The organism is Paenibacillus sp. CB74 (assembly GCF_055687625.1).
Genome location: NZ_CM146009.1, coordinates 6,457,945 through 6,573,287 on the forward strand (window position 1 = coordinate 6,457,945; position 115,343 = coordinate 6,573,287).

General features: G+C 46.0%; 113 protein-coding genes, 15 tRNA genes, 2 rRNA genes and 1 other annotated feature (2 of these 131 only partly in view). Of the genes, 100 read left to right on the plus strand and 30 right to left on the minus strand.

Annotated elements, in window-relative coordinates; translation table 11 throughout:
* From ACX9NY_RS28380 to ACX9NY_RS28400, 5 genes are all read left to right on the plus strand, one after another.
* Positions 1 to 786 carry the end of an ATP-binding protein gene (locus ACX9NY_RS28380; RefSeq protein ID WP_472476358.1) on the plus strand. Its footprint begins 2,061 nt before the window's first position, so 786 of the gene's 2,847 nt are visible here — the last part of the coding sequence; its start codon lies off the left edge, out of view; its stop codon occupies positions 784 to 786.
* 384 nt (positions 787 to 1,170) lie between these two features.
* Complete coding sequence (locus tag ACX9NY_RS28385) at positions 1,171 to 2,517, plus strand: cytochrome ubiquinol oxidase subunit I (protein ID WP_339237746.1); 1,347 nt, start codon at positions 1,171 to 1,173, stop codon at positions 2,515 to 2,517.
* Positions 2,514 to 3,548, plus strand: a complete 1,035-nt coding sequence (locus ACX9NY_RS28390) for a cytochrome d ubiquinol oxidase subunit II (RefSeq protein WP_339237744.1) — start codon at positions 2,514 to 2,516, stop codon at positions 3,546 to 3,548. Before ACX9NY_RS28385 ends, ACX9NY_RS28390 begins: the two co-directional genes overlap by 4 nt.
* 277 nt (positions 3,549 to 3,825) lie before the next feature.
* Positions 3,826 to 4,875, plus strand: a complete 1,050-nt coding sequence (locus ACX9NY_RS28395) for an MBL fold metallo-hydrolase (protein WP_472476360.1) — start codon at positions 3,826 to 3,828, stop codon at positions 4,873 to 4,875.
* Positions 4,876 to 5,090: 215 nt separating this feature from the next.
* Positions 5,091 to 6,716, plus strand: a complete 1,626-nt coding sequence (locus tag ACX9NY_RS28400; RefSeq protein WP_091038559.1) for an ABC-F family ATP-binding cassette domain-containing protein — start codon at positions 5,091 to 5,093, stop codon at positions 6,714 to 6,716.
* 114 nt (positions 6,717 to 6,830) lie between these two features.
* Here ACX9NY_RS28400 and ACX9NY_RS28405 read toward each other — a convergent pair whose 3' ends face one another.
* A complete protein-coding gene (locus ACX9NY_RS28405) occupies positions 6,831 to 7,019 on the minus strand; it encodes a hypothetical protein (protein ID WP_017692261.1) in 189 nt (62 codons plus the stop codon).
* A gap of 289 nt (positions 7,020 to 7,308) precedes the next feature.
* Between ACX9NY_RS28405 and ACX9NY_RS28410 the strand changes: the two genes are divergently transcribed.
* A complete protein-coding gene (locus ACX9NY_RS28410; protein WP_472476362.1) occupies positions 7,309 to 8,196 on the plus strand; it encodes a cation diffusion facilitator family transporter in 888 nt (295 codons plus the stop codon).
* 91 nt (positions 8,197 to 8,287) lie between these two features.
* Here ACX9NY_RS28410 and ACX9NY_RS28415 read toward each other — a convergent pair whose 3' ends face one another.
* Positions 8,288 to 8,797: a hypothetical protein gene (locus tag ACX9NY_RS28415; protein WP_339237736.1), complete on the minus strand. Its 510-nt coding sequence runs from the start codon at positions 8,795 to 8,797 to the stop codon at positions 8,288 to 8,290.
* Between the two features lie 373 nt (positions 8,798 to 9,170).
* Positions 9,171 to 9,335 (minus strand): DUF1328 domain-containing protein, encoded by a 165-nt coding sequence (locus tag ACX9NY_RS28420; RefSeq protein WP_017692264.1) that lies wholly within the window; start codon positions 9,333 to 9,335, stop codon positions 9,171 to 9,173.
* Between the two features lie 219 nt (positions 9,336 to 9,554).
* Between ACX9NY_RS28420 and ACX9NY_RS28425 the strand changes: the two genes are divergently transcribed.
* The 11 genes from ACX9NY_RS28425 to ACX9NY_RS28475 all read left to right on the plus strand — a co-directional run bounded on the left by ACX9NY_RS28425 (position 9,555) and on the right by ACX9NY_RS28475 (position 21,830).
* Positions 9,555 to 10,064, plus strand: coding sequence for a DUF948 domain-containing protein (locus ACX9NY_RS28425; RefSeq protein ID WP_339257411.1), 510 nt, complete (start codon positions 9,555 to 9,557; stop codon positions 10,062 to 10,064).
* Positions 10,065 to 10,132: 68 nt separating this feature from the next.
* Positions 10,133 to 10,666, plus strand: a complete 534-nt coding sequence (locus ACX9NY_RS28430) for a hypothetical protein (RefSeq protein ID WP_339237732.1) — start codon at positions 10,133 to 10,135, stop codon at positions 10,664 to 10,666.
* A 94-nt stretch (positions 10,667 to 10,760) separates the two neighbouring features.
* Entirely contained in the window at positions 10,761 to 11,105 is a 345-nt protein-coding gene (locus tag ACX9NY_RS28435; protein WP_124118114.1) for a YflT domain-containing protein, read from the plus strand.
* A 350-nt stretch (positions 11,106 to 11,455) separates the two neighbouring features.
* Positions 11,456 to 12,625 (plus strand): PP2C family protein-serine/threonine phosphatase, encoded by a 1,170-nt coding sequence (locus ACX9NY_RS28440; protein ID WP_339257408.1) that lies wholly within the window; start codon positions 11,456 to 11,458, stop codon positions 12,623 to 12,625.
* Complete coding sequence (locus tag ACX9NY_RS28445) at positions 12,622 to 16,347, plus strand: response regulator (RefSeq protein WP_339257407.1); 3,726 nt, start codon at positions 12,622 to 12,624, stop codon at positions 16,345 to 16,347. Before ACX9NY_RS28440 ends, ACX9NY_RS28445 begins: the two co-directional genes overlap by 4 nt.
* An 86-nt stretch (positions 16,348 to 16,433) precedes the next feature.
* Entirely contained in the window at positions 16,434 to 17,306 is an 873-nt protein-coding gene (locus tag ACX9NY_RS28450; protein ID WP_017692270.1) for a CheR family methyltransferase, read from the plus strand.
* Between the two features lie 16 nt (positions 17,307 to 17,322).
* Positions 17,323 to 18,999 carry a response regulator gene (locus ACX9NY_RS28455; protein WP_472476367.1) on the plus strand — a complete coding sequence of 559 codons (1,677 nt, stop codon included), beginning with the start codon at positions 17,323 to 17,325 and terminating at the stop codon, positions 18,997 to 18,999.
* Between the two features lie 86 nt (positions 19,000 to 19,085).
* Positions 19,086 to 19,424: an STAS domain-containing protein gene (locus ACX9NY_RS28460; protein ID WP_036606989.1), complete on the plus strand. Its 339-nt coding sequence runs from the start codon at positions 19,086 to 19,088 to the stop codon at positions 19,422 to 19,424.
* Between the two features lie 18 nt (positions 19,425 to 19,442).
* Entirely contained in the window at positions 19,443 to 19,895 is a 453-nt protein-coding gene (gene rsbW / locus ACX9NY_RS28465; protein WP_339237721.1) for an anti-sigma B factor RsbW, read from the plus strand.
* Complete coding sequence (locus tag ACX9NY_RS28470; RefSeq protein ID WP_472476370.1) at positions 19,892 to 20,665, plus strand: sigma-70 family RNA polymerase sigma factor; 774 nt, start codon at positions 19,892 to 19,894, stop codon at positions 20,663 to 20,665. The genes rsbW and ACX9NY_RS28470 overlap by 4 nt, the downstream gene beginning before the upstream one ends.
* 139 nt (positions 20,666 to 20,804) lie before the next feature.
* Positions 20,805 to 21,830 carry a magnesium transporter CorA family protein gene (locus ACX9NY_RS28475; RefSeq protein ID WP_472479433.1) on the plus strand — a complete coding sequence of 342 codons (1,026 nt, stop codon included), beginning with the start codon at positions 20,805 to 20,807 and terminating at the stop codon, positions 21,828 to 21,830.
* Between the two features lie 20 nt (positions 21,831 to 21,850).
* Here ACX9NY_RS28475 and ACX9NY_RS28480 read toward each other — a convergent pair whose 3' ends face one another.
* The 4 genes from ACX9NY_RS28480 to ACX9NY_RS28495 all read right to left on the minus strand — a co-directional run bounded on the left by ACX9NY_RS28480 (position 21,851) and on the right by ACX9NY_RS28495 (position 23,864).
* The gene (locus ACX9NY_RS28480; protein ID WP_339237718.1) at positions 21,851 to 22,216 is read right to left on the minus strand and encodes a DUF5665 domain-containing protein; all 366 of its coding nucleotides are present in this window, start codon (positions 22,214 to 22,216) and stop codon (positions 21,851 to 21,853) included.
* Positions 22,217 to 22,298: 82 nt separating this feature from the next.
* Positions 22,299 to 22,706 carry a YtxH domain-containing protein gene (locus ACX9NY_RS28485; protein WP_074096444.1) on the minus strand — a complete coding sequence of 136 codons (408 nt, stop codon included), beginning with the start codon at positions 22,704 to 22,706 and terminating at the stop codon, positions 22,299 to 22,301.
* A 64-nt stretch (positions 22,707 to 22,770) separates the two neighbouring features.
* A complete protein-coding gene (locus ACX9NY_RS28490) occupies positions 22,771 to 23,028 on the minus strand; it encodes a GlsB/YeaQ/YmgE family stress response membrane protein (RefSeq protein WP_017692278.1) in 258 nt (85 codons plus the stop codon).
* 134 nt (positions 23,029 to 23,162) lie between these two features.
* Complete coding sequence (locus tag ACX9NY_RS28495; RefSeq protein ID WP_472476373.1) at positions 23,163 to 23,864, minus strand: phosphatase PAP2 family protein; 702 nt, start codon at positions 23,862 to 23,864, stop codon at positions 23,163 to 23,165.
* A gap of 175 nt (positions 23,865 to 24,039) precedes the next feature.
* Between ACX9NY_RS28495 and ACX9NY_RS28500 the strand changes: the two genes are divergently transcribed.
* Together ACX9NY_RS28500 and ACX9NY_RS28505 are read left to right on the plus strand one after the other, a co-directional pair.
* A complete protein-coding gene (locus ACX9NY_RS28500; RefSeq protein WP_472476375.1) occupies positions 24,040 to 25,059 on the plus strand; it encodes an asparaginase in 1,020 nt (339 codons plus the stop codon).
* A 139-nt stretch (positions 25,060 to 25,198) separates the two neighbouring features.
* On the plus strand, positions 25,199 to 25,924 hold the full coding sequence (locus ACX9NY_RS28505) for a pirin family protein (RefSeq protein WP_339237711.1): 726 nt from the start codon (positions 25,199 to 25,201) through the stop codon (positions 25,922 to 25,924).
* A 106-nt stretch (positions 25,925 to 26,030) separates the two neighbouring features.
* Here the strand turns inward: ACX9NY_RS28505 and ACX9NY_RS28510 are convergent, their stop codons facing one another.
* A complete protein-coding gene (locus ACX9NY_RS28510; RefSeq protein ID WP_253440906.1) occupies positions 26,031 to 26,255 on the minus strand; it encodes a DUF1128 domain-containing protein in 225 nt (74 codons plus the stop codon).
* A gap of 158 nt (positions 26,256 to 26,413) precedes the next feature.
* On the opposite strand from ACX9NY_RS28510, the gene yyaC reads away from it, so the two are divergent.
* From yyaC to ACX9NY_RS28535, 5 genes are all read left to right on the plus strand, one after another.
* Positions 26,414 to 26,971 (plus strand): spore protease YyaC, encoded by a 558-nt coding sequence (yyaC, locus tag ACX9NY_RS28515; protein ID WP_339237705.1) that lies wholly within the window; start codon positions 26,414 to 26,416, stop codon positions 26,969 to 26,971.
* A 60-nt stretch (positions 26,972 to 27,031) separates the two neighbouring features.
* Positions 27,032 to 27,823: an alpha/beta fold hydrolase gene (locus ACX9NY_RS28520; RefSeq protein WP_472476377.1), complete on the plus strand. Its 792-nt coding sequence runs from the start codon at positions 27,032 to 27,034 to the stop codon at positions 27,821 to 27,823.
* A gap of 270 nt (positions 27,824 to 28,093) precedes the next feature.
* A complete protein-coding gene (locus ACX9NY_RS28525) occupies positions 28,094 to 28,798 on the plus strand; it encodes a DUF6483 family protein (protein ID WP_472476379.1) in 705 nt (234 codons plus the stop codon).
* A gap of 97 nt (positions 28,799 to 28,895) precedes the next feature.
* Entirely contained in the window at positions 28,896 to 30,143 is a 1,248-nt protein-coding gene (locus tag ACX9NY_RS28530; protein WP_472476381.1) for a class I SAM-dependent methyltransferase, read from the plus strand.
* A 191-nt stretch (positions 30,144 to 30,334) separates the two neighbouring features.
* A complete protein-coding gene (locus tag ACX9NY_RS28535) occupies positions 30,335 to 32,959 on the plus strand; it encodes an O-antigen ligase family protein (RefSeq protein WP_472476383.1) in 2,625 nt (874 codons plus the stop codon).
* A gap of 672 nt (positions 32,960 to 33,631) precedes the next feature.
* Here the strand turns inward: ACX9NY_RS28535 and ACX9NY_RS28540 are convergent.
* On the minus strand, positions 33,632 to 33,979 hold the full coding sequence (locus ACX9NY_RS28540; RefSeq protein ID WP_472476384.1) for a dehydrogenase: 348 nt from the start codon (positions 33,977 to 33,979) through the stop codon (positions 33,632 to 33,634).
* A gap of 160 nt (positions 33,980 to 34,139) precedes the next feature.
* Here ACX9NY_RS28540 and uptA point away from each other — a divergent pair, with 160 nt between their 5' ends.
* The 16 genes from uptA (at position 34,140) to ACX9NY_RS28620 (ending at position 47,948) form a co-directional block, all read left to right on the plus strand.
* Positions 34,140 to 34,754: an undecaprenyl phosphate transporter UptA gene (gene uptA, locus ACX9NY_RS28545; RefSeq protein ID WP_339237691.1), complete on the plus strand. Its 615-nt coding sequence runs from the start codon at positions 34,140 to 34,142 to the stop codon at positions 34,752 to 34,754.
* A 2-nt stretch (positions 34,755 to 34,756) separates the two neighbouring features.
* Complete coding sequence (locus ACX9NY_RS28550; protein ID WP_339237689.1) at positions 34,757 to 35,326, plus strand: thioredoxin family protein; 570 nt, start codon at positions 34,757 to 34,759, stop codon at positions 35,324 to 35,326.
* A gap of 6 nt (positions 35,327 to 35,332) precedes the next feature.
* Positions 35,333 to 35,965, plus strand: a complete 633-nt coding sequence (locus ACX9NY_RS28555; protein WP_036607016.1) for an MBL fold metallo-hydrolase — start codon at positions 35,333 to 35,335, stop codon at positions 35,963 to 35,965.
* Positions 35,966 to 36,691: 726 nt separating this feature from the next.
* Positions 36,692 to 37,408, plus strand: a complete 717-nt coding sequence (gene sigY, locus ACX9NY_RS28560) for an RNA polymerase sigma factor SigY (RefSeq protein ID WP_472476387.1) — start codon at positions 36,692 to 36,694, stop codon at positions 37,406 to 37,408.
* 2 nt (positions 37,409 to 37,410) lie between these two features.
* Positions 37,411 to 37,746, plus strand: coding sequence for a YxlC family protein (locus ACX9NY_RS28565; RefSeq protein WP_339237679.1), 336 nt, complete (start codon positions 37,411 to 37,413; stop codon positions 37,744 to 37,746).
* On the plus strand, positions 37,739 to 37,972 hold the full coding sequence (locus ACX9NY_RS28570) for a sigmaY antisigma factor component (RefSeq protein WP_339237677.1): 234 nt from the start codon (positions 37,739 to 37,741) through the stop codon (positions 37,970 to 37,972). The genes ACX9NY_RS28565 and ACX9NY_RS28570 overlap by 8 nt, the downstream gene beginning before the upstream one ends.
* A gap of 203 nt (positions 37,973 to 38,175) precedes the next feature.
* Positions 38,176 to 38,559 (plus strand): hypothetical protein, encoded by a 384-nt coding sequence (locus ACX9NY_RS28575; RefSeq protein WP_024631336.1) that lies wholly within the window; start codon positions 38,176 to 38,178, stop codon positions 38,557 to 38,559.
* Between the two features lie 206 nt (positions 38,560 to 38,765).
* Complete coding sequence (gene gatC / locus ACX9NY_RS28580; protein WP_036607033.1) at positions 38,766 to 39,053, plus strand: Asp-tRNA(Asn)/Glu-tRNA(Gln) amidotransferase subunit GatC; 288 nt, start codon at positions 38,766 to 38,768, stop codon at positions 39,051 to 39,053.
* A 27-nt stretch (positions 39,054 to 39,080) separates the two neighbouring features.
* The gene (gatA, locus tag ACX9NY_RS28585; protein ID WP_091038584.1) at positions 39,081 to 40,538 is read left to right on the plus strand and encodes an Asp-tRNA(Asn)/Glu-tRNA(Gln) amidotransferase subunit GatA; all 1,458 of its coding nucleotides are present in this window, start codon (positions 39,081 to 39,083) and stop codon (positions 40,536 to 40,538) included.
* Between the two features lie 26 nt (positions 40,539 to 40,564).
* Positions 40,565 to 42,004: an Asp-tRNA(Asn)/Glu-tRNA(Gln) amidotransferase subunit GatB gene (gene gatB, locus ACX9NY_RS28590; protein WP_342571056.1), complete on the plus strand. Its 1,440-nt coding sequence runs from the start codon at positions 40,565 to 40,567 to the stop codon at positions 42,002 to 42,004.
* Positions 42,005 to 42,100: 96 nt separating this feature from the next.
* Positions 42,101 to 42,565 (plus strand): GNAT family N-acetyltransferase, encoded by a 465-nt coding sequence (locus ACX9NY_RS28595; RefSeq protein ID WP_342571055.1) that lies wholly within the window; start codon positions 42,101 to 42,103, stop codon positions 42,563 to 42,565.
* Positions 42,566 to 42,597: 32 nt separating this feature from the next.
* Positions 42,598 to 43,308 (plus strand): MgtC/SapB family protein, encoded by a 711-nt coding sequence (locus ACX9NY_RS28600; RefSeq protein WP_339237672.1) that lies wholly within the window; start codon positions 42,598 to 42,600, stop codon positions 43,306 to 43,308.
* Positions 43,309 to 43,455: 147 nt separating this feature from the next.
* Complete coding sequence (locus ACX9NY_RS28605) at positions 43,456 to 44,049, plus strand: hypothetical protein (RefSeq protein WP_339237670.1); 594 nt, start codon at positions 43,456 to 43,458, stop codon at positions 44,047 to 44,049.
* Between the two features lie 26 nt (positions 44,050 to 44,075).
* The gene (locus ACX9NY_RS28610) at positions 44,076 to 45,485 is read left to right on the plus strand and encodes a DUF4097 family beta strand repeat-containing protein (RefSeq protein ID WP_472476392.1); all 1,410 of its coding nucleotides are present in this window, start codon (positions 44,076 to 44,078) and stop codon (positions 45,483 to 45,485) included.
* Between the two features lie 167 nt (positions 45,486 to 45,652).
* Entirely contained in the window at positions 45,653 to 46,075 is a 423-nt protein-coding gene (gene perR, locus ACX9NY_RS28615) for a peroxide-responsive transcriptional repressor PerR (protein ID WP_026081471.1), read from the plus strand.
* Positions 46,076 to 46,217: 142 nt separating this feature from the next.
* On the plus strand, positions 46,218 to 47,948 hold the full coding sequence (locus tag ACX9NY_RS28620) for a glycosyl hydrolase family 18 protein (RefSeq protein WP_472476394.1): 1,731 nt from the start codon (positions 46,218 to 46,220) through the stop codon (positions 47,946 to 47,948).
* Between the two features lie 268 nt (positions 47,949 to 48,216).
* Here ACX9NY_RS28620 and ACX9NY_RS28625 read toward each other — a convergent pair whose 3' ends face one another.
* On the minus strand, positions 48,217 to 48,597 hold the full coding sequence (locus ACX9NY_RS28625; RefSeq protein ID WP_472476396.1) for a DUF2614 family zinc ribbon-containing protein: 381 nt from the start codon (positions 48,595 to 48,597) through the stop codon (positions 48,217 to 48,219).
* Between the two features lie 122 nt (positions 48,598 to 48,719).
* On the opposite strand from ACX9NY_RS28625, the gene ACX9NY_RS28630 reads away from it, so the two are divergent.
* The 19 genes from ACX9NY_RS28630 (at position 48,720) to ACX9NY_RS28720 (ending at position 57,476) form a co-directional block, all read left to right on the plus strand.
* The gene (locus ACX9NY_RS28630; protein ID WP_339237663.1) at positions 48,720 to 49,598 is read left to right on the plus strand and encodes a nucleotidyltransferase-like protein; all 879 of its coding nucleotides are present in this window, start codon (positions 48,720 to 48,722) and stop codon (positions 49,596 to 49,598) included.
* A 457-nt stretch (positions 49,599 to 50,055) separates the two neighbouring features.
* Positions 50,056 to 51,607, plus strand: a 16S ribosomal RNA gene (locus ACX9NY_RS28635).
* A 307-nt stretch (positions 51,608 to 51,914) separates the two neighbouring features.
* Positions 51,915 to 54,841, plus strand: a 23S ribosomal RNA gene (locus ACX9NY_RS28640).
* Together the 16S and 23S rRNA genes with 15 tRNA genes alongside form the textbook arrangement of a ribosomal RNA operon.
* A 68-nt stretch (positions 54,842 to 54,909) precedes the next feature.
* A tRNA-Asn gene (locus ACX9NY_RS28645) sits at positions 54,910 to 54,985 on the plus strand.
* A gap of 3 nt (positions 54,986 to 54,988) precedes the next feature.
* Positions 54,989 to 55,080 (plus strand) — tRNA-Ser (locus ACX9NY_RS28650).
* Between the two features lie 9 nt (positions 55,081 to 55,089).
* Positions 55,090 to 55,161, plus strand: a tRNA-Glu gene (locus tag ACX9NY_RS28655).
* Positions 55,162 to 55,228: 67 nt separating this feature from the next.
* Positions 55,229 to 55,304, plus strand: a tRNA-Val gene (locus ACX9NY_RS28660).
* Positions 55,305 to 55,322: 18 nt separating this feature from the next.
* A tRNA-Met gene (locus ACX9NY_RS28665) sits at positions 55,323 to 55,396 on the plus strand.
* A 25-nt stretch (positions 55,397 to 55,421) separates the two neighbouring features.
* Positions 55,422 to 55,499 (plus strand) — tRNA-Asp (locus ACX9NY_RS28670).
* Between the two features lie 95 nt (positions 55,500 to 55,594).
* A tRNA-Phe gene (locus ACX9NY_RS28675) sits at positions 55,595 to 55,670 on the plus strand.
* Between the two features lie 20 nt (positions 55,671 to 55,690).
* Positions 55,691 to 55,766, plus strand: a tRNA-Thr gene (locus ACX9NY_RS28680).
* A gap of 9 nt (positions 55,767 to 55,775) precedes the next feature.
* Positions 55,776 to 55,861 (plus strand) — tRNA-Tyr (locus ACX9NY_RS28685).
* Between the two features lie 6 nt (positions 55,862 to 55,867).
* Positions 55,868 to 55,941, plus strand: a tRNA-Trp gene (locus ACX9NY_RS28690).
* A 30-nt stretch (positions 55,942 to 55,971) separates the two neighbouring features.
* A tRNA-His gene (locus ACX9NY_RS28695) sits at positions 55,972 to 56,044 on the plus strand.
* Between the two features lie 22 nt (positions 56,045 to 56,066).
* Positions 56,067 to 56,141 (plus strand) — tRNA-Gln (locus ACX9NY_RS28700).
* 4 nt (positions 56,142 to 56,145) lie between these two features.
* A tRNA-Gly gene (locus ACX9NY_RS28705) sits at positions 56,146 to 56,220 on the plus strand.
* A 6-nt stretch (positions 56,221 to 56,226) separates the two neighbouring features.
* A tRNA-Cys gene (locus ACX9NY_RS28710) sits at positions 56,227 to 56,300 on the plus strand.
* Between the two features lie 6 nt (positions 56,301 to 56,306).
* Positions 56,307 to 56,385: transfer RNA gene (locus ACX9NY_RS28715), tRNA-Leu, on the plus strand.
* A gap of 164 nt (positions 56,386 to 56,549) precedes the next feature.
* Positions 56,550 to 57,476 carry a class I SAM-dependent methyltransferase gene (locus ACX9NY_RS28720; protein ID WP_472476398.1) on the plus strand — a complete coding sequence of 309 codons (927 nt, stop codon included), beginning with the start codon at positions 56,550 to 56,552 and terminating at the stop codon, positions 57,474 to 57,476.
* Positions 57,477 to 57,828: 352 nt separating this feature from the next.
* Here the strand turns inward: ACX9NY_RS28720 and ACX9NY_RS28725 are convergent, their stop codons facing one another.
* A complete protein-coding gene (locus ACX9NY_RS28725; protein ID WP_472476400.1) occupies positions 57,829 to 60,219 on the minus strand; it encodes a helix-turn-helix domain-containing protein in 2,391 nt (796 codons plus the stop codon).
* Positions 60,220 to 60,778: 559 nt separating this feature from the next.
* On the opposite strand from ACX9NY_RS28725, the gene ACX9NY_RS28730 reads away from it, so the two are divergent.
* The 12 genes from ACX9NY_RS28730 to ACX9NY_RS28785 all read left to right on the plus strand — a co-directional run bounded on the left by ACX9NY_RS28730 (position 60,779) and on the right by ACX9NY_RS28785 (position 71,431).
* Positions 60,779 to 61,087 (plus strand): LiaF transmembrane domain-containing protein, encoded by a 309-nt coding sequence (locus ACX9NY_RS28730; RefSeq protein WP_339237657.1) that lies wholly within the window; start codon positions 60,779 to 60,781, stop codon positions 61,085 to 61,087.
* 35 nt (positions 61,088 to 61,122) lie between these two features.
* Positions 61,123 to 61,794, plus strand: coding sequence for a PspA/IM30 family protein (locus ACX9NY_RS28735; protein WP_062838036.1), 672 nt, complete (start codon positions 61,123 to 61,125; stop codon positions 61,792 to 61,794).
* Positions 61,795 to 61,798: 4 nt separating this feature from the next.
* Positions 61,799 to 62,032, plus strand: a complete 234-nt coding sequence (locus tag ACX9NY_RS28740; protein WP_091020938.1) for a PspC domain-containing protein — start codon at positions 61,799 to 61,801, stop codon at positions 62,030 to 62,032.
* Between the two features lie 17 nt (positions 62,033 to 62,049).
* Positions 62,050 to 62,553, plus strand: a complete 504-nt coding sequence (locus ACX9NY_RS28745) for a PspC domain-containing protein (RefSeq protein WP_278298326.1) — start codon at positions 62,050 to 62,052, stop codon at positions 62,551 to 62,553.
* A 1-nt stretch (position 62,554) separates the two neighbouring features.
* The gene (locus ACX9NY_RS28750) at positions 62,555 to 63,262 is read left to right on the plus strand and encodes a PspA/IM30 family protein (RefSeq protein ID WP_339237651.1); all 708 of its coding nucleotides are present in this window, start codon (positions 62,555 to 62,557) and stop codon (positions 63,260 to 63,262) included.
* Between the two features lie 150 nt (positions 63,263 to 63,412).
* Complete coding sequence (gene liaF / locus ACX9NY_RS28755; RefSeq protein ID WP_472476403.1) at positions 63,413 to 64,060, plus strand: cell wall-active antibiotics response protein LiaF; 648 nt, start codon at positions 63,413 to 63,415, stop codon at positions 64,058 to 64,060.
* Between the two features lie 31 nt (positions 64,061 to 64,091).
* Complete coding sequence (locus ACX9NY_RS28760) at positions 64,092 to 65,207, plus strand: sensor histidine kinase (RefSeq protein WP_339237647.1); 1,116 nt, start codon at positions 64,092 to 64,094, stop codon at positions 65,205 to 65,207.
* The gene (locus ACX9NY_RS28765) at positions 65,149 to 65,817 is read left to right on the plus strand and encodes a response regulator transcription factor (protein ID WP_091020933.1); all 669 of its coding nucleotides are present in this window, start codon (positions 65,149 to 65,151) and stop codon (positions 65,815 to 65,817) included. The genes ACX9NY_RS28760 and ACX9NY_RS28765 overlap by 59 nt, the downstream gene beginning before the upstream one ends.
* A 407-nt stretch (positions 65,818 to 66,224) precedes the next feature.
* On the plus strand, positions 66,225 to 66,974 hold the full coding sequence (locus ACX9NY_RS28770; RefSeq protein WP_472476406.1) for a YwmB family TATA-box binding protein: 750 nt from the start codon (positions 66,225 to 66,227) through the stop codon (positions 66,972 to 66,974).
* Positions 66,975 to 67,189: 215 nt separating this feature from the next.
* A complete protein-coding gene (gene zwf / locus ACX9NY_RS28775; RefSeq protein ID WP_472476408.1) occupies positions 67,190 to 68,740 on the plus strand; it encodes a glucose-6-phosphate dehydrogenase in 1,551 nt (516 codons plus the stop codon).
* Positions 68,741 to 69,094: 354 nt separating this feature from the next.
* On the plus strand, positions 69,095 to 69,493 hold the full coding sequence (locus ACX9NY_RS28780) for a DoxX family protein (RefSeq protein WP_024634146.1): 399 nt from the start codon (positions 69,095 to 69,097) through the stop codon (positions 69,491 to 69,493).
* A gap of 354 nt (positions 69,494 to 69,847) precedes the next feature.
* Positions 69,848 to 71,431, plus strand: a complete 1,584-nt coding sequence (locus tag ACX9NY_RS28785) for a peptide chain release factor 3 (RefSeq protein WP_339237639.1) — start codon at positions 69,848 to 69,850, stop codon at positions 71,429 to 71,431.
* 231 nt (positions 71,432 to 71,662) lie between these two features.
* Here the strand turns inward: ACX9NY_RS28785 and sspI are convergent, their stop codons facing one another.
* Positions 71,663 to 71,896, minus strand: coding sequence for a small acid-soluble spore protein SspI (gene sspI / locus ACX9NY_RS28790; protein ID WP_036673259.1), 234 nt, complete (start codon positions 71,894 to 71,896; stop codon positions 71,663 to 71,665).
* A gap of 128 nt (positions 71,897 to 72,024) precedes the next feature.
* On the opposite strand from sspI, the gene ACX9NY_RS28795 reads away from it, so the two are divergent.
* The 8 genes from ACX9NY_RS28795 (at position 72,025) to ACX9NY_RS28830 (ending at position 78,953) form a co-directional block, all read left to right on the plus strand.
* Positions 72,025 to 72,726: a potassium channel family protein gene (locus ACX9NY_RS28795; RefSeq protein WP_472479435.1), complete on the plus strand. Its 702-nt coding sequence runs from the start codon at positions 72,025 to 72,027 to the stop codon at positions 72,724 to 72,726.
* A 26-nt stretch (positions 72,727 to 72,752) separates the two neighbouring features.
* Complete coding sequence (locus tag ACX9NY_RS28800) at positions 72,753 to 73,541, plus strand: TrmH family RNA methyltransferase (RefSeq protein WP_472476410.1); 789 nt, start codon at positions 72,753 to 72,755, stop codon at positions 73,539 to 73,541.
* Positions 73,542 to 73,807: 266 nt separating this feature from the next.
* Positions 73,808 to 74,566 (plus strand): SDR family NAD(P)-dependent oxidoreductase, encoded by a 759-nt coding sequence (locus ACX9NY_RS28805; protein ID WP_472476412.1) that lies wholly within the window; start codon positions 73,808 to 73,810, stop codon positions 74,564 to 74,566.
* Between the two features lie 63 nt (positions 74,567 to 74,629).
* Positions 74,630 to 75,715, plus strand: coding sequence for an alkene reductase (locus tag ACX9NY_RS28810; protein ID WP_472476414.1), 1,086 nt, complete (start codon positions 74,630 to 74,632; stop codon positions 75,713 to 75,715).
* Between the two features lie 306 nt (positions 75,716 to 76,021).
* Entirely contained in the window at positions 76,022 to 77,020 is a 999-nt protein-coding gene (locus ACX9NY_RS28815) for an NADP-dependent oxidoreductase (protein WP_472476416.1), read from the plus strand.
* Between the two features lie 61 nt (positions 77,021 to 77,081).
* The gene (locus ACX9NY_RS28820; RefSeq protein WP_472476418.1) at positions 77,082 to 77,660 is read left to right on the plus strand and encodes a TetR/AcrR family transcriptional regulator; all 579 of its coding nucleotides are present in this window, start codon (positions 77,082 to 77,084) and stop codon (positions 77,658 to 77,660) included.
* A gap of 93 nt (positions 77,661 to 77,753) precedes the next feature.
* Complete coding sequence (locus ACX9NY_RS28825) at positions 77,754 to 78,536, plus strand: SDR family NAD(P)-dependent oxidoreductase (protein ID WP_472476420.1); 783 nt, start codon at positions 77,754 to 77,756, stop codon at positions 78,534 to 78,536.
* A 24-nt stretch (positions 78,537 to 78,560) separates the two neighbouring features.
* Positions 78,561 to 78,953, plus strand: a complete 393-nt coding sequence (locus ACX9NY_RS28830) for a hypothetical protein (protein ID WP_472476422.1) — start codon at positions 78,561 to 78,563, stop codon at positions 78,951 to 78,953.
* A 63-nt stretch (positions 78,954 to 79,016) separates the two neighbouring features.
* Here the strand turns inward: ACX9NY_RS28830 and ACX9NY_RS28835 are convergent, their stop codons facing one another.
* The 5 genes from ACX9NY_RS28835 to ACX9NY_RS28855 form a co-directional block, all read right to left on the minus strand.
* On the minus strand, positions 79,017 to 79,616 hold the full coding sequence (locus ACX9NY_RS28835; RefSeq protein WP_472476424.1) for a class I SAM-dependent methyltransferase: 600 nt from the start codon (positions 79,614 to 79,616) through the stop codon (positions 79,017 to 79,019).
* 35 nt (positions 79,617 to 79,651) lie between these two features.
* Positions 79,652 to 80,758, minus strand: a complete 1,107-nt coding sequence (locus tag ACX9NY_RS28840) for a sensor histidine kinase (protein ID WP_472476426.1) — start codon at positions 80,756 to 80,758, stop codon at positions 79,652 to 79,654.
* Positions 80,751 to 81,431 (minus strand): response regulator, encoded by a 681-nt coding sequence (locus tag ACX9NY_RS28845; protein ID WP_472476428.1) that lies wholly within the window; start codon positions 81,429 to 81,431, stop codon positions 80,751 to 80,753. The genes ACX9NY_RS28840 and ACX9NY_RS28845 overlap by 8 nt, the downstream gene beginning before the upstream one ends.
* Positions 81,432 to 81,521: 90 nt before the next feature.
* Entirely contained in the window at positions 81,522 to 82,088 is a 567-nt protein-coding gene (locus ACX9NY_RS28850; RefSeq protein ID WP_472476430.1) for a class I SAM-dependent methyltransferase, read from the minus strand.
* Between the two features lie 45 nt (positions 82,089 to 82,133).
* A complete protein-coding gene (locus ACX9NY_RS28855; protein WP_339237616.1) occupies positions 82,134 to 82,637 on the minus strand; it encodes a DedA family protein in 504 nt (167 codons plus the stop codon).
* A gap of 627 nt (positions 82,638 to 83,264) precedes the next feature.
* On the opposite strand from ACX9NY_RS28855, the gene ACX9NY_RS28860 reads away from it, so the two are divergent.
* Together ACX9NY_RS28860 and ACX9NY_RS28865 are read left to right on the plus strand one after the other, a co-directional pair.
* On the plus strand, positions 83,265 to 83,852 hold the full coding sequence (locus ACX9NY_RS28860) for a sigma-70 family RNA polymerase sigma factor (protein ID WP_472476432.1): 588 nt from the start codon (positions 83,265 to 83,267) through the stop codon (positions 83,850 to 83,852).
* Positions 83,839 to 84,588 carry a DUF3600 domain-containing protein gene (locus tag ACX9NY_RS28865; RefSeq protein ID WP_472476434.1) on the plus strand — a complete coding sequence of 250 codons (750 nt, stop codon included), beginning with the start codon at positions 83,839 to 83,841 and terminating at the stop codon, positions 84,586 to 84,588. Before ACX9NY_RS28860 ends, ACX9NY_RS28865 begins: the two co-directional genes overlap by 14 nt.
* A 72-nt stretch (positions 84,589 to 84,660) precedes the next feature.
* Here the strand turns inward: ACX9NY_RS28865 and ACX9NY_RS28870 are convergent, their stop codons facing one another.
* Positions 84,661 to 85,539, minus strand: coding sequence for an AraC family transcriptional regulator (locus ACX9NY_RS28870; protein WP_339237607.1), 879 nt, complete (start codon positions 85,537 to 85,539; stop codon positions 84,661 to 84,663).
* A 107-nt stretch (positions 85,540 to 85,646) separates the two neighbouring features.
* On the opposite strand from ACX9NY_RS28870, the gene ACX9NY_RS28875 reads away from it, so the two are divergent.
* Positions 85,647 to 86,804 carry a Gfo/Idh/MocA family protein gene (locus tag ACX9NY_RS28875; protein WP_472476436.1) on the plus strand — a complete coding sequence of 386 codons (1,158 nt, stop codon included), beginning with the start codon at positions 85,647 to 85,649 and terminating at the stop codon, positions 86,802 to 86,804.
* A gap of 195 nt (positions 86,805 to 86,999) precedes the next feature.
* Here the strand turns inward: ACX9NY_RS28875 and ACX9NY_RS28880 are convergent, their stop codons facing one another.
* On the minus strand, positions 87,000 to 87,320 hold the full coding sequence (locus ACX9NY_RS28880; protein ID WP_036605715.1) for a winged helix-turn-helix transcriptional regulator: 321 nt from the start codon (positions 87,318 to 87,320) through the stop codon (positions 87,000 to 87,002).
* 415 nt (positions 87,321 to 87,735) lie between these two features.
* Between ACX9NY_RS28880 and zwf (ACX9NY_RS28885) the strand changes: the two genes are divergently transcribed.
* From zwf (ACX9NY_RS28885) to yunB, 4 genes are all read left to right on the plus strand, one after another.
* A complete protein-coding gene (gene zwf, locus ACX9NY_RS28885) occupies positions 87,736 to 89,190 on the plus strand; it encodes a glucose-6-phosphate dehydrogenase (RefSeq protein ID WP_339237603.1) in 1,455 nt (484 codons plus the stop codon).
* Between the two features lie 539 nt (positions 89,191 to 89,729).
* The gene (gene gnd, locus ACX9NY_RS28890) at positions 89,730 to 90,623 is read left to right on the plus strand and encodes a phosphogluconate dehydrogenase (NAD(+)-dependent, decarboxylating) (RefSeq protein ID WP_339237600.1); all 894 of its coding nucleotides are present in this window, start codon (positions 89,730 to 89,732) and stop codon (positions 90,621 to 90,623) included.
* 86 nt (positions 90,624 to 90,709) lie between these two features.
* Complete coding sequence (gene fsa, locus ACX9NY_RS28895) at positions 90,710 to 91,354, plus strand: fructose-6-phosphate aldolase (RefSeq protein ID WP_036605718.1); 645 nt, start codon at positions 90,710 to 90,712, stop codon at positions 91,352 to 91,354.
* Between the two features lie 268 nt (positions 91,355 to 91,622).
* Positions 91,623 to 92,504, plus strand: coding sequence for a sporulation protein YunB (gene yunB / locus ACX9NY_RS28900; protein ID WP_339237598.1), 882 nt, complete (start codon positions 91,623 to 91,625; stop codon positions 92,502 to 92,504).
* Positions 92,505 to 92,629: 125 nt separating this feature from the next.
* Here the strand turns inward: yunB and ACX9NY_RS28905 are convergent, their stop codons facing one another.
* Entirely contained in the window at positions 92,630 to 93,700 is a 1,071-nt protein-coding gene (locus ACX9NY_RS28905; RefSeq protein WP_472476440.1) for a M23 family metallopeptidase, read from the minus strand.
* A gap of 241 nt (positions 93,701 to 93,941) precedes the next feature.
* Here ACX9NY_RS28905 and lipA point away from each other — a divergent pair, with 241 nt between their 5' ends.
* Together lipA and ACX9NY_RS28915 are read left to right on the plus strand one after the other, a co-directional pair.
* A complete protein-coding gene (gene lipA, locus ACX9NY_RS28910; RefSeq protein ID WP_017692371.1) occupies positions 93,942 to 94,841 on the plus strand; it encodes a lipoyl synthase in 900 nt (299 codons plus the stop codon).
* 14 nt (positions 94,842 to 94,855) lie between these two features.
* Positions 94,856 to 95,275, plus strand: a complete 420-nt coding sequence (locus ACX9NY_RS28915) for a YutD family protein (RefSeq protein WP_339237593.1) — start codon at positions 94,856 to 94,858, stop codon at positions 95,273 to 95,275.
* 28 nt (positions 95,276 to 95,303) lie between these two features.
* Here ACX9NY_RS28915 and ACX9NY_RS28920 read toward each other — a convergent pair whose 3' ends face one another.
* Positions 95,304 to 96,107, minus strand: a complete 804-nt coding sequence (locus ACX9NY_RS28920; RefSeq protein WP_036673293.1) for an NAD kinase — start codon at positions 96,105 to 96,107, stop codon at positions 95,304 to 95,306.
* Positions 96,108 to 96,211: 104 nt separating this feature from the next.
* Entirely contained in the window at positions 96,212 to 97,465 is a 1,254-nt protein-coding gene (gene ylbJ / locus ACX9NY_RS28925; RefSeq protein WP_339237590.1) for a sporulation integral membrane protein YlbJ, read from the minus strand.
* Between the two features lie 152 nt (positions 97,466 to 97,617).
* On the opposite strand from ylbJ, the gene ACX9NY_RS28930 reads away from it, so the two are divergent.
* The 3 genes from ACX9NY_RS28930 to ACX9NY_RS28940 all read left to right on the plus strand — a co-directional run bounded on the left by ACX9NY_RS28930 (position 97,618) and on the right by ACX9NY_RS28940 (position 99,179).
* Positions 97,618 to 97,782, plus strand: a complete 165-nt coding sequence (locus ACX9NY_RS28930) for a hypothetical protein (protein ID WP_253440723.1) — start codon at positions 97,618 to 97,620, stop codon at positions 97,780 to 97,782.
* 244 nt (positions 97,783 to 98,026) lie between these two features.
* Positions 98,027 to 98,404, plus strand: a complete 378-nt coding sequence (locus ACX9NY_RS28935) for a globin domain-containing protein (RefSeq protein WP_036605723.1) — start codon at positions 98,027 to 98,029, stop codon at positions 98,402 to 98,404.
* Between the two features lie 43 nt (positions 98,405 to 98,447).
* Positions 98,448 to 99,179 (plus strand): DUF2225 domain-containing protein, encoded by a 732-nt coding sequence (locus tag ACX9NY_RS28940; protein ID WP_339237587.1) that lies wholly within the window; start codon positions 98,448 to 98,450, stop codon positions 99,177 to 99,179.
* 12 nt (positions 99,180 to 99,191) lie between these two features.
* Here ACX9NY_RS28940 and ACX9NY_RS28945 read toward each other — a convergent pair whose 3' ends face one another.
* On the minus strand, positions 99,192 to 99,425 hold the full coding sequence (locus ACX9NY_RS28945) for a hypothetical protein (RefSeq protein ID WP_062324061.1): 234 nt from the start codon (positions 99,423 to 99,425) through the stop codon (positions 99,192 to 99,194).
* Positions 99,422 to 99,592 carry a YycC family protein gene (locus tag ACX9NY_RS28950; protein WP_017692379.1) on the minus strand — a complete coding sequence of 57 codons (171 nt, stop codon included), beginning with the start codon at positions 99,590 to 99,592 and terminating at the stop codon, positions 99,422 to 99,424. Before ACX9NY_RS28950 ends, ACX9NY_RS28945 begins: the two co-directional genes overlap by 4 nt.
* 118 nt (positions 99,593 to 99,710) lie before the next feature.
* Here ACX9NY_RS28950 and ACX9NY_RS28955 point away from each other — a divergent pair, with 118 nt between their 5' ends.
* Positions 99,711 to 101,510 (plus strand): M3 family oligoendopeptidase, encoded by a 1,800-nt coding sequence (locus tag ACX9NY_RS28955; RefSeq protein ID WP_472476445.1) that lies wholly within the window; start codon positions 99,711 to 99,713, stop codon positions 101,508 to 101,510.
* A gap of 284 nt (positions 101,511 to 101,794) precedes the next feature.
* Positions 101,795 to 102,208: an O-methyltransferase gene (locus ACX9NY_RS28960; protein ID WP_339243206.1), complete on the plus strand. Its 414-nt coding sequence runs from the start codon at positions 101,795 to 101,797 to the stop codon at positions 102,206 to 102,208.
* A 78-nt stretch (positions 102,209 to 102,286) separates the two neighbouring features.
* On the opposite strand, the gene ACX9NY_RS28965 is transcribed toward ACX9NY_RS28960, so the two are convergent.
* Positions 102,287 to 102,520 carry an alpha/beta-type small acid-soluble spore protein gene (locus tag ACX9NY_RS28965; RefSeq protein WP_105601328.1) on the minus strand — a complete coding sequence of 78 codons (234 nt, stop codon included), beginning with the start codon at positions 102,518 to 102,520 and terminating at the stop codon, positions 102,287 to 102,289.
* 202 nt (positions 102,521 to 102,722) lie between these two features.
* Positions 102,723 to 103,697 (minus strand): aldose 1-epimerase, encoded by a 975-nt coding sequence (locus ACX9NY_RS28970; RefSeq protein ID WP_339237574.1) that lies wholly within the window; start codon positions 103,695 to 103,697, stop codon positions 102,723 to 102,725.
* Positions 103,698 to 103,941: 244 nt separating this feature from the next.
* Positions 103,942 to 104,209 (plus strand) — a binding site (T-box leader).
* 74 nt (positions 104,210 to 104,283) lie between these two features.
* On the opposite strand from ACX9NY_RS28970, the gene trpS reads away from it, so the two are divergent.
* Complete coding sequence (gene trpS, locus ACX9NY_RS28975; RefSeq protein ID WP_342571023.1) at positions 104,284 to 105,276, plus strand: tryptophan--tRNA ligase; 993 nt, start codon at positions 104,284 to 104,286, stop codon at positions 105,274 to 105,276.
* Positions 105,277 to 105,391: 115 nt separating this feature from the next.
* On the opposite strand, the gene ACX9NY_RS28980 is transcribed toward trpS, so the two are convergent.
* Positions 105,392 to 105,592, minus strand: a complete 201-nt coding sequence (locus ACX9NY_RS28980) for a hypothetical protein (protein WP_253440716.1) — start codon at positions 105,590 to 105,592, stop codon at positions 105,392 to 105,394.
* Between the two features lie 120 nt (positions 105,593 to 105,712).
* Between ACX9NY_RS28980 and ACX9NY_RS28985 the strand changes: the two genes are divergently transcribed.
* The gene (locus ACX9NY_RS28985) at positions 105,713 to 105,931 is read left to right on the plus strand and encodes an alpha/beta-type small acid-soluble spore protein (protein ID WP_024634589.1); all 219 of its coding nucleotides are present in this window, start codon (positions 105,713 to 105,715) and stop codon (positions 105,929 to 105,931) included.
* Between the two features lie 114 nt (positions 105,932 to 106,045).
* Here ACX9NY_RS28985 and ACX9NY_RS28990 read toward each other — a convergent pair whose 3' ends face one another.
* Positions 106,046 to 107,026, minus strand: coding sequence for a metal-dependent hydrolase (locus ACX9NY_RS28990; RefSeq protein ID WP_339237566.1), 981 nt, complete (start codon positions 107,024 to 107,026; stop codon positions 106,046 to 106,048).
* A 423-nt stretch (positions 107,027 to 107,449) separates the two neighbouring features.
* On the opposite strand from ACX9NY_RS28990, the gene ACX9NY_RS28995 reads away from it, so the two are divergent.
* The gene (locus tag ACX9NY_RS28995) at positions 107,450 to 108,061 is read left to right on the plus strand and encodes an SCO family protein (protein ID WP_339237563.1); all 612 of its coding nucleotides are present in this window, start codon (positions 107,450 to 107,452) and stop codon (positions 108,059 to 108,061) included.
* 68 nt (positions 108,062 to 108,129) lie between these two features.
* Here ACX9NY_RS28995 and ACX9NY_RS29000 read toward each other — a convergent pair whose 3' ends face one another.
* Together ACX9NY_RS29000 and ACX9NY_RS29005 are read right to left on the minus strand one after the other, a co-directional pair.
* The gene (locus ACX9NY_RS29000; RefSeq protein ID WP_192135859.1) at positions 108,130 to 108,477 is read right to left on the minus strand and encodes a toprim domain-containing protein; all 348 of its coding nucleotides are present in this window, start codon (positions 108,475 to 108,477) and stop codon (positions 108,130 to 108,132) included.
* Between the two features lie 521 nt (positions 108,478 to 108,998).
* Complete coding sequence (locus ACX9NY_RS29005; RefSeq protein WP_472476450.1) at positions 108,999 to 110,174, minus strand: MFS transporter; 1,176 nt, start codon at positions 110,172 to 110,174, stop codon at positions 108,999 to 109,001.
* A gap of 188 nt (positions 110,175 to 110,362) precedes the next feature.
* On the opposite strand from ACX9NY_RS29005, the gene ACX9NY_RS29010 reads away from it, so the two are divergent.
* The 4 genes from ACX9NY_RS29010 to ACX9NY_RS29025 all read left to right on the plus strand — a co-directional run.
* Positions 110,363 to 110,845, plus strand: a complete 483-nt coding sequence (locus ACX9NY_RS29010; protein WP_278298351.1) for an ATPase — start codon at positions 110,363 to 110,365, stop codon at positions 110,843 to 110,845.
* Positions 110,846 to 110,914: 69 nt separating this feature from the next.
* Positions 110,915 to 112,009: a transglutaminase domain-containing protein gene (locus tag ACX9NY_RS29015; protein ID WP_446723792.1), complete on the plus strand. Its 1,095-nt coding sequence runs from the start codon at positions 110,915 to 110,917 to the stop codon at positions 112,007 to 112,009.
* Between the two features lie 105 nt (positions 112,010 to 112,114).
* Positions 112,115 to 114,151, plus strand: coding sequence for a peptidoglycan D,D-transpeptidase FtsI family protein (locus ACX9NY_RS29020; protein ID WP_472476452.1), 2,037 nt, complete (start codon positions 112,115 to 112,117; stop codon positions 114,149 to 114,151).
* A gap of 370 nt (positions 114,152 to 114,521) precedes the next feature.
* A protein-coding gene (locus ACX9NY_RS29025; RefSeq protein ID WP_472476454.1) for a peptidoglycan D,D-transpeptidase FtsI family protein crosses the window boundary here: on the plus strand, positions 114,522 to 115,343 show its start. The gene runs 1,155 nt beyond the window's last position; only the first 822 of its 1,977 coding nucleotides appear in the window; the start codon lies at positions 114,522 to 114,524; its stop codon lies beyond the right edge, outside the window.

Genomic DNA, 115,343 nt, shown 5'->3' on the forward strand with positions numbered 1-115,343 from the left:
GAGAAAAGTGTATTCTCGTTATATATGAAGCAGATGGATGTACCGGGGAAAAACCATGGCTTTCTGCTGGTCTTCCGGGACCGGACGGGAGAAGAACGGCTGGATCGGATGAAGAATGAACTGATCAGCGTGGTATCTCATGAGCTTCGAACGCCTGTAGCCACCATTATGGGGTATGTGGAACTCATGATGATGTACGACCTTCCAGCAGCTCAGCAGCAGGAATTCATGCAGACGATCGCTTCCGAGGGCAAGCGGCTCAGCAGTCTGCTCGATGATGTACTCGATATTCAGCGCCTCGATAATGAGGGCATGACTTACCATATGACGTATGTACCGCTGGTTGAGTTGGTAGAAGGGGTTGCTGAACAGTGGAATATGAAGTCTGCCCAACGAATCTACGTGCATACGTTTAATGGAGACTTTTTTGCTTACGCGGACCAGAACAGGATGGTTCAGGTTCTGCATAATCTGGTGGGCAACGCAGTCAAGTATTCTCCAGGAGCCGATCGCATCGATGTTACGTTATGGGAAGAAGAGGAGTGGCTATGTCTTGATGTCCGTGATTATGGAATAGGGATTGCGGAGCAAGAGAAGGACATGTTATTCAACAAATTTTATCGAGTGGATAATTCGGACCATCGGCAGATTGGTGGAACAGGAATCGGGTTGTACATTTCCCGTAAAATTGTAGAGGATCACAAAGGAACACTGACCTTTATATCTGCACCGGGCAAGGGAAGTACATTCAAGGTAAGACTGCCCAAGCAGGATGTATTGGTTTGAATGCAATGATGGATGAAGAGATATGTCTCACTTCTTAATGATCCATATTTAATTATGATTCCTAGGAATAGAGCCTTTGCCCTTGAGCGCGTAAGCGTGATAAAGGGAAAGGCTTTTTTTGTTTTTCAATTTTCCCGGATAAAAAAACAACTTCTTTTGCAAACTGTCTATAGAGCCATAATTTGCATCCCATGCAAAAGGAGGACGGCAGGAATATGTTCCGTAAACAAGAGAAAACACTCATCATCGTCTGTCTGGTTGCCGCTGTGGTTGTGCTGTATGCCGTTGTGAAAAGCATCATCCGAATCATGAGTTATTGAGATACACGTTCAAGCAGAGTAACTGCTGTCGTACATAACGATTATGTGAAAGAGGAGTGTAACCATGTCATCCCTGGACCCTGTTTTGCTCAGCCGGATACTAACCGGCCTGACCCTGTTCGTACACATTATTTTTGCCTCTATCGGTGTAGGCGTTCCCCTTATGATTGCTTTGGCCGAGTGGCGAGGACTACGAACCAATGATATGCATTACACCTTGCTGGCACGTCGGTGGGCACGAGGTTTTGTCATCACCGTTGCCGTTGGTGTCGTTACAGGCACCTCGATCGGATTACAGCTTAGTCTGCTGTGGCCGATGTTTATGCGGGTAGCGGGTCAGGCCATTGCCCTGCCACTGTTTATGGAGACGTTTGCCTTTTTTATCGAGGCGATCTTTCTGGGAATTTACCTCTATACATGGGATCGTTTCAAAAAAAAATACACGCATATGCTGTTGTTGATTCCGGTAGCTCTTGGTTCATCTGCCTCTGCGATTTTCATTACGACGGTGAACTCCTTCATGAATCAGCCTCAGGGGTTCACCCTGATTAATGGCATCATGAAGGACATTCATCCGATTGCTGCCATGTTGAATCCGGCAACACCAACCAAGGTGTCCCATGTACTCGCCTCATCCTACACTCTAAGTGCAGGTATCCTGGCGGGGATAGCCGCCTTCAGTTTGCTTCGGGGACGGGATCATGTGTATTACAAAAAAGCACTAAAACTCACGACGGTATCTGCGCTTGTCTTTGCCATCAGTACCGTCATGATCGGGGACTCTTCCGGTAAATTCCTGGCGAAATATCAGCCGGAGAAGCTGGCTGCCGCAGAATGGCATTTCAAGACGATGAAAGAGGCACCGCTTGTCTATGGGGGCATTTTGGATGAGAACAATGAAGTAAAATACGCCATTGAGATTCCTTATGCACTCAGCATTTTGGCGGGGAATCGTCCTGATACGGAAGTGAAAGGTCTCGAAGAATATCCAGCGGATCTGAGGCCACCACTGTCCATTCATTATATGTTCGACCTGAAGGTCACAACCGGAGTGATCATCCTGATGATTCCTGTGTTATATGTACTGCGTCGGTGGTTGCCAGGGCGCAAGCCATATCCCAAATGGCTGTTGCTCGGCATTGTCTTGCTGGGTCCTCTGGCCATGATTGCAATCGAGCTGGGGTGGATGTTCGCTGAAGTTGGCAGACAGCCTTGGATTTTACGCGGGTATATGAAGGTGTCGGAAGCAGCCACGACGTCGACTTCGGTAGGATGGATGCTGGTGTTGTTTATTTTACTGTATCTGATTCTATGTTTCTCGTGCATTCGAGTGCTCAGCAAGCTGTTCCGCAACAAGGAAGCAGAGAAGGAACTGGCGTCTCTGGGGCTTGAAGGAGGGATAGTGCATTGAGTTTCGAAATTGCAGGCATTGCGATATTGTGGACGTTTTTGTTCGGTTACCTGATTGTCGCTTCAATTGATTTTGGTGCTGGGTTCTTCAGCTTTTACAGCATTTTGACCGGGCACGAGAACAAAATTCATAACATCATTCAGCGCTACCTGTCTCCCGTGTGGGAAGTGACGAATGTGTTTCTGATCTTTTTTGTGGTCGGCTTGGTCGGGTTTTATCCGGACAGCGCCTTCTACTATGGGACTGCTTTGCTGGTTCCGGGTTCTTTGGCCATTGTACTGCTTGCCATCCGGGGGGTGTATTATGCCTACAATACTTATGGCAACCATGGGGAGAACAGCCGGATCTACATGGCATTGTACGGAGCGACGGGCTTGCTTATTCCGGCGGTATTCTCCACCATTTTGGCGATATCCGAGGGTGGAATCATTGAGCAGGTTGGCGAAGAGGTGTTTTTTCGCTGGCGTGAATTTTTGACGAATCCCTATACTTGGTCGGTTGTTTTGCTTGCACTGGTCAGTGTGCTGTACATCTCGGCGATGTTTCTTTCCTATTATGCAAAAAGGGCAGGGGATGAGCCGGCATTTGAGGTGCTTCGAGAGTATGCATTGCTGTGGAGCTTGCCCACCATTTTTGCGAGTTTTCTGGCATTTCTGCAGATTAACAAACAGAATCCCGCACATTTTGAGCAGATGGTGAATATCTCATGGATGTTCATTGCTTCGTTTATCTGTTTTGTCATTGCGGTGTCGCTGGTGTGGAAACGCAAATATCTGGGCTGGTGTTTTATCGCTGTCATGCTTCAGTTTGCCTTTGCCTGGTATGGTTACGGGCGATCCCACCTTCCGTATATCCTGTATCCCTACATTAATATCTATGACAGCTTTACTAATCGTACGATGGGGATTGCACTGATTACGGCGTTCAGCCTGGGGCTGCTCGTGCTGATTCCGTCGCTTGTGCTGATTATGAAGCTGTTCCTGTTCGATGCCAATTATGTACGTGGTAATTCTGGTAAAAAGAAAGGATGAGTCTGTTCATGCTGCTGAACATGTTCCTACTTATGACTCCCTTGCTGTATCCACTATCTTCTGAGGGTGTCACGGGGATACCCGGTATAACCGGGTTGAGTTTTTTTGAGACATTCACGATTATGTATGCCCCGCCACTTATCATTATGGCTGCGATTGTCTTTCTGTTCATATATCTAGCCGTATGCAAAAATCCGAAGGATTGATTAACTGGTACGTGCATTCCCGTTTGGGGTAATCTGTTGTTAAGAAATCAGGAAGGGAGGATGACCCTTTCATGCCTAAAATCCGTTATAACAACATTGATAATGTAAGTACGGACAAAACGCTGAAGGAATTCAAGCAATGGAGGGAGCAGCGGCGCAATAAAGTGAAGGACTATTCCTACACCGTGCCCAAACACCCGCCTGAACTGGATTATCTGCATGCCAATCGGGAGGACACGAGTATTACCTGGATTGGTCACTCCACGTTTTTCATTCAATATTATGGATTGAACATCGTGACTGACCCGGTGTGGGCCGAAAAAATGGGATTTCAACGAAGACTCGGTGCCCCGGGGATTCCGATTCAGGATATTCCACCATTGGATGTCATTCTGATATCCCATTCTCACTATGATCATCTGCATCTGGCTTCCCTACGGAAGCTGATTACCGCCAAGACATTGCTGATCGTACCTGATGGTCTGAAGCGCAAGATGATTCGCAAAGGTTTCCATCGGTGCCATGAGATGAAGTGGTGGGAACATATTACACTCGGCGGAGTCAAAATAACCTTTGTCCCTGCACAGCACTGGACGCGCCGGACGCTGTTCGATACCAATACGTCCCACTGGGGCGGTTATGTGTTGGAACAGCATCATCTAGCGACGACCTCTGCAGCGGAAAGTGCTGCAACAAAGAGAGATCAGGATCATTCATCCACGGCGGAATCAGGGAAGAACAAATCACCCAAAGATTCGGGTGGCCCGCCTGTGTTGTATTTTGTAGGGGATACAGGTTACTTCCAGGGGTTTAAGACGATTGGAGAGCGCTTTGACATTGGTATTACCCTGATGCCCATCGGTGCTTACGATCCAGAATGGTTCATGACTTCTCAGCATGTGACACCTGAAGAAGCACTACAGGGGTTCGTTGAAACCGGCTCTCAGCTTATGGTGCCCATGCACTACGGCACATTCAAGCTGGCAGATGATACGCCTAAGGAAGCACTGGATCGTCTGGAAGTTGAACGTGAACGGCTAGGCATTGGTAAAGAGCGGATTCGGGTGCTTGGTCATGGCGAAACGCTTCGCATTCGGCATGAAGAAGGTAAACAGGACTAACAAAAGGGAGCCAAATATGTTAATGTAGGGGTATACCCGCATGAACAGTATTTTTACCAAGTCTTTAATCAGTAAAAAGCGGCCAATTTTCGAATTTGCCGCTTTTTTGTGTTATAATATGGTGCCAGAATAGGCATCGGGATATTGAATCCAGGATTTACGCAACTTGCTATTCATGCAGTATGCAGATTAACCAATAAAGGATGGTATGCTTAATGATCAGTACAAGCGGCATCACGCTCCGCTACGGAAAACGTGCACTTTTTGAAGATGTAAATATCAAATTCACACCAGGAAACTGTTACGGCCTCATCGGCGCCAATGGAGCCGGCAAATCAACATTTTTGAAAATTTTGTCCGGTGAAATTGAGTCAAACTCGGGAGAGGTGCACATCACCCCGGGCGAACGTATGGCCGTTTTGAAGCAAAACCACTTTGAATATGATGAGTATCCGGTTCTCGAAACGGTAATTATGGGCCATAGTCGCCTCTATGCCATTATGAAAGAAAAAGATACACTGTATGCCAAAGCAGACTTCACAGAAGAAGACGGACTGCGTGCAGGTGAGCTTGAAGGTGAATTTGCAGAGCTTAATGGCTGGGATGCTGAGCCGGATGCAGCGGCACTCCTGATCGGTCTGGGTATCGACCGTGACATGCACGATAAGAAAATGAATGAACTAAGTGGTAACGAAAAAGTTCGTGTCCTGCTTGCACAAGCATTGTTTGGTCGTCCAAACAACCTGTTGCTCGATGAGCCTACCAACCACTTGGATCTCGAATCCATTCAATGGCTTGAGAACTTCTTGATGGACTATGAAGGTACTGTTATTGTGGTATCCCATGACCGTCACTTCCTGAACAAAGTATGTACGCACATTGCGGATATCGACTTTGGTAAAATCCAGCTGTACGTAGGTAACTATGACTTCTGGTACGAGTCCAGCCAATTGGCACTTGCGTTGCAACGTGATGCCAACAAGAAAAAAGAAGAGAAGATTAAAGAGCTTCAAGCCTTTATTCAACGTTTCTCCGCGAATGCTTCGAAATCGAAACAGGCAACTTCCCGGAAGAAACAACTCGACAAAATCACGCTGGATGACCTTCGTCCTTCGAACCGTAAATATCCGTTTATCAACTTCAAGCCTGAGCGTGAAGCCGGTAAACAATTGTTGACCGTAGATCGCATCAGCAAATCCATTGATGGTGTAAAAATGCTGAATGATATCAGCTTTGTCGTGAACAAAGGGGATAAAATTGCATTTGTTGGACCAAACGGGAATGCCAAGTCACTACTGTTTGACATTCTGATGGGTGAAACGGAATTGGATAGCGGCGAATACACTTGGGGTGTAACCACAACTCAAGCTTATTTCCCGAAAGACAACTCCAAATATTTTGATGGTGTAGACATGACGCTCGTGGATTGGCTCCGTCAATATTCCAAAGATCAGGATGAAACGTATTTGCGTGGATTCTTGGGACGTATGCTGTTCTCTGGTGAGGAATCCCTGAAAAAGGCAAGTGTACTCTCCGGGGGAGAGAAAGTTCGCTGTATGCTGGCGAAAATGATGCAGACGGGTGCTAACGCATTGATTCTGGATGAGCCTACGAACCACTTGGATCTCGAATCCATCACAGCGCTGAACAATGGTATGATTGATTTTGACGGCACTATGCTGTTCACATCCCATGACCATCAGTTCATTCAAACCATTGCTAACCGGATTATCGAAATTACGCCGAATGGCATCATTGATCGCCAAATGAGCTATGACGAGTATCTGGAAAGTGATGAAATCAAAGAACTGCGCAATAAAATGTATCCGGTAGAAGCTTAAACGAAGCATCATCTACGGCGCATTTTCATAGGAACACGAAAGAACCGCAAGCCTCTGTGAAGAGGGCTTGCGGTTCTTTTTGTAAGCTAATGGGTTTCTCTGCGGCCTTAAGACCTAAGATCCACCAGTACGGCGACGTTGGTTGTTAGGCTTCTTGTTGTTTTGACTCTTCATCGCTTTGGGTCCGCCTTCAAAGTAGGCGCTGGATTGGTTACCGGAATTTGCTTGTTCTTTCTTTTGCGCCAGCTTTTGGCGTATAGCATCCTGCAAACTGACCTTTTTCGGTTCGTTATTTTCGCTCATCGTTATTTCCCTCCCGGTCTTACAGTAAGCCGTCCAGATTGGACGGGATGTACCTATTTTATACGTTTTATAAAAGCCCCACAAGGGCAACCTGATAAAATGCTCAAAACCTTTGGTTTTACCCAGGCCAACATTCTTTCTCATTAACTACAGCCCTGCCGTCTGGCAACTTTGTTTCGGCTTGCCTACAGCAATGCAGCCTGGCAACACTGTTTCTGTAGACCCACACGCTCCGCATTTGGTAACATGAAAAAACCGTAATACGAAACGTTAAAGGAGTGTCGCCCGGTTGAACGCTTATGAAGAAATTCGAAAAGGGGAGCGAGGGGCTTGGGTTAGTATTATAGCCTATCTCGTCTTGTCCGCCTTTAAGCTGATCTGTGGATATGTATTTGCTTCCAGCGCCTTGTTGGCCGATGGTTTTAATAACCTTACGGATATTGTGGCATCTGTTGCTGTATTGATCGGGCTTCGGATCTCCCAGAAACCACCTGATTCGGATCATGCCTATGGTCATTTTAGAGCGGAGACTGTTGCTGCTTTGGTGGCTTCATTTATTATGGCTATGGTTGGGCTGCAAGTATTGGTTGAAGCGGTTCGCTCCTGGTATGAGGGAGCCTTTGTTGCTCCAAACCTCTGGGCGGCAGCTGTGGCTGTAGTCTGTGCTGTGGTGATGTTAGGCGTGTATCGTTACAATCACCGTCTGGCTAAACAGATTAATAGTCAGGCCCTGATGGCCGCGGCAAAAGATAATCGTTCGGATGCCTGGGTCAGCATAGGCGCTGCCGTTGGAATTATAGGTGCGCAGTTCGGACTCCCGTGGTTGGATAAAGTAGCTGCCATTGCTGTAGGTCTGTTAATCTGCAAGACGGCTTGGGAGATTTTTCGGGATTCTACCCATCGTCTTACCGATGGATTTGATCAAAAAGAGCTGACGGATCTCAGATCCTCCGTAGCTCGTGTTCCCGGTGTTGAGAAAATCAAGGATGTCAAGGCACGTGTGCATGGAAGTCATGTACTTGTGGATGTGGTTATCGAAGTGGATGGAGGCCTAACCTTGATTGAAGGCCATCAAATCTGTGACAGAGTGGAAGAGCGTCTGAAACGATCGCATAACATCATGCATGTACATGTACATGTTGAACCAAAGACAGAAGAAGTCACAGGGAACCCTTGAACAGGGAGTGAATATCCTGGAAAATCAAAAGAGGACAGCCGCGATTGTGCGGGCTGTCCTCTTTACTTATCGTTAGAACGATTATACGATGTTACTGGATGGCAACGTGAATCCACGCTTTGCCTTTCCAAGTGTACACTTGCACCCACTCGCCACCGTCGAATCCGTCAACCACTTCACCTGTTGTATCGATGACTTGGGAGCTCAATGCACCGATTGGTTTACCGTTAGGTGCATCATAGAACCAAGTGCGCTCCAGAAGGTTCAGCAACATTGTAGGTGCCAGAACTTCATCGCCTGGTTTTACAAGTGGCTCTTCAAACATTTTATCATCTGTAGTTGTAGCTGGAGTTTCAGTTGTTGTCGAAGTACCTGTTGCACCTGTAGTGTCTGTTGTTGTACCGGTTACTGTCTCAGCAGTACCTTCTACGGTGTCTACAGCAGGTTTGTTCACTTCAACAGCCGGAGTTGTTGTCGTTGTTGTAGCTTCTGTTCCATTTTCGGGAGTCACCGTTCCGGTAACCGCTTCCTCAGCACCAGCAGCGGCAGCCATCGAACCCATCAACGTTAAAGCAGCGGCAAAACTTACGATTTTTTTCATTTGTTTTTCCTCCTCGGTTAGGTATGTAATTTGTTGTCCTGTGTTAAAAGTAACCAAGCGAGCTACCTTATGAATCACAAATTATAACAATATTTTCTTGCATTCTCCAGTGTCAACTGGCGCATATGTGGGTATATAGCAAGCCTGTAAATATCATACTTCGGTGGGATAAAACCGGGTTGGCTATCTCAAATAAGTCCTAATTTTATGGAATTCATGGGAGTGCAGTTTGGAATAAAGCAGGAGGGAGTGCAATACATAATATAGAAAAGTTGACCTATGCCTAAAAAACGCACAAAAGCCAATCGGCTTGGTAGCACGATCGGCTTTTGTATGTATTCGTTAATATGACTCAGTCCAATTAGAGCTGAGTTTATCGCATTCGGCTGCGTCCCGTAATGAGGGAGATGACGAACAGTACAACAAAGATGAAGAAGAGTACTTTCGCGATTGAAGCAGCTGCTTCAACAATACCGAAGAATCCAAAAATACCTGCTACCAGTGCAATAATTAGAAATAATACAGACCATTTCAACATAAGGTTTCATCCTTTCGTTACTTGATTGTGGAGTGAGTTGTGTTCACCTCACCGCCCTGTGTAGTCTAACTTTAACCGAGGGCTATCCAGTTGAAACATTGGTTTTTTTTCCAAGCGTGAGCATATTTGAAGTAACATGAAATTTTGTTTCGTCCGGGAAAACGCCGGGTAACTATAGCAATAACAAACTGATGCACATATGGAAAGTGAGGTTCTTCTATGATCTATCAAATTAGCGTGGCCCTGATTGCAGTGGCATTTGCAGTCCTTGTTTTCTTTTTAATTCGTACCTTGAAATCCGCTCAGGGTTCCTTGGACAATGTCTCACAGACATTGCAGGAGGTACAGAAGACCATTGATGAACTTAGTTATGAAGTGAAGCAAACGGTAAGACACGCCAATGATATTACGGTGGATGTCCAGCACAAAATGAAAAAAATTGATCCTGTGATGGAATCTGTTGAGAATCTTGGTGAAGTATTGAATGAAGTGACGGCGGCAGCCAAACAAGTCTCCACGACGCTGATGGCCAGATTTCAGACGAAACGAAACCATGCCGAAGATAAAACGCACGCTGAACCGTCTCATGTAACGGCACCACCTGCTACATCAACGGATCGTACCTTGCAATCCTATGAAGCTACATATAATGGTGATGCTAAGGGCGGGAAGAACTGGATGAAGTATGTCGATGTTGCCGCGAATGTATGGCAACGAATGCGTAAATAACATGATCGCTTTGTAATCCATGAAGAAACCTTCAGAGCGGTGATGAACCTGATGAAAGGGTGAGAATCATGATGAAACTACTGCTTGTGATGTTTAGCGTAATTTCTCCCTTTTCCGTTCAACCGGCAGCGGTACCCGCTGCTCACGATATGCAATGGACGGCAATGGAGGAGAAGGCGTCAGAGGTAACTCTGGCTGTTGATCGATCCGAGACTTTCCAGCATTTTCGGACTCTGAATGGCATTTCTTTGGATGACACCATAGATGACTTGTCGGCCAAGAAGGGCCAGGCGGTGTATAAACAGGAAGATCCTTATCTGGGATGTCCTGAATATCACTTTCGGGATGTGAAGGTTGGTTTGTGTGAAGATACAGATGTCATTCAATATGTGCATATCGATGCATCTGAAGATCACATCATGTTAAACGGAGAGAGGATCGAGATGAAGATTGAAGCGATCCATCATGCTCTTGGGAAACCATACTATGTGGCCGAGGACGGAGAAGTATTTCTCCGTGGAGATCAGGCGCTAAAGGTATATATGAAGTCAGGCTCTAGCCAGATTGATGGCATTGATCTTTTTGATGATACCGTATCCTGATATTGGTTAATACGAAATCGTTTCAATTCCAAATTGTATGGTTATATACTAAGTAGCTCGATACAGAAGATTAAATCAGAGGAGAGTGGAAACGATGAATTCAACCAATGAGCAAGCTTATGCAAAAGTGGTAGAAAACGGAGTCCAAGCGGTAGAAGCGGTGAAAGAATTGCAGATTACCGGATACCTTGCTGATCATATCTTTGTTCTCGCCCATGAGAAGGATCGTACAGATCGAATTGCCGATACAGCAGATGCCAAAGAAATTGGCATAAAGGAAGAAGGCGTATTTGATTCCATGGCGAATCTGTTCCGCTCACGCGGTGATGAACTCCGGGCCAAAATTGTTTCGATGGGCTTTACTGAAGCCGAAGCTGACTTTTACGAGAGTGAGTTGGACAAAGGTAAAGTACTCGTCATTGCTAAAAAGAAAGATTGATCCATATAGCGGTACAAGTTGAAGTTTGCTGAACATGGACAAACTTCTGAATCACTTAGGTAAAATGCTTAATCAAAAACATAGATAAGGAATGGGGCTTTCCCCATTCCTTATCTATGTTTTTGCAAGTTTGGAAGCGGGATCAGGACGCTGCAAAAACAGGGCGAAAAGCGGTGAAGATTACCCGTGATGGTGCCATTTACTGATAGAGTTTTTTTGTTTTTACGATTATAGTTATACTAGGAATTATTATGTCTACTGCCGTTTTGTATGAAAAATTTGTATAATTAACGTTCGTTTTTACCTAATAAGAATCGACAAACCCGGACGCCACAGATAAGGAGATATCAATGAGAATACTTATTGTTGACGACAATCCGACGAATGTCATTATCATTCGAGAAATTCTGAAAAAAGAGAACTATCGTGACATTGTAACGGCGAGTTCCGCCATGGAAATGTTCGAAGTGTTGGGAATTGGGGAGGAAAGCAACGAACTTCGTCCAAGACCGTCGGATATTGACCTGATTTTGCTAGATATGATGATGCCCGAGATGGACGGTATCGAAGCCTGCAGTATTGTGCAAAAATTTGAAAATTTGAAGGATATACCGATTATTATGGTGACTGCCATCGGAGACTCCAAGAAACTTGCCGAAGCATTGGATGCAGGTGCATCTGACTATGTGACCAAACCGATTAATAAAGTCGAACTGATGGCCAGAATTCGACTCGCACTTCGTTTGAAACAGGAGAAGGATTGGCATAAAGAGCGAGATCAACGTATTCAGGATGAACTCAAGTTGGCAGCAATGGTTCAAAATGCTGTATTAAGTCCGGCAATCAGGGACCCGTTGTTCCAAGTGCATGCCATCTATAAACCTTCTTTTGAGCTTGCAGGTGACCTGTATTCATGGTATCCGCTTGGGGAAGGGCGTTATGGTGTATTGTTGCTCGACATGATGGGACATGGGATATCTTCATCCCTGTTTACGATGTTTATCGCTTCTGTCTTGAAAGATACAGTGACCACCTACGTCGATCCAGAGAAGGTTATTCAGGAGTTGAACCGTCGCTTCAATCAGCTCCATTTAGGGAAACAATTGGTACAGTACTATTTCACCGCAATTTACCTGGTTGTGGATACACGGATGAAGCGTATTGATTATGTCAACGCAGGACATCCGCCTGCATTATTCTTCCAAGATGACGGCAGTGTCACTACTTTTGACAGCGTCTGCTGTCCTGTTGGTTTATTTGACAAAATGGATATTGAGCCACAAACGATCCATTATCAGGGCGATGGACATATTGCGCTTTATACAGATGGCTTATTGGAAACTGTTCAGGGTGGGCAGGAGGAACAACATGAATTCCTGGTCGAAAAACTGAGCGGTTCACATCAATGGAATGAAGATGCCATGCAGGCACTGTTTTTTGACGACGAGATTTCACAGGAACGTGATGATGACAAGTGTCTGGTCTGGATTACGCTGGAAAAAGGAGCGGATACTGAATGAAGATCAGAAATAAACTGCTGGTTGGATTTACCGCTCTGATGGCTATTTTGATCGTGCTCACGTTTGTGAGTTATGAACGGCTAAACAGCAGTAATCAACAGATTGATCAGATGTATCAGGAACGTTATCTCAAAGTACGGTTCACTTCAGCAGCGCGCGGAGAGGTTAATGACATTGCTAAAGTGCTGGCTAACTTGTTGTTGAATCCCAAAAATTCGACTGCTGCTGCGGACGGTGACCTGAAAGACATGAAAGATCGGGGGGATGGTTACCTCGCAGAGGTAAGAAACCGTGCGGACAGTGCACCTGAACATCAGTTGGTGGATCGTGTGAATACTGCATGGGGCGCGTATACAGACTATGCCACGAGACAGATTAGCCTGATGTCTCAAGGAAGGGCAGAAGATGCAAATAACTACCGCAATTCAACAGGGCTCGCGGTGCAGAAAGAAGCCGTAGATAGTTTGAATGCCCTCTCCCGATACCAGGATCAAGAGATTGATGCCGAGATCAAGAGCGCTAACGCTGCCTATACAAGAGCGGTGCAGATTACGATAAGCATCATGATTGCGGGATTGTTGCTTGCTCTGGGAGTGATCATGTGGGTACTGCCAAGCATCACTCGAGGTTTGAATACGGTATCCATGATGATTACCAGTTTCGGTAAAGGTCGTTACCGTACCATTCGGCGTATTCAGGTCAAATCCACTGATGAAATTGGTCAGATCGCCAGTGTTTTCAAAGATGTGTCCAGTGATCTGGAAGAAAAACTGGAAGTCGAGAAGGCTTACGTACAGGCTCAGCAGGATCAAAACTGGATGAACTCCAACATCGCAAGAGTTCCTGAGCTACTTCGTGGAATTGGCTCCATTCGTCAAATCTCACAAATGTTTATCAGCGAGTTCACACCGGTCCTTGGTGCTCAATTGGGGGTCGTCTATCTGATTGATGAGGAGAAACATCCCGACGAATTGAGACGTTACGGTGCATATGCATTCGAAGAGAACGAAGACGTTGGAAAGGAAATGTACCGAATCGGTGAAGGCCTGATTGGTCAGGCCGCACTGGATATGACGCCTATTATTCTGGAGAATACGCCAGAGGATTATGTGCATATTGGATCAGCTTCAGGTTCAACACGTGCTGCAGGTATCATGATCTATCCTGTCGTGTTTGAAGATGAACTGATTGGTGTTGTTGAACTGGCTTCCTTTGAAGGGTTCAATGAACAGCATAGACAATTGTTTGCCCAACTGATCATGAACTTGGGTGTTATTTTGAACAACGTTCGTCGTCGTTTACGTGTTGAGGAACTGCTTCGTGAATCCCAGGCACTTACAGAGGAACTACAAGTTCAATCGGAAGAACTGCAGACACAACAGGAAGAACTGCGTCGCTCCAATGAGAATCTGGAGGAGCAGACAGAAGCACTTAAACGCTCGGAGGAATTGTTGCAGCGTCAGCAAGAAGAACTGGAGCATTACAACACGGAGCTTATTGCCAAAACGCGGGCACTTGAAGAGCAGGTACGTGAAGTTGAAGAGAAAAATGACGAAATTGAGAAAACGAAGACACAGTTGGAACAACAAGCTACGCAACTGTCGATGACAAGCAAGTATAAGTCCGAATTTTTGGCGAATATGTCACATGAACTTCGTACACCACTGAATAGTCTGCTCATTTTGTCTCAGCTATTGTCGGAGAACAAGGGTGGAAACCTGACTGATAAACAGCAGGAATATGCCCAAACCATCTACATGTCGGGTGCGGATCTGCTGAAGATGATTGATGAGATTCTGGACCTGTCCAAAGTGGATGCTGGTAAGATGGATATCAATTATGAGACGGTTCGAATGGAAGAGCTGACCAGCTTTGTTCAGCAAAACTTTGGACCGATGGCAAATAAAAAAGAGCTGAACTTGAACATCGAATTCGACAGCGACTTACCGGAATGGGTGTACACAGACAGTCATCGTGTCAAACAGATTTTGCGGAACTTGTTATCGAACGCATTTAAGTTTACCAATCGTGGTTCGGTTAGTCTGATTGGACGACGGATGAAACCGGAAGAACTCCCGGGATATATGAACACCAATCAGGAATATCTCGGATTCAGTGTGAAAGATACGGGCATTGGCATTCCTTCGGACAAGACGGATCTGATCTTTGAAGCATTCCAGCAGGTAGATGGGACCACAAGTCGCAAATACGGTGGAACTGGCCTGGGATTGTCCATTAGCAGGGAGCTGGCACGTTTGCTTGGTGGCGCAATACAGGTGGAATCTTCCGAAGGCGAGGGTAGCTGCTTTACCTTGTACCTGCCGGATAATCATGAAGAGGAAGCACTGGCGGAGGAAGGGGCTTCAAAAGAAGCAGCTGTATCCTCAGAGGAGCTTTATGAACAATCCTTCGAAACACGGACCATGCTCTCAAGTCATCAGTCCATCCTATCTCCTGATCCAGAGCGAAGCGTGGGTACAGATCTGTCTCCTAGCCATACTCCGGATGTCACGCAGATCGAAGATGATCGGGAGAATCTCATGGAAGGTGACAAAATCCTTCTTATCATTGAGGATGATGTGAACTTTGCACATATTTTGATGGATATGGCGAGAGGAAGAGGATTCAAAGCACTTGTTGCCCTTCAAGGGGATAAAGGTCTGGACATGGCCCGTCAGTATCTGCCGGATGCCATCATCCTTGATATTCAACTGCCTGTTATGGACGGTTGGACCATTCTGGGTGAACTGAAGAGCAGTTCGGCAACACGTCACATCCCGGTACATGTCATCTCAGTCATTGATGATATGAAGCAAGGTTTGATGATGGGCGCCATTGCGTATCTGAAAAAACCTTCAAGCAAGGATTCACTGGATAAGGCTTTCTCGCATATCAAATCCTATACCGAGAATCAGTTGAAACGACTGTTGATTGTGGAAGATGATGAAATTCAGCGTAAAGCCATTATTGAATTGATTGGTCATGACGATGTTGCAATTACGGCAGTATCCACAGGTAGCGAGGCATTGAATGAATTACACAGCCAGCGTTATGACTGCATGGTACTGGATCTGATGTTAACGGATATGACCGGTTTTGAGTTGCTCGACCAGATTCGGGATGATGAATATCTGAACGATCTGCCGATTATAATTTATACAGGCAAAGAACTGGATTCCAAGGAAGAAATGAAGCTGCGCAAATATGCGGAATCCATCATTATCAAGGATGTGAAGTCACCGGAACGTCTGCTGGACGAAACCACATTGTTCCTGCACCGGGTTGAAGCCAATCTGCCGGAAGACAAGCGTCGCATCTTGCAGAAGTTACACAACAAGGAAACGTTGTTTGAAGGCAAAAAGATATTGCTTGTAGATGACGATATCCGTAATGTATTTGCTCTTTCAAGTGTCCTTGAAGGCTATCGAATGGATGTAACATTTGCAGAAAATGGCCGTGAGGCTCTGGAGATTTTAGAGAAAAATCCGGAATTTGATCTGGTACTGATGGATATGATGATGCCAGAAATGGATGGTTATGAAGCGATGACACGAATCAGACAGATCCCGCAGTTTGAAAAGTTGCCTATTATTGCGCTCACGGCGAAAGCCATGAAAGAGGATCGCGGCAAATGTATTGAGGCCGGAGCATCTGATTATGTGAAAAAACCGATCCAGACAGATCAATTGTTATCCTTAATGCGCGTATGGCTGTATTCGTAAGTTCATTATTCGTATGTTCATTGTTTGGGTAATGAAAGACAATACGACGAATACGCAAGTAACAAATGAAGAAGTGGAGAGAATTTATGACACCGTGGGAACCTACCGAGACGGGGGCAGATTTGGTCCGTATGCCGCAAGATGAAGAGCGCGAGCTGATCGAGATTGAGTTGCTGTTGGAAGGCATGCACCGTTTATATGGATATGATTTTAGAAACTATGCACTGCCGTCCCTGAAACGAAGAATCTGGCATCATGCACATGCTGAAGGTGTTAAGAGCATATCCGGCTTGCAGGAGCGCGTTCTTCATGACCGTTCCGCGTTTGACCGTTTTGTACAGAACTTATCCATCCCTGTAACGGAAATGTTTCGAGATCCTTCGCTTTTCCGAATGTTTCGGGAAAAGATTATTCCTATCCTGAGAACCTACCCGTATATCCGAATATGGCATGCGGGTTGCTCTACCGGAGAGGAAGTCTATTCCATGGCCATCATGTTGCATGAGGAAGGACTGTATGACAAGGCGAGAATCTACGCAACGGATATGAATGATCGCTCTCTGCAACAGGCCAAAGAAGGCGTATACGGTATTGAGAAGATGAAACTATTTACTACAAATTATTTGGAGGCAGGGGGTACCAGAGCCTTCTCCGAGTACTATACAGCGAAATACAATTCGGTGATATTTCATCCTTTTTTAAGGAAGAACATCATTTTCGCCGAGCATAATCTGGCAACAGACCGGTCATTTAACGAGTTTAATGTAATCTTTTGCCGAAATGTCATGATTTATTTTAATGATGAACTGCGGAACCATGTGCATGGGCTGTTTCATGAGAGCTTGAGCCACTTTGGTATTCTGGTTCTAGGGTCGAAAGAATCGATACATTTTACAGAGTTCAGTGATACCTATGAGCCGTTAGACCGGACCGAAAAAATATACCGGAAGATCAAATAGGGGGTTAGGGTTAGCCATGGGGCTCAATGAACCAATCCACATATTATTGGTAGATGACCGCCCTGAGAACTTGCTTGCTCTTGAAGCAGTTCTGGAATCGGAACAATATAAACTCGTTAAGGCAACTTCTGGAGAAGAGGCACTCCGCTGTCTGCTAAAAGACGAATTTGCGGTTATCGTTCTCGATGTGCAGATGCCTGGAATGGACGGAATTGAGACAGCAAAATTAATTAAGGCACGGGACAAGTCCAAGGATGTGCCGATTATATTCATCTCTGCGAATAGCAGAGAAGCGGAGCATTTGTTTGCCGGATATTCAGCCGGGGCTATTGATTACATGGTTAAACCATTTATTCCTCAGATTTTGAAATCCAAAATCGAGGGATTTGTGGAGATGTTTATCACCAATAAACGACTGAAGACTCAGACGATGCTGCTTCACCAGAAGACACAGGAATTGGAGAAGATGAATCAACAACTCATTCAGGCCAAGGAAGAAGCGGAGATTGCAGCGAATGCGAAGACCGAATTCCTGGCGATGATGAGCCATGAGATTCGTACCCCTATGAACGGTGTCATCGGTATGGTGGATCTGCTGATGGAGACGGAACTGAAGGACGATCAGAAAGAATACGCAGACATCGTTCGTCGCAGTGCAGATGCACTCGTCACGGTCATCAACGACATTCTCGACTTCACCAAAATGGAATCCGGCAAAATGGAACTGGAAGAGCATCCTTTTGAAATCGTCTCCTGTATCCGTGAAGTGCTGGGATTATTCGCTGCTGAAACAGGCAAAAAGAATCTGGAACTGGATTATTTCCTGGAAGATTCTGTTCCTGAATTAATTTACGGAGACATGGCGAGGTTGCGTCAGGTTCTGTTGAATCTTATTGCCAATGCGATTAAATTTACTGATCACGGTGGAGTGTATCTGATCGTGTCTGTTAAGGAAGAAAAGGATGGACACCTGGCATTGGAGTTTGCTGTTAAAGACACCGGGATAGGTATCGCTTCAGACAAAGTTGACCGCCTGTTTCAGCCGTTTTCCCAGCTGGATACATCAATGACACGTAAATACGGTGGAACTGGCTTGGGATTGGCAATCTGCAAGACTCTGGTTGAAATGATGGGTGGACAGATCTATCTGGATACAACAGAGCAACGGGGAGCGACGTTTGTATTTACCATTCAGGCAAAACGCTATGTCGAAACTGAACTGATCCAGAGGAGTGGGGAAGAGAATCTAACGGATGTAAAGAATGAGAATAAATATCCAACGGTATTAATTGTGGATGATCATCCGATTAATCAGAAGTTGATGTCGATTATGCTCGGTAAACTTGGGTTGCTCTCAGACATTGCTGAAGATGGGCAGAGCGCACTCGATATGGTGAAGGGTAGCCCGTCTCCCTATGACTATGTGTTCATGGATCTGCAGATGCCTGTTATGGACGGTTTGGAATGTACACGGCGGATTCGAGAAAGCCTGCCCCCGTCCGATCAGCCGGTCATTATAGCTATGACTGCGAACGTGATGGAAGGTATTCAGCAACGCTGTATGGCTGCAGGTATGGATGATTATATTAGTAAACCAGTCAAAATGGGCAATGTAAAACAGAAAATATCCCAGTTTCAGAAACAACGACAAAGGCTAAATTCAGGCCCTTCTGCTATGAATCAGGCCAATTGAAACAATTTCCAAACTCCTTTTTGTTTCACTCGTGCTGAAGTTGGGTTATTAGGTAAGGAAACCATTGATCAGGAGAGAGATGTCTAATGAATACAAACAAAAATGAAAAATTCAATGCAAGAACTGAAACACAGGACGGCGTGTGCACGGTGTATCTGACTGGCGAACTGGATTTGTCGGTTGCTCCTGACTTCCGCTTGGTAATGGAGCCGCTGGTGGATAACAAGGAACAGGATCTCGTGATCAACATGAAAGAACTGAAGTATATCGATAGTACAGGGATTGGTATCCTGTTATCTGTTTTGAAGGCAAGACATGGAATGGAAGCTCGCTTCGAAGTACAGGAAGTTCCTGCGCAAATTCAGAAACTTTTTGACATGACGGGCATCGCCAAATTCTTTGTCACTCAGAAGAATTCCCAATAGGAAAGGATCGAAAAAGGAATGAATGCAGAAGTTCAAAGAGTCACCCTTAATTTACCGGCGACAGCTGATTACGTTGATATTGTTAGACTCAATCTCTATGGAGTAGCATCAAAAATGGGATTTTCTTATGAAGACATTGAGGATATGAAAGTTGCTGTATCCGAGGCCTGTAACAACTCTGTACTGTATGCCTACTCACACGAAGGCGGCATGGTTGAAGTTGTATTCGAAGTGGATGGCGATACATTGTCCATTACTGTCAAGGACGAAGGTGCAAGCTTCGAGAACATGAACCCTGCTGTGTCACGTGCTGGTCTTCACGACAAAGAATTGACAGAAGCACAGATTGGCGGACTCGGGTTCTACCTGATGCAAGCCTTGATGGACGATGTCAGTGTGGAAAGTGAGACGGGCAAAGGTACGAAAGTAGTACTCGTAAAACGTCTTGCAAGAAGTGAGGAGAAAGTATGAATGAAAAAGTGACTCCCCCAGAGTCCATGTCTGAAGCTATTGGTTTGATCTGGGAATACCAGCAGACCCAAGATAATGAAATTGCAACAGTTCTCATCCGTAAATATGAACCGATGGTTAAGATGGCAGCAGGTAAAATTGCTCGGAATCGCCCCGATCTATACGAAGATCTGTATCAGACCGGGCAGATGGCCTTGATACGTTTGCTTAAGCAATATGATATCAACCTGGGTATTCCGTTTGAACCTTATGCCATGAAGAGCATGATCGGACATATGAAGAACTATTTGCGAGACAAATCCTGGTATATTCAGGTGCCCCGGAGGATTAAGGAAAAGGGAGCACTTGTGCAACATGCCATTGATGAGTTAACCGTGAAGCTGGAGCGCTCACCCGGTGTGAACGAAATTGCTGAATACCTTGATTTGACTGCAGAAGAGACGATTGAAGTTCTGGCTGGTCGGGAATGTTATCACTATGTGTCACTGGATTCTCCTCTATCTCAGGATGACAGTGCAGCAACATTAGGTGAACTGATCAGTGCGGATGTTAATGACTTTGATTCGGTCGAAAAACGGATGGACTTGCAACAGGCATTGGGACAATTAAAGGAACAAGAGCAGCAGGTACTTATTCTAGCCTTTCAGGATGGCCAATCTCAGCGGGCAATTGCCCAGAAGCTTGGTGTTTCACAGATGAGCGTATCTCGTATTCAGAAGCGAGCTACAGAGAAATTGAAACAGATCATGTCTAATGCTTCAATGTTATGAAAAATGGAACCCTAATGTTGTTGAGTACGGCATAAATAAGGACACGTCATTGCACTGAAATGCATACGTGTCCTTTTTGGGATCAAAAAAAATAAGTATGCAATGAACGAACATAAGTGCAGGAGTGGATAAAGTGATTGTGAACCAAATCAAGTTGGAAACTCGCCGTGACAAGTTATCTTGTTCGGACCATTGGCAATGGTGGGATTGGGTTGCACCCGACAACAACAGCATGAACGATGCATTGGAGGAACTGACAGAGGCATTTCCGGACATGCAGTATTGGCTTCACAAAATTCCGGAAGTGGAATCGAATTATTTGTCCGTCCGTTTTGTGAACGGTACAGAGCCGGTCATATTTGGTTCCTTGTTATATGCGATCAAGAATGAGAGAGATGACCAACGTCAAGATAATCAGATGTTTTTCTACGTCGATCGCAATCATCTGGTTACTTTGAATATGGATGACAACACACGAGGGATTATGAAGACAGATGAACGTGCTCATATGTTACAGCAATGTAGCGAGGCCAGGGATGGGATGTTTGTACTTTTTCGAGCTATACTGCATTACTACCATGTGGGAATGGATCATTTTGAGATGAACCTGCGTGATCTGGAACGGAAGATGGAATCCCGCAATGCTCGCACCTTGATGGACCAGATTCTCGCCGCTCGATTTGAATTATTGTATTGGAGTAATCTGTTCATCCCTTACTCGGAACTGATGGCCGCTTCACATGAGGCTTACCTTGATGAAATCAATGAAAATCGATACTTCCAACAGCTCCAACATCGCGTAGAGCGAATGGAACGATTGTTTAGACACTACGAGAAAGAGATCGATACATTAATCTCTATTGATAATGCGATCTCCGGTGTGCGTGGGAATGAGATCATGAAAACACTGACCATTGTCACCGCTGTGTTCATACCCGCCACGGCTGCCGGCGCGATATGGGGAATGAACTTTGAGAACCTGCCCTTTATCGATAAATCATGGGGAGTTGTTCTGGTCCTTGTTGCCATTATCCTAAGCATGATTGGCATGTACGTATGGCTGATGATGAAAGGATGGACAGGGGATCTGCTCAAAGTGAAATCCTCACAGCCTTCAGCTGAAGAGATTGAGAAAAAAGGAGAAACGGAAAAACGTAAGGGATAGCTTGCGGTCGGTTAGTCTCCTTATTTCTTGTAATCTTCAATATAGCCAAGCAAGTCAGCAATATATTGACCGACAATCGGCATATTGACGAATTGGCTGAGAATGAATGCGAGCAGACCCAGAACAACAAAGGTACCTACGGTCAGACCGAGCCCTCGTGCCATACCTGCTGTGAAGTTGGTAATAATCCGCTTTTTGGGACTGCTGTAATTCTCAATAATATCTTTGATCTGTGCTCTCTCCAGACTGTCCGCAATCTGGTCCAGACGTGTGTTCAACCGCTTTACCTCGTGTCGCAATTCAAAAGGATGCTCGCTTGTATCGTACTGCTGTGCCGGTGTTCTCCCCGTAATTGGAGTATTACCGTTAATTGTAACTTTACTCATAATTATTCCCCCTCAACTCGCATTGGATAAAAAATAGCCAGCTGGAGTGCAGCTGGCTATTGGTCACTCGATCTATATCACCTTACAGGCTAGTCGAGTTAAGTTCTTTACGTGCATCTTCCTTCGCTTCTACGGAAGCGGCAGCCACTTCTTCAGATGCACGGGATGCTTCGTTAGCCACATCCGCGGATGCTTTTCTCACAGATTCCATGACATCATTGCGTCCTTGGTTTACTGTTTTTGCAATGTCGGAAGTTTTGGATGAGACCGTTTTAGCCAGTTCGGATGCTCTATCACCTACAACCGTTGCAACTTCTTTCGTGCGGTCAGTAACCATGCCTACTTTCTCGGAAAGGTCACCACGCAATTCTCGTCCTGGTTTAGGCGCAAAGAGTAGGGCCGCAGCCGCTCCCAGCAAACCTCCGATGAAAATCCCTTTGGCGAAAGTCGAACCCGTCTGTACAGGATATTGCTCTTCTGCTTTATTCATGTCTAATCACTCCTTCTTCAAATTAAGAAACAAATACGAAACAACGAACACCTTGTTGCCCGAATCAGGCAGCCTGTCTTAGCAGTCTGGACACAAGCCCCAGCAAGAAAACAAAGAGCGCTGTACCAATGATGGCAGGGATGATGGCAAAGTTACCGATAACGGGTCCCCAGTTACCAAGCAAAAGTGCTCCCAGCCAGGCTCCGGCAAATCCGGCAATCATTGCACCGATTATGCCTCCAGGCATGTTGTGACCGGCAAGTGCATCTCCGATCAAACCGATGATGACAGCCATCACAATGCTGATAATGATGCCCCACATAACAACCGCCTCCTTTAAACTTGATGTAGGATGTTGTCTGTTCGCGTTTGCTTACTTCGTATATAAACGCCGTGCAACCCTGTGAAACAATAAAGGTGAGGATGAATGAACTGGAAATCAGAGGAATTCATTCTTTAGAGGCTCTGTTTAATACCTTTAATCATGCAGAAGATCCATGCCAATCCAGCGGCAAATCCCGTAAATACATCCGTAGGATAATGTACGCCGAGCATGATGCGGCTCAGGCCAATCAAGAAAATAAAAATGATGCCGCATAGAACAGGAAGCCACACACTAGAAGAGTTGTGTCGCTGTTGCTCAATGGCCCAGATTACAAAGAGCATGCCGTAGAAGCCCATGGAGATCATGGCATGTCCGCTGGGAAAGCTGTACCCGTGAACGACCAGCAGATGATCCAGTTCAGGTCTGCTTCGTCTGAAAAATTCTTTCAATAACGTGTTCAGGATCCACATCATGGCAAAACTTCCCGTGATCGCATATCCATATATAACAAACCTTGGGCTGCGTTGTATGAAGAAAAGAAGGGCGAAACCTCCTGCGGCTACAGCAGAGATTTTGAATGAGCCCAGCGCGGTTATAAATGCAGTGTAAGGAAATAGATACAGACGTGAATCCGAATTCAGATAAAATAATTGCTGAATTTCAGCATCCAGACGAATAATAGAATCATCGCCCAACCAGGCACCCAGACCTGCCATGATGAATACGACCGAAGCACTGATAGCCATACCAGCCAAACTCCAGTTGAAGAGGGGGCGTAACGACATGCCAGAGGTCGAACCTGATGAGAATGGTGTAGACATTTTGCGTGGCATAGTGAGTTTCTCCTTCATTATGGTAGTCATGAACATAGATGATAAAGCTATACCCGAAATGCATGTCGAAAAAACTGTAAAAACGTCGCTTTTGTACTATACTATTTAAGATATCCCATGCGGCGTCGTGACGCAAAGCAGAGATGAAATTGGGAGCACAAAGGAGAGAACTCGCATGGAGAGTGCCTTGTTAATTAAAGAATACCGTGCAGGCGTCATGGAATGCGCCCATTACGGACACATAAGTATTACGGATGAGAATGGCCGAATCGTATACTCGGCTGGCGACCCTCATTTTAGAGCGTTCACTCGCTCATCTGCCAAACCTTTTCAAGCTATTCCAGGAATCCGGGCAGGGATCGTCAATCACTATGGCCTATCTGCACAGGAGATTGCCATTATGTCCTCTTCGCATCGTTCGGAGCCGGAACACATTCGGGTGCTGGAGCAGTTATCCGGTAAAATCGGACTGGGTGAAGAGTGCCTGATCTGTGCACCAAGCTACCCGCTTAATGAAGAAAGCCGTAATCAATGGATACGTGGACAAGGAGAGAAACGCCGCATCTTGCATAACTGCTCCGGAAAACATCTGGGAATTCTGGGGTACAGTCAGATGAAGCAGGTTGATTTGGGCAGTTACGCTGAACCGGATCACCCCGTACAACGTGAAATTCTCGAAACGTTTGCCGACCTGGCAGGTATTGAGGAAAAAGAGATTAAGCTTGGGACGGATGGCTGCGGCTTTCCGGTATTTTCTTTGCCGTTATCAGCATTGTCGAACGCCTATCTGAAGCTCGCTTGTCCGGATCTTATCGCCGATCCTTCTACAAGAACAGCTGTAGAGACGATTACATCAGCCATGAATGAACATCCGTTAATGGTAGGGGGCACAGAGCGTGTAGATTCAGTACTGCTGGAAGACGATAACATTGTCGCAAAAGGTGGATTCAAAGGGGTATTCGGTTTTGGTCTGAAAAAAGAACGATTGGGAATCACCTTCAAGGTACTTGATGGTTCCGAGGAAGAGTGGGCCTTCATTACCCAATCCATCCTGAAACAGATCGGTTATTCCAATGAGAGAACCCTTGCACGATTGGCTGAAGTGTTCCCTTCCGACATCCGTAATGATGAGGGTACCCTTGTAGGTCATGCAGATAGCGAGTTCATTCTCCACTCACTTGAAGATAGCGTATAACCTTAAGAAGGGGCGTGATTAGAGTTGCCGGACCCCGGGTAAAGATGACATACCAACTGGTATTTATCTAAACAATTCATATACACGCATGGACTGCCGCAGTAATGTGGCAGCTCTAAACCCTTGGAGGTGGATGAACATGATTAAAGTGGTGACATCGGAAGAAAGGCACACGTCGGATCGAGGTTGGATACACAGTGAATTCAGCTTTTCCTTTGCGGATTATGATGATCCGAGCAACGCCCATTTTGGCTGTCTGCTGGCTCATAATGAAAACACGCTGATGCCGCAAGAAGGCTTTAAGAAACATCCACATCATGATCTTGAGCTTGTCAGTTATGTCATATCAGGTACACTCAAACATACGGATAGTATGGGAACAGAACAATTGCTTGAACCGGGTACAGTCCAGGTGATGAGTGCAGGTACGGGAGTGGAACATTCCGAGACCAATCCGTCAGCGGATGAACCGGTACGATTTCTTCAGATGTGGTTTTTGCCATCGGAGCGTATGCTGAAACCATCCTATACGAATCGGAAAATAGAGCCACAGGAGCCTTTGAACCGTTTATGTCCGATTGTATCCGGGCAAGGGGGCGAGGGAACCGAAGGCGCATTGCCTATTTCCCAGGATGTAACCTGTTACCTGTCCCATTTGGAGTCTGGGAAGAAGTTGATGTACCCGCAACATGAAGAGCGACGGACACATCTTTTCCTGATCAGTGGACATGTGGAGATTCTTTGCTCGGACGGTAACTTCAGCCTGAAGCCGGGGGATGCTGCACGAATTCGTAAAAGCTGCGATCTGCAAATTACGAGTACAGACAGTGAACCTGCCGAATTTGTTCTGGTTGATCTGCCTTAAGGATCAGATGTACTTCCTATAACGATAGTCTTGAAACAAAAATAGGCGAAAAGGACCTGTTGCCACGTTGATGTGGAAGACAGGTCCTTTTTTTTGCTTGCTTGGACTAGGATTTACGAAGCTTACCCAGTTCAGAAGCGACAGCTTCCACTTCGGAGATACTGAGATGTTCCTTGCCCAAAATCATTTCATACAGGTCAAACAGATCTTCATATTTCTCAAGTGGGAATGACGAAGCTTGCATGGCAGCACCGCTTGCCATACGCAGTTTGGTTTTGATCGCTTCAATCATATATTCCATATTGGCTGCTGTTGCTTGTGTTAAATCCATCGTTAAATTCATCCCTTCCGTATCGGAAACTCTTGTTATTGTATCATGATTGGAAGTGCTCAGGCCAATGCTTTTGCGGGGAAACCAAGCATCGGTTACAATGATGGATACAACAACCGGTTTTCATGGAAAACAGAGTGTACTGGAGGGAATACAGCTTGGCAGCGTATAAGCGAGAAATGGTTCGCCATCAAGGAAGGGAAGTCCGCAAAGGCGTGCCTGCAGAGAATCTGATTTTATTTTTCGAAAATATCCTCAAACTTCACGCTCTAGATGAAATCACGTTTGTCTGCATCGGAACCGATCGTTCCACCGGGGATGCCCTGGGCCCGCTGACAGGGAGTATCCTGCAAGAGAATGGAATAGGTAACGTGATAGGCACGCTGTCTTCCCCTTGTGATGCAGACACGCTGGAGAGGAAATTAGCACTCATTCCTGCACACCATGCCATCATAGCGATCGATGCGTGTCTGGGTCCCAAGCATGCCGTAGGTACATATTATCTCTCGAACAACCCACTCATTCCAGCTCAATCGGTTGGAGGGAAGCTCCCTCCTGTCGGACAATACAGTCTGGCAGCTGTGGTTAATGCCAATGGACCAAGGCCTTATTCCATATTGCAGATGACCTCGCTTCACTCGGTCATGGAGATGTCCCGAACGATTGCAGACGCCGCAATTGAAGCATGGAAATGGAGACAAACGTTTCATTCATGAGATGTAGGCTTAATAATATACAACCTGAATTATTTAATTCGCGCAGAGAGAGGGATTCATATGGAAAAAGTGATGTGTGATGGAACGACGATTTGTTATGCCGAACAAGGTAAGGGAGAAGCACTCATTTTGCTCCACGGATACTGTGGCAGTTCATCGTATTGGGATGAGGTCGTACCTGAACTGGCACGCAGCTATCGCTGTATCGTACCTGATCTGCGTGGACACGGGAAAACAGATGCACCTGTAGGAAGTTATACCATCGAACAGATGGGCAACGATGTATTACAGTTGATGGACGAGTTGAACGTGGAAAAGGCTGTCCTTCTGGGACACTCGATGGGGGGATATATTGCGCTCTCGATCGCACAACGTCACCCTGAGCGTTTGAATGCATTTGGCCTGATTCATTCCACAGCCTACCCGGACAGTGAAGAAGCCAAAGAGAAACGCCTTCGTGCCGTCTCCACCATCCAAACGGAAGGTATCGTGAATTTTGTAGATGGACTGGTTCCTGGCTTATTTGCACCGGAACATGTTGAGTCGTTATCCACGCACGTAACACGCGTGAAGGAAATTGGTTACCAGACCGCGCCTCAAGGTGCTGTTGGTGCTGCTCTTGCTATGCGTGAACGCCCGGATCGCCGCGATGTACTATCCGCGACTCCTTTACCTGTATTGCTGGTAGCAGGAGAGAAGGATGCTGTTATTCCGCCAGAACGTACATTTACAAGTGACAAGCCGCATATCGTGCAAGCTGTTATCCCGGGTGCGGGTCATATGAGCATGTATGAAGCTCCTGAAGAATTAATTCAGGTCATTAAGCAATTTATGTCTGGATTATCGAAGTAATCAATGAAGTGATTTATGTTGATTTCATTAAAATATAGTTGGGTTCCTGGATAGTGTTGATTCCTTTTGGAGAATTATCGGTTCCCACATCATTTGAACCCCTGCAACGTCCTTTTTGGGATAAGCAGGGGTTTTTGTCACTTCCATGGCCAGAGTAAAGACATGCGTCTTGTTTTTGGCTTTTTGTCATGGCATGAATTAAAATAACTACAATAGGACGTTAGGAGAGCGATTGAATGGATAAGGTCGAATGATGAGGGGGCATACAGCATGTTCAGAAAAGATTATCTGCTCCGCATGATGGAGGAAATGACTGAAGCAATAGGTAAAGTGTTCACGCTCAAACAGCAACGTAAGCACACCGAGGCATTGTCTGAACTGGATGAGCTGATGCGCAGGCAGTTTGGGCTAAACTTGTCTTTGCTGAACTCGTTACCAGCTGAGGATGTTATTGAAATGTTCCGTTTTCGCGGGATGATTGAAGTGGACAATCTGCAGCACGCCGCCAGGCTGATTGAAGAAGAAGCCTATATATATCAAGAGAAGGCCAAAGTGGAAGGGATAGAGGATCAGGAGAGAATGGACGCAGAGGATGAGGCTGTCATCCGATTGATGAGATCACTTCATTTTTACCTGTATGCATTGAATCATGGCGCTAATCCCCAGTTATTAGATGCACCGCAACGGGTGGAGGGTGTATTGGGACTTACCAAAGAATATGAGCTTCCTGCCCGGACTGAAAGACAGCTTGCCCTCTATCGTGAGCAACAAGGGCGTTATGACCAGGCAGAGAACAGCTGGTACAGGCTGCTCCAGCTTGGTGCTGAATTCCCGGTGAGCTACCGAGATGATGTACAGGCGTTCTATGAAAGGTTGAGCCAACTCACGGATGAACAATTGGAGCAAGGAGGTTTGCCGCGCAACGAAGTTGAAGAGGGGTTAGCCGAACTAAGTCGTCAAGAGATGAACTCATAAATATGAATTGTGCATCAAGGCTTGTTACCTGCCTTCACTTGGAGAGGGAACGGAAGTGTGGTATGGTAACGGTTGACCAAACCAAACCGAAAGTGAGATGTACCCCGTGGATTCATTGCGAAAGCTTATACAAGACATCTTTGAACAGAATTCGCTGATTACAGCGACCTGGAGCCAGCTGCGCAGACGGGACAATGTCTCGTATACCAAAGTGCAAGTCAAGCCGGTGACACTGAAGAATCAGCTGCATTATCAATTTGCATTTCATTATAACAACAAAGTGCTGCACGAGAATTTGACTCCGGCTGAAGCGGTAGAGCGCATGACTTTGCTATGCGAAGAGACGTTTCGTCAAGGCCTGCTCTGTACTACCGATGCAGACTATCAAATTTTGATCAGCAAAAAATATAAAGTATCGATTCTGACTAAATCGGCTTCCAAAACTGCGGTGGATCTGTCGCATAATCGCAAGAAGCAATATGTATTGGAAGAGGGAGTACCCGTATCGTTCCTTGTTGAACTTGGCATTATGAACGAAGAAGGTCGTGTGCTGGCCCGCAAGTATGACAAGTTCAGACAGATTAACCGTTTCCTCGAAATGGTGCAGGATGTCATTCCACATCTGCCGGAGGGACGTCCACTTACCATTGTTGATTTTGGTTGTGGCAAGTCTTATCTGACTTTTGCGTTATATCACTATCTGTCTGTACAACAACGGCGTTCACTACAAATTATTGGGTTGGACTTGAAGGCAGATGTCATTGAACACTGTAATGATCTAGCTAATCGATTGCACTATGGTGATCTGAAGTTTCTGGTTGGAGACATCGCGGACTACGATGAATTGAATGAAGTGGATATGGTTGTAACACTGCATGCCTGTGATACAGCTACCGATGCTGCTTTGGAGAAAGCGGTTCGATGGGGGGCTTCTGTTATTCTGTCTGTTCCTTGCTGTCAGCATGAACTGTTCGACCAAGTAGAGGCTTCCGTGATGAATCCATTGTTGTCCCATGGCATCCTCAAGGAACGTTTCTCCGCACTGGCTACGGATGGAATTCGTGCCAAATTGCTTGATCTAATGGGATACAAGACACAATTACTTGAATTCATCGATATGGAGAATACACCTAAAAACATATTGATACGTGCTGTTCGCGGTCAGGCGGGTGAAGTGTCAGAGATGTGGAACGAATATACGGCTTTCCGTGATTTCATTCATGCCGATCCATATTTGGAGCGGGCTTGTTCGGATTTGCTCCCTGATGATGGCAAGCAGGTTATTGGGAAATCAAAATCGAACAAAGAAACCGTCCAGGATTCCACGAATTGTGACATTTGCTAAGTGTGCCGATGCCAATCCAGGGACATACTGCAATTAGGGTCCTTGAATGTAAATTTCAATATTATGCACATACGTTGTAGCAGGCAACACCATAACTGTCAGTTATGTATCAGACAGAAGGACCCCTTATCGGGATCTTCTGTCTTTTTGTTATGCGTATCGAGCGCTGGAAGGAAGGAGGGTGGATAAGGGTGAAGAATAGGGCGATAGATAAGGGAGTTGTAAGGTATAAACGAGGGTATGCGGCGAGAGAGGAACTTATGGAACGGGCGTTTGAGGGGATTCACCACGCAAATGATAAAGAATATGTAGATAACAGGGATATAGATAATGGGGGCAGTAGGGACGGTAGAGGCAGTAGGATCTGTAGAGACAGTACATATAATAGGGAAGATACATACAACGAAGATGATATGTATAAAAAAGATGCTACATACCGTACAAATAGAGTTATGCAAACGGAGGGGTCAGGCAGTTCTTCTCGAAGGTTGAGAAGTGAACATTATTCAGGGTCGGGATGGACTGTTGGGCTGGGCATACTCTCCATTGTCTTGCTGCTCGCAGGATGTCTGAGTCGGGGACTGTATTATTCAGTGGATCTGTACCCTGTTAATCTGATCGCAGCAGGAAGCACTTTGATTATGATTGTGATAGTGCTATTTCTTACAGTCTTTCGTCCGCAGAAGGCGAGTGAACGGATACCCATGTCATTGGTACAGCGGCAGGGGAACATGGAACCAATGGTTGAGAAAATATTTCGATTGCCGGAGATTTGGCGGGTATTGTTGCCGCTAGCGATGATGACATGTTTTGGGCTACACGCATGGACAGGCTCGGTGAGTAGACAGGGCAGTATGGATGAAATGCTGCGTTGGAGCCTGCTTGCGCTGTTCACGCTGCTCACCGCAATACTGGCTGCGCGCACGGATGGTGCGCGTTGGTTGGCTTGCGGTTGGCAGATGGCCGGCGGCTTGCTTGTGCTAAGCGGCATTCTTGCCGTGTGCGGAGTATTGCCGCTGCCCTTCGGGGTAATGCGGACTGCTGACCCCGAGATCAGCTCCGCCGGAGCACGGCTCGGCGGATTATTGCAGTACCCTAATGCGTACGGTGCCCTTGTTGGCATGTACGCATTGGAGCGGCTGTCGGCCGCCGCGCGAGTCTTGGCCCGGCCTGTGCCGGCCGGGCGACTCATCGCGGCAGTGCTGCCGCTCATGCCCGCGCAAGCCGCGCTCCTGCTGAGCGAGTCGCGCGGCGCTTGGCTGGCGACCGGCTGCGCCGCGGTCGCCGCCTTTGCTGTGCAGCGGTGCGGTGCCCGCCTGCCGCTGCTGCTGGCCATGGCCGCGCCACTAGCGTGCGCGGCCTGGCTGTACCGCCAGCTGGCTGCTGCCCAGCTGGCGCCTGCACCCGTGCCCGGCCTGCTGGCACTGGCCGGGGCATGGGCAGCTGCGCTGCTCGGCACGCTGCTGCTGTGCCGCCTATGGCACAGCGGCGCCGCCAAGGCTCCGCGCGCCGCTGCCCTGACGGCCATCGTGCTGGCGGAAGCCACCGCCGCACTGATGGCCGTGGCCTCCACCGCCGATCGCCTAGCGGCAGGTGTCGGCACGGGGGTATCCCGCCTGCAGATTTGGCGGGATGCCCTTCAGTTGTGGACCGAGGCCGCATGGCTTGGCCACGGGGGGGACACATGGCGCAACATGTTCCGCGCCATTCAATCCTCGCCTTATGTCGGAGGCGAGGTCCACAACGGCTTGCTTGATCTCGCCCTGGACACGGGCATGATCGGCATCCTGCTTGTCGCAGGGTGGTTTCTCCTCACCCTGCGAAGCACCTTTTATTTTGCACCGCAGCTTATGCCAGCCGTGCTTGTTTTTGGCCTGCATGGGGCGATGGACTTTGACTGGAGCTTCACCTTATTCTGGATGCTTTTTATTTGGCTTGGTTCTTGGGCATCCGCATTGAAGACCGAAGCAGTGAAAGGCAAGCAATTGGGTGGAACTTCGGAATACACACCTTTCAGATCTGAATCCATATCCAAATTCAGATCCAGATTCAAATTCAGAGCCAGAGCCAGAGCCAGAGCTCGTCTTATCCGATATTTATCAACTCAATTCAGCCGAGCAACTATCCCGATGCGTACCTTCTTTCGTATACTTCAGCGAGTGATTGCTCGGTTAATAAGGGCATCCGCAGTGATGATCATCCTTTTCTGGCTAGGTGGAACAATGTGGCTGACCTCCCGCTTCGCCGTAGCAGAATTGCAGTACCGTCAGGCGATGACTGAACCGGAGGGAACTTCAGCACACAAGATGCATCTTATGGCTGCTTTTCAATCAAATCCGAATCGAACCGACATCATAATATCGCTTGCACGATTTCTCCCGGGGCAAGAAGCAACATCACTACTTCTGAACAGCTTGTCCCTTTCCCCGATGCAGCCTCAGAGTTACATCGAATTGGGACGATTGGCTGCCCAATTCGGCAAAGGGCAGCAGGCTGGAACATATTTTGAACAGGCGATCGCATTGAACCGGTATGATGGCACTGGTCAATCCGTCGCTTTGTATTGGATGGAACAGGCAGCGCGGCGGGAATGGAAGGCAGGATATAGAGAACGAGCCCGAGAGACTGCCGCCGCTGGTGTACAGATGTATGAACGGTATCAACTGCTGGCTGAGGAAGTGAAAGCAGGGGGTGATCGCAATGATCGCCATTTTGTACTGGAAGAACATGCTCCAGGCTATGGAGAGAACCTGCGCAGGCTTGCGGGGGCTTCTTCTCCTCCATTTTCTCCAGAGTTGACCAAGCGTAGCCCTTGACTCACTGGTGAATAGTGACGCTGACCCGAGCGATATAACAATGGATGTCAGCGTCTCTAAAGTCTCTAAAATCAGTAAATTTTGAAATCTAAACTGGCTGCCTCGCGGGGATGGTATACGTTTTTCTAAGGAACACAGGATGTCTTATTTGGCCTTTAGCTGCTCCTTTTAATTTGTAAGGAACTTCAGACACGTTATTTCCACAAATCTCCTGACAGATACCCTATAATAGGCCGAAAATTCCGATATAACATGTTTCAGATTCCTTAAATTTCTGAGAGTGTTTCAAATCCTTGAATAAGTCGCCTCAGCTTCGTTATCGCTCGTGGGCTTGAGGTTAAGCATGGATGGGCTTGAGCATGAGCATGAACATGTAAAGATACTGCCAGCTTTTTTCACAGCATCGTTTATGTTCACACTCGCTGTTCCTGTTCATGCACTAAGCGTTGTTCAAACTCCCAGCGTTGTTCAAACCCACTATTTATGTTCGCACTCTCTATTAGGCTCATATTCTCAGCTTTGTTGCACTCCCTGTTAAGGCTCATACTCCAAGGTTGTTCACACTCCGTGGTGTTCATTGGCTCCATGCTCCGTTCCAACCGTAACCGTACCCCTAACCAAGTAGACATCTCCTGACTCCACCTATAAGAGAAGTTTTTTATTCCTGCATTTCTACAGGCGATATCCGCCAAATGCATGCTGAAACGCATCTTTTAATGGTTCAACCTCTACTTCCCACAGCGCGGCAATTTCTGCACTGACATCCGTGTTCCACCACTCACATAATTTCTTGCGGTTGTCGCGATTTTCCCCAATCCAGATCAGATTCGCAATCACCTTACTGTAATAATATTCTTCCGCCTGCTTCATCCGTTCGGGAGAGACATATACCTTTAGCCTTTTGGCTGTCCGGTACAATTCCTTGCTGCATGCCCTGCGAATTCCCCTGGCGGAAGGAAGATTTTGACCCGATTGCGTATGTTTGACCGGCGGAGTACCGGGTATTGACTTGTGTGACATCTTCTCACGCTCCTCTCCCCATACCATATGCGGAGGGCTGCGAACGGGACACTATCCCAACCTCTTGAAGTAGCAACGTATACAGGCCTGTGATAAAATAGGGACGAACATCCATGGTGCGGAGGGGCACCGCCAATCAGGATGGAGAAAGAGGGTTGAGATGGACTTTATTCATAACCTTGTCGGCCAATTGTTCGATTGGATTCAAAGTCTCGGGTACTTTGGAATCATGCTTGGATTAATGTTAGAAGTTATTCCGAGCGAAATTGTGCTGGCGTATGGAGGGTTTCTCGTTTCACAAGGTAATATCAACTTCTTCGGTGCTATGATTTTTGGTACGGTGGGCGGTGTGGTTGCCCAGTTATTTATTTACTGGATTGGCCGTTATGGCGGCAGACCTGTACTGGAACGCTTCGGTAAATACATACTCATCCAGAAAAAACACATCGACCATTCCGAGGAGTGGTTTCGCAAGTATGGTGCAGGTGTCATTTTCACGGCGCGTTTTGTTCCGGTGGTAAGGCATGCCATCTCCATCCCGGCTGGCATCACAAAAATGCACGTAGGTAAATTCATTTTGCTTACTACACTCGCTGTTATACCTTGGACTGCATTGTTTATATATTTAGGGATGATCCTTGGAGATCAATGGAAGCATATTGATGAGAAAGCGGCGCCATATGTTATGCCTATTTTGCTTGTCGCTCTCGCCCTTATGATCGTTTATGTACTTATTAAATGGATGAATGCTCGCAAAAAGAAAGGAAGTGTCTAGTTATGGGTAAACCCAACTTGTCTCACAAATTCGGTAAAGGTCTGCCACCGAAGGAATTTATCGAGAGTATGACCAAGAACCAAAGTGAATTCCAGGCCAACTATGATAGCTTTACTTGGTCGAACGAAGAGGATCGTGAGTTCTTTGAAAGCCTGAACCACCGCGACGACCTGCGTGTGTTAATTCTGGCTGCTGACTGGTGCGGGGATGTTGTGCGTAATATTCCGGTTGTATTCCAGGCGCTTGAAATCTCAGGAATCCCAACTGAAGTTCTGATTATGGAGCACCATCCTGAAGTGATGGATGAGTTCCTGACGATGGGTGGCCGTTCCGTGCCAGTCGTTATTTTTGCAGATACAGGTGGTCATGTGCTTGGTCAGTGGGGACCTCGTCCGCAGCATGTACAGGAAGTCATGGTTGAATTCAAACGCCTTAATCCAGATCGTGAAGCAGCAGATTATCAAGAGAATTTGGCTGTAGCGCGTCAAGAGATTGGTAAACGTTATGGGGAAGGAACGGAGTCACATGCGGCCATTATCCGTGAGCTGCGTGAACTGATTTCGGGTTACTAAGCCGATATGCTTAACATTCGCACGTTTACACTCGGCCCGCTTCAGACCAATGCGTATCTCTTACAAGGAGATGATCCGGGCAAAGCCGTCATTATCGATCCGGGCATGAATCCAGGGCCGCTACTTAAGGCGATTCAAGATTTGGAGATCGAAGCTATTCTCTTGACACATGCTCACTTTGATCATATGGGCGGGGTAGATGAGATCCGTAAATTGAAGGGCTGTCCCGTTTATCTTCATGACTTGGAGAGTGACTGGCTCACGACCCCCAAATTAAATGGATCTTTGAATTGGCCGCAGGCGACACCACCACTTTCGACAGATCCTGCTGAATATGCCATGGATGAAGGGCAGAAGCTGAATCTGATTGGACATACGTTTAAAGTGTTCCATACACCTGGACATTCACCAGGCAGTGTAAGTTTGCTTTGTGATAACGATCTCTTTGCCGGTGATGTACTGTTCCGCATGGGTGTAGGCAGAACGGACCTCACAGGAGGACGTGAACGGGATCTGATTGATTCGATTCAGAACAAGCTGTATACCTTTGCTGATGAGGTTAAAGTGTATCCAGGACATGGTCCCAAAACGACTATTGGTTATGAGAAACAGAACAATCCTTACGTGTCCGCAAGATAATCCGACATGATATGTGAAGAAAGTCTGGACAAGTGACAACTTTTTCATTAGAATAGCAATTAGTTGTTACAAGCGTTAAGGCATCATCTAACTGAAGCATTACCAAGAAACACCCAACCTCGCGAAGCACGCAGACTGTGGTCTATACCCGGTTTGCGTTCTTTTTTTGTTTTCAGACCCTTTTTCATCACAGATTTAGCCTGTTTCACCCTACATAGAGATGCATGATGAGCTTCACCACAATTTAGTTTGAGACCAATAGCAATTTAACAAAAGCACAGATTGATGAATTTTAATGAAAATAATATATAAGTTGAGCTACTCATTTACATGATAACGGAGAGGACAGAAAGAGCCTGAAAAGGCGAAGTGTTCGCCTAAAAGCTTTCTGGAAGAAAGCTGCATCGTAAGCATACGCTTTCCCCGGATTTTCCCTTTAAGAAAAGGGAATCAAAAAATCTGGGGATAACAGCGATTGGAAGGTTATTCTGTCATCGTAGTGTCAGTGTAAATAATCTTTAGTTCAACTTATATAGATCATGAGAGAGTGGGGAATATCAAAGTGGAGAAAATAAGAGTTATCCCATTGGGACAGCGTGTCGAGCATTCGATTATGGATGAAAACCGTCGCATATTGGAAAGTGTGAAAAGAGAAACTAGTACCAAGCGAACTTTAATACATAACCCTAGCGTGACCGGTGAAGTGATGAAGTCTGAGCAGAATATATGGACAAGCCGTGTGTTAAGAAATGGAGCCCACAAGCAACCGTGGTTCGACAAGCTGCAAGATTACCGGAATCAAGTCTGATTGCCCGGGAAATTGTCGGGTTAGATTTTTTTAAAAATTTCATTGAACGTTTCCGCAGAGCCTGTCGTATTAACTCCAGATTGAACGGGAAGCAGGTGATGACCATGATCAAGGCAGCTGAACTTGAAGAAGTACGCAGAGCGGTATCGGGAGATGATAGTGCACTCGCAGCTTTGTTACAACGTAACTACACGTTTGTGTATAAGTATCTTGTCAAAGTTACAATGGACGCGAATCTTGCGGAAGAGACCGTGCAGGATACGATGGTTCGTTGTATGGAGAATATCCATCGATATGATGGCACGTCTGCCTTTTCATCATGGATGATTACCATTGCGACCCGAATATATATCGACAAGACAAGACGCAGGAAGAGAGAGCAGAGCTGGCTTAGTCTTATCCGTGATCAGGCTGTACGTCGATTCCGCTGGCAGCTCGAGAGTCGGAATGAAGAATGGACAGATGTCATGGATGCGATGACAAGGCTGACACCTGAACATCGTGTGGCAGTACTGTTGAAGCATTATTATGGATACGGATATGACGAAATTGGCGAAATGTTGGGTATTCCCTCTGGAACGGTGAAGTCACGAACAGCCTACGGTCTCCGTCAGTTAAGAAAGGAGCTGGAATAAGGATGAGCAGATCAGATGATGAACAGGAACAAGAGGTTGTAGAGCGATTGCAGCAACACATGAGAGTACTTGATGATGCGTTTGAGCCGGCAAACATACCTTCATTAGGTTCACTTGAAGCCCAAGTCAGAGAACGAAGACAGATCAGACGCCGAGCCCATTGGATCGAGATGATCTGTTTCTGGTTGGTGGGATTGCTAGCCATTACGTTCGGGGCATTATTCCTCGTATCTGCTCCAGCTCTATATTTGGGTATTCAAGCTTTTGGTACAGTTGTTGCCGTGATTTTAGTTGTGATCTGGGCAGGACGGCGCCGGAAGGAGGTTCGTCATGAATAAAATGCATTATTCATTGGATGAAATTTCTCCATTGTGGCTTATACTGCTTGGCATTTTTCTCTTGGTTCAAGGCACATGGATCTTTCAGGACGCACGTAGACGTGGACGTTTCCCTTGGTTATGGGGATTATGGGGGATCACTGGATTTCCCACACCGCTCATCATATATTGGTTTGTCGTGATTCGATCACAACGCAAGCCAGGTGGATCCACAAAGAAAACATGATTGTTTTAATAGAGGTTATTTAGAAAAAATCGCTACTCCATTTCTAGCTTTACTGTGTACTGTTCTTTTTGAACACGTATTAATAGAGAGGAAAAAGATTTTGCACAAATATGTTGTTTAATTCTAGTATTCCTAGACATCGTTATTCTTTTCTAGTAGACTATACAAATAAATATTAAGATAGACTACCAGGAGGTTAGACGATGCTGCGATTAGGAGAGAAGGTTGTCATCGTCGCGGATGCGTTTGAGCAGAATCTTCCTGTGGGGGAATATGGTTTCATCATCGCTTATGACCGGAATCCGGACAATGCGTTCGATTACGTGCTTCGAGTGCCGCAGGTGAATCGGAACTTTTTTGTTCCATCCGGCGACGTCGATCTGGAAGAGGTTCTGCTGAAGCAGGAAGCTGAGCGGGTCGAGCGAGAAGCGTTGATAGATTACGCCCTTGCGACACACAATGAGAAGCTGTTTCATCATTTGATGAACGGAGATTTTCAAGCTGTGGAAGAGGAAGAGGAAACCGCGAACGATGTTATGTCTCAGGCGGATTTTATAAAGCAGGTTAATCTGCGTGCATGGATTTAGAATTTTGAGGAGTCGGCTGATGCCGGCTCTTTTTTATTTTATAAGTTCGTTTTTAGCTTCCATGAAGACTGTCAGGTCATTTGCATTGAATTGTCGAACTATCTCACCTATAATGAAAAAAGTTATCTTGAGACTTTAGCCCGTTAAACGAGCGATTCGTTTCAGGTCGTTTCGGGAATCAGAACGAATGAAGGAGGCATCCGCTAATGAGTATTTCGAATAATGACGTTCAGCATGTGGCCAAGCTGGCCCGACTCAACTTGACTGCTGAAGAAGAACAGACCCTGACAGGTCAGCTGAACGCGATTTTAAAATATGCAGAAAAGCTGAATGAGCTGGATACGGAAGACATCGAACCCACCACTCACGTTCTGCACGTAAGCAATGTCATGCGTGAAGATGAGACCAAAGAAAGCCTGTCGATTGAACAGGTGATGCGCAATGCACCGGAAGAAGAAGACGGGCAGTTTAAAGTGCCTGCTGTAATGGAATAACGGACAACCGGAAGGAGGACAAACACTGTGAGTTTATTTGAACAATCGTTGCCTGAGTTACATAACAAGCTGCATGCCAAAGAGCTGTCGGTCAGCGATCTGGTGGATCAGGCATATCAGAATATTGGTGCGCATGACGATAAGGTTAAGGCGTATTTGGCACTGGATGAAGAACAAGCACGCGCTCGTGCACGTCAACTGGATGACCGTCTGGTTAGCGGTGAGGAGAAGGGGTTGCTTTTCGGCCTGCCTGTAGGAATTAAGGATAACATCGTGACGAACGGACTGCGTACGACGTGCGGCAGCCAATTTCTACGTAATTTCGACCCGGTGTATGATGCAACAGTTGTCGAAAAATTGAAAGCTGCGGACACCGTGACTATTGGTAAACTCAACATGGACGAATTCGCCATGGGTGGCTCCAATGAGAACTCAAGTTTCTCCCCTGTACGTAATCCATGGGCACTTGATCGTGTTCCAGGAGGCTCCAGCGGTGGTTCTGCAGCAGCTGTGGCTGCGGGAGAAGCATACTTCACGCTCGGATCAGACACAGGCGGCTCCATCAGACAACCTGCTTCGTATTGTGGTGTTGTTGGATTGAAGCCGACATACGGACTTGTTTCCCGCTTTGGTTTGGTTGCATTTGCCTCATCCTTGGATCAGATCGGACCTTTGACGAAAAATGTTGAAGATTCTGCTTATGTATTGCAAGCTATTGCTGGTTATGACGCCAAAGATTCGACATCTGCAAAAGTAGAGATCCCGGATTATTTGAGCGGACTGACAGGTGATGTTAAAGGACTTCGTATTGCTGTTCCGAAGGAATACATCGGTGAAGGCGTCGATCCACAAGTGAAAGAGACCGTTCTGGCTGCATTGAAAGTTCTCGAAGGGCTTGGGGCAACATGGGAAGAAGTATCCCTTCCGCATACCGAATATGCGGTCGCTACGTATTACCTGCTCGCATCTTCAGAGGCTTCTTCGAACCTGGCTCGATTTGATGGCGTGCGTTATGGCGTGCGTGCAGACAATCCGGATAACCTGCTGGATCTGTATCATCAGTCCCGCAGTCAAGGCTTTGGTCCCGAAGTGAAACGACGTATTATGCTTGGAACGTATGCACTCAGCTCGGGTTACTATGATGCCTATTATCTGAAAGCACAGAAAGTACGTACATTGATCAAGCAGGATTTCGACAATGTATTTGCCAAATATGATGTGATTATCGGACCAACGGCGCCAACTACGGCGTTCAAACTCGGTTCACAGGTGGATGATCCGCTTACGATGTATCTGAACGATATTTTGACGATTCCGGTCAATCTGGCTGGTGTACCTGCCGTGAGTATTCCATGTGGATTCTCGGATGGATTGCCTGTCGGCCTGCAAATTATCGGTAAAGCCTTTGATGAAACAACCGTATTGCGTGTAGCGCATGCGTTTGAACAAAATACAGAATTCCACAAGCAGCGTCCGCAGCTGTAGACTGCCCGGAACGGAGGAATATAGAAATGTCCGCATCTAAATATGAAACGGTCGTTGGACTTGAAGTCCACGTGGAGTTGCATACGAACTCCAAAATTTTCTGTGGCTGCTCCACAGCATTTGGAGCTCCGCCGAACACCCATACCTGCCCGGTCTGTCTCGGACATCCAGGCGTACTGCCTGTACTGAATCGTCAGGCGGTAGACTACGCCATGAAGGCAGCGATGGCTCTTAATTGTACGATTGCTGATGTCAGCAAGTTTGACCGTAAAAACTACTTTTACCCTGACTCACCAAAAGCCTATCAAATCTCTCAATTTGATCAGCCGATCGGTGAGAACGGCTGGATTGATATCGAAGTGAACGGCGAGACGAAACGAATCGGCATCACGCGTCTTCACTTGGAGGAAGATGCAGGGAAGCTTACACATGTCGATGGCGGATACGCGTCATTGGTAGACTTCAACCGTGTTGGTACTCCACTGGTGGAGATTGTATCCGAACCTGAGATTTCTTCTCCGGAAGAAGCACGTGCATATCTTGAAAAATTGCGCGCAATCATGCAGTACTGTGATGTATCGGACGTGAAGATGGAAGAAGGTTCACTGCGTTGTGACGCCAACATCAGTTTGCGCCCACATGGACAGGAGAAGCTGGGAACAAGAGCCGAGCTGAAAAACATGAACTCCTTCCGTGGTGTTCAACGAGGTCTCGAATATGAACAATATCGTCAGGCTGAAATTCTGGACGATGGCGGTGAAGTGGTTCAGGAGACGCGTCGTTGGGACGAAGCTCAAGGAAAAACACTGTCGATGCGTGGTAAGGAACAGGCGCATGACTACCGTTATTTCCCGGACCCGGATCTCGTGAAGCTGCATATCGATGCAGCCTGGAAAGAGCGCATCAAGGCTACCATACCTGAGCTTCCAGACGAACGTAAGGCTCGTTACACGGCTGATTACGGGTTGCCTAGCTATGATGCAGAGGTTATTACTTCATCCAAGGCTATCGCTGATCTTTTCGAAGATAGCTTGAAATTCACTCAGGATGCCAAATCCGTATCCAACTGGATTATGGGCGACTTGCTGGGTTACCTGAATACGAGCAATCTTGAGGTGACTCAGGTTCCACTGACAGGTCAAGGTTTGGGCGAGATGATCGGACTGCTGGAGAAGGGCACCATTAACAGCAAAATCGCCAAAACCGTATTCAAGGAAATGCTGGAGAGCGGTAAGCTTCCACAGCAGATCGTTGAAGAGAAAGGTCTTGTGCAGATTAGTGATGAAGGCGCCATTCTTGCCATCGTTGAGCAGGTTGTAGCGAATAACCCTCAATCCGTAGAAGACTATAAAGCCGGTAAACAAAAAGCCATTGGCTTCCTTGTTGGTCAGGTTATGAAAGAAAGTAAAGGCAAGGCGAATCCTGCTTTAGCCAACCAACTGCTTGCAGATGTACTGAACCGCTAATCCTTCCGGTGAGGCCGGACAGAAAGAGGCTCGTCCCTGTGACAGCCTCTTTTTGGTATTGATAGATACAAATGTATTTCGGACGGGGGATCGGATATGAACATTCAACCATTGTCATTGAGTGATGTGGAGATGTTGGGGCAGTTATGGAGACTACAACATGTGGCCTATCGATTGGAAGCCGAAATCATCGGATTTCAAGAGATTCCTCCTTTGATGGATACGATGGAGACACTTCGGGATTGTGGAGAGAGCTTTTACGGCTGTATCCATGATGACGGAGAGCTTATCGGGGCTGTCGCTGTAGCGGAAGAAGAGGAGAATACACTGACCATTACACGTATGATGGTGCACCCGGATCACTTTCGCAAGGGAATCGCAGCATCTTTGATGACGTACGTGTTGGAACAGCATGCGGATCTTCCGCGTTATATCGTCTCCACAGGAACGCTGAATCAACCCGCTGTCAATCTGTACACCAGATTTGGTTTTCATCCCGTGGAAGTCACACAGATTGCACCTGGAGTGGAATTAACGACTTTTCACAAGAATAAACTTTAATAATATGAACAACTTGAGGAGGAATACCGACTTTGGGCGATCCCTGGTTCATTGATGAGTGGCACATTTTATTACGATTATTGCTGGCTATGCTGCTTGGAGGGCTCGTAGGCCTGGAGCGGGAACGGTCCAATCATGCGGCCGGTTTGCGTACCCATATTCTGGTATGTCTTGGTTCTGCATTAATTATGATGTTGTCTGTTTATGGTTTTAAAGATTTTGCTAATGAATTAAATGTAAGGATCGATCCAGCACGTCTGGCCACTGCTGTAATTACGGGTGTTGGATTCCTGGGAGCAGGAACAATTCTCTTCACTGGTAAATCCATTACCGGACTGACGACAGCTGCTTCAATCTGGGTTGTTGCAGCCATTGGGCTTGCAGCAGGTGCGGGATTCTTTTTTGCCTCCATCGTATCAACGGTCCTGGTATTGCTTAATCTATGGGTCTTCAATAAGTTAGAGTTGAGGTATTTACGAGGGAACAAACTGCATGTGGTTACACTTCATACTTTGTCAGAACCCGGTTTTCTAGAGCAACTGTCCTCATGCATGGAACAGGAGAAGATCAAAATTCGTAAAATCACCGTGAATGAACAAGACCTGGCATATGCCGAGATGGTGTCAGTTGAACGTAAAATTGAGATTGTGTTACATGTTCAGGTACCACATGATTTCAAAACGGTAGGATTGGTATCCAAGTTAAGACAGTGGGAACACGTTACCAAGGTATCGGTCGAATAAATGAATTACAACCCTCCCCAGGCCAGTAGTGCCGGAGGGTTTTTGGTCATATCCATATTTCTTCCAGTTACTCTCCTTGCTCTTTAGGGTACTATCTAACCAAATGCATGAAGAGCGGAAGGTCAGTTCAGAAGAGAGGAGTATGTTATGAAACGGAGACGTCAATCAAACAGAAAGAACAGCACGGGTCAGAGCAAACCGATCAGGAATCGGACTCACAAGTTTATTGCGGGATTACTGAGTGCCATTATACCTGGCTTGGGTCATATTTATCTGAGATTGTACATGAGAGGTTTGACCTTTATGCTGCTTGTTTTGCTTGATTTGTCAGCAGTGCTTTACTTCTCATCCATTGGTATACAGATCAATGTGCCACTGCTTATCCTGCTGGCTTTGTGTATCCCGGTTATTTACTTTTACAATGTATATGATGTACTGCAATCTGCGGATTGGGTCATGATGCGCAGACGTAGAGCCGTAACCCAGGCAACCGCGGACAAGCCATTATCCAACGAACGTTCTATACGAGATGCAATGATGGTCTGGGAGAGAGGAATATCGTTTGGATTACTTTTAATTGTGGGAGGATCATTGATGGTGCTGTTTTTCCGCAAACCGCGCTGGTTCCAAGAGATCCTTGCCATGTACGGCGGATATTCGTTTGCGGTTCTCATGATCGCAGGAGGTTTGCTTCTGTTTGGGCGTGAGTTCTGGGTCATGTTGAACAAGAAAAAATTGTAGTCGAAGCGATACAAGGAGGGAACGTGATGAACCGTAAAGTCCGGGTTGGCCGCTATACGGCTGCCGCCTTAATCGTAGCGGTCGGTGTGCTGTTGATTATGGATAAACGGTGGGGAACTGACTATGTATATGAGATGGTGGACTGGTGGCCATTTTTGCTCGTTGTTCTAGGTGTTGAATATATTGTGCTGTTCCTCTGGACGCGCAGAAGGAAAAAAGTGCAATCGGATAAGCCGAGCAATCCTGATGAACAAGTCAAAGTACGTTTCAGACCCGATGCCAAAGGCATTCTAGCCTCACTGATTTTGGCGGCTTCCGTATTTATCGTCACCGAGCAGGATCACTACATGCACTTATGGAATAGAGTAAGTCTAAATCTCGGAGCGGCATCCATGGACTACAGTCAAGCGGCAGGATATATGGAGGATAAGGGCACGATTCGTGTACCTGTTCGCATGGATACGTCAGATCTTGTAGTCGAAGGTGTCAACGGAGATATCTCGGTGCAACGGGGTGATACGGAGGAGATTGAGGTACGAACGGTTGTCTGGGTAGATCAGACGACGGAAGTACAGGCAAAGGCGGTTGCAGCAGCCTCTTTTGTAGAGACCGATGGTACAAAAGTCATTCATATCAAGGCTACAGGCAAGACGTATGGAGATAATGAAAAAACGCAGCCGCGTATGAATCTTACTATCACAATCCCAGATGATCGTCGTTTTAATCTGGATATTCGAACTTCCAATGGAGCCATATTATTAAACCGTCCGGAAGCGATTAGTACTATACTGGCCGAAACGGGTAACGGACGTATCCGGATTACCAATGCTGTTGGAGATATCTCAGGGAAAACCTTGAACGGAGATGTCATTGTAGCCAACGCCATTGGTAATGTAGATCTGGACAGTAACCGTGGAGACATGAAGGCTCGAGGGGTATCCGGTGATGTCGATCTAACCACACAAGTGGGAAGTATCAGTATTGCAGACTCCGTAGGCGAATTCACCGCAGAGACACGTAACGGTAATATTACGCTGGATGGAGCCAATCTGGGTATCAAAGCTCAATCGCTTAATGGCAGTATTAACATTGTATCTTCCAAAGTCGGGGGAGACTGGGATGTGTACAGTGCTGTGGGAGCCATTAACGTATTACTTCCTGATCGCGGAGACTACAGTCTTGCGGGTTCCAGCAGTTATGGAGATCTAAGTACCGATCTGCCTTTCAAAGTACAGAACAAAACCATAGAAGGGCAGCTGGGCGAAGGTGAGTATAGGGTGAAAATCGAAGGAAATAGCGATCTTACCATTCAGCGGAACCTGGCTGTATCTACGCCTGAAACAGTCCCACCTGATTCTGAAGATACGGCTGAAAATCTGGAACAGACTACCGAGGACGGACTAAATTCCCAGGATGATTCTACAGAGGTTCCTTGACTGCCGCGTTGACAATAAACTTGTAATCGCCGTACAATAAATATACACTGGCAAGATTACACGGCATGAAAGATGGATTGTCGTTCTTCATGGCCGGGAATCAACTCTGTGCGAGGAGACAGTTAATGACTCTTCACCAGAGAATGAAAGGTAAGGCGGTGGGTTTTATGGCAACACGTGTCCAACATGCGTTGGAGCATCTGAAAACGACCGGTGTCCGTATTACACCCCAGCGTCATGCCATATTGAACTATCTGATGGAATCCATGGGGCATCCGACAGCCGATGAAATTTACCGAGCCCTTGAACCCCAATTTCCCAGTATGAGCGTGGCAACGGTATATAACAATTTGAAGATGTTTCTGGAAGCTGGCATGGTCCGGGAATTGACATACGGAGATAATTCAAGCCGCTTCGATGCCAATGTGACGGATCATTATCATGTTATCTGTGATCAATGCGGCAAGATTGAAGACTTTAGCTATCCTTCACTGAAAAGTGTAGAGCTTCAGGCGGAGTCTAGTACAGGATTTGAAGTACACGGCCACCGATTGGAAGTGTATGGCGTTTGCAAAAGTTGCAGGGATTAAGAGAGTTGAATTACAATATTAACGTGCAGAATTCAGTATGGATTCTTCACGTTTTTTTTTTAGCATTTATGCAAAACATTCATTTTTAAAACAACTTATGCGCACATCCTTATGATTCAGCATAATTAACGGAGGTAGACGTTTGGGTAGAAAAAGCAGATATACACGTCAGAAGCGACGTTCATTTTGGCCCGGTTTTCTCGGGGCTTGTCTGATCGCTGGAGGGGCTTACTGGCTTATAACAAATGTATGGTTGAACCAGATCCATGAAGACCCCGATTGGGTAGGGAGAAGCCAGCCTATTTTTGTAGATGGGCAACTGATGGATGGAGACGCCTTGGATACAGGAGATCAACTCAAGTTGCCTGTAAAGGTGCTGCAAGAAGCAGTTGATGCGGGCATACGTTACGAACCAGATTCAGGCGATATCATTATTGCCTCCCCTCAGCGAGTTCTTCATATGAAAGAGGACAGCACACAAGCAGAACTTAATCACAAAGATTATCCTATGACGGTAAAACCTGAGGTGAAGGATGGAGAAGCATACATTCCGCTCAAACCATTGAAGGAAGTGTACGGCATCGCCATACAGGAAGATTCGGTAACAGGTGCTGTACTGCTGATGCGCGGAGGAGACACGATACAATATGCAGAGATTGATACGCTGTCATCCAAAGCAGATAAGACGGTGCCGTTATATAAACGTGGGGGAGAATCCTCACCAATCATTGCCGATATGGAAAAGGATGCAAGGGTACGTGTATGGCAGACAGGTGATGAACAGAGTTTTGTCCAACTCGATAATGGATATGCCGGATATGTAGATAATGATCATATTGCACTCACGGAGAAAAAGAGGGTGGACACGCCCAAGTATACGCTGACTGCAGCAGAGAAGAAGTGGCAGAATAAACCGGTAAATCTGGTTTGGGAAGCCGTGTACAACCGTCAGCCTGATGTGGGCTCTATCGGTAAAATGCCTGGTGTGAATGTGGTCAGCCCCACATGGTTTCACATTACGGATGGACAGGGCACGGTGAAAAGCAAGGGAAACCAAGCTTATGTGAACTGGGCTCACCGTTCGGGTATGGAAGTATGGGGACTTATGGATAACAGCTTTGACCCGGACGTTACCAAAGAAGCTGTCGCTTCTTACGAGACACGTACTCATATTATTGAGCAGATGTTGGAGTATGCACAGACGTATCAATTGGATGGGATCAATATCGACTTTGAGAACGTGTATACCGATGACGGGCCGAATATTACGCAGTTTGTGCGCGAGATCAAGGCGATGGCACGCATACATGGATTGATGTTATCGATCGATGTAACACCAAAATCGAACAGTGAAATGTGGTCCGCCTTTCTGGATCGCCGTGCATTAGGTTCTTTTGCAGACTATGTCATTGTGATGGCTTATGATGAACATTGGGCGGCCAGTCCCAAGGCTGGGTCGGTAGCGTCTCTCCCATGGACTGAGGCTTCCATGAGACGCATACTTGAGGAGGATGAAGTGCCTTCTAGCAAATTGATCATGGCGGTTCCGCTCTATACAAGAATCTGGACGGAAGAGAAGAATGATCAAGGGGAGGTTAAAGTGTCTTCCAAAGCGGTAGGCATGAATACCATCGTGGAATTGATCCAAGAAAAGAAACTCAAACCCGAACTGGATCAGGCAAGTGGACAAAACTATGTGGAATATGAGGAAGAAGGAGCTACCAAGAAAATATGGATCGAAGATGCCGTGTCCCTTCAGGCGCGCGTGGATTTGATCGCTTCCTTGAAGCTGGGCGGAGTAGCGGCATGGAATCGGAGTTTTGCTAACGCCTCTGCATGGGAGGTATTGAAGCAGGCCGGTTACCAGAAATAATAGGCTCATGCTCGGTGTTCGACGAATGGCTTCTCTTGTTGTTCTCTGCCAAGCCAGAAGTCGCTCCCGCTTGATACCATCTTACATGTAATCTAGCATTTTATAGCTATAAGGAATCATAACTTAATTTCATATCTTAGCTATTGATAACAGCAACAAGGACTTACTGATAAGCCAAGTCCAAAAAGGTCCGGTAGACATACCGGGCCTTTTTTGTTCTTCAATGAAATTAGGGCAAAGACATTTAGCGGTTGGAGATCATTTCGTGCTAACCATCAGTGGGGGGAACTGTTGTGGAAGGCGCTTTCAGTTGTTGACTGGTCATATTGGCCTTATTAGGATCCAGGGTGAGGATGGTATGACAGAACATACATCGATCCGTTTTGCCCAGCATTTTGGTTAACTTCCCGCATTCCGGACAGTCGATTTGTACTGCGCTGGTGGAGAGCATACCCGCCCAGAAATAAATGGCTAGACTGGCCATCATGGCGATTAATCCGATGACAAGTCCTACAGCTGCGAATACCTTGCCAGCATGTCCCCAGAAAACAATTCCGGCTGTTCCCAGTATCATTAGGCCCATCCCTAGCATGGTCAGTAGTAATCCCCAAGTGCGAAAAGCATTAATTTTTGCTGATTTAAAAATCATGAAAAATGCTCCTATCGTATGAGTAGTATCGGATCTGGAAAAGAAGGAAACTTTATTCTGGATGTAGAATTACATTATAACTGACTTGGCGCTTATCTGCCATGAAATGTATGGAGGGAATCGTGGAATTAAAGAACCTTGCTTTTTTGTCCGAACAGTCGGAAGAGACAGGGGCAGTTGGGGCTATCGCTTATTCCCACCCGGGAGAGCGATTCCACGGCTCCCTAATTCAAGATTTCGAATTATTGGTACTTGTTGTTCATAATGATGATCAATTAAAATCGGCGGTGGGACATTACAGATATGGTGATCTTCGTTATCAAATGATCTATGCAAGCCGTCATGAATTAAAGAGTAGTATAGTTACCGGGAATCACAATAATCTTACCGAGTGTCTGATCGAAGGTGAGATTATATGGGAAGAGGACAGCGCCTTAAGCGACTTGCGACAAGAACTGTCTGCCTTTGGTACAGAATTACGTGAGCAGAAGCTCCTGCATGAATTCACCAGTTTCTTGAGGATGTATGTGGAGGCGAAACGTCATATCCAGGAAGGTCATGTTGTAGATGCCTACTACAATGTATTAGAAGCTCTGGGCAACTGGGCAAGAATTGTATTGATTGAACAGGGGATATACCCGGATCATGCCGTCTGGACACATGTGCAGAATCTGGATCGTGCTTTGTGGAAACTATACCAAGAGCTTACGGTAAGCTCGGAGACACTGGAGCAGAGAGTAGAGCTTGTACTGCTTGCCTGTGAGTTTTCGGTAATGTCCAAAATGAGTGAATGCTCAGAGCTGCTGCTACGTGTGTTAAGAAGTCGCAAGGAGCCTTGGAGCATCAATGAACTTGTTCATCATCCGCAGTTAAGATTCGTTCGAGAAGATCTACCTCTGGTTATACGCAAGTTGGTCTTTCGTTCTATAGTAAAAGAATCGCCAGGGTGGCCATCTATCGAAGGAGAGGGTCGGGAAATTCGGTATTGGATTGAAACATAACCTTCTTCAAAAGTATGGCAATAATTGATCGCATAAGGAAGGGGAAACCTTCCTTTTTTGTTTGTTTAATAATTTATAAAAAAATGTTGACTCTGATTCACGATATATGATACATTATATTTCGTTCCTCAAACGAGATTATCGCCAACAAACGATAAATTCTTCAGAGGAAAAGTGAAGAACTAACGCATCAAAAAAAGAAATTAAAAAAAGTTCTTGACGAAAACAAACGAAATGTGATACATTATTTAAGTCGCCGCCGAAACTTGGTTGAGACGAAAAAGAAGTGAAACAAATCGTGTTTGATCTTTGAAAACTGAACAACGAGTGAGTAAACATTCTGCTTGCAGAATGAACGCGAAAGTTGGAGACGAGCCTTGGCTTGGATCGACTGGAGCACAATTGAGATTTTTAATCTCGTCAGATTCAAAATGAGCTTATCGCTCTTTTCAATACTTTATTGGAGAGTTTGATCCTGGCTCAGGACGAACGCTGGCGGCATGCCTAATACATGCAAGTCGAGCGGAGTTGATAGAAAGCTTGCTTTCTTGATACTTAGCGGCGGACGGGTGAGTAACACGTAGGCAACCTGCCCTCAAGTTTGGGACAACTACCGGAAACGGTAGCTAATACCGAATAGTTGTTTTCTTCGCCTGAAGGAAACTGGAAAGACGGAGCAATCTGTCACTTGGGGATGGGCCTGCGGCGCATTAGCTAGTTGGTGGGGTAACGGCTCACCAAGGCGACGATGCGTAGCCGACCTGAGAGGGTGATCGGCCACACTGGGACTGAGACACGGCCCAGACTCCTACGGGAGGCAGCAGTAGGGAATCTTCCGCAATGGGCGAAAGCCTGACGGAGCAATGCCGCGTGAGTGATGAAGGTTTTCGGATCGTAAAGCTCTGTTGCCAGGGAAGAACGCTTGGGAGAGTAACTGCTCTCAAGGTGACGGTACCTGAGAAGAAAGCCCCGGCTAACTACGTGCCAGCAGCCGCGGTAATACGTAGGGGGCAAGCGTTGTCCGGAATTATTGGGCGTAAAGCGCGCGCAGGCGGTCATTTAAGTCTGGTGTTTAATCCCGGGGCTCAACCCCGGATCGCACTGGAAACTGGGTGACTTGAGTGCAGAAGAGGAGAGTGGAATTCCACGTGTAGCGGTGAAATGCGTAGATATGTGGAGGAACACCAGTGGCGAAGGCGACTCTCTGGGCTGTAACTGACGCTGAGGCGCGAAAGCGTGGGGAGCAAACAGGATTAGATACCCTGGTAGTCCACGCCGTAAACGATGAGTGCTAGGTGTTAGGGGTTTCGATACCCTTGGTGCCGAAGTTAACACATTAAGCACTCCGCCTGGGGAGTACGGTCGCAAGACTGAAACTCAAAGGAATTGACGGGGACCCGCACAAGCAGTGGAGTATGTGGTTTAATTCGAAGCAACGCGAAGAACCTTACCAGGTCTTGACATCCCTCTGATCGATGCAGAGATGTATCTTTCCTTCGGGACAGAGGAGACAGGTGGTGCATGGTTGTCGTCAGCTCGTGTCGTGAGATGTTGGGTTAAGTCCCGCAACGAGCGCAACCCTTGATCTTAGTTGCCAGCATTTCGGATGGGCACTCTAAGGTGACTGCCGGTGACAAACCGGAGGAAGGTGGGGATGACGTCAAATCATCATGCCCCTTATGACCTGGGCTACACACGTACTACAATGGCCGGTACAACGGGCTGTGAAGCCGCGAGGTGGAACGAATCCTAAAAAGCCGGTCTCAGTTCGGATTGCAGGCTGCAACTCGCCTGCATGAAGTCGGAATTGCTAGTAATCGCGGATCAGCATGCCGCGGTGAATACGTTCCCGGGTCTTGTACACACCGCCCGTCACACCACGAGAGTTTATAACACCCGAAGTCGGTGGGGTAACCGCAAGGAGCCAGCCGCCGAAGGTGGGATAGATGATTGGGGTGAAGTCGTAACAAGGTAGCCGTATCGGAAGGTGCGGCTGGATCACCTCCTTTCTATGGAGAATCGTTTCCTGTAACGGAAACATTCAAATATGCAGCTCAGCTGCAAACTACTCACTCGTTGCTCAGTTTTGAGAGCTCAAACTCTCAAACAGCTTGCTTTTGCATGGAGATTGTTCTTTGAAAACTAGATATCGAAACGAAAGTAAATGCGAATTAGAACATTCCTTTTTAGCTGAACTTGTGCATAACAAGTTTCAATAAAAACGGTAGATTGCACGTACGATGGTATCGAATGGGAGCGACTTTTGGCTTTGCGCAAGCAAAACAAGGGAAGCGAGCAGTCGAAACCGGAGCACGAGGTTAAGCTACTAAGAGCACACGGAGGATGCCTAGGCGCTAGGAGCCGATGAAGGACGTGGCGAACAACGAAACTGCCTCGGGGAGCTGTAAGCAAGCTTTGATCCGGGGGTGTCCGAATGGGGAAACCCAGCTGGGGTAATTTCCAGTTACTCATAACTGAATACATAGGTTGTGTAGAGGCATACCAGGGGAACTGAAACATCTAAGTACCCTGAGGAAGAGAAAACAATAGTGATTCCGTCAGTAGCGGCGAGCGAACGCGGAGAAGCCCAAACCAGAGAGCTTGCTCTTTGGGGTTGTGGGACGTCTCACATGGAGTTACAAAGGAACCGGTTAAGCGAAGAGGTCTGGAAAGGCCCGCCAAAGAAGGTAAAAGCCCTGTAATTGAAAGTCTGTTCCCTCCGAGACGGATCCCGAGTAGTGCGGGGCACGTGAAACCCCGTATGAATCCGGCAGGACCATCTGCCAAGGCTAAATACTTCCTAGCGACCGATAGTGAAGCAGTACCGTGAGGGAAAGGTGAAAAGCACCCCGGAAGGGGAGTGAAATAGAACCTGAAACCGTGTGCTTACAAAAAGTCAGAGCCCGTTTTAGGGGTGATGGCGTGCCTTTTGTAGAATGAACCGGCGAGTTACGTTCCCGTGCAAGGTTAAGGTGAAGAGCCGGAGCCGCAGCGAAAGCGAGTCTGAATAGGGCGACATAGTACGTGGACGTAGACCCGAAACCGGGTGATCTACCCCTGTCCAGGGTGAAGGTGCGGTAACACGCACTGGAGGCCCGAACCCACGCACGTTGAAAAGTGCGGGGATGAGGTGGGGGTAGCGGAGAAATTCCAATCGAACTCGGAGATAGCTGGTTCTCCCCGAAATAGCTTTAGGGCTAGCCTCGGAAAACAGAGTCGTGGAGGTAGAGCACTGATTGGGTGCGGGGCCCGCAAGGGTTACCAAGCTCAGTCAAACTCCGAATGCCATAGACTTACTTCCGGGAGTCAGACAGTGAGTGCTAAGATCCATTGTCAAAAGGGAAACAGCCCAGACCATCAGCTAAGGTCCCCAAGTGTGTGTTAAGTGGGAAAGGATGTGGAGTTGCACAGACAACCAGGATGTTGGCTTAGAAGCAGCCACCATTGAAAGAGTGCGTAATAGCTCACTGGTCGAGTGACTCTGCGCCGAAAATGTAACGGGGCTAAACACACCACCGAAGCTATGGCTTGATGCTTTGCATCAGGGGTAGGGGAGCGTTGTATAAGGGTTGAAGGTGTACCGTAAGGAGCGCTGGACATTATACAAGTGAGAATGCCGGTATGAGTAACGAAAAGATCAGTGAGAATCTGATCCGCCGAAAGCCTAAGGGTTCCTGAGGAAGGCTCGTCCGCTCAGGGTAAGTCGGGACCTAAGGCGAGGCCGAAAGGCGTAGTCGAAGGACAACAGGTCGAAATTCCTGTACCACCGTAAGCCGTTATGAGCAATGGGGGGACGCAGTAGGGTAGTGACGCGGACTGATGGATGTCCGTCTAAGCAGTAAGGCTGATGTGTAGGCAAATCCGCACATCATTAAGGCTGAGCTGTGATGGGGAGCGAAAATTGTAGTAGCGAAGGTCATGATCTCACACTGCCAAGAAAAGCCTCTAGCCAGGTGAAGGTGCCCGTACCGCAAACCGACACAGGTAGGCGAGAAGAGTATTCTAAGGCGCGCGGAAGAACTCTCGTTAAGGAACTCGGCAAAATGACCCCGTAACTTCGGGAGAAGGGGTGCCCCGGTAGTGTGAATAGCACGAGGGGGCCGCAGTGAAAAGGCCCAAGCGACTGTTTAGCAAAAACACAGGTCTGTGCGAAGCCGTAAGGCGAAGTATACGGGCTGACGCCTGCCCGGTGCTGGAAGGTTAAGGGGAGTGGTTAGGAGCAATCCGAAGCTGTGAACCGAAGCCCCAGTAAACGGCGGCCGTAACTATAACGGTCCTAAGGTAGCGAAATTCCTTGTCAGGTAAATTCTGACCCGCACGAATGGCGTAACGACTTGGGCGCTGTCTCAACGAGAGATCCGGTGAAATTTTAATACCTGTGAAGATGCAGGTTACCCGCGACAAGACGGAAAGACCCCATGGAGCTTTACTGCAGCTTGATATTGAATTTGGGTACGATCTGTACAGGATAGGTGGGAGCCTTTGAAGCGTGAGCGCCAGCTTGCGTGGAGGCAACGTTGGGATACCACCCTGATCGTATCTAGGTTCTAACCTGGTACCGTAATCCGGTGCGGGGACAGTGTCAGGTGGGCAGTTTGACTGGGGCGGTCGCCTCCTAAAGAGTAACGGAGGCGCCCAAAGGTTCCCTCAGAATGGTTGGAAATCATTCGAAGAGTGCAAAGGCATAAGGGAGCTTGACTGCGAGACCTACAAGTCGAGCAGGGACGAAAGTCGGGCTTAGTGATCCGGTGGTACCGCATGGAAGGGCCATCGCTCAACGGATAAAAGCTACCCTGGGGATAACAGGCTTATCTCCCCCAAGAGTCCACATCGACGGGGAGGTTTGGCACCTCGATGTCGGCTCATCGCATCCTGGGGCTGAAGTAGGTCCCAAGGGTTGGGCTGTTCGCCCATTAAAGCGGTACGCGAGCTGGGTTCAGAACGTCGTGAGACAGTTCGGTCCCTATCTGTCGTGGGCGTAGGAAATTTGAGAGGAGCTGTCCTTAGTACGAGAGGACCGGGATGGACGTACCGCTGGTGTACCAGTTGTTCCGCCAGGAGCACCGCTGGGTAGCTATGTACGGACGGGATAAACGCTGAAAGCATCTAAGCGTGAAGCCCCCCTCAAGATGAGATTTCCCAGTATGTAAGACCCCTTGAAGACGACGAGGTAGATAGGCTGGGGGTGGAAGTGCAGCAATGCATGGAGCTGACCAGTACTAATCGGTCGAGGGCTTATCCAAATATGCAAGTTGTAGTTCGCATGTTTCGTTTCGAATCTAGTTTTCAGAGAACGATCTCTGAAGCATATTCCCTGATAGCTCAGTTGGTAGAGCACTCGACTGTTAATCGAGTTGTCACAGGTTCGAGCCCTGTTCGGGGAGCCATATGGAGAGGTGTCCGAGTTGGCCGAAGGAGCACGATTGGAAATCGTGTAGGCGTCACAAGCGTCTCGAGGGTTCGAATCCCTCTCTCTCCGCCATAATAACAAGGCCCGTTGGTCAAGGGGTTAAGACACCTCCCTTTCACGGAGGTAACAGGGGTTCGAATCCCCTACGGGTCATATTAACTTCAAAAAAAGAAGTTGATTTTTACAACAAGATTATGATATGATCATAAATGTGTTGTTCGGAGGCTTAGCTCAGCTGGGAGAGCATCTGCCTTACAAGCAGAGGGTCGGGGGTTCGATCCCCTCAGCCTCCACCATAAGATTTTTAATAACGACGCGGGGTGGAGCAGCCCGGTAGCTCGTCGGGCTCATAACCCGAAGGCCGCAGGTTCAAATCCTGCCCCCGCAATTAACTTTCCTTGTGAAAGTACTATGGAACCGTGGTGTAGTTGGCCTAACATGCCTGCCTGTCACGCAGGAGATCGCGGGTTCGAATCCCGTCGGTTCCGCCATTTAATCTTTACATGAGGCAAACTGTTCACTACATCTGCTGTATGGCACTGATGCCCTATATAAAGTGTAAGGAATTAAGATTAGACTTTATTATGGCTCGGTAGCTCAGTCGGTAGAGCAGAGGACTGAAAATCCTCGTGTCGGCGGTTCGATTCCGTCCCGAGCCACCATTTTCAAAACAATTTAATATGCCGGTGTAGCTCAACTGGTAGAGCAACTGACTTGTAATCAGTAGGTTGGGGGTTCAAGTCCTCTCGCCGGCACCATGTAATCCTGGAGGATTAGCGAAGTGGCCAAACGCATCAGACTGTAAATCTGCTCCCGTACGGGTTCGGTGGTTCGAATCCATCATCCTCCACCAGTTTTTAGGGGCATAGTTTAAAGGTAGAACAACGGTCTCCAAAACCGTTGGTGTGGGTTCAATTCCTGCTGCCCCTGCCAATTAACTTTTAAGAAATTTAACCTTTTGTGGCGATCGTGGCGAAGTGGTTAACGCACCGGTTTGTGGATCCGGCATTCGGGGGTTCAATTCCCCTCGATCGCCCCTTTGTTTTTTTATTTTTTATTGGGGATTAGCCAAGCGGTAAGGCAACGGACTTTGACTCCGTCATGCATAGGTTCAAATCCTATATCCCCAGCCATTATGCGGACGTGGCTCAGCGGTAGAGCATCGCCTTGCCAAGGCGAGGGTCGCGGGTTCGATTCCCGTCGTCCGCTCCAAAATATGGCGCCATAGCCAAGTGGTAAGGCACAGCTCTGCAAAAGCTTTATCCCCAGTTCGAATCTGGGTGGCGCCTCCAGTATATGCCGGCGTGGCGGAATGGCAGACGCGCTCGACTCAAAATCGAGTGGGAAACCGTGGAGGTTCGAGTCCTCTCGCCGGTATATTGAATAGCCCTACATGTTGCTTATGCAATGTGTAGGGCTATTTTGTTTTATACAGATTTTTGTACAGTAAAGAATATTGGACTTTAATAAACATTGACGTATGATTATATTCAGTATATTGTAGATAAGTAAAGTCTTTAATTTAGAGGGAGTGAAGCAAAGTGAATAATGAAAAAAATGTATCGGATACCGATCTGTTATTTAATCTTTCTGTATGGGAAGAGGCATGGAAAAATCGTCCGAGAAGTCCAAAATATAAAAAGAAAAGCGCCCCATTTAATACAGAAGAAGCATTTGAACGATGGGCTAGGGATTATCATGTACAGTCGTACTCTGAAGAAGGGAAGCAACGTTCTGAGCGTATTATGAATTGGATTGAGAATCAAGGTGTGGAGTTCGAGGGATTATCCATTTTGGACATTGGAGCTGCTTCGGGCATATTCACCATTCCTTTTGCAGAGAAGGGAGCAATTGTGACTGCAGTTGAACCATCTGAGTTGCTTGTCTCCCTGATGAAAGAGACGATACCTACAGCTCTTGAATCTAATATCGAAATCGTTAAAGAACGGTATGAGGAAATCTCCATTCAGGATAAAGGCTGGGAGAAGAAATATGACTTTGCATTTGCATCCATGTGTCCGGCAATGTCAGATTGGGAAACGATCGAGCAGGCAATCAACTGTGCCCGGAAGTATGTGTATATAAGCACTATGGCTGGACAGAAGGAACACACATTAATAGATGAACTTAAGGATGTACTGGGGGTAACTTCTACATACAAGGCTGGTGATATGGGATATATTCAACAGTTACTGTATTTAAAAGGTTATTCATACACTATGATCATTACGAGAGAAGTTAACTCATTTGAAGTACCAGTGGAAGAGATTATCGACAAGCTGCCAGAATTGCTTAATACGTATGAGTTACCATCGGATGAAGATTCTCTTAGTCTGGCTGAGAAATACATCCAAGATACATACAAGGATCGTACGGTGATCTTCTCACGTGGAGCAAGGTTCGGGAAGATTCTGATCCAACTTGAACAGCCAAACATGAAAACAGTTCATATTAAGGATAAGCGATAAATCGTATAGGCTTGTTATGTGTACAAGGAGAATCAGCAATCGGGAGAAACAACGTGGTCTAACGTCTGAGATGACGCTAGGAAGACTCACGCTGGCACACAAGAAGATGTATATGTGAAACAGATGAAGTTTGAAGGTAATTTATTACAAGAGAGAGCAGGATCGTTGCTCCCTCTTTTTTTTAATTTCATTAAAACTTAAAGTGCATTGATCCAAGTCCTCGATTACTTGAGCCTATAAAGCTTAATCAATGAACTACATATGGGCTAAAGGAATACTTAAATCCAATATCGAGACCACGGTAAAAACTAAGCCTGAAACTCGACACGAGACACGAAACGAAACACGTAGTTTACTTCCTGCTGCATAGTTCTGCATTCTGCTTACGCTCACGATACTGACCGGGGGTAATTCCTTCATATTTACGAAATGACCGAATGAAATTTTGCGGATTGTTGTACCTAAGTCGCGCTGCGATATCTTTAACGGTTAGATCACTTTCGTCCAGCCATTTCTTAGCGATGTTAAATCGGTACTTGGTTAAATATTCACTAAATGAACAGCCTGTCTCTTTACGAAAAACACTACTTAAGTAGTTGGCATTGTAGTGAAGCTTCAAGGCACACTGCTCAAGCGTCAGATCCTTATCATAATCTTGATGAATCATGGCAATCATTTTCTCTGATATATGCTGATATTGGGCAACCTGTCTCGCTTTAAAAACCTGAATGACGGGCAAGATGACTTGATGGTTAAACCATTCCTCAACTTCAGCAGCGTACTGCAAACGATGAAGCTCATGAAACATCGATCCACGGCCTTGTGAGATCTGCCCGAGACGTATGCCGGAATCCTGAGTCATCTGCAAAATATGCGTGAGCAGCCTCGTAAGAGCCACCTGATATTCTTCTGGGGAACACTCCATACCAAAGATCACTTCAAGAAGTTGTTGCAGAAGAGTAGGTGCCTGGACTTCATCCGCACTTTGAATAGCTTGGATCAACAAATATTCCAATGATTCTGGGTAGGTCATGGACCAAGTGGAAGCATAATGATCAATGTTCTCATACTGAAAGATAATACCTGGGCCCAGCTTCATCCGATGCTTCAGTGCCTCCATTGCCTCTAAATAAGCCTGAGGAATGTGGTATAAGGAGTTATGCGGCTGGCTGAAGCCTATGCTAACTTGGAGAGCTAGAATTTTGTTAATTTGTTGTTGTAACTGGTCTGTTAATACATATAGCTGCTGTGAAAAAACAAACTGATCCTCTTCAACGGTGCCAATCACCGTGACTACCGTTTGTTCCATAACAATGGGAAGCAATTGTTGGTCATGCACCACCGTTTCCTCTAATATATTTTGAATAGCGAATAACAGGAGGTCACGATCATTCGCACTATATTTTGTATGATTAACGAGATCGGCCTGTAGTGTGATAACAGCAATTTGTTGCCATTCCCGAAGCTGACGCGTGAAGCCATATTCATGCAGGGTGTCATGAAGAGTATGAACAGAGATTTTACCCTGGAACAGATTCATCATAAGATGAGTGCGAATCTGTAAAAGATGCTTATTGAGTGTGTTCTCCAGTTGGGAGCGAGATGCAGATAATTGTGACACACCTGCTCTAATCTGTTCGAACTCATCAGACAGCTCAGTTGGTTGCTGAGTGAAGGTGCCTCCGTCTTTGGACAGCCTGTTGTCACCAAGTTGGGTTAAGAGCTTCCGAATCGGGACAAGCATTCGTTTGGAACCGAGCCAGGCAAGCAATAATGAAAGTAAAAGCAGAAAGACACTGATATACAAAGTGTGTAATCCAATATCGATATATTCTTGTGTCAGCACGTTCGTAGGTGAGATTAGAACATAAGTCCATCCTTTTAAGGTAGTAGGGCTATACGTCAGGGAATAAGGTGTACCCGCGATCTTAACTTCTCGTTTTTCAAAGCCTGTTGAAAATGGAATGGGTGATAGTTTGGTTATGTTGGCTTCGGTATCCCGATCCTGTAATCCAATGGCTGACAACGGTTGTCCAATGTATACAGGATCGGGGTGAACCAAGATACGATGTTCCCGATTCAAAATGATCAGTCCTGAGGCAGTATTGCCTAAGGAGACTTCTCCAAATGTATTTTGCAAAGAGCATGCAGGAATTCCGGCAATGAGGGCAGCATCGGAAGACGTATTCAGATTCGGAATAGTTCTCGCAAGGGCAATATGATAAATACAGCCTGTACCGGGTGAACGCTCGTCATTACTGAACACCGATGAAGGGGAGAGCTGCCACCCAGAGGTTAGCGTATCCGATATCAATTCCTTCATGGGAAGAGCCAGTGGAAAACCCGTATTACGATATAATCCCGCATGATCAATAAGCCAATTCTGAGATTGGTTCACCAGGCTAATATCCAGCAGAGGTTCCCATGACCTCATATGTTGAAACTCGCTCTGCAGCTTGTCGGCAAGTAAAGGTCCTTCCCCTTGTAGTGAAGAAGAAGTAGACAGGGACCTGAGAGTTACTGGAGAGCGGACGGCCTGATCAAGCATATAACTGACTGTAGCGAGTTTGTGCTCTACGTTGGCTTGCATTTGTTCCAGCAACTGTCTGTTGGCCTGCGTACGATGCAGTTCAGATTGGTTCGATGAATAGATAAATGCAGCAATTCCCGTTAATAAAATGGGCAGGGTGCTTAACAGGATTCCGAAGATAATCATTTTGTGGAGATAGCTGATTGGTCGCACAGTTCCAGTCCCACTCCTGACATAAGTAATAGTAACACTTTCTATTTTAGTAAACGCTTACATATAGAACAATCTAAAATTTGTTTATTTGGATAAAAAAGTAATTTTTTTAAAGGGGCATAGAAACAGTGTTAAGGGATTTCTGGTGGATAATCTTGCAGAAAAGACTATAGGAACGGCTTGGTCCGACTCTTCTAAACGGAATCATAAGAAACGAAATGGCAGTGAGAACGTAAATAGAAACATGGACATCATTCTCTCTACAGGTTCATTTCGGGTAAAAGGTAGCCTGAATACGGAGATATAGAAGGTATCCTGAGTGCTGTTCAGCATGGGCGGAACGTTGGTCTTATATAGGGACAGTCGAAGGTCCAACTAGATCCCCGACCTGAGTCTAGGATGAAAAACCGTCCACGGTCTGTTTTGAAAAGTCTCAAATTCCCCTAGAATAAGGACATAAGGTTAAACAAGAAACACGGAAACAAAAAAACAAGAAACAAACGAACAAATGACTTAACACATTAAAATGAATGAATGGAAAGGGCGGTGAACAACAATTATGAGATTGAATAAGGGAAATGGCTGGGCGATTGTATTGATTGCACTGGGTGCACTACTCCTCTTCGGAAAGTTAACTCCACTTCTTGGACACTTAATGGGTTATCTGATTCCGGTCCTGATGATTGCACTGGGGTACTACGGAGTCAAGCGAGGAAATGTGATGCTCGGATGGATCGTTCTTATCATCGGTATCATCTCACTGATGGGAAAACTGGCATGGTTGATCGGACCGATCATCGCGATCGGGTTAATCATCTTCGGTATCTCAATGCTAAGCAATAACCGCGGTCGTCATCGCCGGTACTAAGCTTTCACGATTATGAAAAGGAGGGACAGAACATAATGAGTGTATTTCGTCGAATGCGGGATATTACCGTAGCCAATCTAAACGAACATTTGGAGCAAAGTCAGGATCCAGTCAAACTGATTGATCAGTTCCTGGTCTCGACCCGCCAAGACATCGGTGAAGCCGAGAAACTTCGTCATCAATATGCAAGTCATACCAGACAAATGAAACAACAAGCCGATCAGGCAGCAGGTATGGTGAACAAACGGGAAGAACAAGCGTCCATGGCTCTAAAAGCAGGAGAAGAGCATCTCGCTAAGCTGGCCTTGCAGGAGAAAATTCTCCACGAGGAAAAAATGGAACAGTACAATGAATTGTATGCACAAAGTTATGCGGCATTACAGGAGCTAGATGAACAGATCGACCAGCTCAAAGTTGAATATCAGAATGTATACAGCAAACGCCAATATTACTACGCTCGTATGCAGACGATTCAGTTACAACAACGTATGAACCAGAGAGGCAATCACAACGGTCAGAATGTACCCCGTATGTTTAACCGACTGGATGACCAAGTCTCTGATCTCGAATATGAAGCACAAAGTCTCCGGGATATCCGGCGAATGGGCCAAGATGGTTCAGGAGTAACTGGCAGCATGTCATCCTCCACACTGGATAAGGAACTGGAGCGCCTAAGACAGAAATTGAACAATGACAGAAAGGAGTAGTCACATGAATAAATTATACCGCTCGGCGCGTAATCGAATGCTAACAGGTTTGATCGGCGGCATTTCTGAAAATCTCGGATTGAGCACCACGCTGCTGCGTATCATTTTCTTCATCAGTATTTTTGCTACGGGAGGTACTTCATTGTTGATCTACTTCATCGCTGCATTGGTGGTACCAAAGGAATCCAACCACGTTGATCCATATGCTTATGATCCCAACGTAAGAGGATACAAGTAAACGAAAGGAGCAAGAACATGAGCAAATTATACCGCTCAACGCGTGACCGGATGTTAACCGGCTTGTGCGGCGGAATTTCCGAAAGTATTGGAATGGATTCCACCCTGCTGCGTATCATCTTCGTCATCAGTATCTTCGTAACTGGCGGCACGTCGTTGTTAATATACTTTATTGCAGCACTGGTGGTGCCAAAGGAACCGTATCCGCCTTATGATCCGTATGGTTACGGCCCGGGCCCTGGTCCTGGCAGAGGATACAACAACTATGATCATCAGCCGCCAAGAGGTCCTTTTCAAAATAATCACAATCAACAAGGTCCTGGTAACTTCGGTCCCGGCCCTGGATACAACAGCAGACCTCAATCCGGTCCGCGTTCTTATGACAACAATGCCTACGGAGCAGGTGCACCACAAGAAAGTGAACTTGATTCCATGATGAAAGATATCGAGAAAAAAGCACTGAAAAAAGAAGTTGAAGAGCTTCGCCAAAAATTATCTCGTTACGAGAAGGGAGAAAAGTAAAATGGGAGTATTTAAACGGATTAAGGATATGACGAAAGCATCGGTAAATGATATGTTGGATAAGGTAGAGGATCCGATTGTAATGTTGAACCAGTACTTGCGTGATATGGAGGCTGAGATTCATGAGGCAGAGGTAACAGTTGCCAAACAAATGGCGAATGAGCGTCGCATGAAACAACGTCTGGACGAAGCAGAGCGTACTTCGGTACAACGTGAGTCCCAAGCAGAAGCTGCTCTGGCCAACGGTCAGGAAGAAGTGGCACGCAAATTGCTTGAAGAGAAAATCTACTTTGATCAAAAAATTACGGAGTATAATGAACTGCATGCACAGTCCGAAGCACAAGCAAAAGACCTGTTGCAACAGTTGCATGACATGAAAGATGAGTTCTACAAAATGCGTAACAAACGTAATGAACTCGTATCCCGTGCACAAATGGCAAAAGCCAAAAAACAAATGTCTTCCATTAACAGCCTGCATTCCATTGAAAGTGGTGGCGCATCACTAGGATTCCACCGCATGGAAGAGAAAATCATGCAACTGGAAGCTGAAGCGGACGTAGCTCGTGCACCTTATCGTAACACATCATCCACGTACACGAACCCTGTAGATGTGGAAAAACAGTTCAAAGTGGATCAGCAATTACAAGCCCTCAAAAACAAAATGGGCAGTGGTTCCAAGAATGAAGCGAACGGAACTTCAAAAGAATAACTGTTCGCCCCGTGGACAATATGATATTCTATAAATCGTGTATAATGTACGGTTGGTAGAACAAAAGTTAAGCCATACAGGACTTCATTGCCTGGTATGGCTTTTCCGTTGAATAAAGAAAGATAAACTTACAGAGGAGGTGCGGCGGGGATGAATAAGAAGAGTAAATGGCTAGCAGTTGTCATTATTATTATTGGCACCATGATGTTAGTGAATCAGAATATTAACTTGCTGACCGCTGCCGCACTAATTCTGTTAACGGTTGGAATGCTTCAGGTCCGCAAAGGAGATACTCGGAAAGGTTATCGGTATCTTGGCATTGGTGCGGCACTGTTATTGCTGGATAATTTAATGATTGTATTTTTGATTGTACTGGCTTCTTTAGCTTATTTTTATTCAAAAAACAAAAAGATTCATCTGGACGAAGCAGTTATGAAAAAACAAAATTTCATGGCCCGGTACTACTGGGATCAATCATCCTGGACGTTACGGAGTATGAGTCTGTGGCACGCCATGGGTGAAGTTAACGCCGATCTGTCTCTTTCGATTCCGGAGGAGAAACAAACAATCGTGTTGCTGCAAGGCGTTATGGGGAATGTTCGCCTTACGCTGCCAGAAGATTATGGTGTTGAGATTGAAGCATCGGTTCTTTTCGGTCGAATTAATCTTCATGGTGAACAAGATAGCGGCATGATGAACAAATTAGTATGGAGAACTCCTGGTTATGAATCCAGTGAACATAAAGCAAAATTTGTTATTTCTTATATTGTTGGCGACCTAAGCATAAGTAATCCGTAGTAAAATAGATGAAGAGAAGGAGGAGACCCCGATGAAGACAAAACGACATACCGACATGGTAACCCGAAGTATGGGTGAAGGGATCCTCCTGGTTTTCATTGTCCTTGCTGTTATTTTGTATGTATTGTATACATATGGTTATCTTGCTCCGTTTAAAGGCTGGAGTCATCTGATTCAATCGGGTCTTGCCTTATTGCTGCTTCTAATTGGGATTGGAGCGGTCTTTGGGTTCTATCAGAGTTATCGGGTTAAACGCCGGCTAGAACTACTGCGGGAAACTCTTCTACTGTGGGAGAAGGGCTCTCTATCACGCACTGTACCTGATCTGGGCGATGATGATGTGGGCCGTTTAAGTGAGCAACTCGGACGAATCGGCAAAAAGTGGGAAGATCAGGTATCTTCGCTCCAGCGATTGTCTACTCATAATGCACAGCTTGCTGAACAAGCCAGAATTACGGCTATTGTGGAAGAGCGGCAGCGACTGGCACGGGAACTGCATGATGCGGTATCGCAGCAATTGTTCGCGATATCTATGACAGCAACGGCCGTTGGACGGAAGATGGAGAAGGATTTTGAACGTGCTCAGCGCCAGGTGGCTTTAATTGAAGAGATGGCTTCGGTAGCACAATCCGAGATGCGTGCGTTATTGTTACATCTGCGGCCAGTCTATCTGGAGGGCAAACAACTCGAACAAGGTCTGCGTGATCTGGTGATGGAACTGAAAACGAAAGTACCCATGGATATTGTGCTCGAAATAGATGAAGACATCGATCTCATCAAAGGCATCGAGAATCATCTGTTTCGGATCGTTCAGGAGGCTATGTCCAATACGTTACGGCATGCAAAAGCGGAAAAAATGGAGATACGGCTCCAGCGCCGCACAGATGCGATTCGGGTACTGATTCGTGATGATGGGCAAGGCTTTGATCTGGATGAGAATAAACAAGCCTCCTACGGTCTGGCTAACATGCGTGAACGTGTTACGGAGATTGGTGGAGCCATACAATTTGTAACAGCGCCTGGTAAGGGAACGCGGATTGAGATTACGATACCTTTGATGAACGATGAAAGCGAGGAAGAACATGTCAATGGAACCGGAAGTCGAAACGGAGACGGAAACGTCGATCAAAGTATTGCTCGTGGATGATCATGAGATGGTACGTATTGGTCTGGCAGCGGTACTGGATACCGAAGATGGAATTGAAGTTGTTGGTGAAGCAGGCAGTGGAGAAGAAGGTATTCGGCTTGCGCAGGAATATAAGCCTGATGTTGTTCTGATGGACCTGGTGATGGAGGGCATGGATGGCATCGAGGCTACACGTCAGGTACTTAAAATGTATCCGGAGTGCAAAGTCATCGTCTTGACGAGTTACCTGGATGATGAAAAAATGTATCCTGTCATTGAAGCAGGCGCATTCAGTTATCTGTTAAAAACATCAAGAGCCAATGAAGTGGCAGATGCAATTCGCGCAGCAGCACGCGGGCAATCCGTTCTTGAGTCACAGGTGGCTTCCAAAATGATGAATCGATTCCGACAGCCACAGGCAGCAGCTCCTTTGCATGATGAATTGACGGACCGTGAGATGGATGTGCTCCGGTTGCTGGCCAAAGGCAAGTCGAATCAGGACATCGCAGATGACCTGATCATCGGCATTAAGACAGTCAAGTTTCACGTCACGAATTTACTGGCCAAATTGGGCGTAGACGACCGTACACAGGCCGCGATCTATGCTTATAAAAACGGACTTGCAGAGTAATAACAAGAATATATGCAATCACATAATTAAGCCAAAGAACCGTGCAGTAATGTACGGAAGTAATAGATAAGAGGACAGAAAGAACCTGAAGAAGCGAAGCAAAAGCTTTCTGAAAGAAAGCTACTTCGAAAGCATACACTTGCCTTTATCCCCGGATTTAATATTTATAAATGAAATCAAAAAATCTGGGGATAACAGCGATTGGAAGGGTGTACTGTCATCGGAGTGGCTAGTGTAAATATTGATGAGTTCAATTTAGATAGAAAAGTTTGAATGGAAAGCTCTGATCTGCCATGTAAGTGGTGGGTGGGGCTTTTTTTGATGTGTTTGGACGAAGTATAGCTGATGTGGGAAAGGGGCATGCTGTTGATAGATTCATAGAATGCAAGAAGGAACGGGGGATTCAAATGTTAAATCGTTGGATGACAGCAGGTATATTGGCAATGGCTATCATTATTCTTATCAGTGTGACACAGGTATATGCAGAGAAGAACGAATCCCAAGCAGCCCAACTGGAACAGTTAATCTATACTGCTGACAGCGTGATTGATAATGTGGATCGTCTGGTTATTAAATGGCAAGGAGAAGGCCGGGGAGATGCACAAGCGCAGGCTGTATTATTGGCTAATCACTTGGGGCTGGAACAACCAGTACGGGTTCGCCAGACGGGCCATAGTGTGTATCGCAGTGAGGGGGTTGTCAATGAAGCTACTGGAGAAGCAGGTGTACTGGTCAATGTCGTTGAGTCAGGAGACAACGGTTATTACGCCATCGTACAACTGTCAGGGGATGCGCACACGGATCGGAACACATTCATGACAGCACATGAACAGATCGGTCAGCTGCTTGTAGACTCAGGGATGAAGGCAAGCTGGAATATGTCTGTACAAGGTACGGCAGCTACTGTTATTCAACGAGATGCGAATCAACAGTTGGCACTGATCGAGAAAGACCTGTCCAAAAATGTGGATCTCGTTTCCGTTGAACGTTATACGGATGTAGCCAGCGCAAGTGTCTCTTATGAGGCGGCTGAACTGCCCCTGTCGATTAGGAGTGGATCGCATATGTTGAATATGCAGCTCGCAGTTCACCAGATTGGTGATGAGATGCACAATCGAATTACAGTGGGGTTTCCGGTGATTACGATTGAGTATTGAGGCTGGAATTTTCTAGTTATTCAGACAGTGAAGTGAGAATCTTTACTAGAAAAATCAGTTGGAAATAGTGCATCCGTTCAGTTGATATGCTAAAATGGCATCACATCCAAGAAGGAACTTGCTGGTAATTGACGGTTGTATGTCGTGCATATATAACACCATTACATAGCTCGGGGAGAGCATATAGGTTATCTTCCCGGAAGAAAGAGGAGCCCATGGTTGAAAAACAATCGCAAGATGAAGTACAGACACCAGGTGCAGTATTTTTCATTTTTGGAGCAACGGGTGATTTGGCCCGCCGGAAGCTGTTTCCGGCTATCTACAGTCTTTACCGTGAAGGCAAGCTTGCCGAGGACTTTGCGGTTATTGGCGTAGCACGTCGTCCGAGGTCCCCAGAAGAATTCCGGGAAGACATCTATGAATCCATTAAAGAGTTCTGCCGCTATCCGGCGGGGGAACCTGATGAGTGGAACGCTTTTGTCGATCATTTTGAATACAAAGCACTGGATATCAATAATGTGGACGGATTCAAAGAGCTGCGTGCGCAAACGGAGCATCTGGAATCGAAGTTTAACACGCCGGGGAACCGACTGTTCTATCTGGCACTGGCACCTGAGTTGTTTGGCAGTGTGTCTTACAGTTTGCGGGACGGCGGTATGCTGGAAAGTCGGGGTTGGAACCGTTTGGTGATCGAAAAACCATTTGGTTATGATCTGCAATCGGCTGAACATCTGAATGAACAGATTCGTGAGGTATTCCGTGAAGAGGAAATCTACCGGATTGATCATTATCTGGGCAAGGAAATGGTGCAAAATATCGAAGTCATTCGGTTCGGAAATGCTTTTTTTGAACCGCTCTGGAATAACAAACATATTGCCAACGTTCAGATTACGCTCGGTGAGACAGTAGGCGTGGAAGAACGTGGCGGTTATTATGATCACTCTGGTGCACTGCGTGATATGGGGCAGAATCATATGCTTCAGATGTTAACGATGATTGCGATGGAACCGCCGAGTCGCCTATTCCCGGAAGACATTCGGGATGAGAAGGTGAAGGTATTGCGCTCATTACGGGCCTTTACTTCGGATGAGGAAGTCAGCAACAACGTTGTGCGGGCACAGTATGCCGAAGGGGAGTACCGTGGCAAGCAGCTTTTGGGATATCGCCAGGAAGACAAGGTTGATCCGCAGTCGAATACGGAGACTTATTTTGCAGCACGTGTATTCGTGGATAATTTCCGCTGGGCGGGTGTTCCATTCTACATTCGGACAGGCAAGCGTCTTCCGGTGAAAACGACCGAGATCGTAGTAGAGTTCAAGTCGATGCCGAACAACGTGTATCTTGGGAAAAAGTATAAATTGGAACCGAATCTGCTCGTGATTCGGGTGAATCCGATGGAAGGCATATATATCAAGATCAACGCCAAAAAACCAGGCTCGGATTCCGAGATTCAGCCGCTCGCGATGGATTTCTGCCAGAGCTGCATGATTGGAATCAACTCGCCTGAAGCGTATGAACGTCTGCTGCACGATGCGGCAGAAGGGGATTCTACGTACTTTACCCGTTGGGATGAAGTGGCGACAGCCTGGTCTTTTGTGGATCGGATCGCAGCAGCCTGGGGACAGAATCAGGGAGAGCTTCATACGTACCCTGCTGGAACCTGGGGACCAGAAGCGACAGACAAGCTGCTGGAGCAGGACGGATTCCACTGGTGGCCGGTGAATGGTCAGGATGAGGACAGCGTGATCTGGCAAGTAAATGGGTAGGGTAAGGACATTAACAGCATAGACAACATGACTGAGCCTGGGTATCGCAAATTTTGCGGTGTACTCAGGCTTTTTAGCGGGGAAAAGGAAGGCATCCATCAAAAGGAAATAAGTAATATAAATTAAGTTGTTGACAAAAAGTAAGTATGTAACTTATACTCAACACATGAGTTAAAGAGTTACGCCAATGACAAACTACATCCGGGCCAACGTTTCGGATAAGTGATCATTCATGAGATAAAATGTAAACCAGTTGAAGGGGTTTCGTCACAGAGAATCATGAAAAAAATGTGCATAATATCTTTAATCTGAGAATACTATTTTGTATATATCGAATGGAGGAAAAAGAAAATGATGTTGGATGTAGGGTTGTTATTGATTCGTTTGGTGATTGGATTGTCGTTCATGGCGCACGGGGCCCAAAAGCTGTTTGGTTGGTTCGGAGGTTACGGAATCAAGGGTACAGGCGGCTGGTTTGAGTCGATGGGCATGAAGCCAGGTGCATTGGTGGCTTTACTGGCTGGACTCGCGGAATTCGGTGGCGGTTTGCTGCTGGCTCTGGGTCTGCTTACACCGGTAGGCGGCATTCTGATTGCATTGACGATGGTCATTGCGATTGTGAAAGTCCATGGTGCGAACGGTTACTGGTCCACGCAGAACGGATTTGAATATAATCTCGCGATTCTGGTGATTGGTGTAGCGCTGGCCCTGACTGGTGGCGGACAGTACGCGCTGGATGCATTGATTTTCTAAACCCGATAAATAAAAATGAATGAGGAGTGCCTGGATGCCATGATTATGGCTGAAGGGTGCTTTTTTTTTGCAAGTGAAAAGAGAAGAATCTGCGGTAGTAATCGGTTATTTTCGGTACAGATTATGGTACAATAGGAGAGTTGGGTTAAGAAGCAGTTCACGGTATGGATGAAAGCACAGATTTGAGGAGGATGAACTCCATTGTAAATGTGTAAAATTAATCTAGTGTATGAATACCTCGTATGCAAAATGACTAGTGTACAATCAACCGGCCTCGCCGGATTGCATAAAGATTGAATGATCGACCGGCCATGCCGGATTAACGTGAATGAACGGACGAAAGGGATTAAACCTATGAGCAAAGCTGCAAATGATATTCTTCAACAGGAAGTGGACAAACGCCGGACGTTTGCCATTATCTCTCACCCGGATGCGGGTAAAACTACATTGACTGAGAAACTGTTGCTGTTCGGGGGCGCGATTCGCCTTGCGGGAACGGTAAAAGCTCGGAAAGCCAGCAAACACGCAACAAGTGACTGGATGGAAATTGAGAAACAACGGGGGATCTCGGTTACTTCTTCCGTAATGCAATTTGATTACCTGAACCATCGCGTTAACATTCTGGATACACCGGGTCACCAGGATTTCAGTGAAGATACGTATCGTACACTGACGGCTGCCGACAGCGCGGTCATGTTGATTGACGTGGCGAAGGGTGTCGAGGCACAGACGATTAAGTTGTTCCAGGTATGTGCGAAGCGTGGGATTCCAATCTTTACGTTTATCAACAAACTCGACCGTGAGGGTAAAAGCCCATTTGACCTGATGGAAGAACTTGAAAATGTACTGGGTATTCGTTCCGTTCCAATGAACTGGCCAATTGGTACAGGTCGCGAACTATGCGGTGTATATGACCGGATGAAAAATCAGGTGGAGTTGTTCCAAGGGGACGATCACTCGACAATTAAAGTTCAGAAAGTAGACGGTTATACAGATCCAATTATTCGTGAGATGGCAGGAGAATATCTGCATGATCAGTTAATTCAGGATCTGGAGCTTTTGGACGTTGCGGGAGATCCGTTTGATATGGAGAAAGTTCAACGCGGCGAATTGACGCCTATTTTCTTCGGTAGTGCGATTAACAATTTTGGTGTGCAGACTTTCCTGGAGAACTTCCTGGAACTGGCACCGAAGCCTGAACCACGTCGCAGTACGGCAGGAGAAATCCAGCCAACGAATGAGAAATTCAGCGGTTATGTATTTAAGATTCAAGCGAACATGAACCCGGCACACCGGGATCGTATTGCGTTCCTGCGTATTGTATCAGGCAAGTTCCAACGCGGAATGAGTGTGAAGCATACTCGTGTAGGTAAAGAGATCAAGCTGTCACAGCCACAGCAATTCCTGGCACAAGACCGGGATATTGTCGAAGAGGCATATGCCGGTGATATTATCGGTTTGTTCGATCCAGGTATCTTCCGGATTGGCGATTCATTGAGCCAAGGCAGTGAGGTTGTCTTTGAGGAGTTGCCAACGTTCTCGCCAGAGATTTTCGCCAAAGTTACCGTAAAAAATGCGTTGAAACATAAACAGTACCAAAAAGGGATTGACCAGTTGACGGAGGAAGGAACTATTCAGGTGTTCCAGACGGCAAGTTTCGACGAGACGATTCTCGGCGTAATTGGTCAACTGCAGTTCGAGGTATTTGAATACCGTATGAAAGGCGAGTATGGGGTAGATGTGCAATTGCAGCGCATGCCTTATCAGTTCGCTCGCTGGATCGTGGACGAGAATCTGGACGCAAGCAAATTCCGGATTAACTCTGCGCTTGTGAAAGATAAAAAAGGAAATTATGTCGTGCTCTTCGAAAATGAGTACGCCATGAGAACGGCTATGGATAAAAATCCTACAGCTAAGTTCCTGGAGACTGCACCTTAAGTGCGAGCAGACAGACGTAATCCGGCTAATCATTGAAGGGTTGGTTGGATGTAACAAGCTGCTATCATGAGGTAAAGCTTGAACAAAATAAGATCCCTCCGCCGGTTGGCGGAGGGATCTATTGCTATACACCTTACTTCGAGGCGGGTATGATCCAGCCGAATAAGGGAAAGCTTTCTTTTGCAGACAGAACAAACGGTTTGATGGTTACCTTGCCCCTCAATGCTTCAATTAGCGAAGCGGTTGAACGGGAATGGTGTGCAGATGCTCCTGCGCAATTTGAATGAGTTCTTCCTGCTTGGCAGGTTCTGTGTTCTTCCAGATCATCTCGAAAATGGCGCCAAGTCCAGGTAAAGCAGCTTCCGGTCCATCTACTGAACCTTCAATCATCTCCCGGAGCTGATCATCACTCTTGTCATGAACTTTATGAACAATCGCTTCACGCAGGCTTAATGTAATGGGCATCGCAATTCCCTCCTCGTATATTCGGCTGCTCTTATACTGTTCCCTGGGAAGCGCGAGCGCATTCAAGTTTATCGGGCTTTGTGGTATACTACGAAGGATTATTTACGTTAGCATGGGTATCCGTAATGATGCGTCATGCTGAAGTGCAGCGGGAGGTTAAGACCCTAATGGCCAAGAAACAGTATGCCGTAATTGGCATGGGACGGTTCGGATCAAGTGTTGCCAATGCACTGAGCGGTATGGGATTCGACGTGCTGGCAATTGATGCGGACGAGCAGCGGACACAGGAGATGTCCAATGTGGTGACTCATGCGGTATCGGCAGATTCAACAGATGAAGAAGCGCTGCGGGCGCTGGGCATTCGGAATTTCGACGTTGTCGTTGTGGCAATTGGTGAAGATATTCAGGCGAGTATTCTGACAACCCTGATATTGAAAGATATGGGTGTACCGGTCCTGATCGTAAAAGCTCAAAATGAGCTTCATGGTAAGGTGCTGCAGAAGATTGGAGCAGACAAAGTCATCTATCCTGAGCGGGATATGGGATTACGCGTAGCCCATCATCTGACCTCGCCTAACATACTGGATTACATTGAGTTATCTGAGGATTACAGTATTCTGGAGATGAGAGCTTCCGAGCAAATGATCGGCAAAAACCTGATGGAATTAAACATCCGTGCACGTTTTGGATGCAACGTCATGGCGATTCGTAGTGGGAACTCGATGAACATCTCGCCATACGCGGAGGACCGGATTGAAGTTGGTGATGTGCTGGTCATTGTGGGTCACAAGGATCATTTGACGAAAATGGAACTTGCATATCCGAAGTGATGGATGCAGATGGGAAGGATGGAAAGATGGATATTGTATCACCGCAAAATACACGTGTAAAAGAATGGGCACAGCTGCTGGAGAAAAAGCATCGTACCCGTCAACATAAATATATCATTGAGGGTATTCATCTGGTACAGGAAGCATTGCGCGCCAGAGCAGATCTGGAGTGCATTGTGTACGACGGAGAGCAAGGCGTACCTAGCGAACTGGTCGGGCTTGAGAACCCGCTACAGCGTGTAGAATGGGTCAGTGTATCTCCTGCGGTTATCGCCAAATGTACGGATACGATGACACCGCAGCCTGTATTCGCGATTGTGCGTAAAGGCAGTGAGCCACTGGAAAGCCTCATTGACGGCGCGCGCGGGCTTGTTGTGGTACTGGATGGGGTGCAGGACCCAGGAAATGTGGGGACGATTATTCGGAGTGCGGATGCAGCTGGAGCAGCGGGTGTCGTACTTGGCGCAGGCTGTGCGGATGTATATAACCCGAAGACGATTCGTTCGACGATGGGATCATTGTTTCATTTGCCTATTGTGGAGGGCCAGTTGGAGTCCTTGCTTCCCGAAGCGAAGGCTGCGGATGTGAAGCTGGTAAGTACTTCTTTGCAGGCAGAGCATTCTTGCTATAGTTATGATTTTACGCAATCGGTATGGCTTGTGATTGGCAACGAAGGCAAAGGCATCTCGGATGCTACGGCACGCTTGGTGGATGATGCGATTACGATTCCGATGCAGGGGCAGGCAGAGTCGCTTAACGCGGCAATGGCGGCAACGATTTTGTTGTTTGAGGCGATGAGGCAGCGGATGGTGTAGGTAGTAAAGGAAATATCTTGATGAGCTGAACGTACAAGAGGCTGGATACGGATTGGAGATTGATGCAATCCAATTTCCAGTCTTTTTTTATTCTTATTTAAGTTCGTTCCAAGCATCTTCTTTATAAAAATTAATTCTTTACTGTTCGTTCTAGAAATGATATGCTAACAGCAAGTTAGATCTAACTGTTTTTTTTACACGTTTGAGAATGATCATTCTCGAAACTGGAATCATACTAATCTAAAGGCTACGAGGGAGAGAATAAGATGAAATATACCGTAATCACAGGAGCAAGTTCAGGGATTGGATATGAGACGGCATTGGCGTTTGCAGCACGAGGGAAAAACTTGATTTTGGTAGCTAGAAGATTGGATAAGTTGGAAGAGCTTAAATCCACCATTCAGAGTATCAATCCTAAAATGAGTGTTATTGTTCACACAAGTGACCTGTCTGTTACGGCAGAGGCTTACGCACTGTATAACGATTTGAAGGAATATGAAATCGAGACTTGGATTAATAATGCTGGGCTTGGAGAAGGTTCGTTCGTTGCTGAACAGAATCTGGATAAAGTAGAAACCATGCTGCGTGTTAACATCGAATCGTTGACCATCCTATCTACACTGTATGTACGAGATTATGCGAATGTCGAAGGTACTCAATTGATTAACGTCTCATCCGCACTTGGATATGCCATTGCTGTAGGCAGTGTTGCTTACTCTGCATCGAAATACTACGTTAGTGCCTTCACCGAAGGTCTTGCCAAAGAACTGGAACTGAAAGGTGCAAAACTGAAAGCGAAGGTGCTTGCACCAGCGATCACGGAAACAGAGTTTGTACAAAAATCAATCGATGCTGAAGGATTTGATTACAAAGCCAATATGTCCAAATACCATACAGCTAAAGAAATGGCGGGCTTCATGTTAGATTTGTATGCTCGCAACGATGTGGTTGTGGGGATTGTAGACCAGAACTATGATTTCCAACTGACGGCTCCGATGTACCCAGTGATCTCAGAACTAAGTTAATTCAGAAGCATCCACGCATACATCTTTTTACCAAATCTCAAATAAGAAGAGGAGTACATCCCATTGGAAAAGATATGGAGTAAAACAAAGATTGGCAACATGGAATTGCCTCATAGACTAGCGATGGCACCCATGACACGCAGTCGGGCGCAAGAAGATGGTACACCTGGAGAGTTGGCTGCACTTTATTATGCTCAGCGTGCGACCATGGGACTCCTGATTACGGAAGGTACACAACCCTCGGATGATGGACAGGGGTACTTGTGGTCACCTGGCATCTATACCGACAAGCATATTGATGGATGGAAAAAGGTAACGGATGCGGTGCATGAAGCTGGCGGATATGTATACATCCAATTAATGCATGCGGGTCGCATGTCACATCCCGACAATACCCCGCATCATCGCCAACCGGTTGCTCCATCTGCCATCGCACCGGGTGTAGAAATGTTTACGGCTACAGGGATGCAGGATATCCCCGTTCCCCGGGAATTGAGTCAGGAGGATATTCAAACGACCATCGCCGATTTCCGTAAAGCAGCAGCCGCAGCGATCGAAGCAGGGGCGGATGGCGTCGAAATTCATGGAGCCAATGGATATTTGATCAATCAGTTCTTCGGAGAGAATTCAAATACGCGGACAGATGAGTATGGGGGATCTATAGAAAATCGTGCTCGGTTTGCAATTGAAGTAGCGAAAGCTGTTGTCGAAGAAATTGGAGCAGAACGTACCGGCTTCCGAATCTCTCCAGGAACACCTCTTGGCGGAATTCAGGATGGGGAACAAGGTCCTGAACTTTATCGTTATCTTGCCAAAGAATTAGCCCAATTGGACTTGGTGTACCTTCATGTTATGCATCTTGGAAATGAAGAACTGCTCCAAGACATTCGTTCAATTTGGCAGAATCCATTGTTGGTCAACCGGGCCGGAAGAACGTTAGAAGATCTCAGTGCAGATATAGATCGAGGTCTGGCTGATCTGGTACCGGTTGGTGTATGGTCTTTGGCCAATCCGGATTTGGTGGAACGTCTTCAACAAGGTGCATCACTGAATGAAGCAGATCCTGCAACCTTCTTTGGTTCAGGAAGTAAAGGGTACACGGATTATCCTACGTTGGATGAATTGAAGTCACAAGAGGGGCAACACTAGCACCAACCATGGAGCATGGCGTACAACTGAACCTTGTTCGCCATGTTCCTACATCAGTTGAACGAATCATTTACACGATAACGTAGAGGACAGAAAGAACCTGAAAAAGCGAAGCTACAAGCTTTCTGAAAGAAAGCTCTTCGGAAGCATACACCTCGCCTTTATCACCGGATTTTCCCTATAGAAAGGGAATCAAAAAAATCTGGGGATAACAGCGATTGGAGGGTTGTTCTGTCATCGTAGTGTCAGTGTAAATAATCTTTAGTTCAACTTCTATAGTCTATAAGCAAAGGAAGAGGATAACTGATGAGAGCAGCTCAGATTCTGAAGTACTCCAAAAAAATCCAAGTGAAAATCAATGATATCGAGATACCTCAGATTCAGAGCCATGAGGTCCTTGTCAGAGTAAAAGCTGCGGGTGTAAATCCGCTGGATATCTTGAATATGAATGGCAGTGTTCGGATGATTGCCGACTATAACTTACCTTTAACTTTAGGTAATGAATTATCAGGTGTCATTGAAGCTGTTGGTGATGATGTTTTGAATTTTAAAGTGGGCGATTCGGTCTACACAAGGTTACCTCTGAATAAAATTGGTGCTTTTGCTGAATATGCAGCCGTGCATGAAAATGCTTTGTCCATGATGCCGGAGAATTTGTCCTTTATTGAAGCTGCTGCAGTACCTCTTACTGCCCTGACCGCTTATCAAGCATTGCATGATGTACTTCGAGCTGAACCGAATAAAAAGCTGTTTATACCTGGAGGAACTGGTGGTTTCGGTGCGATGGCTATCCCGATTGCCAAGTCTATGGGATTAACGGTTATCACAAGTGGCAGTGAGAGAGGAAGAGCACGTACTCTATCCATTGGAGCAGATCAATTCATTAATTATAAGACGGAGCATTATGCTGACATCCTGTCCGACATCGATTATGTCATTGACACTTTGGGTGCTGACGAGATCAAAGCTGAATTGAGCATTTTGAAACCACAGGGTAAATTAGTTTCTTTGAAAGCGGGACCCAATTATCGCTTTGCAGTAGACAGTCAATTCCCGTTGTGGAAAAGAGCTTTGTTTGGTCTTGTGGGTGCACGCCTGGATTCATTAGCACGTAAAAATCAAAATGAATATCGCTTTATATTTGTACAATCCAGTGGGATTCAATTACAAGAAATCACAGCTCTTGTAGAAAAAGAAGATATCAAGCCCTCGATCGATTCTACTTATACATTTGCTGACATTGAAAAGGCATTAATTAAAGTATCAACGGGTCACTCCCAGGGCAAAGTCATTGTTACCTTCTAAAATCTCGTTAAGATGATGCTCATGCTATTCAATGTTCATTTTCTGAACAGGAGGGAAGCCAATGGCGAGAAACAAAGAGTTTGAAGAGTCAGCTGTACTGGATAAAGCGATGAGACTTTTCTGGAAACAAGGTTATGAGAAGACGTCTATGACAGATCTGGTCCATCATATGGGAATTCATCGTAGAAGCCTGTATGACACATTTGGTGACAAACATACCTTGTTTCTGAAGGCAGTAGATCTGTATGATCACAAAATCAGCTCAGCTCTTGCGGCAGGTGTAAAGCGTTCTACAACGGCAACGGAAGCACTTCAGTTTATATTTTCCTCTTTAATTCATGAAGAGGAGCATCCTTCATCAGGCTGCTTGATTGTCAATTCGACGGTAGAATTGGCGGCACGCGATGACGACATGAACAACCGATCGACGGAGATGTTTGCAAATACGGAGAAACTCATCAAGGACATGATTGTGTGGGGACAGCAAGAAGGTGAATTCACAATGGAGTACAACGCCGAGCTATTGGCGGAATATTTGCATAATGTAGGCGTTGGGCTAAGGGTGATGGCCAAGACTTCAATAACCGAGGAAAAACTTCTTCGTATAGGGAGGCTATCTATGGATCTCATACTAAGGTAGTCTTTTTTCTACCTTTTAAAGAATGTTCGTTCTAATATGGGTGTTCCAGATGAGACATAAGTTATAGATAAGAAAAGAGAGGCAGGTAACGGTATGAGAAAGACAGTTCTGATCACAGGGGTCTCAGGTGGGATCGGTAAAGAGTTAGCTGATCGATTTGCCGAAGGTGGACATCATATTGTGCTGGTAGCACGAAGCGAGGGTAAGATACAGGATCTAGCTCAGGAGTATCAGAAAAAGTATGGCATTCAGGCGACGGTTATCGCCAAAGATGTGGCAGCACCTGGGGTACCACAGGAGATTTATCATGAGCTGAAGGAAAAGGGGATTGTTGTTGATTATCTTGTCAACAATGCAGGCTTCGGTCTGTTCGGGACGTTTATGGAAACGGAACTGGACCAGGAAGTCAATATGATTGACGTGAATATCAAGGCTTTAACCATCATGACCAAGCTGTTCTTACCGGATATGATCCAACGTGGCCACGGCGGTGTGATGAATGTGGCTTCGTTGGTAGGCTTTTTCCCTGGACCGATGATGTCGGTATATTATGCAACAAAGGCATACGTGTTATCGTTCACCGAAGCTTTGGAGAATGAAGTAAGCGGAACGGGTGTTACGGTAACGGCACTGTGTCCAGGCCTGACCTCCACCGGCTTTGTTGATCGTTCGGGTATGGGTGTCTCGAAGATGCTGCAGGGCCCTATCATGGAAGCGGGGCAGGTGGCTGAAGAAGGGTACCAAGGTTTCTTGCGTGGCAAGACGTTAATTATGCCTGGTGCTCGGAACCGATTCATCGCGTTTATGCCGCGGTTGTTGCCGCGTAAGATGATGACTCGCATGATTAGATCCTCACAGGATAAGACAGGACATTAAACATCTAAAAAGGAGCTGGTCGATTTGATCTTTTATGATTCCCCCCAAGCAACCGTTTCATGGAATGAGGAAAATAAGGTAGCTGTTTTGCAATGGAAGAGCTTTGCACAAGGTGAACAATATCGTACACCGCTAAATAAATTGTTGGAGTTAGCGGTGCAAAAACGCTCGAATAAGACGTTATACGATAGCCGTCACTTGGCTGTTATTTCGCCAGATGACCAAGAGTGGGTTGCACAAGAGTGGCATCCGAGATCACTCGAAGCAGGACTAAAGTATTCAGCACTGCTAGTTCCCCATAAAGCGATAGCTAAATCGAGTGCAAACCGAATGCTCTCAGGAATGGACATATCCAATCCATCTCAAGAGTTTCATGACATAGATGAGGCATATCATTGGCTGGCAACCGTAAAATGAGAAGATAGCAAAACATCATTTGCATAATTTAATACGGTTACTAGTTACTATAGCGAGGATAAATCAGCTTTCCTCCAATTCGCTTGTTTTACTGGCTCCTTCATCTTGTCTTTTACGACAAACATACACAAAAGCAGGTGGGAAGCTGAGGGGTTCAAATTGAATTTTCTCGATCTCAAATAACTCAGCTAAACGTTTCTTCATATGAAGTGAGTACTGGTACAAAACTAATATGCCTCCAGGTCGCAGCGCTGTATGGATCTGTGACAGGATATTTTGTCTCATTTCTCTGGAAAAATTAAAGAAGGGCAGTCCGCAAATGATACTATCCAGCTGTTGCACATGTTCTTGATGAATTCTTTTCAACAGATAGGATGCATTCGAATGGAACTTGAATTCAGGATATGTCCTCATCAGATTACTTCTCATTTTGGGGTCTCTTTCAAATAAAAATACGGTTGCCGAGTTCGGTAAATGTGCTCTCATGAGACGTGTGACGGCACCTGTTCCTGGCCCCAACTCAGCAATAGTTCTGATCTCATCCCATGGTATAGATTGGACGATTTTACGAGCTAGAACTTTAGAACTTGGCAAGACACTGCCTACTCGTTTGGGATTCCTCAGAAATCCTTGCAGGAAAAGAAATGGTTCGGGTGTTTTCATTGTGGTATCCTCCATGATTGAATTCATTGAATGGTTCACTTGATGTTGGAAGGCAAGCTTAGCTGGAAGACGAATACGTTAAGTGTATGTTGTAGTGTTAAAGTCCCCTGGTGTAACTCCGCAATGTTCCTCGCAATAGAAAGACCCAGACCCGATCCTGATTGAATGCCTTCGCTATTCCTCGAATAATCCACTTTATAAAAGCGATCGAACAGTCTGTTTTTTTGTTCTATCGTTAGGGGCATGCCTTTATTCTCTACTTCAATGGTAACGTGATTATGCCGCATACTCATTCGAACGTGAATCGTACCTGGTTTAAAGGAATACTTCAATGCATTCATGAGAAGATTGTCGATGGCTCGTGCAATTTTATCACTATCCAGGGAGACCATGATTGGAGCGTCACCGAGTTTTTTCTCAATATGAACCCCATTCTCCTGAGCTAAAGGCTCGAATTCAAACAACAATTGATCCAATAGCTGACATAGGTCAACCTTTTTCAAATCCAATTGGGTGTTCACTGCGTTAAGACGTGTGTATTCAAATAAATCATCGAGTAACTTCTTCAAATGCGTTGCTTTGTTATAGGTGTTTTGAATGAAGCGGTCATACTCAGCTTTGTCTTGAAAAGATTCTGATTTGAGAAGTTCAATATAACCAATTATGCTGGTAAGCGGTGTACGCAGGTCATGTGAGATGCCTGTGATCATGTCCATCTTGGATTTTTCCAACTCGCGCTCCCTGCTCATCTGTATCTGCAACTGTTCAGTCATATGATTAATGTTGGAAGCAACCCGGCCCAGTTCATCTTCTCGAACTACAGGAACCCTGTAGTTTAAATTACCTTCAGATATGATATGAAGCCCTTGCTCCAGTGAAATGATGTCTCTTACAATTTTTCGTGTGGAACCCAAAAAAGTAAGCGTAAAAATTAAGATAAATATAGGTGTCAGAATATAAGGGAAGTAGTTGAGAATCCAGTTCCACTCCGAACCTTCACTGATTTTTGCCACAATCGTAATAAGGATATTATTGATAATCACTGATCCGACAATTGAAATTACAAAACTGATCACCATTCGATTGAGGATATGGATCTGTATTTTTTTCGTCTGCTTGGATTGCTGTAATCGTTTAATCAATTTTATAACCTACTCCCCATACCGTTTTAATATACTGAGGTTCTCGTGGAGTCGATTCCAGCTTTTCTCGCAGATTACGAATATGAACCATCACCGTATTATCCGAATACCCGTAAGGTTCTTTCCATACGGTTTCGTAAATCTTCTCGGAGCTGAATACTTGTCCGGGATGACTCGCAAGTAACACCAGAATGGAGAACTCCAGAGGGGTTAGTGAAATATCATTCTCTTTTAACTTTACTGAATGCTTGCTTGTATCAATGACAAGGTCTTTAATGAGGATCAGTGAACTCGATTCCGGTTTCCCGATCAATGTTTGACGTCGGAGCTGAGCCTTAACGCGAGCCAGTAATTCTAATGGATTAAAGGGTTTGACCATGTAATCGTCGGCCCCGGTAGTCAAGCCTGTAATTTTATCAATGTCTTCTTCCTTGGCGGATAACATAATAATCGGAGTGGTCGATACTTCTCTTATTTTGAAGCAGGCTTTGATTCCGTCCATAATGGGCATCATAACATCTAATATGACGAGTTGGACTGATGTTGTATTGATAATATTTAGCGCTTCTTCGCCGTTGGCTGCTTCAATGACCTGATATCCTTCGTTACGTAAATAGACATGAATGACATCACGGATATCGGGTTCATCATCAACAACAAGAATGGTACTCATGATTCAACACTCCTTTTTTGCTCTAATCTAGATAACATTTTAACTTCTTATCAAGAGGATAACATCAGTGTAAGCGATAGTCAGGAATGTTTAAATTGTTTCCTTTTTGCGACAGACATAAACGAACGCAGGTGGCACATTCAAAGGCACTAATTCTATTTTTTCGATGATAAGGTGTTCGGATAATAATTTTTTCATTTGAAGTGAATATTGAAAGGCGATGAATAATCCTCCAGGTTTGAGTGCTTTATGGATCTGCTCTACCAACGTAGCTCTTAATTCAGGCTCAAAGTTAAAGAAGGGCAACCCGCTAAAAATGTAATCCAGTTGCTGAACTCCCTCTTGATTCATGGATTCAACCAATCGAGCGGCATCTGGATAACAGGAGAACTCCTTGTATGCCTTCTGAAGATTATTCCTCATTGTGTCGTTCATCTCAAACAATAGGACTTTGGTGGAGTCCTGCACCTGTTGTTGAATATAACGAGTGATTGGCCCTGTACCCGATCCGAGTTCGGCAACTGCTTTTGCCTCCGGCCAAGAGGCTTGATTCACCATTTTGTTGGCGAGAAACCGGGAACTGGGAATGATGCTGCCAACATGTTTGGGGCTTTGAAGAAAGCTTTTCAGAAATAATAGTGGTTGATTGGAATTCATGTGTGTGGTTCCTCCGTATATGTGATGGTGTGTTAGCAAAACCAGTTAGAGATGTAATAATTGAAGCGTGGATAAAATAGGACCGCCGAAGTAGATTCCCGCTGTAAAATACGTTAAGGTCCATAACAAAGCACTGGAATATGAGATGAGAGCAAATTTTCGATAATGCACACCGCTCATTCCAATAAGCAAAGGAAGAACATATCGCACAATTGGAATGAACAAACCAATGCACATCGCCCATTTGCCACTCTTATTCAAAATCAGTTCGGCCTTGACGAAGTGTTTATGATGTTGAAATTTGGGTTTTATCTTGGTTCCAAATAATCTCCCTGCAAAATAAGCAAAGGTAATGGCCGTTAGTAGTCCTGATAAAATACAGAAGTATGTGATCCATGAATTGATAACTCCAGTGTGGGCTAGAATGGCACCACTGATAATCGTGATCTCGTTCGGAATTGGAATGCCGAAAGGCCCTAATGAGAAGGCAAAATAAAAAATCAGATATCCATACTGATGAAGCAGCTCCAAGATCGTATTACTGATCATTGTTTTGCCTCCTCTCTTGTTGATATTGCAAGCATAATGAATAAAACTAAGGAATTAATGAGCATATTTCTGAAGAAAAACTAAAGATTACATAAGCAAAGCCAAACAACTAGATTTAAGAGAAAAAGCCTTGCCCATGTACTGGCAAGACTTGAATAGGTGGATATTCAGGAGCATCAGCACGGAATAGATGCGCATAAATGAAGAGCCGAGACGTCATAATGACGTCCCGGCTCTTCTGTATGTCCCATGAATGCGACTATATTCGGAATCCATTTATTGTAGGAAATAGAACCAGCTAAATTTTATGCTTGCAACAACAAACAAAGCTATCCATCCCCATAGAAACAGTAAACGTAAAGGTCGTGGAATCAGTAAATATTCTGAGTACAACTTGGTGAAAAAATTCATCATAGTACTATCCTCCGCTAGGTTAGTCTCTAAATCATATTAAAGATCTAAAAATAATCTTATAATGCAGATGCTTAACATCCATTTATATCAAAAATAGGTATATTATATCATGATAAACACCAATAAATTCGTGTTATTTAGAAATAAGCAAATAATTCGAACGATATGATGCGGGCATGCCAATATATAGTGTAAGAAGGAAGGAGATGGATAATGAGTGATCAAGATGAGTACATACAACTTGTAACGTTAATACGTGCGGGGCATGAAGAAGCATACGGAGAATTATATGAGAAAACAGTAACGGGAGTATATCGGACTGTACGATTTCTCATCAAGGACGAGTCTGACTCGGAGGATGTCGTACAGGAAATTTACATTCAGGCGTATCGATCATTGGCGCGATATGATGCGGAGCGTGCGTTTCGTCCCTGGTTAATGGGTGTGACGATGCGACATGTCCAGAGTTATCGACGCAAAAGGTTGATGCAGTTTCGGTTTGGCAAGCGAATCGAAAAATCTGACGTGGGATTGGAATATGATTTTTCCACTGATCTGGTCAACAAACTGGCAAATCGTCCTCTGCTGGAACAGGTACGTCGTTTGCCGTACAAGCTGCAGCAGGTGATCACACTTCATTATTTAAATGAATACACGCAAGAGGAGATTGCTGGCATATTGGAGATTCCGCTTGGAACCGTGAAATCGCGCATACATGCGGCGCTGGCGAAGTTGAGACAAAAAGAGAAGATGAATCCAAGGTTGCGGGGAAAGGTGGAGGATCTGCATGAGACTCGATGAAGAGTTGCGAATAGCCTACCAGGAAGAGACTAAAGAGTGGTCCGTTCCTGCAAGAATTAAACATAAAATGTTGGATGGTATTCGAAGTGATTCTCACATTAGAAGATATCGAAAAAGATGGCTGGTCACTGGGCTATTGGCTGTTGTACTCATTATTCCCACCGGAGCCTATGCAGGGTACACCTATCTCGCAGACGAATTATATGGTTCACAGGAAAATATCGCTGCTATGGGCGGAACAGCTGAGAATTATATGAGGTTGGAAGCGAAATTACAGACGGCCAAGGCGCATTTCAGTGAAGAAGAATTTGTTCAATATATGAACCTGCTGAAACAAATGGGGCAAATGGCGGTAAATCTTGCTGATTCTAAGGGAAACATGCATCCAGAGCAGTGGAGTACAGTGGAGCAGGAACGATATAACCTTCTTGTAGCTGAGTTGGAACCGTTTTTTGAGAAGCTGGAAGCTGTGAGTGTGGAGTCCTCCAAAAAACTGATGGATGAGCAGCAATTTTGGACAGAACAGTTGGAACGGGCAGAGGAGACATTTACCAAGGAACAATATCGTGAGTTCAAGTCGGACTATGATCAGATGAGGAAATACAAAGTTATGGTGATGGACAAGGATGGAAGTATACATGAGGAACGATTGTCAGCGGAGCAAAAGGATGAATTGAGGCAGCTTGAGAGACGTCTAATACCCTATTTAAAACGATTGGGGCTCGATGTGCGTTGAGTCAGGTGAACTGTGAAAACAGGAGAAGAGGCGAAGGTGAATTTTTTCGCTTCTTTCTTGTTGCTGTATCCATTACTTCCTCCCTTGTACCTTCAGCCGATATTGATGCGGTGTGGACCCTATGACGGAACGGAATACTTTACAAAAGTAAGACGGACTCGTCATACCAACACGGTGACCGATTTCGGGAACGGTGAGTGAGGAACGGGTGAGCAGCACACACGCATGACGAATGCGGGTAGCTTGGGCATAAGCAACGATTGTGGTGCCAGTCGCTTTTTTGAATACATGAGATAGATGATAGGGGGATAAGTGAAGTGTATCTGCGATATGATCCAAACGAAAAGGCTCGTGGTAATGCTGTTCAATCCACTGCATGATGGCTTCGGCATGAGGATGAAGCATTACTGAACTGGATGCAGAATGTGCCTTTAGATCTTGAATGACAACATCTTTCCATAAGTAACGAAGTTGCGTAAGTGAATCAAGTATAAAGAGACAAGTATCCTCCACAGCTTCATGAGGCATTAGTTCTGGATAGGTCTTATCAAATTGTTCCATTCGTTGAATGAGTGGGGAAGTGGCAGGAAGTCGGATCGGCTGAATCGGAGATTGCTCTCCTAGCAGGTCATGTATGAAACGCTGAGTCGTCATAAAATGCGACCAATGTGTCTTTAATATTTCAAGTTCAAACATAAGCACGTTTCTGATGAAAGGCTGCTGACTGGATATTTGAATCTGAAAGTGGTGCAATTGAAAAGGTCGAAAAATCAAAAGCATACCGGGTTCAAGGGGAAAAACCTGACCTTCGGTTATTAACTGCCCGTAACCTTCGTGGATATAGGTTATTTCCATCTGGGAATGAGCATGGAACACTTCGCGAAACGTAGTGTTAGATGTAAGTCGACGACAGGCCAGATCAAATTGGTTTCCCAGAATGATGGACATCATGAATACCTCCCTATCATGCGCAAGATAGTTATATTTTACCACAAGATGAACACATAAAAGCGCTTTATTATTGTGTATTGTGAAGGGAACAAGGGAGGTATATAACGATGTTAAGAGTGGCGATTATCGGAGCAGGTGCAATTAGTGGAGCACATATCTCAGCATACTTGGCATTCCCTGAGCGGTGTCAGATTGTTGCGGTGGTGGACATGTACGTGGATAAGGCACAGAAGCGAATTAAAGAATATGGACTGGAAGGAGCACAAGCTTTTACGGATTACACAGAGCTATTTGCGCAAAATATTGATCTAGTATCCGTCTGTACGCCGCCGTATACGCATGCTTCAATTGCGTGTGATTTCATGCAAGCAGGTGCACATGCATTGGTCGAAAAACCGATGGCTTCTTCCCTGGAGGAAGCGGATCTGATGCTGAAAGTAGCGCAAGAAAGTGGCAAGTTACTATCCGTAGTAGCACAGAATCGATTTACGACACCGATGATGAAGTTAAAAGGTGTGCTGGACAGTAAACGGATGGGGCCTATTGTACATGTGCAGGTTGATTCATTCTGGTGGCGAGGCCACAATTACTATGATCTGTGGTGGCGCGGGACATGGGAAAAAGAAGGCGGAGGCTGTACCCTTAATCATGCGGTACATCATATTGATGCGATGTTATGGATGATGGGACCTCCGGTGGAATTGCAGGCCATGATGGCGAATACGGCACATGACAATGCCGAAGTTGAGGATATATCCATGGCGATGCTGCGCTTTCAGGAAGGGGCGCTTGGCATGATTACCAGTTCCGTCGTACATCACGGAGAGGAACAGCAGTTAATTTTTCAGGGTAAAGAAGCCCGTGTATCGGCACCTTGGAAAGTGGTTGCTTCTACCGCACGGAATAACGGATTTCCGGAACCCAATCGAGAGTTGGAACAACAGATTCAGAAGCTTGTTGACGAATTACCGGATGTGACTCATGTCGGTCACGCTGGGCAAGTGGAGAATGTGTTAAACGCGATTGAGACAGGATCACCCCTTCTGGTGGATGGTCAAAGTGGTCGGAATACACTTGAACTGATTGTAGGCATCTACAAATCTGCTAGTACGGGAGAAAAGGTTGTTTTTCCACTAGGGGCGGAAGACGCATTTTACACAAGAGAAGGAATTATGCAACATGCTGTACACTTTTATGAAAAAAAGACGACGGTGGAGAACTTCGAGGATTCGAGTATTACGCTGGGTAGCAAGCTGGACTCGTAGTTTTATATGTGAAAAAGATGCCTTCTCACAAAAAAAGTGAGAATGGGCATCTTTTTTAGGTATGAGACACCTTCTTGCTCTAAAAATACAATAATTGTATCCATTCACATTTGTGAAATGACGTTATTACGTTATCTTACTGTGCACCATTATTATTTGAAAATTAAATTAATATGATATGGCTTTCTCAAAAGGTTATAGCCACTTATCAGCCCAACGTTCCACTGCGCTTAGTGCTCTCCCCAGTTCCGTGCCTTTTCGTGACAACATATATTCAGTCCGAACTGGACGTTCAGTGACCACATGGCGAACCACAAGTCCTTCTTCCTCCAATTCCTTCATTCGCTCATTTAACACACGTTTGCTCAAGTCAGGGATATAAGCGTGAATCTCACTGAAGCGTTTGGGCTCCTCCATCAATGCATGAATAATGAGGGCTACCCATTTTCGACCAATGATCTGATAAGATTGTTCCACTTTTGTGCATATTTGCTTGGCATTCTCATCATCGCTCATGATTGTACTCCTTTGATTTAGTATTGCCTGTAATATCATTAGTATACTTATTGTAACCCACTTGTCCACAGGCCATATGTGTAAAATGTCACATACCAATTGTTATTAATCTTACCACATAAAGCGTTATCATCAAATAAAAAGCCTATAAACACTGGAGTTCACAGTTTCGACACGATTATTGACGAATTGTGACGACAGGTGTAATATGGGTAACGTTAATTCAAAAGGTTACAATTTATAACCTAAATACAGGTTGTGGAGAGAAGGAATGTTCCATGGTTAAATTCAGGTGTGTTATATAAACGGAGGCAAGGCGGGGACGACACCCACTTATTCCGTCTTTTGTCATGCTTGGATTTGAACATTTTGCAACATCATATACTATACTGCACAGATCACAGGAGGCACTCCAATGGATGCAATGACATTTGTCCTGTTCGGGGCAACAGGCGATTTAGCCAAACGTAAGATTTACCCTGCATTATATAACTTGTACATGGATCAGAAAATGCCGAAATCCTTCTCCGTTATCGGATTGGGACGGCGTGAATTGTCGGATGCGGACTTTCAGGCAAATGTAGAAAAGTCACTTCATGAATTCTCTCGTCAGACCCCTGAAGAAGCATCTCAGGTTCGTGATTTCATTGGCGCTTTCCGTTATTGTTCTTTAAATAATACGAAGCTTGAAGATTACACCAAATTGTTGGAACTCGTTCAACAGCGTGAACAAGAGCTTAACATTCCCGAAAATCGCATGTTCTACATGTCGGTGGCACCGGAATTCTTTGAGCCGATCGCATTGAATATTCAAGAAAGTGGCTTGGGTAACACCAAAGGCTGGAAGAAACTGATTATCGAAAAACCTTTCGGACACGATCTGCAATCGGCTCGTGATCTGAACGAGAAATTGAGCAATACCTTTGCGGAAGAAGAAATCTATCGCATTGACCATTTCCTAGGGAAACCGATGGTTCAAAATATTGAGACGCTCACATACGCGAATCCTGTAATTCAGGCATTGTGGTCCAACCGTTATATTGCCAATGTACAGATCACGGCAAGTGAGACGGTGGGCGTTGAAGAACGTGCCGCGTATTACGATCAAAGTGGTGCGCTTCGTGACATGTTCCAAAACCATATGCTCCAGTTGCTGATGATGATTGGTTTGCATTTGCCAAAACGATGCACACCGGAAGAAATTCAATTCAAAAAGCAAAAAATTGCTGAAGCGCTTCGTCCTTTGACGAAAGAAAATATTGCCTCTGAAGTTGTTCGTGCACAATATGCAGCAGGCGAGCTGCAAGGTGCATCGGTAGTTGGATATCTGGACGAGCCTGGCATTCCTGCCGGATCTCAGAACGAGACCTATGTTGCCGCAAGATTGTGGATCGATGATCCATTCTGGAGCGAGGTTCCATTTTATATCCGTACAGGTAAACGCCTGGCTGAGAAATCCACGAGAATCGTTGTTGAATTCAAATCGCCACTCAAAACAGGTCATGAATCCGAGAACACAACGGAACCTAACCTGCTTACGATTGAAATTGGTCCGGGAGAAAGTATTTCCCTTCAATTAAATGCGAAGAATCCATTGAACCATGGTGAAGTGGAGCCGATGCATATGACCTTCAACTCCGGCAAACGTAACATCCCTGAAGCGTATGAGAATCTGATCTTTGACGCTATGCGTGGTGATTCCACCTTCTTCGCTCACTGGAATGAAGTGGAGCTGGCATGGCAGTGGGTTCAACCGATTCAAGAAGCATTCGAAGCCGGCAGCGTGCCACTGGATACGTACAGTGCAGGTTCGCATGGACCAGAGTCAGCAGATCGCCTGACAGCAGCAGATGGCTTCCGTTGGTGGTAAGTGAAATGAAGAAGTGAGCGCAGAGATAGGGGCGGTATAATCCGCTCTGCTCACGAATGAACATACATTTTGCACAATCCAAATGCGTCTTCCAAGTTAGCATAATGTAGAACGACAAGCTTCTATGCACCTAGAGCGTTTGTGCTTGGAGCGAACTGATTGATGATGCAAAATGCTGATATATATGAAGTATTTATTATGAATTATACCGTTCCAATTTTGCATAAGCCCTTCCGGTTATGTGACCGGAAGGCCGTGAAAATTTTTAAATATAGATTAGCGGTTCAGTTTTGAAAATGGGTTGGCTTTGAACGCTGAGAATGTAGTGTAGGGCACGAAATCGATTCTGAAGAAGCGAAGCGTTCGCCTTTATCCCCGGATTTTCTCCTATATTAGGAGATTCAAAAAAATCTGGGGATAACAGCGATCAAAAGAACGATTTGTGACCGGAACGGTTACATCACCAAACGTTAGGCACTTATTTTTAATTTTGAGCGCAAATAAAATTTAAACATTGTTCATAACAGGAGGATTTTAAAATGAAACTTGGACTAGTCGGATTAGGAAAAATGGGATTGAACCTGGGTAGAAACCTGATTGATCACAAACATGAAGTGGTTGCTTTTGACCTGAACGCTGAAGCAGTAAATGAAATGAAAGAATACGGCGCTACAGGCGTATCTTCATACGCAGAGATGGTGGCTTCGCTCGAATCCCCACGTGTATTGTGGATCATGGTTCCTCACAACGTGGTAGATGCTGTATTGGCTGAAGTTAGCCCGTTGTTGTCCAAAGGCGACATCATTATTGAAGCGGGTAACTCCCACTACAAAGAATCCATCCGTCGCTACGAAGAGATGAAAACCAAAGGCATTCACTACATGGATGCAGGTACATCTGGCGGTATGGAAGGCGCACGTAATGGAGCATGTTATATGATCGGTGGAGACCCTGAAGCTTGGGCTATCGTTGAGCCGGCATTCAAAGATACTTCCGTAGAGAATGGCTACCTGTATGCTGGTAAAGCGGGCAGCGGCCACTTCCTGAAAATGGTCCACAATGGTATCGAGTACGGTATGATGGCATCCATCGGTGAAGGTTTTGACGTATTGGAGAAAAGTGGATTTGATTTCGACTTCGAACAAGTAGCACGCGTATGGAACAACGGTTCTGTTATCCGCTCTTGGTTGATGGAGCTGACAGAACGTGCCTTCTCCAAAGATGCAAACCTCGATGAAATTAAAGGCGTAATGCACTCTTCCGGTGAAGGACGTTGGACGGTAGAAACGGCATTTGACCTTCAAACCGCTACACCGGTTATCGCTTTGTCCTTGCTGATGCGTTATCGTTCCCTGGAGACAGACACATTTACAGGTAAAGTGGTAGCGGCATTGCGTAATGAATTTGGCGGTCACGCTGTAGAGAAAAAATAATTTTATATATAACTGTTAACATATGATGGGCATCGGGTAATAACTTATATCGTGTTTACGAATTCATCAAGTGGAGGGAACATATCATGAAATTTTTCTTGGATACAGGGAATGTGGAAGAAATCAAACGGATCGAACGTCTGGGTCTGGTGGATGGAGTCACGACTAACCCGTCTTTGATTGCCAAAGAAGGTCGCGTATTTAAAGAAGTCATTCAGGAGATCTGTGGCGTTGTTAAAGGCCCGGTCAGTGCTGAAGTTATCGGTCTCAAAGCCGAGGATATGTTGAAGGAAGCTTATGAAATTGCAGAATGGGCACCGAATGTAGTTATTAAACTGCCGATGACCGAAGATGGGCTGTATGCTTGTCATGAGTTAACGCAAAAAGGGATTAAAACCAATGTCACGCTGATCTTCTCCGCAGCACAGGGCCTGATGGCAGCGAAAGCTGGTGCAACCTACATCAGTCCATTCGTTGGGCGTCTGGATGATATTGCGGTGGATGGCATGAAACTGATTCGTGATCTGCGTCTTATTCTGGACATGTATGATCTGCCTTCCGAGATTATCGCAGCAAGCATTCGCAATATCAAACACGTCGAAGATGCAGCCCTTTCCGGTGCGCACATTGCCACCATTCCAGGTTCGCTTCTGCCGACACTTTGGAAGCACCCACTGACGGACAGCGGGATTGAACGTTTCCTGAAAGACTGGGAATCTGTACCGAAATAAATGGCTACCAGTGCCCAAGTCTTTGGGCGGTCTGAACATAAAACCTTTCGCTTTGCAGAGGAATCTGCGGGCGAAAGGTTTTTTTAACTCGGTTTACATAGTTTCCGATTTCCGGTTAGATTTAGCCAATAAGAAGTACAGTACTTGTCTCATTAATGTCGTTGTTACTTTCTGGTCCAGTGTCCACGTACTGTCCTTCTTTTTCAGGACAACGGTGCATAAGGTTAACTATAGCCTATAGCTCATCCCGCAGGGGAGGGACACTTCGATGATGAGAAGAAAATGGCGAAGCCGGAAACGCCGTAAGCCGCCAAGCGGCAAGCGCAAAATGTGGTTGATCATTTTATTGGTCACTGCGTTTTGTTTGATGCAGGGCTTTGCTTATGTGGATAAAAAAATGAAGCCCCCCATCATGCACTTGGCCAAGATCAGAGTGAAGCAGATTGCGACCGAAGCGATCAACAAGGCGATTACAGCACAGGTTGCAGATGGAAAAACCAACGAAGGATTGATTGACTGGAAGACGGATACCGCCGGGAAAGTGTCCGGTTTCATGCTGAACTACAATGAGCATATGCGAATCACCGCAAGTACAATGAATATTGTGCAATCCACGCTGCAGAATGTACACATGTTAAAAGAAAAAATCCCGCTGGGGCAGGCGCTGGGAAGTCCGGTGATGGCTTCATTTGGCCCGAGTATACCGGTTCGTATTGAGCCCCAAGGCGCTGTCAAAGTGGACCTCAACACCCGTCAGCAAAATGCGGGGATTAACATGATTTTGGTGGAAGTGTACATTCACATCATTGCTGAGGTCGCCGTCGTGGTGCCCTTCGACATGGAGCCCGAAACGGTCGATACGGAAATCCCGATCTCCTACCTGCTGGTTGTCGGGGATGTGCCGATGTATTATTATGATAATCAGGGCAAGCCGGTAGGCAGTAACGGAAGTAATGCCCCAGCTATTGCGCTGCCATCAGGTCATACGGGTGTATCAAGTGGTAATGGAGTAACTGCGAATCCCCCTAGCCAGAACCAGCAACAGACGCCGTCAGACCCTTTGCAAGGGAACGAGCTTGAACAATTTGAGCCGGATGATCTGCCTGATGTGAATGGGGGCGTACAGTCTAACAAGGGCGCGCACCCGTAATACAGACTAATTTTTAGTAAAAGACTTTAAGTACAAAATGAGAAAAGGGGCCTCTATTGAAGAGGCCCCTATTTCGAATGTCATTGTACTCCTAGCGGGAACGCTTATATTGACATATGCTCGTCTCACTTGCTTTTCTTATTCTTCTGTTTGCGTTCTTCCTGTTCCCAATGTTTCAGCTGTGGATAAGGGTCGAACGACCATTCGTGCAGTCCACTGTCACGGTAGATCCCATAGTGCAGATGCGGAGGGAATTTGCCCTGTGTCCCAGGTTTACCGTAACCCGAACTGCCAACCCAACCCACGACCTGACCTGGAATAACAACTTCACCGATGCGAGCACTTTTATCAAAACCCGACAGGTGGGCGTAATAGTGATAATGATTGTTCAAATCCCGGATACCGATACGCCAGCCGCCAAACGGATTCCAGCCTTTAATCTCCACGACCCCATAACAGGTGCTGCGCACCGGCAGACCATGTGGAGCGAAGATATCCGTTCCCTCATGAATGCGATAACCGCCCCAACTTCGTTTTGTCCCCCAGGTGCTGCGATAGGAGTAATTGGTTCCGAGCGGGACCGGGAAGGCGTGTCCAAACAGATCCAGATTGTCAAAATGTTTATATAACTTCGCGAATTGCTGTATCCGTTGCACAGCACGGGAGTTGTGATAATATTCCCACAGGGCGATGTTGAAGTCCTCTTGCTTGTTTCCGTAACCCTGAATGACCGAAGCCATGCTGTACAGCACATCCTGATCATTGTTAGCATCCGCTATACCGTCTCCTGAACCGTCACGTCCATATCCTTTGAAAAAAAGAATGGATTCCGGATGTTGATCCGTCTCATCAGGATTTAGCCATCCTCTCCAGGCCGGAGGAGTCATGAAAATACCTGTAAGCCGCTCCGGATGCTTGCGATCCTTTGGATGTGCGCGAGTAATTGTTCGTTCATACTGATCAATTGCGGCTAGCCTATACCAGGGAATCTGAGTCATCTGACCGATGGTCTCATATAAATGGCGACGTGCAGCGAAAATTTCTGCGGGTTTTAACTCGGTGGCCTGTGGTTTCGGAGTAGTCCCGACAGGTTCACTGTAAACGTCAACAGATAAACATGGGAGAAGCAGCGTACCTGCAAGTAAGGTTTTGATCCAAAATCGGTACGTGTGCCTGGAGGTCAAGCGTTGTTGCACTGGGAAGCAGCCCCTTTCCAATAGAATGATACAAGGTACCCGATGAACCAAGCTAAAGGTTAGCGTTCTTCAAAAGTTCTCGTTTTATCCATGTAAGCACTTGGGATGAATCGAATGAACCAAATTGTCCATATCGGGTATGAATGCACAAGATGTGACAAATGGGGGTTTTTCCAACGCTTTCATGGTATAATATGTTCCGAGCAACAGCCTAACTTCAGTTAGAAAGAAGGTTTATGCATTGGCAAAACGTGTTAAAGAACCGAAGCCGGATTGGATTCGGATCAAATTGACAACCGGCGATAACTATCAGGAAATGAAAACGATGATGCGTTCCAAAACGCTGCATACGGTATGTGAGGAAGCGCGGTGTCCGAATATTTATGAATGCTGGGCTAATCGAACGGCCACTTTTATGATATTGGGCGATATTTGCACAAGGGCATGCCGTTTTTGCGCGGTGAATACAGGCTTGCCAACGGAGCTTGATTTGCAGGAACCAGAACGTGTGGCGGAAGCAGCAGAGCAGATGAATCTGCAACACTGCGTCATTACAAGTGTAGCCCGTGATGATCTGAAGGATGGAGGAGCTACAATTTTTGCAGAGACAGTTAAGGCCGTACGGCGGCGGTTGCCATTGTGCAGTGTTGAAGTGCTCATTCCAGACTTTCTGGGCGATCGGGAATCTTTGCAGATTGTAATGGATGCCAAACCGGACATTCTGAATCACAATATTGAGACGGTTGAGCGGTTGTCAGACAAAGTGCGTGCCAAGGCAAAATATAAACGTTCACTGGAATTGCTTGCTCGTGCCAAAGAAATGCAACCTAACATCCCAACGAAATCAAGCATTATGCTTGGTGTAGGTGAGGAATATAATGAAATTTTATCAACCATGGATGATCTTCGTGCGGTAAACTGTGATATTATGACGATTGGTCAATATTTGCAGCCATCCGAGAAACATCTGTATGTTGAAAAGTATTATCCGCCAGAGGAGTTCGCTGCATTGAAACAGGAAGGATTAAAACGTGGGTTCAGCCACGTCGAGTCCGGCCCGATGGTACGCAGCTCCTACCATGCGCATGAACAGGTGAAATCGGCCACCAAACATGCTGAACAGGCGGCAACACACGCGTGATGGAGGATACCGGATTGGAAGAAGAAAAAAGCACAGAACAGATTCAGGACCAACTCCAGGAGCAGATCCAGGAGCCAGTTCAAGAATCTGTTGTTGAATCGGTTGAAGAAAAGCCCAAAGAACCGGTCATTGTACAGATCGGCGGCAAAAACTATGAAATCGTCCAGAACCACAAAGAGGGTTGGAATCCAGAGGTCTTCCGTGATCGTTACAGTGAGGTGCTGGAGCGTTATGATTATATTATCGGAGACTGGGGTTATAGCCAGTTAAGATTAAAAGGCTTTTACCGTGATAACCATCCGAAAGCGACGAAGGATTCCACGATCGCCAGTATGGTGGACTATATCAATGAATATTGCAACTTTGGCTGTGCGTATTTTGTGCTCCAGAAGAGCAAAGATCAGCCTCAAGCCAAAACAAAAAGCGGTTCCTGAGAAGGACCGCTTTTTTGGTGTCTTTATTTTAGTCAAGAAATGCCGTGCGAACCCGGTTCCAGAATGGATAAGGACGGAAACGCGCGAAACTGACCTTGTGACTGGATACCTGACAACGGACGGATATCAGATCCTCCACCATCACATTCACATGATCAATCGTCATCAATAACCGCTGATCCTTGCGGGAGAAAATATCACAATGATGGTGCTTGGGCAAAATGACCGGTGAACCAAGTGTCCGATAGACCCGGTTATTAATTGAAGCAATCTCCGCAATCTGAATAGCCTCGATGGTCGGATGAACCATGGCGCCGCCAAGGGCCTTGTTGTATGCCGTGCTGCCTGAAGGCGTGGATACACAGATTCCATCGCCGCGAAACATCTCGAATGTCACGTCGTTAATATCGACCTGGGCCACGACGGTACCGTCTACACCTTTTAACGTAAATTCATTAAGAGCGATGTAAGAGGAATTCCCCGACTTTTTCCGAATCTCAAGCTCCAACAGCGGATATTGGACAATGCGTGGTTTGAGACGCTCCGGATCTCCCTTGCCACTCATCAGCCTGACTAATTCCCGTAATTCTTCCTTCTTCCAATCGGCATAAAAGCCGAGATGGCCTGTATGAACCCCAACAAAAGCAATATCCGGAATACGGTCGATGAAATTGTGAAATGCCTGCAGCATCGTACCATCGCCCCCGATGGAGATGACAATCTCCGGCGATTCTGCATCCAGCTTGAACCCTTCTTCCTTCGCCAGCGCATGAAACTGCTGACTGAGATCAATCGATAACTGGTCTCCGCGGTCTTGAACATAGTATCTCAAGATGAAAGCTCCTTTGTGGTCATTATACTACCGATGATAATCAATTCCGCGGAAGAACACAACGTTTGGAAGCATATTCAGTTAAATATAGATGAATGAGCGACTTATTTTTTGACATGTCGTCTTGGCTTGAAGATATAACTTAATATCGTAAGCAATAACAACAACATAATGATACTCGCAAAAACAATGACCCCCGTCAGGACGATCAGTCCCCAGTCCGGTGTATACGTCGATAACGATGGGATTACACCAGGCTCCATGAGAACGGGTGAAGCGGAACGCCCCATCATGGGGGTCCACAATAGCAGGACCAGCACAGGTGCGATTAGCGCATGAATCGCTCTGGCAAATAAAAAGGGACCATATCTCATGGGGGTGTTGCTAAGAATACTCATAATCTGTGCATGGACGGATAATCCGCCCCAGGAGAGAACAAAGGCTGCTGCCGCCACTTTATATATCAGTGGAATGGAAGTGCTGACACCTCCGGCCTCTTTGGCCCCCAGTGTGACTTCAAATAGCCCCCCGACCAAGCTAGGAGATAAGGATGGAGGAAGTCCGCTATATCTAAGCAGTTGCTCGGTTATGCCGTATAATCCGCCAAGCCAACCGGTCTGTACAAGCAACTCCATTATGACCGAGAAGAATACAACCAGTCCTCCTACGATAATAATAAGGCGAAGGGATGAGGAGACGGCGTGGCGCAGCAGTTCACCGAATACCCGTCCGTCAGCCTTTCTTGCCTCATGCATTGCATAGATGGCCCGGACCAGTCTGTTTCTAGGTATTTGCTCCGATGGAGATGCAGAAGAGATGTCTGGCTGTGAGCCTTTCGCTGTACCCCCGTGAAAACGCATGAGCATACCCACCAGAAAAGCTGCAGCGTAATGACTTGCAACCAATAGCGGAGCAATGGCGACATTATGGAAGAACCCAACCGATACGGCTCCAATCATGAAGATTGGATCGGAGGATGTGGTGAAGGCAACGAGCCGTTCTCCTTCTTCCCGGGTAACCAGCTTTTGTTCCCATAACTGTGCGGTCAGTTTCGCCCCTGTAGGATAACCGGATGCACAGCTCACGGCAAATACAAAACCACCGCTTCCGGGAACACGAAACAATGGACGCATCAGTGGATTCAGCAAGGTACCCAGAAAATGAACAATGCCAAAGCCGAGCAGCAGCTCGGACAGCACCAAAAAAGGAAAAAGGGAGGGAAACAATACGTCCCACCAGATGGACAGTCCGCGTACACCTGCATGCCAGGTTTCCGCTGGATACAAGACCATTAACACACAAAGGATCAGGAGAGCGAGTGTGACCAGGACATGGGTGAGTCGTTGTGAAGCAGCCATGAATTCTTCTCCTTTACTTTTGGATTGGTCGGTGTGCGGAAATCTGTGATGCTATTGCCATCAATATATGAAAAAAAGTGGACAAACAGTACAAAATTATACGTAGAAAGCGCTTGCAAAAGTGGCTGTGTTTTTGAGTGATGTGTGCTAAAATGAGAAAAACGCCTGAACGTCACCTAATTGTCTCCAAGGTGGAATTCAAATCGGATGGAGTGATGATCATGAGTCTTGTCACCGGAATCCTGGTCTGTGCTTTTGTATATGTGATACGTGCCTCGCTAGTACGCTCTGAGGAAGAGGACTGGCGGAGTTATTAATGGAATATCTAGTGCGCCAACCTATGTGGTTGGCGCTTTTTTTGTGTTAGGTTCCGAAGAAGGTTCTATATACAGATGGCAGGGGAGGCGTCCTGATGATTTCATGTTATATAGGACTTTTTGGTTTTTTTTGATAGAATGGAGATAAAGGCTTCTGTGGCCTGGATATTGTTACTGTTTTCACAATGTTCACGGAACGTGTAATATATGGCAAAATTCGACATCAGAAAGGGGAATCAGACGAATGAATCCCAGTTTGAGTATTTATGACAATCTTGGCGGTGAGAAAGGTGTTCGCGCACTGGTTGAGGCCTTCTATCCAATCGTTCAGCAGAACGAGCAACTGGCTCCGCTTTTCCCGGAAGATATTCAGCCGGTTATCGACAAGCAGTATATGTTTTTGTCTCAGTTTTTTGGAGGACCAGGGCTTTTTTCCGAGGCGTTCGGACATCCGATGATGCGTGCCCGTCATATGCATTTTGAAGTGACCGTTGAACGGGCTGAGGCTTGGCTTGCATGCATGGATCAAGCCTTAACACAGATCGGTGTGGAGGAGCCTTTGCACTCGTTTATCCTGCAGCGTTTATCCGGGCCTGCACATCATTTTGTGAATACACCGTAGTTCCGAATATGATTATAAGCGTACGGGAGAGGGATGGAATAGATTGGAATTAGAGCCGCTATATAAGGTGAAAGTGACTTGTCATTATTGCGAAACCGAGTATGACACTTCACGGGTAAGACCGAGTTTGAAAAGGCCCTACCGGACAGATTCAGATTTTTGTGCTTACTACAAGCTGGAGAATCCGGATTTTTATGTGGTTCGCATCTGTCCACAGTGCGGGTTTGCTTCCACGGAGAACGCAACGGAGCATTTGAATGATGCTCAACGCAAGGCTTTTAAGGAACAGATCGGTAATCGCTGGGTAAAACGTGACTATAGCGGAGCTCGGACACTGGACCAGGCGCTGGCTACGTACAAGCTTGCCTTGCTGTGCGCACAGGTTATCCAGGAGAAAGACCGTGTCGTCGCTGGTCTGTTACATCATATAGCTTGGTTGTATCGTTATATGGAGGACCATGCACAGGAACATCGCTTTCTCGAATTTAGCCTTGAAGCTTATGTGAAGGTGTTCGAACGGGAGGGAACGGGTGGCAATGAAGCCAAACTGTTGTATTTACTCGGGGAATTGAACCGCAGGGTAGGACGGTTTAATGAAGCAGTGCAATGGTTCAGCAAGGTCATTCATGACAAGCGGATCACCGATGCGGCCATGATTCGTGCTTCAAGGGAACAATGGGCCGTGCTGCGTGAACAGATGATCTCCGGTAAGATGGAGCTGCCTGAAGAGATGCTTGAAGCAGACAAAGAGGCTGCGAAGCGCAGCCCCCTCTAGGTTGATCTTACATTAGTTGCGGACAGGACGGCTGGATAACAAATAGTCACTGTCATTGTCGATCACGGTCATGCTGGTATTACAGCAGGGAAAGACGAGTAATTTCTTTTTGCCTTCGCGGATGCGCACAAGCTCTTTCGGTTTGAGGGGGAGCAGCACGTTGCTTGCATGACAGTAGGGACATTGCTGTACATAGATGTCTCCCATCACAATATCGTAAGGCCAGCTGTTCTCAAAGGGAATCATTCTTGTTCGCCTTCTGGTGCGGAAGGTTTGGAGGCTTCTTGTTTGGCGAGTTCCGCAATCTTCTGCATTAGGATATGTTGGGGCATGTGCATCAGATGTTCCAAAGGTACGCCCAAGGATTCTGCTAATTTGACGGCTGTATCAGCCGATACTTGTAAAGGTTTCATACGTTTACCTCCTGAAAGTTACTATAAGTATTTCTCTAGTATAGAGATACAGTGAACAGAAAACCAGTTTTTAATTCAATCCTAACCATCCAATTTATAGAGAGAGGTGCCTTATTAAATGAAAACGCCATTACACCCCGTATGGGATCTGGAGTCCATTTTTAGTGGAGGTTCTTCCTCCGAGACATTCGCTGCGTATCTGATTGAACTGGAAGAGGATGTACGTAAACTGCAACAACTATTGAACGAAACACCTGCACCGACTTCATTAGAAGAGACGACAGCTTTTGATCCCATTTTGGAACTGCTGCAAAGCTGTTATGTCCGCATATCGGAAGGTTCTGCGTTTGTATCCTGCCTCTCATCGCAAAACCAGAAGGACAAGAAGGCAACCCAGCTTCAGGGGGCCATCAGTTCTATTGCTGCGATGCTGAACGGCAGCAAATCGAAGTTCGATAATACACTCAGTCAGACGTCAGATTCGGTGTGGGACACCTGGATTGCTCGGGAGGATATTCAGCCGCTTGAATTTGTACTGAACGAGAGTCGCACGCTGGCTCGTGAGAAGCTGTCGCCGGAACTTGAAGGTCTTGCACTGGATCTGGGTGTGGATGGTTACCATGGTTGGGGCAAATTCTATAACACGATTGTCAGCAAGGTGAACATTCCATTTGAGCAAAATGGGGAAACGGTCATGCTGTCGGCAGGGCAAGCTGCCAACAAACTGAGCGATAGTGATCGGAATGTACGTGAGACGGTATTTGCAAACTGGGAACAGGCTTGGACGGATGTCGAAGATTTCTGCGCAGACACACTGAACCACCTCGCGGGATTCCGTCTGAAGTTATATGAGAAACGTGGCTGGCATGATATCCTCAAGGAACCTCTGGCCATCAACCGGATGTCCCGTCAGACACTGGATACGATGTGGGATGTAATTAATGGTGCCAAACCTGCACTTGTTCAATATCTGGAGCGCAAGGCAGAACTGCTCGGGGTAGACAAGCTCAGTTGGAGCGATGTAGACGCCCCTGTAGGTAAGTCGAGTGGCAAAATCACTTACGATGAGGCAGCTATCAATATCGTTGAACAGTTTGCCAAGTTCAGTCCTAAACTTTCTTCTTTTGCAGAGATGGCTTTTGAGAAACGCTGGATTGAAGCTGAAGACCGCCCCGGCAAGCGTCCAGGTGGATTCTGTACATCTTTGCCACTTAGCAAAGCAACCCGAATTTTCATGACCTTCTCCGGGACACCGTCCAATGTGTCGACTCTTGCGCATGAACTTGGTCATGGATATCATCAACACATTATGGAAGAGTTGCCTGCGTTGAATCAACGTTACGCGATGAATGTGGCTGAGACAGCGTCCACGTTTGCTGAATTGATTGTAGCAGATGCCCTTGTGCAGGCGGCAACAGATGAACAAGAGAAGCTGGCTTTATTGGAAGACAAGATACAGCGAAGTGTGGCTTTCTTTATGAATATCCATGCCCGGTTCCTGTTTGAGAATCGTTTCTATGAACAACGCAAAAAAGGCCTGGTTAACGCGGATGAACTATCCCAATTAATGGTGGATGCTCAGCAGGAAGCGTTCTGTGGTGTACTTGCATCAGATCATCCACATTTCTGGGCATCCAAGCTGCATTTCTATCTGACAGGTGTGCCATTCTATAACTTCCCATACACGTTTGGGTACATGTTCAGTGCGGGAATCTATGCGAGAGCACAGCAAGAAGGCACAGCATTTGCAGATAAATATGATGATTTGTTACGAGATACAGGGCGTATGACGGTCGAAGAACTTGCGCAGAAACATCTGGGTACAGACCTGACACAACCGGAATTCTGGCAAAATGCTGCGGACTTGGTTATTGCCGATATTGAGCAGTTTTTGCAGATGACAGCACCCCAAAAATAGGTTGAATGTAATAGGTTGAATATATATGAAAGGCTGCAATTCCGTGTTAACAAACACAGGATTGCAGCCTTTTTTTATACAGAATCCTTATTTTTGATTCTCAAATATTTTGTCGCAAATGAACGAAAAAACTCACTTTAAGGAAGGGAAATGGCAATTAATTGCGCAATATATAGTTAAAAATACCCAAGTTTGCCGTTGTTTGTTGAACATGCGCAAATGATGTCATATAATGAGTCGTAAGTCCTTGTTACATAGGACTATAAGCATGTAGGAGGAGTGTTATTATGAAAATCGACCAGCTTTCATTAGCACGTCAGTTAGATTTAGTATTTAAAGAGCTTGATCATGAGTTGTCAGGGTTAGATTCAGGGGTAGTTTTTGTGCAAATACGAAACAACGTAATTGGGAAGTTCGGTATTCGACATAATCCGATAACTGGACGGGATGGGCAGATGGATTTGGAAGAGAAGGGACTAAACGAAACCCAGAGAACTTCTTTCCGGGCGATGGCACTGGAAACTTTGAAATTCAAACGCAATTGGACACATGGCGAAATATCGTACGACTTCACAGTAAGACAAGGTATGATTCTGGTAGATGCAACAATGGAGTCCAATTACAATATGGCGAGTCTCATGATTCGTTACCCTAGAACCAATACATACAAGGATTCTGATATGGAGTCGACCTCATAATTCGTTACACAAGAGAAAGCGGCACTTCCGAAGAAGGCCGCTTTTGGATTCTGCTTAGCTCAAGCAATAATTACGAGCTTACGAACGACCCGATAATTGCTGCTCAGCGATTTGCACCAGACGTTTAGTGATGTATCCACCCAGAGAACCTGTCTCACGGGAAGTATAGTTACCGTAGTAACCATCTTGTGGAATAGTTACACCCAGCTCTTGTGCAGCTTCCATTTTCAATTGTTGCAATGCTGCAGTTGCTTGGGGAACGACCAGGTTGTTGGAGCGGCTACCGCTACCTTGGTTTTGACCTCCGTACATATGTGTCACCTCCTTATGGGTTGGTGATGTTAGTATGGTTAGAGAATAAGGAAATATACATGATATGGCGTAAGGAAATATATGGTTAATTATTGGTGCGCGGATCACATAAAAAAGCCGACCCAATGTGGGTCGGCAAGTTGTACATGGTATCGAAATATATGTTGATCAGCGTAAACAGTATAGATGATGATTAGCTCACTTAGTCTGTAGGAGGTATAACCTCAATACGTGTAAATAGCTCAACAGGCTGTTCCGGTTCCAGGCGAATCAATCCCGTCTGTTCATCCGATAAATCCAAATTAGGTGCATCCGGGAGCCAAGTGTACGGTTCAATGCACAAAAACTGATCGGATTCCCCTTTGGTGAAGAGAACCCAGTGTTTGAAAAATGTTTCATCTGCTGAATATTTCAGCGTATATCCATCTTGCCTCCGTAAGTAAGCCGCAGCCGGTTCACCTTCGGTCGCTTTCAACAGCGTATCCCAGTTACGTCCCTGCAAGTTGATGCCTTCGTTAAGAGCAGACCATTCACCCAGGGATTCCAGCTCACCTGTTGGTAGTTGTTCTTCATTCTGACCGTATATTCCGGAAACAGGAAGTTGCAGTGTCCAATCGGCAGGTTTGCCGTCTAACAAAAACCATGTATGATAGCCCATCCCAAAAGGAGCAGGCGTTGAGCTCAGATTGGTGACTCGCAGACGCTGGCTAAATACAGCGTTTTGCAGACTGAACGTCATCTCAAGTTTCAGAGGAATCGGGAATTGAGCCATCCAGTGTTCTTCATTTTCAGTCAATAATTCGGTCGTAATTGCACATCCGTCTTCATCTTCCTCGATATCACTGACACACCAGGATTGGGTACGGTGGAGACCGTGAATATGGTTGTCATTTGCCGTGTTCTGATCGAACTGGTAACGGACACCTTCATATTCGAATTGTCCCCGATGAATGCGTCCTGGTGGAATCAGGAGAGGAACGCCAAAATGGTACGGCTTCTGCAGATAAAAGGCAAGATCGTCTTCATCCGGACGGCGGACGATATCCCTGTCCTGCACTAAATCCCGAATAGAAATAATGTTATTTCCAAGACGTGGCAGCAGGGTGATTTCCAATTCACGGCTATGTAGGATATACGTGTCGTAACCATTCCATTGGCCTTTGGTCACTTGTTTCATATCGATGCTCCTTTTCCCACTTGAAATCTGTCTGCAAGCAGTTGTAATGATTGTACTGCTGCAGGCGTGTCATTGTGTACATGCCAGCTATTTCCTGCGCTGCTTCTTGTGAAGCAGGCATGTTAATAAGCAATTCCATCATAACAGATTTCAGTGTCTCGGGTAAAAAAGTTCAACTCATTTTGACATTCGCGCCTGTGCGCATTAAGATGGAACTCTAAAGGTACGTATTCAAATTGAATGATATAAATCGATGACAGGGATAAGTAGGCCAAGAGAATTCTCTTCAGAAAGCCGGTGGTTGATGCGAACCGGTGTGAACTCTTTACTGAATGGACCCTTGAGTGTGGATTTGAACAGGTTAAGCCAGAGACGGGCTTGCCTCACTAGAGTCTGCCGTATAATCCACGTTACGGAACAATGAAGGCGTTTCTTCAGCTTGACTTGATTGAGGGTCAGGGGCAATGGAAGAAAAGCGAATAAGGGTGGCACCACGGTCTCACGTCCCTTGCGGATGTGGGGCCTTTTTGCGTTCGCAGAGAATGGCAGGAGCTTTTTATATACAATCAGGGAGGCGTTATGTGCAATGAAAACTGTACTTTCAGGTATTCAACCAAGTGGTAAGCTCACATTGGGCAACTATATTGGTGCAATCAAAAATTTTGTAAAACTCCAGCATGACTATCAATGTCATTTCATGGTGGTAGATCTTCATGCCATTACCGTGGCTCAAGAGCCAGCAGCATTGCGTGAACAATCGGAAGCGGTAGCTGCGCTGTTTCTTGCAGCAGGTATTGATCCTTCGAAATCTAACGTATTTCTGCAATCCCATGTACCGCAGCATGCCGAATTGGGCTGGTTGATGACGACGCTGACCTCCATGGGTGAGCTTGAACGCATGACTCAGTTTAAGGATAAATCATCCGGGAAAGATTCCGTTGGTGCCGGACTGTTCGTGTATCCATCATTAATGGCGGCTGATATTTTGTTATACAATGCTGATCTTGTACCTGTAGGTGAAGACCAGAAGCAGCATCTGGAGCTGACACGTGATCTGGCTGGGCGTTTTAACCACCGTTATGGGGAGTACTTCACCATTCCAGATCCGTATATCCCACAGGTAGGTGCACGGGTAATGTCACTTGATGATGCCTCTTCGAAGATGAGTAAAAGTAATCCTAATGCCGGCAGCTATATTGCCCTGCTGGATCCGCCGGATGTCATTCGCAAAAAGATCAGCCGTGCCACTACAGATTCGGGACGTGAAGTCGTCTATGATCCGGCAAACAAACCGGAAGTTAGTAATCTGATGAGTATCTACGCGGAATGTGCGGGTATGACGCTTAAGGAAGTAGCTGAGCGTTATGAAGGCAAGATGTACGGTCCGTTCAAAAAAGAACTGGCTGAAGTGGTTGTGTCTGTTATCGAACCGCTGCAACAACGATATAATGAGATTCGCGAGTCTGGCGAATTGGCCGATGTTCTGGAGACGTCAGCTCGTCGTGCAGAAGAAGTTGCTTCTCAAACGTTGAGTGCCGTGAAAGAACGTATGGGGTTTGTTCCTAGACGTAAACTGTAGTGCTGCTGAACAAAATTATAGTTAAAGAAATGAATAGTTAACATAAATAAAGAGGAGTCCTATTAAGGGCTCCTCTTTATTAATACGTTCAAACTTGCGTTAGAATATGACCTGCTCAAGAAGTGGGCTCTGAAGTAGCCGAGCGAACTTCCTGCCGTTCTTTTTTGGCACGAATGACAAAGCCCCAGCCAATGTTGGCAATGGACAGGACGAACAGGAGCGTAGCAAGCCAACCGGAGTAAGAGATTGTGATTGCTGTAACCGTTAACAAGATAATGGATGAAAACGCGAACCATAAGGATAAACCTTTGCTCATTGGGAAAAACCTCCATCTACAAATTTAGTAAAATTCCGTATAACCTGAAGCCTACGAGCCATAATAATCTTGCAAGCTTGCAATGACATTACAGACACAGATTGAAGGGAGATTATAAATATGGCTCAAGGATCTCGTTCTAACAACTTGGTGGTACCTCAAGCAAATTCTGCATTGCAACAATTGAAAATGGAGGCTGCACAGGAACTGGGTGTAACTATCCCGCAAGATGGTTACTATGGTAACTACACTTCCCGTGAAACAGGATCTTTGGGTGGATATATCACCAAACGTCTGGTACAAATCGCTGAGCAGTCTCTGGCTGGGTCTGGCAAATAATTTATCTTAACCAACAGCAATAAAAGAATAAACAGAAAGCCCGGGGCGGAAACGCTCCGGGCTTTCTCGCGTATCAGTTCCTATAACTGATTGTGCCTTGCCATGCTCACTTCGTCAAGGGCGTGCGGATAAAAGTTTTTTATCCATCTTCTCATCGCTTAACCAGCCTACATACGTATCAATCGTTTCAAAATTCCGGTCCATCACAATTACAGCGACAAATGGATATTGTTTTCGGTGTCGATAACGTACATCTGCCCAGCGGACCTTGTAACCGGCAGGCAGTTCTTCCACTTCTGCCACCGCATAAGAGGTGAAGTAGAGGAAAGCACTGACTTCCGGTGATTTGCGTGAAGCAGCAACGGCCGCATGAGTAGAAGACGAGGCGTGCAGACTCCATACCAGATTAGAACCATCCATTTTGCCGATCACATAACTGCCGTCCTCGACTCGTTTAACCACATGCCAGCGATTCCAGGATATCGTTGGAATGACGATGTATTTAGCCTGTTCTGGGCTATTATCTAAACGTCTGACTTTTCTGACCGCTTGTGCACGAGCAATCGTTCGCCATATATAATATATACCGGTCAAACTATACAGCGTAACGAAGAGTGGTGCAGGGGCGATCAGATCAAAGGCCCATAACAGGATAGCTACGACATGCGTAGTGAATAGAAACGGATCAAAAATATGAATGATGTTCCAGGCGATCCAGCGTTCCGTAAAAGGCCGGGCGGCTTGGGTTCCATAGGTGTTGAACAGATCGGTGAATACGTGAAAGCCTACGGCTACAGCGGTCCAGATGGCAACGTGTCCAATGGGGACACCAGGGAATATCAGGGCAATGACGCCGGTGATGAGCAGAACCCATAACAGGAGAAATGGCAGAGAGTGTGACAAGCCCCGATGATTCCGAATGTAAAGTGAGTTGCTTTTGAGACGTAACGCAGTATCGATGTCAGGGGCCTGGGAGCCAGCAATCGTGCCAACCATTACCGCAGCTGCAAGCATTGGACTCGTTGCGACAACAGGATCAACATAAGCCAGACCAGCTAGACCAATCCCCATGACAAAATGTGTAGAGGTATCCATAAACGTCTCCTTTGTGTGGTGTATCGTTCTAAGGCATATTACTTCTCTATCTAGGTGATACCCATATATAGTGTATAATATCCGTCTGTCCGGATGCAAAACATCCCTAATTTCAAAGTTATGATAATAACTTGGTCCATACCCAATAAATGTACGTAGTTTGTCAAACTATTTTGGCATTTCTTATGATAAACTTTATATCGGAAACAGAGAGAAATTTCATCAGAGTATACGAGGTCAGCTTGTTCCATAAATATGTATGGGCATTGTTACGACAAACCGTTACAATAATATAGAATCTCATAAAAAGTAGGTTTCTTGGAGTACATATGTCACAGTAGATGGATGAAGCCAAACAAATGTGATTTTGGATTTACTTATGTATGCGTATTCATAAGAGAAGATACAGAAGGGACGAGGAAGATGCTGAAAAAGTACATATGGACCTGGATACTACTCGGGCTCGCACTGATTATGGTTGTGTATCTGATGTGGGGCACATTATTTGTCAGTAAGGAGAAATTACCCGAGATTCGCGAGATCCAATCCTTTTCCATGGAAAATGTAGATGGCAGTACGGTATCACTGGAGGATACTCAAGGGAAAGTCCGTTTGTTCTACTTTTATTTCACCAGTTGTCCGGATGTCTGCCCTATTACGACGTTCACGTTATCCCAAGTGCAGGATCTGTTGAAAGAGGACGACACCTTCGGTAAAGATGTCTCGTTTGTATCCATTTCATTCGACCCGAAAGTCGATACGAGAGAGAAGATTAAGACGTTTGCGGATCGCTTTCATGCGGATTATTCCGGATGGTACTTCTTGCGAGGGGATATGGACAAAACAAAACAGTTCGCCAGGGATTCATTCCAGATCCTGATTGAAGGCGAGAATAAAGACGATTTTGCCCATATGAACATGATTGGCTTGGTGGATCAGAATAACCAGCTGCGCAAGGTATATAATGCGTTTAATACAGAGGACGTTGTACCTGCTGTCATTGCCGAGGATATTCGCAATCTGATCAAGGAATAATCACTGGATAACTGTAAAGGCTGCCTTCAGGTTGGATATCAACCTAAGGCAGCCTTTTGGCATTTCTTTTAAAAGGAAGGATGTTCAGGGTATTGGATGTATGTCTCTAACCCGGCTTTCTCCAGCTGGGCAATGATATACTCATCAGGTGTTCCTTCCACACCCGCATATCCTCGTCGTGTATACATCTGTACTGCATCCGGGAATGCATCCCGAAGCACACCTCTAATTTTTTTGCCGGAACTGTCATTATCCATAAATAAATAAACTTCATCATACCCGACTTGTTTACGCAATGTCTCCAGCTTAAGTGAATTAAGCGTTCCAAACGTGCATAAAATGTTGATTTCGGGTCCAACCAGACGTTTCAGTTTGCTTCGATCATTCTTACCTTCCACAATGACATGAATAGGCATGATATTCACCTCTTGTTCGAGAGCTTATGTCGACATTCCCCGGGAAATGTTACAGCGAAAATCGACGGATTATATAAAATGGACCCCTTTTCTTTACACTGTTCACCACGCGGACAGGAGCACCTTGGATTTCTAAATTCTTTTTCATTTACATCAGGAAATAAATCTGATCAATAGTGGCCGTTACGGTTACGGATCGTTTCTTCGATCGCTGTTGTCTCCAAATTTCTGATTGATTTTTTATAGGTTGAAATGTGGAGACAAAGGCGAACGCTACCGCTTCTTCAAAATCGATTCCGTCCCCTTCACTACTTCCAATGATCGTCCATACCTAATGATGATATTTAAGAAAAAGTTGAAATCTTGAAGACAGCGCTTATGCCTTTTAGGCCGTTCCGTTCGTGTGTAAAACGTTAGTCCATTTTATATAGTTTAGCTGTAAATGGGGGAATGATGCAAAGCTAATGAAAATACAGGCCTAACTGCTGTCATAACGTAAGGAGAGAGAGACTGATCGAAATTTAATTGAATATACTTTTCGGATCGGCGAGGGAAGCTTCGCGTCTGGATGTATAGTATGGAAGCAGCAGCATACCTATCATTAACAAAACAAAGGCGATGAAATAGGGCGATAACCCGACACGGAGTTGTCCAGCCGTGATGGGGCCGATAAATGAGCCGATGGAAGTGGCGATGGATTGCAGCGAGAAAATGCGGCCTAACCTGCTTCCACCGCTCAGACGGATAAATAGGGTAGCCATAGCTGGAAAGATAATGCCTTTGGACATTCCGAGTACAAATAATACGGTAGACAACGGAATTTGCGGAATGGCGGCCATTGCAAAAAAGCACAAGGACATCAGCAGCACACCCGCAACCAGACGCAGCTTGGGGGAATACCGGTTAAGAAATAACATGCTCAGTGTGAAGAGCGCTCCAATACTGATAATGGAAAATAACAACCCGGTAGACATGATGGACGATTGCCCTCCTCCCCGCAGGGGTAGCTCGAAGAAGAGAATCCCTTGAGCACAAGCAATAACCAGAGGCAGGGCAAAATAGCGCCAGGACACCGGAAGGAATGCACTTTTGGTATCTACTGGTGAAACGTCAGGTTTGGCAGGTTCAGTCACTCTCTCATGCTGCTTAACGATGCCACGAGGCATGGTCATGAAAGCAATCACACCTGTGAGAATGAGCAAGTAACCCAAACCTGAGAATGTAGCAGAGAATCCCATGGAACCCACAATGATCGCCCCGGCTGCGGGAGATACCACAGACGCGAGGGTATGTACTACCCCGTGTCCTGACATATACTTCCCCTGCTTCACCGGATCACTGGATAACTGGGCAAGCAGGGCGAGACATGCAGGAGACAGGAAGGCCAGCACAAAACCGCTGATGGAACGCAGTGCCAGCAGTTGCCAAGGGGTATGGACATAGGCTTGCAGGAGCAGGATGACTCCTGCCCCAAGCAGACTGAATACAATGTAGCGGCGACTGCCATGTTTATCGATTTGTGTTCCGGCAATGAGATTGCCAGGAAGATGCGTTAAGGAATAGATACCCATCATCCAGCCAATGAAAGTAGGGGCGGCTCCCAGCGAGATGGCAAAAGGGGTCAGAATGGGATACTGGGCGTGCAGATCGAATACAGCAAGGAACAAAAACAGGTATAGCCAGATGGCCGTTTTCACATAAGCCCCTCCTTGTTAAGCGATGCATGTGCAAACTACAGGTCTTGAACGTGTTCCCGTTCGCCAGCAGAACCTTATGGTACTACTTGTACGCCTAGCAGGACGAACTTAGACCGTTTATTTTTTAGGGAGAGGGCTTAGCTGACAGCGGCTTCGGAAATCATGTATAATATTCGGGAGTGTTATGAATGAATTCAAATACGGAAGGTGTAGTCATGAACATAGAAGTAATCAAAGAGTTTCTGATGCAGAACTGGTTGGTGATCGTGGTTGCATTGATCATATTGTTCTTTGTTCTGAATGTGGTCAAAACCGTATTGAAATGGTTGATTGCCATCATCATTATTGCGGCTCTACTGATATACAGTGGCATCTCCATTGATCAGATCAAACAAACAGTGACAGACGTGCAATCCAGTACGATGGACACATTGAAGAAAGAAGCAACCAGCATGATGCTTAAGGAAGCTTCCAAAGCGACATACGTCAAAGGACAGGATGGAGCGTTCACTATCACAAGTCCCAATGTGGAGATTAAAGGCAGAACACAATCGGATAAAGTCGATGTGACCTTCCGCGGCATTTCACTTGGGGAATGGAAACTCGACAATGAAACGATACGTACGTTTGTCGAACAGGCACAGGAGAACAAAACAGCACCAGCATCGTAGTAAAGGGGGAATCGGTACGTGCTGCAGAATTGGCTGGACAGCCTGAAGGAATTGAATGGCATCACGATTATGCTGCTGCTGATTGTGGCTGCTTCTTTATTGCAGGGTTGGTCCAGAGGGGCTTCTCGTTCAGCAGGCAGACTCTTCGGGTTCCTGATGGATGGCATTATGGCGGTTATTGGTATTCTGTTATCGATCGGTTTAACGTTATGGCTTGCACCATATGTACAGCAGTGGTTGTCTGAGTATGCTTCAGCCATGCCTAATCGTGAGTTGAACCGGTGGGAACAGATGTATTATACGTTGGTTACGGCGATCGCAGATTTTCCACTGATGCGGTTCGCTGTATTATTTGTACTGAGTTATGGACTCATCCGATTGGTTCTCGGATTGCTCTCTTCATTTATTTTCAGCAGCAGGCAGGGGTCAGCCGAGGAAAGTGCGCCGAAAGGTATGCTTAGTCGGCTGACGGGTGCAATCATTGGCACCATCATAGGCTCCGTCCGTGGAATGATTGTCATTGCGGTCTTGTTCATGATTGTCAGTCTTTACCCCGGGAGCATGTTCAGCCGATATGTGGAGGCATCTCCAATCTATATGCAAGGGGCCAAATCGGTAATTGAACCGTTGTCTGGTACGTTTATCAAGGACAAGCTGCCCGTATTCACGCAGGCTGTGCAGAAGGAACTGGGCGGCATCCTGCAACGCAAATATGAAGTCATTGACCACAATATTCCGACGGATATTGAATCTGCCGCGAAAGAAATTGTCAAAGGCCAATCGACAGATGAAGCCAAAGCAAGAGCGTTATACGACTGGGTAGGTTCACGTATTCAGTATGACTATGGTAAAGTGGATGACTATGAACAAAAGGGCATATGGCATGAACAGAATCCGCAGAATACATTTGATACACGCAAAGGTGTATGTATTGATTATGCCCGTCTCTATGCTGTTATGGCCCGTTCACAAGGGCTTGAAGTCAAAGTGGTTACAGGACTTGGGTATAACGGTCAGGGCGGATACGGTCCGCATGCATGGAATGAAGTGTATTTAAGCGATTCCGAGAGCTGGGTCCCGCTTGACCCGACATGGGCGATCAGTGGAGACTGGTTCAATCCTCCGAATTTTGCCGACACCCATCTGAAGGATCAATCAGCTTAACATTACTACGGACATGGGTCCGGAATATGACGACGTTGCCAGGTTATCATGCCGGAAAGAATCAGTTTGAGCGGTATGCATCAAGTCATGAAAGAGGTAGGATGGATGAAAAAGCATTCCAATGAGAAGGATGAACTTACAGACAAACGGCGATTCAGTTACCGAATGAACGTATTTTTCTTCGCTTCCTTTGTTATTTTTAGCGTTATTATTGTACGTTTGGCTTTTTTGCAATTTGTCGAAGGGCCTGAACTCAGTCAGGAAGAAGCAAGTAACATTACCAAGGATGTACCGCTTCCTCCTGTGAGAGGTACGATCTATGATTCTACTGGTGAGGTGAAATTGGCTTACTCCAAGCCCATTCAGTCTCTATACCTGACGCTGTATAAGAATTATGGGGATGTTGATGGGAAACCGAGTCCTAACATAGGGGAAGTGCAGGATATTGCAACCCGATTGCATGATGTGTTTGAACAGTACAAATCGAAGGATTCAGAGTCACTTACAGTGGAACAGATCATTGAAGAGATGGACTTGAACTCCCGCAAAGCGAACGGTTTTATGCCACGCCTGATCAAGAGTGATCTTTCCGAGGGAGAAGTCGCTTATTTCCTTCAGCACAAGGACGAGTTCAAAGGTATTCAGATCGTCGAGGAGAGTGTACGGTTCTATGATCCGGATACGGTAGCAGTTCAGACGATCGGTTATCTGAAGAAATTTAAAAGTTCGAAAACTTTGAATAAATACAAAGAAGTGGACGAGGCCAACAAAACGCAAACGGACCCGGGCCTGGTGTATACGGAAAATGAATTTGTAGGTTTTGATGGACTTGAGCTGCAATATCAGGATGCTCTCCGCGGCAAAAGCGGATATACATCCGTTGATGTTGATTTGCGTAACTTGCCTGAAGGTGTGGCTGGTTCTACCCCGCCGGAGAAAGGTTACGACCTGATTTCCAGCATTAACAAGAACGTTCAGGTGAAAACAGAACAGGCCATTCTGGATCAGTTGAGTTGGCTTCATCGGAACCCAGTGTCGGGTAAATTACACCCGAACGCCAAAACAGGCTTTGCGGTTGCTATGGAAGTGGATACTGGGAAAATTGTTTCTGCGGCCAGTATGCCGGATTATGATACTAACGTATGGAGAACTGGCGGTATAAGCAATGAAGATTACGATAAAATAAAATATATCTATCAAAATGGTACGATCCGAGGCTTCCCGCCAGATGATACAGGCAAGCGGGCTGAGTCTGTAGTCTTGCTCGGTTCCACGATCAAACCGCTGAGTGTATTGATTGGTTTGAAAGAGGGTTTCTTTACGACCAATACCGTTTATCAGGATAGAGGTTCAACGACCTTTGGTGGAGACAACCGTAGAGTGCAGAACTCATCAGGGCATGTGTACGGTGCGATGCGTCCGCATGATGCGATTCGTCATTCCTCGAACGTGTTCATGATCGACGAGATCGGAAAGAAGCTGTATTCGCAGTATGGTGCAGAAGGTATCAACGTATGGGATAAATACATGAAGCAGTTTGGGCTTGGCGTGAAGACGGAAGTTGATCTGCCGAATGAATATCCTGGTTATTTGGAGTATATCCGAAGTGAAGAGAGCTCCCTCACTAAACTTGTGTATGCCTCCTTTGGTCAGCAAGGAAAATATACAACCATGCAGTTGGCACAGTACACCACGATGCTTGCGAACAAAGGAAAACGGATGGAACCGCAATTGGTTAACGAGTTCCGGGATTCGGAAGGTAATGTGGTTGAGAAAGTTAAACCGAAGGTACTCAGCACGGTAGATTTTAACGACGCCTACTGGAACGAGGTGCAACGAGGCATGGCCACCGAAGTTTCGGCATTTAGTGGCTTCCCGTATGATTTTGCCAGAAAAACAGGTACATCGACGCAACTCGTCGGCGGTAAACTGGTGGATAACGGGGTATTTATCGCCTATGCACCACGTAATAATCCGAAGCTTGCTGTCGCTGTGGTTATCCCCGAAGGGGGCTTTGGTTCGAGCAGTGCGGCTCCGGTTGCACGTGCGATCTTCGATGCCTATGACGAGGAATTCGGTCTTGATGGTGTACCGAAAAAGGACAAAAATAAAGATTCAGAATCGGAATCAGGCACACAGTGATGTGCAGCGCTGGTTACAGAGAGGACCCTTCGTGGGTCCTCTTTTTTGTTTTTACAAGGAGAATGGATCGTAAGAGTGAACTATTTAGTTGCATTAATATGTAACCATATGAGCTGTACCACGTTTATATAAGGGAAGGGTAAACGCGATCTGGAGAACGGGACAAACGTTGATATGTCAGTGTTTACATTGAAATCAATAGATTGGGTAGTGTACGTTTCTGTTTACGAAAATGTAACCAAAAATTGAAAGACGTGACAGCTATCTTTTGGTAGACTTGTATGAGATAGGATTAAATAGGGGATTGAACACGTTCACAAGACAGATTAAATATTTTTATTTTTATAGAGGAACGGGAGAGGCTTAAAACATGTTTAACCGATTGAGGAAGAAACCCATGACTGAGGAAGATACACCCGTCAACAAGCCTTCCACCGCAAGGCTGAATCTGTTTTTTTTCGCGGCATTTGTCATATTCAGTATTCTTATTTTCAGATTAGCCTTTGTGCAGTTTGTGGAGGGTCCTGAACTGACGTATATGGAAACGAGTCGTAATACCAAAGACATTCCACTCGCACCTGTTCGCGGTCCCATCTATGATGCGACAGGGGAAGTCGCGCTCGCTTATTCAGAACCTGTACAGTCCCTGTATGTGCTGTTATATGAGGATTATCGGAACGATGAACGTAGACAGGAAGCAGAGGAACTGGCTCATGATCTGGCGGCTGTGTTTAAGCAGTTTAATCCAGGGGACAAGGAGCAGCCGGATGCAGAAGAGATCATCAAACGATTGGATCTGGACTACCAGAAAACGTTTGGATATGTGCCGAGGCTGGTGAAGTCTGATCTATCGACCAAAGAGATTGCCTTTTTCATGGAGAAAAAAGCGGAGTATCCGGGCGTTATGGTGCTGGAAGAAAACATACGGAAATATGACCCGGATGGTGTAGCCGTTCAGATTGTGGGTTACACACGAGAGTTTAAACGGGCACCAGATTCCATTGCCAAATATAAAGCCATCCGCGAGGGGGCAAGTAACCAACGTGATCCTGGTCTTGTGTACCATGAGGAGGAGAAGGTTGGCTTTGATGGGCTCGAGCTGCAATATCAGGAAGAACTCCGTGGACGAAGCGGATATCAGTCCATTGATATTGACGCACGTAATCTGCCGGATGGAACGATGCTACAGACT

Excerpts from the sequence above, each read along its gene's own strand:
- ACX9NY_RS28765 (WP_091020933.1), top strand. The coding sequence starts at position 65,149 with ATGGAACCGGAAGTCGAAACGGAGACGGAAACGTCGATCAAAGTATTG.
- ACX9NY_RS28425 (WP_339257411.1), top strand. The coding sequence starts at position 9,555 with ATGATCTATCAAATTAGCGTGGCCCTGATTGCAGTGGCATTTGCAGTC.
- ACX9NY_RS28930 (WP_253440723.1), top strand. The coding sequence starts at position 97,618 with ATGAGAAAAACGCCTGAACGTCACCTAATTGTCTCCAAGGTGGAATTC.
- ACX9NY_RS28455 (WP_472476367.1), top strand. The coding sequence starts at position 17,323 with ATGGGGCTCAATGAACCAATCCACATATTATTGGTAGATGACCGCCCT.
- ACX9NY_RS28440 (WP_339257408.1), top strand. The coding sequence starts at position 11,456 with ATGAGAATACTTATTGTTGACGACAATCCGACGAATGTCATTATCATT.
- ACX9NY_RS28970 (WP_339237574.1), bottom strand. The coding sequence starts at position 103,697 with ATGAAACAAGTGACCAAAGGCCAATGGAATGGTTACGACACGTATATC.
- ACX9NY_RS28855 (WP_339237616.1), bottom strand. The coding sequence starts at position 82,637 with ATGATCAGTAATACGATCTTGGAGCTGCTTCATCAGTATGGATATCTG.
- ACX9NY_RS28625 (WP_472476396.1), bottom strand. The coding sequence starts at position 48,597 with ATGATTTTTAAATCAGCAAAAATTAATGCTTTTCGCACTTGGGGATTA.
- ACX9NY_RS28785 (WP_339237639.1), top strand. The coding sequence starts at position 69,848 with ATGAGCAAAGCTGCAAATGATATTCTTCAACAGGAAGTGGACAAACGC.
- ACX9NY_RS28780 (WP_024634146.1), top strand. The coding sequence starts at position 69,095 with ATGTTGGATGTAGGGTTGTTATTGATTCGTTTGGTGATTGGATTGTCG.
- ACX9NY_RS28880 (WP_036605715.1), bottom strand. The coding sequence starts at position 87,320 with ATGAGCGATGATGAGAATGCCAAGCAAATATGCACAAAAGTGGAACAA.
- ACX9NY_RS28935 (WP_036605723.1), top strand. The coding sequence starts at position 98,027 with ATGAATCCCAGTTTGAGTATTTATGACAATCTTGGCGGTGAGAAAGGT.
- zwf (WP_339237603.1), top strand. The coding sequence starts at position 87,736 with ATGGATGCAATGACATTTGTCCTGTTCGGGGCAACAGGCGATTTAGCC.
- ACX9NY_RS28485 (WP_074096444.1), bottom strand. The coding sequence starts at position 22,706 with ATGAATAAAGCAGAAGAGCAATATCCTGTACAGACGGGTTCGACTTTC.
- ACX9NY_RS28570 (WP_339237677.1), top strand. The coding sequence starts at position 37,739 with ATGAATAAAATGCATTATTCATTGGATGAAATTTCTCCATTGTGGCTT.
- ACX9NY_RS28510 (WP_253440906.1), bottom strand. The coding sequence starts at position 26,255 with ATGGATTTAACACAAGCAACAGCAGCCAATATGGAATATATGATTGAA.
- ACX9NY_RS28865 (WP_472476434.1), top strand. The coding sequence starts at position 83,839 with ATGAGACTCGATGAAGAGTTGCGAATAGCCTACCAGGAAGAGACTAAA.
- ACX9NY_RS28795 (WP_472479435.1), top strand. The coding sequence starts at position 72,025 with ATGCGTCATGCTGAAGTGCAGCGGGAGGTTAAGACCCTAATGGCCAAG.
- ACX9NY_RS28825 (WP_472476420.1), top strand. The coding sequence starts at position 77,754 with ATGAGAAAGACAGTTCTGATCACAGGGGTCTCAGGTGGGATCGGTAAA.
- ACX9NY_RS28495 (WP_472476373.1), bottom strand. The coding sequence starts at position 23,864 with ATGCCACGCAAAATGTCTACACCATTCTCATCAGGTTCGACCTCTGGC.
- ACX9NY_RS28605 (WP_339237670.1), top strand. The coding sequence starts at position 43,456 with ATGAAACGGAGACGTCAATCAAACAGAAAGAACAGCACGGGTCAGAGC.
- ACX9NY_RS28815 (WP_472476416.1), top strand. The coding sequence starts at position 76,022 with ATGAGAGCAGCTCAGATTCTGAAGTACTCCAAAAAAATCCAAGTGAAA.
- ACX9NY_RS28950 (WP_017692379.1), bottom strand. The coding sequence starts at position 99,592 with ATGAAACCTTTACAAGTATCGGCTGATACAGCCGTCAAATTAGCAGAA.
- ACX9NY_RS28945 (WP_062324061.1), bottom strand. The coding sequence starts at position 99,425 with ATGATTCCCTTTGAGAACAGCTGGCCTTACGATATTGTGATGGGAGAC.
- ACX9NY_RS28955 (WP_472476445.1), top strand. The coding sequence starts at position 99,711 with ATGAAAACGCCATTACACCCCGTATGGGATCTGGAGTCCATTTTTAGT.
- ACX9NY_RS28525 (WP_472476379.1), top strand. The coding sequence starts at position 28,094 with ATGTTCAGAAAAGATTATCTGCTCCGCATGATGGAGGAAATGACTGAA.
- ACX9NY_RS28760 (WP_339237647.1), top strand. The coding sequence starts at position 64,092 with ATGAAGACAAAACGACATACCGACATGGTAACCCGAAGTATGGGTGAA.
- gatC (WP_036607033.1), top strand. The coding sequence starts at position 38,766 with ATGAGTATTTCGAATAATGACGTTCAGCATGTGGCCAAGCTGGCCCGA.
- sspI (WP_036673259.1), bottom strand. The coding sequence starts at position 71,896 with ATGCCCATTACATTAAGCCTGCGTGAAGCGATTGTTCATAAAGTTCAT.
- ACX9NY_RS28405 (WP_017692261.1), bottom strand. The coding sequence starts at position 7,019 with ATGAGCGAAAATAACGAACCGAAAAAGGTCAGTTTGCAGGATGCTATA.
- ACX9NY_RS28420 (WP_017692264.1), bottom strand. The coding sequence starts at position 9,335 with ATGTTGAAATGGTCTGTATTATTTCTAATTATTGCACTGGTAGCAGGT.
- ACX9NY_RS28770 (WP_472476406.1), top strand. The coding sequence starts at position 66,225 with ATGTTAAATCGTTGGATGACAGCAGGTATATTGGCAATGGCTATCATT.
- ACX9NY_RS28470 (WP_472476370.1), top strand. The coding sequence starts at position 19,892 with ATGAATGAAAAAGTGACTCCCCCAGAGTCCATGTCTGAAGCTATTGGT.
- gnd (WP_339237600.1), top strand. The coding sequence starts at position 89,730 with ATGAAACTTGGACTAGTCGGATTAGGAAAAATGGGATTGAACCTGGGT.
- ACX9NY_RS28435 (WP_124118114.1), top strand. The coding sequence starts at position 10,761 with ATGAATTCAACCAATGAGCAAGCTTATGCAAAAGTGGTAGAAAACGGA.
- ACX9NY_RS28500 (WP_472476375.1), top strand. The coding sequence starts at position 24,040 with ATGGAGAGTGCCTTGTTAATTAAAGAATACCGTGCAGGCGTCATGGAA.
- ACX9NY_RS28965 (WP_105601328.1), bottom strand. The coding sequence starts at position 102,520 with ATGTACGGAGGTCAAAACCAAGGTAGCGGTAGCCGCTCCAACAACCTG.
- ACX9NY_RS28445 (WP_339257407.1), top strand. The coding sequence starts at position 12,622 with ATGAAGATCAGAAATAAACTGCTGGTTGGATTTACCGCTCTGATGGCT.
- ACX9NY_RS28530 (WP_472476381.1), top strand. The coding sequence starts at position 28,896 with ATGTACCCCGTGGATTCATTGCGAAAGCTTATACAAGACATCTTTGAA.
- fsa (WP_036605718.1), top strand. The coding sequence starts at position 90,710 with ATGAAATTTTTCTTGGATACAGGGAATGTGGAAGAAATCAAACGGATC.
- ACX9NY_RS28750 (WP_339237651.1), top strand. The coding sequence starts at position 62,555 with ATGGGAGTATTTAAACGGATTAAGGATATGACGAAAGCATCGGTAAAT.
- ACX9NY_RS28980 (WP_253440716.1), bottom strand. The coding sequence starts at position 105,592 with ATGAGCAAAGGTTTATCCTTATGGTTCGCGTTTTCATCCATTATCTTG.
- ACX9NY_RS28415 (WP_339237736.1), bottom strand. The coding sequence starts at position 8,797 with ATGAAAAAAATCGTAAGTTTTGCCGCTGCTTTAACGTTGATGGGTTCG.
- ACX9NY_RS28805 (WP_472476412.1), top strand. The coding sequence starts at position 73,808 with ATGAAATATACCGTAATCACAGGAGCAAGTTCAGGGATTGGATATGAG.
- ACX9NY_RS28575 (WP_024631336.1), top strand. The coding sequence starts at position 38,176 with ATGCTGCGATTAGGAGAGAAGGTTGTCATCGTCGCGGATGCGTTTGAG.
- ylbJ (WP_339237590.1), bottom strand. The coding sequence starts at position 97,465 with ATGGCTGCTTCACAACGACTCACCCATGTCCTGGTCACACTCGCTCTC.
- ACX9NY_RS29010 (WP_278298351.1), top strand. The coding sequence starts at position 110,363 with ATGAATTCAAATACGGAAGGTGTAGTCATGAACATAGAAGTAATCAAA.
- ACX9NY_RS28395 (WP_472476360.1), top strand. The coding sequence starts at position 3,826 with ATGCCTAAAATCCGTTATAACAACATTGATAATGTAAGTACGGACAAA.
- ACX9NY_RS28385 (WP_339237746.1), top strand. The coding sequence starts at position 1,171 with ATGTCATCCCTGGACCCTGTTTTGCTCAGCCGGATACTAACCGGCCTG.
- ACX9NY_RS28800 (WP_472476410.1), top strand. The coding sequence starts at position 72,753 with ATGGATATTGTATCACCGCAAAATACACGTGTAAAAGAATGGGCACAG.
- ACX9NY_RS28610 (WP_472476392.1), top strand. The coding sequence starts at position 44,076 with ATGAACCGTAAAGTCCGGGTTGGCCGCTATACGGCTGCCGCCTTAATC.
- ACX9NY_RS28430 (WP_339237732.1), top strand. The coding sequence starts at position 10,133 with ATGATGAAACTACTGCTTGTGATGTTTAGCGTAATTTCTCCCTTTTCC.
- ACX9NY_RS29000 (WP_192135859.1), bottom strand. The coding sequence starts at position 108,477 with ATGCCTATTCATGTCATTGTGGAAGGTAAGAATGATCGAAGCAAACTG.
- uptA (WP_339237691.1), top strand. The coding sequence starts at position 34,140 with ATGGACTTTATTCATAACCTTGTCGGCCAATTGTTCGATTGGATTCAA.
- ACX9NY_RS28450 (WP_017692270.1), top strand. The coding sequence starts at position 16,434 with ATGACACCGTGGGAACCTACCGAGACGGGGGCAGATTTGGTCCGTATG.
- ACX9NY_RS28740 (WP_091020938.1), top strand. The coding sequence starts at position 61,799 with ATGAATAAATTATACCGCTCGGCGCGTAATCGAATGCTAACAGGTTTG.
- ACX9NY_RS28850 (WP_472476430.1), bottom strand. The coding sequence starts at position 82,088 with ATGAATTCCAATCAACCACTATTATTTCTGAAAAGCTTTCTTCAAAGC.
- ACX9NY_RS28990 (WP_339237566.1), bottom strand. The coding sequence starts at position 107,026 with ATGGATACCTCTACACATTTTGTCATGGGGATTGGTCTAGCTGGTCTG.
- ACX9NY_RS28460 (WP_036606989.1), top strand. The coding sequence starts at position 19,086 with ATGAATACAAACAAAAATGAAAAATTCAATGCAAGAACTGAAACACAG.
- ACX9NY_RS28595 (WP_342571055.1), top strand. The coding sequence starts at position 42,101 with ATGAACATTCAACCATTGTCATTGAGTGATGTGGAGATGTTGGGGCAG.
- ACX9NY_RS28835 (WP_472476424.1), bottom strand. The coding sequence starts at position 79,616 with ATGAAAACACCCGAACCATTTCTTTTCCTGCAAGGATTTCTGAGGAAT.
- ACX9NY_RS28995 (WP_339237563.1), top strand. The coding sequence starts at position 107,450 with ATGCTGAAAAAGTACATATGGACCTGGATACTACTCGGGCTCGCACTG.
- sigY (WP_472476387.1), top strand. The coding sequence starts at position 36,692 with ATGGACAAGCCGTGTGTTAAGAAATGGAGCCCACAAGCAACCGTGGTT.
- ACX9NY_RS28875 (WP_472476436.1), top strand. The coding sequence starts at position 85,647 with ATGTTAAGAGTGGCGATTATCGGAGCAGGTGCAATTAGTGGAGCACAT.
- ACX9NY_RS28400 (WP_091038559.1), top strand. The coding sequence starts at position 5,091 with ATGATCAGTACAAGCGGCATCACGCTCCGCTACGGAAAACGTGCACTT.
- ACX9NY_RS28745 (WP_278298326.1), top strand. The coding sequence starts at position 62,050 with ATGAGCAAATTATACCGCTCAACGCGTGACCGGATGTTAACCGGCTTG.
- ACX9NY_RS28845 (WP_472476428.1), bottom strand. The coding sequence starts at position 81,431 with ATGAGTACCATTCTTGTTGTTGATGATGAACCCGATATCCGTGATGTC.
- perR (WP_026081471.1), top strand. The coding sequence starts at position 45,653 with ATGGCAACACGTGTCCAACATGCGTTGGAGCATCTGAAAACGACCGGT.
- ACX9NY_RS28555 (WP_036607016.1), top strand. The coding sequence starts at position 35,333 with ATGCTTAACATTCGCACGTTTACACTCGGCCCGCTTCAGACCAATGCG.
- gatB (WP_342571056.1), top strand. The coding sequence starts at position 40,565 with ATGTCCGCATCTAAATATGAAACGGTCGTTGGACTTGAAGTCCACGTG.
- ACX9NY_RS28820 (WP_472476418.1), top strand. The coding sequence starts at position 77,082 with ATGGCGAGAAACAAAGAGTTTGAAGAGTCAGCTGTACTGGATAAAGCG.
- ACX9NY_RS28540 (WP_472476384.1), bottom strand. The coding sequence starts at position 33,979 with ATGTCACACAAGTCAATACCCGGTACTCCGCCGGTCAAACATACGCAA.
- ACX9NY_RS28490 (WP_017692278.1), bottom strand. The coding sequence starts at position 23,028 with ATGTGGGGCATCATTATCAGCATTGTGATGGCTGTCATCATCGGTTTG.
- ACX9NY_RS28480 (WP_339237718.1), bottom strand. The coding sequence starts at position 22,216 with ATGAGTAAAGTTACAATTAACGGTAATACTCCAATTACGGGGAGAACA.
- ACX9NY_RS28985 (WP_024634589.1), top strand. The coding sequence starts at position 105,713 with ATGGCTCAAGGATCTCGTTCTAACAACTTGGTGGTACCTCAAGCAAAT.
- ACX9NY_RS28870 (WP_339237607.1), bottom strand. The coding sequence starts at position 85,539 with ATGATGTCCATCATTCTGGGAAACCAATTTGATCTGGCCTGTCGTCGA.
- ACX9NY_RS28735 (WP_062838036.1), top strand. The coding sequence starts at position 61,123 with ATGAGTGTATTTCGTCGAATGCGGGATATTACCGTAGCCAATCTAAAC.
- ACX9NY_RS29020 (WP_472476452.1), top strand. The coding sequence starts at position 112,115 with ATGAAAAAGCATTCCAATGAGAAGGATGAACTTACAGACAAACGGCGA.
- trpS (WP_342571023.1), top strand. The coding sequence starts at position 104,284 with ATGAAAACTGTACTTTCAGGTATTCAACCAAGTGGTAAGCTCACATTG.
- ACX9NY_RS28505 (WP_339237711.1), top strand. The coding sequence starts at position 25,199 with ATGATTAAAGTGGTGACATCGGAAGAAAGGCACACGTCGGATCGAGGT.
- ACX9NY_RS28550 (WP_339237689.1), top strand. The coding sequence starts at position 34,757 with ATGGGTAAACCCAACTTGTCTCACAAATTCGGTAAAGGTCTGCCACCG.
- ACX9NY_RS28565 (WP_339237679.1), top strand. The coding sequence starts at position 37,411 with ATGAGCAGATCAGATGATGAACAGGAACAAGAGGTTGTAGAGCGATTG.
- liaF (WP_472476403.1), top strand. The coding sequence starts at position 63,413 with ATGAATAAGAAGAGTAAATGGCTAGCAGTTGTCATTATTATTATTGGC.
- ACX9NY_RS29015 (WP_446723792.1), top strand. The coding sequence starts at position 110,915 with ATGCTGCTGCTGATTGTGGCTGCTTCTTTATTGCAGGGTTGGTCCAGA.
- ACX9NY_RS28520 (WP_472476377.1), top strand. The coding sequence starts at position 27,032 with ATGGAAAAAGTGATGTGTGATGGAACGACGATTTGTTATGCCGAACAA.
- rsbW (WP_339237721.1), top strand. The coding sequence starts at position 19,443 with ATGAATGCAGAAGTTCAAAGAGTCACCCTTAATTTACCGGCGACAGCT.
- zwf (WP_472476408.1), top strand. The coding sequence starts at position 67,190 with ATGGTTGAAAAACAATCGCAAGATGAAGTACAGACACCAGGTGCAGTA.
- yunB (WP_339237598.1), top strand. The coding sequence starts at position 91,623 with ATGATGAGAAGAAAATGGCGAAGCCGGAAACGCCGTAAGCCGCCAAGC.
- ACX9NY_RS28730 (WP_339237657.1), top strand. The coding sequence starts at position 60,779 with ATGAGATTGAATAAGGGAAATGGCTGGGCGATTGTATTGATTGCACTG.
- ACX9NY_RS28860 (WP_472476432.1), top strand. The coding sequence starts at position 83,265 with ATGAGTGATCAAGATGAGTACATACAACTTGTAACGTTAATACGTGCG.